Annotated in this window: 99 protein-coding genes and 1 pseudogene (2 of these 100 only partly in view); 47 read left to right on the top strand and 53 right to left on the bottom strand. The window is 69.8% G+C overall.

Annotation, left to right across the window (positions count from 1 at the left end; genetic code table 11):
• The 6 genes from ABZ345_RS02440 to ABZ345_RS02415 form a co-directional block, all read left to right on the top strand.
• Positions 1-231 carry the 3' portion of an IclR family transcriptional regulator C-terminal domain-containing protein gene (locus ABZ345_RS02440; RefSeq protein WP_359842108.1) on the top strand. 573 nt of this gene lie to the left of the window's left edge, so only the last 231 of its 804 coding nucleotides appear in the window; its start codon lies beyond the left edge, outside the window; its stop codon occupies positions 229-231.
• Between the two features lie 66 nt (positions 232-297).
• Positions 298-1,728 (top strand): amidohydrolase family protein, encoded by a 1,431-nt coding sequence (locus ABZ345_RS02435; RefSeq protein ID WP_359842106.1) that lies wholly within the window; start codon positions 298-300, stop codon positions 1,726-1,728.
• Entirely contained in the window at positions 1,728-2,864 is a 1,137-nt protein-coding gene (locus ABZ345_RS02430) for a CoA transferase (protein ID WP_359842104.1), read from the top strand. The genes ABZ345_RS02435 and ABZ345_RS02430 overlap by 1 nt, the downstream gene beginning before the upstream one ends.
• Complete coding sequence (locus ABZ345_RS02425) at positions 2,857-3,636, top strand: citryl-CoA lyase (protein ID WP_359842103.1); 780 nt, start codon at positions 2,857-2,859, stop codon at positions 3,634-3,636. Before ABZ345_RS02430 ends, ABZ345_RS02425 begins: the two co-directional genes overlap by 8 nt.
• 3 nt (positions 3,637-3,639) lie before the next feature.
• On the top strand, positions 3,640-4,506 hold the full coding sequence (locus ABZ345_RS02420) for a dioxygenase (protein WP_359842102.1): 867 nt from the start codon (positions 3,640-3,642) through the stop codon (positions 4,504-4,506).
• Positions 4,491-5,432, top strand: coding sequence for a zinc-binding alcohol dehydrogenase family protein (locus ABZ345_RS02415; RefSeq protein ID WP_359842100.1), 942 nt, complete (start codon positions 4,491-4,493; stop codon positions 5,430-5,432). The genes ABZ345_RS02420 and ABZ345_RS02415 overlap by 16 nt, the downstream gene beginning before the upstream one ends.
• A 7-nt stretch (positions 5,433-5,439) precedes the next feature.
• Here ABZ345_RS02415 and ABZ345_RS02410 read toward each other — a convergent pair whose 3' ends face one another.
• Genes ABZ345_RS02410 through ABZ345_RS02395 form a run of 4 tightly spaced genes read right to left on the bottom strand, consistent with a single transcriptional unit; the run spans position 5,440 to position 8,776 of the window.
• Complete coding sequence (locus tag ABZ345_RS02410; RefSeq protein WP_359842098.1) at positions 5,440-5,958, bottom strand: hypothetical protein; 519 nt, start codon at positions 5,956-5,958, stop codon at positions 5,440-5,442.
• The gene (locus tag ABZ345_RS02405; protein ID WP_359842096.1) at positions 5,951-7,006 is read right to left on the bottom strand and encodes a hypothetical protein; all 1,056 of its coding nucleotides are present in this window, start codon (positions 7,004-7,006) and stop codon (positions 5,951-5,953) included. The genes ABZ345_RS02410 and ABZ345_RS02405 overlap by 8 nt, the downstream gene beginning before the upstream one ends.
• A 52-nt stretch (positions 7,007-7,058) precedes the next feature.
• Positions 7,059-7,448 carry a FixH family protein gene (locus tag ABZ345_RS02400; protein ID WP_359842094.1) on the bottom strand — a complete coding sequence of 130 codons (390 nt, stop codon included), beginning with the start codon at positions 7,446-7,448 and terminating at the stop codon, positions 7,059-7,061.
• Positions 7,445-8,776, bottom strand: coding sequence for a hypothetical protein (locus ABZ345_RS02395; RefSeq protein ID WP_359842092.1), 1,332 nt, complete (start codon positions 8,774-8,776; stop codon positions 7,445-7,447). The genes ABZ345_RS02400 and ABZ345_RS02395 overlap by 4 nt, the downstream gene beginning before the upstream one ends.
• A 135-nt stretch (positions 8,777-8,911) precedes the next feature.
• On the opposite strand from ABZ345_RS02395, the gene ABZ345_RS02390 reads away from it, so the two are divergent.
• A complete protein-coding gene (locus ABZ345_RS02390; RefSeq protein WP_359842090.1) occupies positions 8,912-10,048 on the top strand; it encodes a histidine kinase in 1,137 nt (378 codons plus the stop codon).
• Positions 10,045-10,710 carry a response regulator transcription factor gene (locus ABZ345_RS02385; RefSeq protein WP_359842088.1) on the top strand — a complete coding sequence of 222 codons (666 nt, stop codon included), beginning with the start codon at positions 10,045-10,047 and terminating at the stop codon, positions 10,708-10,710. Before ABZ345_RS02390 ends, ABZ345_RS02385 begins: the two co-directional genes overlap by 4 nt.
• Here ABZ345_RS02385 and ABZ345_RS02380 read toward each other — a convergent pair.
• The 6 genes from ABZ345_RS02380 to ABZ345_RS02355 form a co-directional block, all read right to left on the bottom strand.
• Complete coding sequence (locus ABZ345_RS02380) at positions 10,676-11,800, bottom strand: NAD(P)/FAD-dependent oxidoreductase (protein WP_359842086.1); 1,125 nt, start codon at positions 11,798-11,800, stop codon at positions 10,676-10,678. The genes ABZ345_RS02385 and ABZ345_RS02380 overlap by 35 nt on opposite strands.
• 114 nt (positions 11,801-11,914) lie before the next feature.
• Positions 11,915-12,319 (bottom strand): hypothetical protein, encoded by a 405-nt coding sequence (locus ABZ345_RS02375; protein ID WP_359842084.1) that lies wholly within the window; start codon positions 12,317-12,319, stop codon positions 11,915-11,917.
• A 135-nt stretch (positions 12,320-12,454) separates the two neighbouring features.
• Complete coding sequence (locus ABZ345_RS02370) at positions 12,455-16,075, bottom strand: helix-turn-helix domain-containing protein (RefSeq protein WP_359842082.1); 3,621 nt, start codon at positions 16,073-16,075, stop codon at positions 12,455-12,457.
• Positions 16,076-16,220: 145 nt separating this feature from the next.
• Entirely contained in the window at positions 16,221-17,753 is a 1,533-nt protein-coding gene (locus ABZ345_RS02365) for a phospholipid carrier-dependent glycosyltransferase (protein ID WP_359842080.1), read from the bottom strand.
• A gap of 28 nt (positions 17,754-17,781) precedes the next feature.
• Entirely contained in the window at positions 17,782-18,927 is a 1,146-nt protein-coding gene (locus ABZ345_RS02360; protein WP_359842078.1) for a PrsW family intramembrane metalloprotease, read from the bottom strand.
• Entirely contained in the window at positions 18,924-19,517 is a 594-nt protein-coding gene (locus tag ABZ345_RS02355; RefSeq protein WP_359842077.1) for a hypothetical protein, read from the bottom strand. The genes ABZ345_RS02360 and ABZ345_RS02355 overlap by 4 nt, the downstream gene beginning before the upstream one ends.
• A 297-nt stretch (positions 19,518-19,814) precedes the next feature.
• Between ABZ345_RS02355 and ABZ345_RS02350 the strand changes: the two genes are divergently transcribed.
• Complete coding sequence (locus ABZ345_RS02350; RefSeq protein WP_359842075.1) at positions 19,815-20,894, top strand: dihydrodipicolinate reductase; 1,080 nt, start codon at positions 19,815-19,817, stop codon at positions 20,892-20,894.
• A complete protein-coding gene (locus ABZ345_RS02345; RefSeq protein ID WP_359842073.1) occupies positions 20,891-21,370 on the top strand; it encodes a carboxymuconolactone decarboxylase family protein in 480 nt (159 codons plus the stop codon). The genes ABZ345_RS02350 and ABZ345_RS02345 overlap by 4 nt, the downstream gene beginning before the upstream one ends.
• A 16-nt stretch (positions 21,371-21,386) precedes the next feature.
• Here ABZ345_RS02345 and ABZ345_RS02340 read toward each other — a convergent pair whose 3' ends face one another.
• The 5 genes from ABZ345_RS02340 to ABZ345_RS02320 all read right to left on the bottom strand — a co-directional run bounded on the left by ABZ345_RS02340 (position 21,387) and on the right by ABZ345_RS02320 (position 28,805).
• Complete coding sequence (locus ABZ345_RS02340) at positions 21,387-22,937, bottom strand: GMC oxidoreductase (protein ID WP_359842248.1); 1,551 nt, start codon at positions 22,935-22,937, stop codon at positions 21,387-21,389.
• A 285-nt stretch (positions 22,938-23,222) separates the two neighbouring features.
• Complete coding sequence (locus tag ABZ345_RS02335; protein ID WP_359842071.1) at positions 23,223-24,158, bottom strand: hypothetical protein; 936 nt, start codon at positions 24,156-24,158, stop codon at positions 23,223-23,225.
• Positions 24,085-26,643 (bottom strand): CHAT domain-containing protein, encoded by a 2,559-nt coding sequence (locus tag ABZ345_RS02330; RefSeq protein ID WP_359842070.1) that lies wholly within the window; start codon positions 26,641-26,643, stop codon positions 24,085-24,087. Before ABZ345_RS02330 ends, ABZ345_RS02335 begins: the two co-directional genes overlap by 74 nt.
• Before the next feature lie 6 nt (positions 26,644-26,649).
• On the bottom strand, positions 26,650-28,155 hold the full coding sequence (locus ABZ345_RS02325; protein ID WP_359842068.1) for an alpha/beta hydrolase: 1,506 nt from the start codon (positions 28,153-28,155) through the stop codon (positions 26,650-26,652).
• Positions 28,152-28,805, bottom strand: coding sequence for a hypothetical protein (locus tag ABZ345_RS02320; protein WP_359842066.1), 654 nt, complete (start codon positions 28,803-28,805; stop codon positions 28,152-28,154). The genes ABZ345_RS02325 and ABZ345_RS02320 overlap by 4 nt, the downstream gene beginning before the upstream one ends.
• Positions 28,806-28,960: 155 nt before the next feature.
• Here ABZ345_RS02320 and dinB point away from each other — a divergent pair, with 155 nt between their 5' ends.
• The 3 genes from dinB to ABZ345_RS02305 all read left to right on the top strand — a co-directional run bounded on the left by dinB (position 28,961) and on the right by ABZ345_RS02305 (position 32,268).
• The gene (gene dinB / locus ABZ345_RS02315; RefSeq protein ID WP_359842064.1) at positions 28,961-30,142 is read left to right on the top strand and encodes a DNA polymerase IV; all 1,182 of its coding nucleotides are present in this window, start codon (positions 28,961-28,963) and stop codon (positions 30,140-30,142) included.
• 228 nt (positions 30,143-30,370) lie between these two features.
• Entirely contained in the window at positions 30,371-30,571 is a 201-nt protein-coding gene (locus tag ABZ345_RS02310; protein ID WP_359842062.1) for a hypothetical protein, read from the top strand.
• Positions 30,568-32,268, top strand: a complete 1,701-nt coding sequence (locus tag ABZ345_RS02305) for an HEXXH motif domain-containing protein (protein ID WP_359842060.1) — start codon at positions 30,568-30,570, stop codon at positions 32,266-32,268. The genes ABZ345_RS02310 and ABZ345_RS02305 overlap by 4 nt, the downstream gene beginning before the upstream one ends.
• 2 nt (positions 32,269-32,270) lie before the next feature.
• Here ABZ345_RS02305 and fxsT (ABZ345_RS02300) read toward each other — a convergent pair whose 3' ends face one another.
• The 3 genes from fxsT (ABZ345_RS02300) to ABZ345_RS02290 form a co-directional block, all read right to left on the bottom strand.
• Positions 32,271-36,470, bottom strand: coding sequence for an FxSxx-COOH system tetratricopeptide repeat protein (gene fxsT, locus ABZ345_RS02300; protein ID WP_359842058.1), 4,200 nt, complete (start codon positions 36,468-36,470; stop codon positions 32,271-32,273).
• Positions 36,467-37,471: a MoxR family ATPase gene (locus ABZ345_RS02295; protein ID WP_359842056.1), complete on the bottom strand. Its 1,005-nt coding sequence runs from the start codon at positions 37,469-37,471 to the stop codon at positions 36,467-36,469. The genes fxsT (ABZ345_RS02300) and ABZ345_RS02295 overlap by 4 nt, the downstream gene beginning before the upstream one ends.
• Before the next feature lie 65 nt (positions 37,472-37,536).
• On the bottom strand, positions 37,537-39,036 hold the full coding sequence (locus ABZ345_RS02290; RefSeq protein ID WP_359842054.1) for a hypothetical protein: 1,500 nt from the start codon (positions 39,034-39,036) through the stop codon (positions 37,537-37,539).
• 309 nt (positions 39,037-39,345) lie between these two features.
• On the opposite strand from ABZ345_RS02290, the gene ABZ345_RS02285 reads away from it, so the two are divergent.
• Entirely contained in the window at positions 39,346-42,318 is a 2,973-nt protein-coding gene (locus tag ABZ345_RS02285) for a TIM-barrel domain-containing protein (protein ID WP_359842052.1), read from the top strand.
• Here ABZ345_RS02285 and ABZ345_RS02280 read toward each other — a convergent pair whose 3' ends face one another.
• The gene (locus ABZ345_RS02280) at positions 42,319-43,047 is read right to left on the bottom strand and encodes a FadR/GntR family transcriptional regulator (protein ID WP_359842050.1); all 729 of its coding nucleotides are present in this window, start codon (positions 43,045-43,047) and stop codon (positions 42,319-42,321) included. It lies immediately after the preceding gene.
• Between the two features lie 134 nt (positions 43,048-43,181).
• Between ABZ345_RS02280 and ABZ345_RS02275 the strand changes: the two genes are divergently transcribed.
• The 3 genes from ABZ345_RS02275 to ABZ345_RS02265 are packed head-to-tail and all read left to right on the top strand — an operon-like array spanning position 43,182 to position 47,422.
• Entirely contained in the window at positions 43,182-44,684 is a 1,503-nt protein-coding gene (locus ABZ345_RS02275) for an SLC13 family permease (protein ID WP_359842048.1), read from the top strand.
• A 7-nt stretch (positions 44,685-44,691) separates the two neighbouring features.
• Positions 44,692-46,098: an acyl-CoA synthetase gene (locus ABZ345_RS02270; RefSeq protein WP_359842246.1), complete on the top strand. Its 1,407-nt coding sequence runs from the start codon at positions 44,692-44,694 to the stop codon at positions 46,096-46,098.
• A complete protein-coding gene (locus ABZ345_RS02265; protein ID WP_359842046.1) occupies positions 46,082-47,422 on the top strand; it encodes a carboxyl transferase domain-containing protein in 1,341 nt (446 codons plus the stop codon). Before ABZ345_RS02270 ends, ABZ345_RS02265 begins: the two co-directional genes overlap by 17 nt.
• On the opposite strand, the gene ABZ345_RS02260 is transcribed toward ABZ345_RS02265, so the two are convergent.
• The 7 genes from ABZ345_RS02260 to ABZ345_RS02230 all read right to left on the bottom strand — a co-directional run bounded on the left by ABZ345_RS02260 (position 47,404) and on the right by ABZ345_RS02230 (position 52,264).
• Complete coding sequence (locus tag ABZ345_RS02260) at positions 47,404-47,568, bottom strand: hypothetical protein (RefSeq protein WP_359842044.1); 165 nt, start codon at positions 47,566-47,568, stop codon at positions 47,404-47,406. The two genes, ABZ345_RS02265 and ABZ345_RS02260, sit on opposite strands and share 19 nt — an antisense overlap.
• Positions 47,569-47,578: 10 nt before the next feature.
• Complete coding sequence (locus tag ABZ345_RS02255; protein ID WP_359842042.1) at positions 47,579-47,890, bottom strand: hypothetical protein; 312 nt, start codon at positions 47,888-47,890, stop codon at positions 47,579-47,581.
• Positions 47,887-49,062, bottom strand: a complete 1,176-nt coding sequence (locus ABZ345_RS02250; protein ID WP_359842040.1) for a cation:proton antiporter — start codon at positions 49,060-49,062, stop codon at positions 47,887-47,889. Before ABZ345_RS02250 ends, ABZ345_RS02255 begins: the two co-directional genes overlap by 4 nt.
• Before the next feature lie 5 nt (positions 49,063-49,067).
• Positions 49,068-49,541: a TrkA C-terminal domain-containing protein gene (locus tag ABZ345_RS02245; protein ID WP_359842038.1), complete on the bottom strand. Its 474-nt coding sequence runs from the start codon at positions 49,539-49,541 to the stop codon at positions 49,068-49,070.
• 9 nt (positions 49,542-49,550) lie between these two features.
• On the bottom strand, positions 49,551-50,198 hold the full coding sequence (locus ABZ345_RS02240) for a response regulator transcription factor (RefSeq protein ID WP_359842036.1): 648 nt from the start codon (positions 50,196-50,198) through the stop codon (positions 49,551-49,553).
• Positions 50,195-51,139 (bottom strand): sensor histidine kinase, encoded by a 945-nt coding sequence (locus tag ABZ345_RS02235; protein ID WP_359842035.1) that lies wholly within the window; start codon positions 51,137-51,139, stop codon positions 50,195-50,197. The genes ABZ345_RS02240 and ABZ345_RS02235 overlap by 4 nt, the downstream gene beginning before the upstream one ends.
• Before the next feature lie 537 nt (positions 51,140-51,676).
• Positions 51,677-52,264, bottom strand: a complete 588-nt coding sequence (locus ABZ345_RS02230; protein ID WP_359842034.1) for an XRE family transcriptional regulator — start codon at positions 52,262-52,264, stop codon at positions 51,677-51,679.
• Positions 52,265-52,362: 98 nt separating this feature from the next.
• On the opposite strand from ABZ345_RS02230, the gene ABZ345_RS02225 reads away from it, so the two are divergent.
• A complete protein-coding gene (locus tag ABZ345_RS02225; protein ID WP_359842245.1) occupies positions 52,363-53,265 on the top strand; it encodes an alpha/beta hydrolase in 903 nt (300 codons plus the stop codon).
• Here the strand turns inward: ABZ345_RS02225 and ABZ345_RS02220 are convergent.
• The 8 genes from ABZ345_RS02220 to ABZ345_RS02185 are packed head-to-tail and all read right to left on the bottom strand — an operon-like array spanning position 53,255 to position 61,163.
• Positions 53,255-54,727 carry an amidase gene (locus ABZ345_RS02220; protein WP_359842033.1) on the bottom strand — a complete coding sequence of 491 codons (1,473 nt, stop codon included), beginning with the start codon at positions 54,725-54,727 and terminating at the stop codon, positions 53,255-53,257. The genes ABZ345_RS02225 and ABZ345_RS02220 overlap by 11 nt on opposite strands.
• 4 nt (positions 54,728-54,731) lie before the next feature.
• A complete protein-coding gene (locus tag ABZ345_RS02215) occupies positions 54,732-55,649 on the bottom strand; it encodes an alpha/beta hydrolase (protein ID WP_359842031.1) in 918 nt (305 codons plus the stop codon).
• Positions 55,613-57,019 (bottom strand): amidase, encoded by a 1,407-nt coding sequence (locus ABZ345_RS02210; protein WP_359842029.1) that lies wholly within the window; start codon positions 57,017-57,019, stop codon positions 55,613-55,615. Before ABZ345_RS02210 ends, ABZ345_RS02215 begins: the two co-directional genes overlap by 37 nt.
• On the bottom strand, positions 57,016-57,591 hold the full coding sequence (locus ABZ345_RS02205) for a TetR/AcrR family transcriptional regulator (RefSeq protein WP_359842027.1): 576 nt from the start codon (positions 57,589-57,591) through the stop codon (positions 57,016-57,018). Before ABZ345_RS02205 ends, ABZ345_RS02210 begins: the two co-directional genes overlap by 4 nt.
• A 33-nt stretch (positions 57,592-57,624) precedes the next feature.
• The gene (locus tag ABZ345_RS02200) at positions 57,625-58,551 is read right to left on the bottom strand and encodes a patatin-like phospholipase family protein (protein ID WP_359842025.1); all 927 of its coding nucleotides are present in this window, start codon (positions 58,549-58,551) and stop codon (positions 57,625-57,627) included.
• Positions 58,526-59,446 (bottom strand): DMT family transporter, encoded by a 921-nt coding sequence (locus ABZ345_RS02195; RefSeq protein WP_359842023.1) that lies wholly within the window; start codon positions 59,444-59,446, stop codon positions 58,526-58,528. The genes ABZ345_RS02200 and ABZ345_RS02195 overlap by 26 nt, the downstream gene beginning before the upstream one ends.
• A gap of 52 nt (positions 59,447-59,498) precedes the next feature.
• Entirely contained in the window at positions 59,499-60,527 is a 1,029-nt protein-coding gene (locus ABZ345_RS02190; RefSeq protein WP_359842021.1) for a cytochrome P450, read from the bottom strand.
• A gap of 12 nt (positions 60,528-60,539) precedes the next feature.
• Positions 60,540-61,163, bottom strand: coding sequence for an AraC family transcriptional regulator (locus tag ABZ345_RS02185; RefSeq protein ID WP_359842019.1), 624 nt, complete (start codon positions 61,161-61,163; stop codon positions 60,540-60,542).
• A gap of 225 nt (positions 61,164-61,388) precedes the next feature.
• Between ABZ345_RS02185 and ABZ345_RS02180 the strand changes: the two genes are divergently transcribed.
• The 5 genes from ABZ345_RS02180 to fxsT (ABZ345_RS02160) all read left to right on the top strand — a co-directional run bounded on the left by ABZ345_RS02180 (position 61,389) and on the right by fxsT (ABZ345_RS02160) (position 71,001).
• Positions 61,389-62,999 carry an ABC-F family ATP-binding cassette domain-containing protein gene (locus ABZ345_RS02180; protein ID WP_359842017.1) on the top strand — a complete coding sequence of 537 codons (1,611 nt, stop codon included), beginning with the start codon at positions 61,389-61,391 and terminating at the stop codon, positions 62,997-62,999.
• Positions 62,992-64,575 (top strand): ABC-F family ATP-binding cassette domain-containing protein, encoded by a 1,584-nt coding sequence (locus ABZ345_RS02175; protein WP_359842015.1) that lies wholly within the window; start codon positions 62,992-62,994, stop codon positions 64,573-64,575. The genes ABZ345_RS02180 and ABZ345_RS02175 overlap by 8 nt, the downstream gene beginning before the upstream one ends.
• A gap of 36 nt (positions 64,576-64,611) precedes the next feature.
• Positions 64,612-65,028 (top strand): hypothetical protein, encoded by a 417-nt coding sequence (locus tag ABZ345_RS02170; protein WP_359842013.1) that lies wholly within the window; start codon positions 64,612-64,614, stop codon positions 65,026-65,028.
• 97 nt (positions 65,029-65,125) lie between these two features.
• On the top strand, positions 65,126-66,607 hold the full coding sequence (locus tag ABZ345_RS02165) for a hypothetical protein (protein WP_359842011.1): 1,482 nt from the start codon (positions 65,126-65,128) through the stop codon (positions 66,605-66,607).
• On the top strand, positions 66,604-71,001 hold the full coding sequence (gene fxsT, locus ABZ345_RS02160) for an FxSxx-COOH system tetratricopeptide repeat protein (protein WP_359842009.1): 4,398 nt from the start codon (positions 66,604-66,606) through the stop codon (positions 70,999-71,001). Before ABZ345_RS02165 ends, fxsT (ABZ345_RS02160) begins: the two co-directional genes overlap by 4 nt.
• Positions 71,002-71,009: 8 nt before the next feature.
• Here fxsT (ABZ345_RS02160) and ABZ345_RS02155 read toward each other — a convergent pair whose 3' ends face one another.
• Together ABZ345_RS02155 and ABZ345_RS02150 are read right to left on the bottom strand one after the other, a co-directional pair.
• A complete protein-coding gene (locus ABZ345_RS02155; RefSeq protein ID WP_359842007.1) occupies positions 71,010-72,290 on the bottom strand; it encodes an HEXXH motif-containing putative peptide modification protein in 1,281 nt (426 codons plus the stop codon).
• Positions 72,291-72,975: 685 nt separating this feature from the next.
• Complete coding sequence (locus ABZ345_RS02150) at positions 72,976-73,728, bottom strand: class I SAM-dependent methyltransferase (RefSeq protein WP_359842005.1); 753 nt, start codon at positions 73,726-73,728, stop codon at positions 72,976-72,978.
• A 55-nt stretch (positions 73,729-73,783) separates the two neighbouring features.
• On the opposite strand from ABZ345_RS02150, the gene ABZ345_RS02145 reads away from it, so the two are divergent.
• Positions 73,784-74,980: a GNAT family N-acetyltransferase gene (locus ABZ345_RS02145; RefSeq protein WP_359842003.1), complete on the top strand. Its 1,197-nt coding sequence runs from the start codon at positions 73,784-73,786 to the stop codon at positions 74,978-74,980.
• 176 nt (positions 74,981-75,156) lie between these two features.
• Complete coding sequence (locus ABZ345_RS02140; RefSeq protein WP_359842002.1) at positions 75,157-76,431, top strand: cytochrome P450; 1,275 nt, start codon at positions 75,157-75,159, stop codon at positions 76,429-76,431.
• Positions 76,432-76,439: 8 nt separating this feature from the next.
• Here the strand turns inward: ABZ345_RS02140 and ABZ345_RS02135 are convergent, their stop codons facing one another.
• Both ABZ345_RS02135 and ABZ345_RS02130 read right to left on the bottom strand, forming a co-directional pair.
• Positions 76,440-78,929, bottom strand: coding sequence for an FtsX-like permease family protein (locus ABZ345_RS02135; protein ID WP_359842000.1), 2,490 nt, complete (start codon positions 78,927-78,929; stop codon positions 76,440-76,442).
• Positions 78,930-78,932: 3 nt separating this feature from the next.
• Positions 78,933-79,664, bottom strand: a complete 732-nt coding sequence (locus ABZ345_RS02130; protein WP_359841998.1) for an ABC transporter ATP-binding protein — start codon at positions 79,662-79,664, stop codon at positions 78,933-78,935.
• Between the two features lie 236 nt (positions 79,665-79,900).
• On the opposite strand from ABZ345_RS02130, the gene ABZ345_RS02125 reads away from it, so the two are divergent.
• Genes ABZ345_RS02125 through ABZ345_RS02070 form a run of 12 tightly spaced genes read left to right on the top strand, consistent with a single transcriptional unit; the run spans position 79,901 to position 96,134 of the window.
• A complete protein-coding gene (locus tag ABZ345_RS02125; protein ID WP_359841996.1) occupies positions 79,901-81,277 on the top strand; it encodes a serine hydrolase domain-containing protein in 1,377 nt (458 codons plus the stop codon).
• Positions 81,274-82,134: a serine hydrolase gene (locus ABZ345_RS02120; protein ID WP_359841994.1), complete on the top strand. Its 861-nt coding sequence runs from the start codon at positions 81,274-81,276 to the stop codon at positions 82,132-82,134. The genes ABZ345_RS02125 and ABZ345_RS02120 overlap by 4 nt, the downstream gene beginning before the upstream one ends.
• On the top strand, positions 82,131-83,699 hold the full coding sequence (locus ABZ345_RS02115; RefSeq protein ID WP_359841992.1) for an ABC transporter substrate-binding protein: 1,569 nt from the start codon (positions 82,131-82,133) through the stop codon (positions 83,697-83,699). Before ABZ345_RS02120 ends, ABZ345_RS02115 begins: the two co-directional genes overlap by 4 nt.
• Positions 83,696-84,673 carry an ABC transporter permease gene (locus ABZ345_RS02110; protein ID WP_359841990.1) on the top strand — a complete coding sequence of 326 codons (978 nt, stop codon included), beginning with the start codon at positions 83,696-83,698 and terminating at the stop codon, positions 84,671-84,673. Before ABZ345_RS02115 ends, ABZ345_RS02110 begins: the two co-directional genes overlap by 4 nt.
• The gene (locus tag ABZ345_RS02105; protein WP_359841988.1) at positions 84,673-86,565 is read left to right on the top strand and encodes a dipeptide/oligopeptide/nickel ABC transporter permease/ATP-binding protein; all 1,893 of its coding nucleotides are present in this window, start codon (positions 84,673-84,675) and stop codon (positions 86,563-86,565) included. Before ABZ345_RS02110 ends, ABZ345_RS02105 begins: the two co-directional genes overlap by 1 nt.
• Positions 86,562-87,308, top strand: a complete 747-nt coding sequence (locus ABZ345_RS02100) for an ATP-binding cassette domain-containing protein (RefSeq protein WP_359841986.1) — start codon at positions 86,562-86,564, stop codon at positions 87,306-87,308. Before ABZ345_RS02105 ends, ABZ345_RS02100 begins: the two co-directional genes overlap by 4 nt.
• Positions 87,305-88,318 carry a membrane dipeptidase gene (locus ABZ345_RS02095; RefSeq protein WP_359841984.1) on the top strand — a complete coding sequence of 338 codons (1,014 nt, stop codon included), beginning with the start codon at positions 87,305-87,307 and terminating at the stop codon, positions 88,316-88,318. The genes ABZ345_RS02100 and ABZ345_RS02095 overlap by 4 nt, the downstream gene beginning before the upstream one ends.
• Positions 88,315-91,545, top strand: a complete 3,231-nt coding sequence (locus ABZ345_RS02090) for a serine hydrolase (RefSeq protein WP_359841982.1) — start codon at positions 88,315-88,317, stop codon at positions 91,543-91,545. Before ABZ345_RS02095 ends, ABZ345_RS02090 begins: the two co-directional genes overlap by 4 nt.
• A 2-nt stretch (positions 91,546-91,547) precedes the next feature.
• A complete protein-coding gene (locus ABZ345_RS02085; RefSeq protein WP_359841980.1) occupies positions 91,548-92,612 on the top strand; it encodes a M20 family metallopeptidase in 1,065 nt (354 codons plus the stop codon).
• Positions 92,609-93,358, top strand: a complete 750-nt coding sequence (locus ABZ345_RS02080) for a GNAT family N-acetyltransferase (protein WP_359841978.1) — start codon at positions 92,609-92,611, stop codon at positions 93,356-93,358. Before ABZ345_RS02085 ends, ABZ345_RS02080 begins: the two co-directional genes overlap by 4 nt.
• The gene (gene menC, locus ABZ345_RS02075; protein WP_359841976.1) at positions 93,355-94,452 is read left to right on the top strand and encodes an o-succinylbenzoate synthase; all 1,098 of its coding nucleotides are present in this window, start codon (positions 93,355-93,357) and stop codon (positions 94,450-94,452) included. The genes ABZ345_RS02080 and menC overlap by 4 nt, the downstream gene beginning before the upstream one ends.
• Before the next feature lie 20 nt (positions 94,453-94,472).
• Positions 94,473-96,134, top strand: coding sequence for a helix-turn-helix domain-containing protein (locus ABZ345_RS02070; protein WP_359841974.1), 1,662 nt, complete (start codon positions 94,473-94,475; stop codon positions 96,132-96,134).
• Here ABZ345_RS02070 and ABZ345_RS02065 read toward each other — a convergent pair.
• Positions 96,115-96,894: pseudogene (locus ABZ345_RS02065) on the bottom strand (LysR family transcriptional regulator); the annotation flags it as partial. The gene ABZ345_RS02070 and the pseudogene ABZ345_RS02065 overlap by 20 nt on opposite strands.
• Before the next feature lie 69 nt (positions 96,895-96,963).
• On the opposite strand from ABZ345_RS02065, the gene ABZ345_RS02060 reads away from it, so the two are divergent.
• Positions 96,964-97,554 (top strand): short chain dehydrogenase, encoded by a 591-nt coding sequence (locus ABZ345_RS02060; RefSeq protein ID WP_359841972.1) that lies wholly within the window; start codon positions 96,964-96,966, stop codon positions 97,552-97,554.
• Here ABZ345_RS02060 and ABZ345_RS02055 read toward each other — a convergent pair.
• The gene (locus ABZ345_RS02055; protein WP_359841970.1) at positions 97,542-98,117 is read right to left on the bottom strand and encodes a TetR family transcriptional regulator; all 576 of its coding nucleotides are present in this window, start codon (positions 98,115-98,117) and stop codon (positions 97,542-97,544) included. The genes ABZ345_RS02060 and ABZ345_RS02055 overlap by 13 nt on opposite strands.
• A gap of 87 nt (positions 98,118-98,204) precedes the next feature.
• On the opposite strand from ABZ345_RS02055, the gene ABZ345_RS02050 reads away from it, so the two are divergent.
• Both ABZ345_RS02050 and ABZ345_RS02045 read left to right on the top strand, forming a co-directional pair.
• On the top strand, positions 98,205-99,728 hold the full coding sequence (locus tag ABZ345_RS02050; RefSeq protein ID WP_359842243.1) for an MDR family MFS transporter: 1,524 nt from the start codon (positions 98,205-98,207) through the stop codon (positions 99,726-99,728).
• Positions 99,725-100,201 (top strand): universal stress protein, encoded by a 477-nt coding sequence (locus tag ABZ345_RS02045; RefSeq protein WP_359841968.1) that lies wholly within the window; start codon positions 99,725-99,727, stop codon positions 100,199-100,201. Before ABZ345_RS02050 ends, ABZ345_RS02045 begins: the two co-directional genes overlap by 4 nt.
• Positions 100,202-100,313: 112 nt before the next feature.
• Here ABZ345_RS02045 and ABZ345_RS02040 read toward each other — a convergent pair whose 3' ends face one another.
• On the bottom strand, positions 100,314-100,490 hold the full coding sequence (locus ABZ345_RS02040; protein WP_359841966.1) for a hypothetical protein: 177 nt from the start codon (positions 100,488-100,490) through the stop codon (positions 100,314-100,316).
• Positions 100,491-100,567: 77 nt separating this feature from the next.
• On the opposite strand from ABZ345_RS02040, the gene ABZ345_RS02035 reads away from it, so the two are divergent.
• Together ABZ345_RS02035 and ABZ345_RS02030 are read left to right on the top strand one after the other, a co-directional pair.
• Positions 100,568-100,948 (top strand): hypothetical protein, encoded by a 381-nt coding sequence (locus ABZ345_RS02035; protein WP_359841965.1) that lies wholly within the window; start codon positions 100,568-100,570, stop codon positions 100,946-100,948.
• The gene (locus ABZ345_RS02030) at positions 100,945-101,394 is read left to right on the top strand and encodes a hypothetical protein (protein WP_359841963.1); all 450 of its coding nucleotides are present in this window, start codon (positions 100,945-100,947) and stop codon (positions 101,392-101,394) included. The genes ABZ345_RS02035 and ABZ345_RS02030 overlap by 4 nt, the downstream gene beginning before the upstream one ends.
• Here ABZ345_RS02030 and ABZ345_RS02025 read toward each other — a convergent pair.
• A complete protein-coding gene (locus ABZ345_RS02025) occupies positions 101,391-102,386 on the bottom strand; it encodes a substrate-binding domain-containing protein (protein WP_359841961.1) in 996 nt (331 codons plus the stop codon). The genes ABZ345_RS02030 and ABZ345_RS02025 overlap by 4 nt on opposite strands.
• 99 nt (positions 102,387-102,485) lie before the next feature.
• On the opposite strand from ABZ345_RS02025, the gene ABZ345_RS02020 reads away from it, so the two are divergent.
• From ABZ345_RS02020 to ABZ345_RS02005, 4 genes are all read left to right on the top strand, one after another.
• Positions 102,486-104,312, top strand: a complete 1,827-nt coding sequence (locus ABZ345_RS02020) for a glycoside hydrolase family 30 beta sandwich domain-containing protein (RefSeq protein WP_359841959.1) — start codon at positions 102,486-102,488, stop codon at positions 104,310-104,312.
• Between the two features lie 45 nt (positions 104,313-104,357).
• Positions 104,358-106,157, top strand: coding sequence for a ricin-type beta-trefoil lectin domain protein (locus tag ABZ345_RS02015; protein ID WP_359841957.1), 1,800 nt, complete (start codon positions 104,358-104,360; stop codon positions 106,155-106,157).
• An 81-nt stretch (positions 106,158-106,238) separates the two neighbouring features.
• A complete protein-coding gene (locus tag ABZ345_RS02010; protein WP_359841955.1) occupies positions 106,239-106,367 on the top strand; it encodes a hypothetical protein in 129 nt (42 codons plus the stop codon).
• A 43-nt stretch (positions 106,368-106,410) separates the two neighbouring features.
• On the top strand, positions 106,411-106,728 hold the full coding sequence (locus ABZ345_RS02005; RefSeq protein ID WP_359841954.1) for a hypothetical protein: 318 nt from the start codon (positions 106,411-106,413) through the stop codon (positions 106,726-106,728).
• Between the two features lie 25 nt (positions 106,729-106,753).
• Here ABZ345_RS02005 and ABZ345_RS02000 read toward each other — a convergent pair whose 3' ends face one another.
• From ABZ345_RS02000 to ABZ345_RS01965, 8 genes are all read right to left on the bottom strand, one after another.
• Complete coding sequence (locus ABZ345_RS02000) at positions 106,754-107,032, bottom strand: hypothetical protein (protein ID WP_359841952.1); 279 nt, start codon at positions 107,030-107,032, stop codon at positions 106,754-106,756.
• 90 nt (positions 107,033-107,122) lie between these two features.
• Positions 107,123-107,788: a DUF3618 domain-containing protein gene (locus ABZ345_RS01995; RefSeq protein ID WP_359841950.1), complete on the bottom strand. Its 666-nt coding sequence runs from the start codon at positions 107,786-107,788 to the stop codon at positions 107,123-107,125.
• Positions 107,764-108,150 (bottom strand): phage holin family protein, encoded by a 387-nt coding sequence (locus ABZ345_RS01990; RefSeq protein ID WP_359841948.1) that lies wholly within the window; start codon positions 108,148-108,150, stop codon positions 107,764-107,766. Before ABZ345_RS01990 ends, ABZ345_RS01995 begins: the two co-directional genes overlap by 25 nt.
• A 16-nt stretch (positions 108,151-108,166) precedes the next feature.
• Positions 108,167-108,790 (bottom strand): hypothetical protein, encoded by a 624-nt coding sequence (locus ABZ345_RS01985; RefSeq protein ID WP_359841946.1) that lies wholly within the window; start codon positions 108,788-108,790, stop codon positions 108,167-108,169.
• Positions 108,791-108,901: 111 nt separating this feature from the next.
• The gene (locus ABZ345_RS01980) at positions 108,902-109,315 is read right to left on the bottom strand and encodes a DUF6292 family protein (RefSeq protein ID WP_359841944.1); all 414 of its coding nucleotides are present in this window, start codon (positions 109,313-109,315) and stop codon (positions 108,902-108,904) included.
• Positions 109,316-109,355: 40 nt separating this feature from the next.
• Positions 109,356-109,730 (bottom strand): hypothetical protein, encoded by a 375-nt coding sequence (locus tag ABZ345_RS01975; RefSeq protein WP_359841942.1) that lies wholly within the window; start codon positions 109,728-109,730, stop codon positions 109,356-109,358.
• A 58-nt stretch (positions 109,731-109,788) separates the two neighbouring features.
• Positions 109,789-111,159: a M14 family zinc carboxypeptidase gene (locus ABZ345_RS01970; RefSeq protein ID WP_359841940.1), complete on the bottom strand. Its 1,371-nt coding sequence runs from the start codon at positions 111,157-111,159 to the stop codon at positions 109,789-109,791.
• Between the two features lie 110 nt (positions 111,160-111,269).
• Positions 111,270-111,491 carry a hypothetical protein gene (locus ABZ345_RS01965; protein ID WP_359841938.1) on the bottom strand — a complete coding sequence of 74 codons (222 nt, stop codon included), beginning with the start codon at positions 111,489-111,491 and terminating at the stop codon, positions 111,270-111,272.
• A gap of 57 nt (positions 111,492-111,548) precedes the next feature.
• On the opposite strand from ABZ345_RS01965, the gene ABZ345_RS01960 reads away from it, so the two are divergent.
• A complete protein-coding gene (locus ABZ345_RS01960; RefSeq protein WP_359841936.1) occupies positions 111,549-114,248 on the top strand; it encodes a LuxR family transcriptional regulator in 2,700 nt (899 codons plus the stop codon).
• On the opposite strand, the gene ABZ345_RS01955 is transcribed toward ABZ345_RS01960, so the two are convergent.
• The 3 genes in view from ABZ345_RS01955 to ABZ345_RS01945 are tightly spaced (each overlapping or abutting the next) and all read right to left on the bottom strand, a layout consistent with a single transcriptional unit that may run on beyond the window.
• Complete coding sequence (locus ABZ345_RS01955; protein ID WP_359841934.1) at positions 114,190-114,564, bottom strand: nuclear transport factor 2 family protein; 375 nt, start codon at positions 114,562-114,564, stop codon at positions 114,190-114,192. The genes ABZ345_RS01960 and ABZ345_RS01955 overlap by 59 nt on opposite strands.
• A complete protein-coding gene (locus ABZ345_RS01950) occupies positions 114,564-114,986 on the bottom strand; it encodes a Dabb family protein (protein ID WP_359841932.1) in 423 nt (140 codons plus the stop codon). Before ABZ345_RS01950 ends, ABZ345_RS01955 begins: the two co-directional genes overlap by 1 nt.
• Positions 114,986-115,343 carry the end of an MFS transporter gene (locus tag ABZ345_RS01945; RefSeq protein ID WP_359841930.1) on the bottom strand. It continues 728 nt past the right edge of the window, so the window shows 358 of its 1,086 coding nt (coding positions 729-1,086); its start codon lies beyond the right edge, outside the window — the gene reads right to left on this strand; it ends in the stop codon at positions 114,986-114,988. The genes ABZ345_RS01950 and ABZ345_RS01945 overlap by 1 nt, the downstream gene beginning before the upstream one ends.

Genomic DNA, 115,343 nt, shown 5'->3' with positions numbered 1-115,343 from the left:
GGGTGGGCGATGACGGACCAGCAGCTCGCACCGGGCATCCGGTCGGTCGCGGCGCCGTTGCGGGACGGCAACGGCACGGTCATCGCCGGGATCAACGTCAACTGCCACGCGTCCGAGACGTCGATCGAGGTCATGGTCGAGCACCACCTGCCGCTGTTGCTGCAGGCCGCCGGGGACATCAGCGCCGACTTCGCCCGCTTGGGCACGGTGCCGCACGTCGTTGTCGCTTGACGCCTGACCGGAGAAGGTTGAGGATTCAACGGACACCTGTCCGCATGCCGGTCGAGGAGGTCCCCGATGGTCGGCGAACGACGTCCTGTTGTCCTGAGAAACGGCACCGTTCTGACGATGAACGGAACGCACGAGGTGCTCGCCGACCACGACGTCCTCGTCGTGGAAGATCGAATTTCCGCGATCGGGCCTCGATTGCAGGTCCCGGAAGGCACCGAGGAGGTCGACGCGTCCGGCGGCATCGTGATGCCGGGGATGATCGACACACACCGGCACATGTGGCAGACCGCGATGCGCGGTTACGGCGCCGACTGGACCCTCACGCAGTACTTCGTCTGGTACTACCTGGAGTGGGGCAAGGTCTTCCGGCCGCAGGACATCCACGCCGGCAACCTGCTCGCCGCGGCCGAGGCACTCGACGCCGGTGTCACCACGACCGTCGACTGGTCGCACGGGCTGCAGACCACCGAGCACGCCGACGCCGCCGCCGACGCGCTGGAGGCGGTGCCCGGCCGGTTCGTGCTGGCGTACGGGAACATCCAGGACTCCCCCGCGTCCTGGACGGCGAAGCGCGAGTTCAACGACTTCATCTACCGCCGCATCACCGGCAACGACATGCTCGGTTTCCAACTGGCGTTCGACGTCACCGGCGACCCGGCGTTCCCGGAGAAGCCCGCGTTCGAGGTGGCACGCGAACTCGGCATTCCGGTGACCACCCACGCCGGCGTGTGGGGCGCGACGAACGACGACGGCATCAGGCTGATGTACGACAACGGGTTCATGACCCCGCAGACCATCTACGTGCACGCCGCGACGCTGTCCGCCGACTCCTACCACCGCATCGCCGCGACCGGCGGGTCGATCTCCGTGTCGACCGAGAGCGAGCAGAGCGCGGGCCAGGGTTACCCGCCCACCTGGGCGATCCGGGAGCACGGCATCCCGGTGTCGCTGTCGATGGACACCTCCGTGTGGTGGAGCGGCGACCTGTTCACCGCGATGCGCTCCACATTGGGCGCCGACCGCGCGCGTGAGCACATGGCCGCGCACGCTCGCAACGACACCGTCACGCACTCGTCGCTGCGGGCCGAGCACGTCGTGGAGTGGGCGACGATGGGCGGCGCACGCGCGTTGGGGCGTGACGACCTCGGCAGCATCGAGGTCGGCAAGAAGGCGGACCTGGTTCTGCTGCGCAACGAGAACTCGCCCGCCATGTTCCCGATCCTCAACCCGTACGGGCACGTGGCCTTCCAGGCGCAACGGTCCGATGTGGACACGGTGATCGTCGACGGCCGCATCGTGAAGCGCGACCACCGGCTCGTCGGTGTTGACCTGAAAGCGATCCGCGAGCAGGTCGAGCAGACCGTCGAGCACCTGCGCGAACAGCTCGGCGACGAAGCGTGGGAGAAGGGCATGAACCCGGACATCCCGGCCTCGAAGGTGCTGGACAACCCCTACACGTACACGGAGTACCGCGGCGACACCAGGACGTCCGTCTGATGGGGCCACTCGACGGCCTGCTCGTCGCCGACTTCTCCCGCGTGCTGGCGGGCCCGTACGCGACCATGCTGCTCGCCGACATGGGCGCGTCGGTCGTCAAGGTCGAGGGCCCCGCCGGCGACGAGACGCGGACGTGGATGCCGCCCGTGAGGGACGACGTCTCGACCTACTACCTCGGGATCAACCGCGGCAAGCGGTCCATCGCCCTGGATCTGCGCGACGAGAACGACGTCGTGCTGGCCCGTGAGCTCGCCCGGCGCGCGGACGTGCTGATCGAGAACTTCAAACCGGGCGGGCTGGCCAAGTACGGCCTCGACCACGCCTCGGTGAGCGCCTCGAACCCGCGGGTGGTCTACGCGTCGATCACCGGGTTCGGCTCGGGCGAGGGCAGGCACGTTCCCGGCTACGACCTGATGGTGCAGGCGATCTCCGGGCTCATGAGCCTCACCGGCGACCCGGACGGGCCGCCGTACCGCGCGGGCATCTCCGTTTTCGACGTCATGGCGGGCAACCACGCCGTGATCGGCATCCTCGCGGCACTGCGGCACCGCGACGCCACCGGACAGGGCCAGCTCGTCGAGGTGAACCTGCTGTCGTCGGCGTTGACGGGTTTGGTGAACCACAGCTCGGCGTTCGTCGCGGGTGGCGTCGTGCCGTTCCGGATGGGCAACGCGCACCCGAGCGTCTTTCCCTACGAACCACTGCCGACCGCCGACAACGACCTGATCGTCGCGGCGGCCAACGACGGCCAGTTCCGCAAGCTGTGCGAGGTGCTCGGGCTGCCCGAGGTGCCGGACGACCCGCGGTTCGCCCGCAACGCCGACCGCACCCGCAACCGCGAGGAACTGCGGCCGCTGCTGCTCGACCGCCTGCGCACTCGCGGCGCGGTGGAGTGGTTCGACCTGCTCGTCGCGGCGGGTGTGCCGTGCGGGCCGATCAACACGATCGACGGCGGGTTCGCGATGGCCGAGCGGTTCGGGCTCGATCCGGTCGTCGAGGTCGGGGGCATGCCGACGACCCGGCACCCGATCCGGTTCTCCCAGACGCCGGCGGTGTACGAGCTGCCACCGCCGGGGCTGGACGAGCACGGCGAGGAACTGCGTGCCTGGCTGAAGGAAGAGGGCCACGGTGGCTGAGGCCTACGAGACCGCGCTCGGCGCGTCCACCCCCGACACCATCACCCTGCTGGGCCACGACCTCGCCCGCGACGTCATGGGCACCGTCGGCTTCGGTGAGCTGGCGTTCTGGCTGGCCACCCAGCGCAGGCCGGGCCCCGGCGAGACCAGGCTGTTCGAGGCCGTCCTGGCCGCGCTCGCCGACCACGGCTTCACGCCGACCGCGATCGTCAGCCGTCTCACCTACCTCTCCGCCCCCGACTCGGTCCAGGGCGCGCTGGCGGCCGGACTCCTCGGTGGTGGCTCGCGTTTCCTGGGCGTCACCGAGGACTGCGGCCGTTTCCTGCACGACGTCGTGAGCACCACCGAACCACCCGCGACCGACGACGGCTGGGACGCGCTGGCCCTGGAAACCGTGAAGGCACAAGGCAAAGCGCGCATCCCCGGACTGGGCCACCACGTGCACAAGAACGGCGACCCGCGCACCCCGCGCCTGTTCCAGATCGCGGCCGAGGAGAACCTGGTGGGCCCGCACCTGTCGCTGTTCGCCGCGATCGGCCGCGTCCACCCGCAGGTCCTGGGCAAAACCCTGCCGCTCAACGGCGCCGGAACGTGCGGCGCGGTGCTCGCGGACCTCGGCCTGCCCCTGGAACTCCTGCGCGGCTTCGCGTTGCTCGCCCGCACCGCCGGGTTGATCGGCCAGCTCGCCGAGGAGCTGCGCAACCCCGTCGCCAACCAGATCTTCCTGTCCGTGGACTCGAACACGCGGTCCGTCGCGCCGCTGGAGGAATGAGCAATGCAGCTGGTCACCGAGGACAACATCACCGAACTGGCGCAACAGCGCTGGGCCACCGCGAAGGACCCGCGCACCGCCCAGCTGATCACCGCGCTCGTCCGGCACCTGCACGACTTCGCCCGCGAGGTCAGGCTCACCGAGGCCGAGTGGATGGCCGCCATCGGGTGGCTCACCGCGACCGGTCAGATCAGCGACGACAAGCGCGAGGAGTTCATCCTCGCCTCCGACGTGCTCGGCCTGAGCATGCTGGTGGTGCAGATGAACCACCGCTTCGACCCGAGCGCCACCCCGGCCACCGTGCTCGGGCCGTTCCACATCGACGGCTCCCCCGAGCTGGACTTCGGCGGCGACATGTCCGACGACGTCGCCGGAACTCCGCTCTACCTCACCGGAACCGTCCGCTCGCTCGACGGCACCGCGGTGCCCGCCGTGCTGGACGTCTGGCAGGCCGACGCCGACGGCGCCTACGAGGCTCAGCTCTCCGACGTCGACGAAGCACGGCTGCGCGCCAAGTACCGGGCCCGCGAGGACGGCTCGTACTGCGTGCGCACGATCGCGCCGAAGGGCTACTCGATCCCGATGGACGGTCCCGTCGGCGCACTGATCAGCCAGACCGAGATCAGCCACTTCCGTCCCGCGCACGTCCACTTCCTGGTCACCGCCGAGGGCCACGAGCCGCTGATCACGCACCTGTTCGAGGAGGGCGCCGAGTACCTCGACAGCGACGTCGTCTTCGGCACCAAGCAGGAGCTGGTCGTCGCCTTCGAACCGCGCGAGCCCGGCCCCACCCCGGACGGCGGTACGTCCGCGGTCCCGTGGCTGCAAGCCCGCTACGACTTCGTGCTGCAGCCATGCGCGCCGCACTGATCGAACAACTGGGCCAGCCGCCGTCGCTGGCCTCGCGCGACAAGCCGGCCGTCCTCGCGGACCACGTGGTCGTCGACGTCCTCGCCGCCCCGATCATGCCGCTCGACCTGTTGTGCGCCACGGGAACCTCGTACTTCGGCTCCCCCGAGACGCCCTACATCCCCGGAGTGCAGGGAATCGGGACGGTCGGCGGACGCGCCGTGTGGTTCCCCACCGTCGCCGGAATGGCCGCGGGCGACGGCAGCATGGCCGAGAAGGCGCTGGCGCGGCAGGAAGATCTGGTCTTCCTGCCGGACGACGTGCCCACGGAGGCCATGGCCGCCCTCGGCCTGTCCGCCGTCGCCGCGCACATGGCGCTGACGTGGCGCGGCGAGCTCAAGCCCGGCGAGTGCGTCGTGGTCCTCGGCTGCGGCGCGGTCGGGCAGGCCGCGATCCAGCTCGCCCGTGCGGCGGGCGCCGGACGTGTCGTGGCCGCGGCCCGGTCCGCCCAGGCCCGCGACCGCGCGACGCGAGCGGGCGCCGACGCCGTGATCGCCCTGGACGCCGACGACCTCGCCGGACAGTTCCGCGAGGCCGCACCGGACGCCGACCTCCTGCTCGACCCGCTCTTCGGCCCTCCCGCCGCCGCGGCCGCGCAGGCTCTGCGTCCCGGCGGGCGATGGGTGAACCTCGGCGGCTCGGCGGGCGAAACGTGCCCGATCACGTCGTCCACCCTGCGCAGCCGGTCGCTGCGGTTGTCCGGCTACACCAACAACGAGCTCAGCACGCACCAACGGGCAGAGGCCATCTCGACCGTCGCTCACCTGGCCGCGCAGGGCGCGCTGACCGTCGACCACGAGGTCGTGAAGCTCGCCGACGTCACGAACGCGTGGCGCCGTCAGGCAGAGGGCGCCACGCGTGGACGGATCGTGCTCGTTCCGCAGTGAGTTCGTCTCACCTGCTCGCGGTGCGGGTCCTTCGCCACGCGATCACGATGAACGCGATCAGGCCGAACAACGGGATCGTGCTGATGGCCCAGGACAACCCCATCGGCGGGCCGGGCTGGTCCATCACCTGGAGGTTCTTCAGCTCACCGGTCGCGGGACCGGCCGGACCGTCGATGTCGAACTTGAAGGTCCACGTGCCCGGTTCGGGCATGGCGTGGATGTCCAGGCCCCAGACCTCGCGCTTGCGGGGATGGCGTGCGAGCGGGGAGTCGTCGACCTCGTCCTGACCGTAGAACATGGTCAGGGTGCCCTTCTTGTTCGCGATGCCGTCCTCGGGCGCGAACGTGAAGTCCAGTGACTGCATGGCTTTCACGGGCCACGTGCTGAAGCCGACGGTCAGGTTGTACGGCCCCGCCTGCACGTTCTCGGTGTGGACGACGTTCACCGGCTCGAACGCCAGTGACGGGGTGGCGAGGCCGAGCAGCAGCGCGGCCGTGCCCAGCAGTCCCAGCAACGTTTTACGCATGGTTGTCTTCCTTTGCTGGTGCGAGCTGGCGCAGCATGTGGCCGAACCGCCGGCCGAGCTGGGCGGCGAGAGCGCCCAGCACCGCGGCGACGACGATGGTGGCGAGATACCTGCCGGTCACGTGGAAGGGCGCGCCGTAGGTGAGCAGGCGCTGGATCGGTGCGCAGGCCGCGATGAGCGCGCCGCCGACCGCACCGGGGACCCACACGGGCAGCTTGTGCAGCAGTTCCACCGCGACCGCAACCACGACCAGGCACATCGGGATCATGTTGGGCATCGCGGGGATGCCGTCGACGTAGTCGCGCAACGGCAGGCCGGTCGCGTCCGCGTAGACCTCGGCCGCCCACGGCGAGAACCACCAGAACAAGGCCTGCAGCACCGCGACGCCCACGCCGACGGCGAGCGCGCCGCCGCGCCGGTTCAGCACGTGCGCCGCCATGAAAAGGATCATCACCGAGAAGAACGCCGTGCCCACCGAGACCGGGTTGAAGAGCGTGCCGGGCGCCGCGCGCAGGCCGAGCGAGGTCACCATGCTGAACACGAGCAGCGCGGAGGCGGACACGATCACGCCGTACAGCCCCCAGCGCTGGTCACGCGCCACCGCGAAGACCATGACCGCGCCGACCATCGTGATCGAGATCGACAGCAGCAGGCCGATGTGCGGCGGGGAGTCGATCACGGCGTCGAAGCCGTACAGGCCGTGCCACCACTGGTCCCACAGGCCGTAGACCAGGAACAGGGCCGCGCCGGTGCCCGAGATCAGGTAGCCGACGGGTGCGGCGAACGTGCGGCCGAAGACGCCGACCGCGCGGCCGCCGACGATCGGGTCGACGTCCCTGTCGCGCTTGGCGTTCGCGGTCGTCATCAGCACGACCACGAGGCTCGCCAGGCCCGAGACCGCGCTGCCCGCGTACAGGAACAGGTGCGGCATCGTGAAGAACGTGTCGGGCCCGACGTCCGAGTGCCACTGGATGTCCCAGGTCAGGCCGATGAGCGAGAGCAGGGTGCCGCCGAGCACGATGCTCGCCGGGACCAGCCCCCTCGGCACCGACCTCGTTGTTGGTGCAACCGCCGTGATGTCCACTGGCGATCCTCCCCCTTCAGGTGAGCAGCAGCGGGATGACGACCCGCTCCGCGCTGAGTGACACGGTGATTTCCCATTGCCCGGCCATGAACAGGCCGACGTCGCCGACCCGGTAGTGGCCGGGTTCGAGCGGCCCCGCGGTGATCGGGGCGATCGCGTGGCCCATCTGCGGCATCGCGGGTTCGACGACGACTTCGCCGCCCCGCGCGGGATTCCCCTCGAGATCCGTGATCCGCAGGTCGAACGAGTTGACGCCGCTCTTCGTGCTCGCGGGCGTGAGCACGAACCGGTGCCGCGCGCTTTCGGCCAGATGTGGTTGTGCCTCCACGGTTCGAGGCCAGAACACCACCAGCGCGCCGATGATCGCGATCATCGCGGCGATGCCGCCCAGCACGTGACGCTTCATTTCCCGGCCACCCCCTTCGCCGGCACGTCGACCACGGCGGGAACCGTGGCGATCTCGTAGTTCCGTTCGGCCTGGATCCACACGAGGTACTTGCCGGGCAACGGGAACGAGTAGGTGAACGGCACCTTCGGCCCGAACGCGGCGACGCTCTCGTCCGGCTTGTCGGGCATGCCCGGTAACGGTGGGATCATCGAGTGCACGTGGGCCCAGATCGGTGCGTTCACCGGGCTGCCGGTGACCGGGCCGACGACGATCATGTGCCCGAGCATGCCCAGCCACGGCTGGAGATCCCGCCCGCCGAAGTCCGCGGTGATCGTGCTCGGCCTGCCCGCTTCCCGGATCTCCGTTGCCAGCCCGGCTTTTCCGTCGTTCGGACGCGCGGTGGTCCCGGCGACGTCGACCTGCGACCGCAGCAGCTGCACTCCCCCGCCGCGCCTCGCGATCTCCGCGGCGATCGCGTGCGTGCCCTGTTCCGGAGCTTGGAGGCGGGCGCGGTACTCGCCGGGAGCCGTGCGGATCGGGTGCAGGTGACGCAGACTCCCGGACGGCGACACGACCACGAGGTGGATGAACGCGCTGTCGTGCACCAGCAGGTCGTCCACCGGCCTGCCCGATGACCCATCTGTCAGACTCAGCACGAGGTCGTTGCCGACCATGCTGGGCACCAGGTTCACCGGCGGACGCGAGAAGTCCACTATGGACGTTCGCTGGTAGGGATCGTTGATGTTGTCGAACGTCGGATCCAGCTGCGTGCCCGGCGCCGCGACCGGCGGGATGCTCGGTGACAGCAACGCCGCGGTGGCCGCGACCGCGATCGCCGCCACCATGCCCCCAGTGGGAACCAGGGCGAGGCCCGGCTTGCCGGACACCGCGAACAGCAACGCCAAGAACAACAACACGCCCGCCGCGATGAACCCGCCGTAGGTCGCGTTCTCCCACGGCGACGGCACCAGCGCCGGGACGACGAACGGAATCGTCGCCTCGTCGACCGCCAACTCCCACGGCCCGGACCGGTCCACCCGCACGATGCCTGAGTAGAACCCGGGCTTCTCGCCCAGAACGACCTTCGCCGAACTGGTCTCGGCGCCCGCGGCCCGTGCGGTCAGGGTGATCTCGCCCGGCGGCGAACCGGCGTGCGTCACCACGTCGACGTGCACCGGACCGGGCACCTCCGCGACCCGCCGGATGATCACCGTGAGGTCGCGGTCGCCGAGGGTCTGCGCGACGTGGACGTCCGCGCCGGTCAGGGCACCGTCGGCCAGCGCCGGGGCCACGATCCCGAGGATCGCCCCCAGCGTCAGCAGCAAGATCGCACCACTTCGCTTCATCGTGGCCGAACGTATCGATCATGGCTCCGGAAAGCGTCACTGTCGCGGCGGAAATCGCGTCCCCCGCGCGGGGGACTTCCGACCCCTGCGAAGAAGGACGTGCTCAGGGTCGGGATGCGGCAAGATTCTGCAGCGATGTATCCGATCAAGCTGTCACTGAAGCACCAGTCGTGGCTGGTCGCCGGCACGTGCATGGTCGCGGACGGCGGCTTCGTGCTGCTCAACCGCTGTTCGCCGGCGCAGACCGCCGCCGTGCTCGCGATGACCCTGGCGGTGAACGCGTTGCTGGCCGGTCCCTCCAAGTCGGCGGCCTGGGTCGCGGCACTGCAGGCGGCCGTCCCGTTGATCGTCCTGGTGACCATCGGCGACCGGATCCACGCCAACGAGGCGGGCCTGCTGATCGCTGGCTACCGCGCGGGCGCCTGGTTGCGCGGCGGTCCGGCGTGGGCCTCGCTCGGGGTGATCGCCGCGAGCTCGTTCGTCTGCCCGTACGCGATGGGCACAGACGTGGTGCGGTCTTTGCTCGTGGTGGCGAAGATCGCGGTGCTGCCGTGGCTCGTCGGCCGCTACACCACCGCCCGCCGCGCCTACATCGCCGAGCTGGAAAAGCGTTCCGCCGTCGAGCAAGCGGACGCGCAGGCCGCCGTCAGCAAGGCCATCACCGAGGAGCGCAGCGCGATCGCCCGCGACCTGCACGACGTGATCGTGCACCACGTCAGCGCCATCGGCTTGCACGCCGGCGCCGCTCGCCTGGGCCTGACCAACGGCGACACGAAGCTGGCCGGGTCGCTGCGGTCGGTCGAGACCTCCAGCCGCGCGGCCATGGTGGACCTGCGGCACCTGCTCGACCTGCTGCACGGCGACAAGTCGGAAGGCGCCCGCCAGCCGGGTCTCGACAATCTCGACGAGTTGTTCGAGGGAGTGCGCGCGGCGGGCATGCCGGCGCGTCTGGAGGTACGTGGACAACAACGCGACGTGCCGGAGTCGTTGGACATCACCGTCTACCGGATCATCCAGGAGATGCTCACGAACGCCCTGCGTCACGGCCACACGTCCGGTGTCACCGTGACGCTGGAGTACGGCGTGGACTCGCTCACGATCAGCGCGTCGAACCTGGCGGGGTCGGGCAACGGCCACTCCGGTTCGGTGCGCCGCGGCCTGGTGGGGATCCGCAACCGCGCGGGCATGTTCGCGGGGATGACCACGTCCGGCCTCGAACCGGACGGCCGCACCTGGCGCACCGTCGTCACGTTCCCGCTGGAGGCGTCATGACCCTGACGGTGCTGCTGGCCGACGACCACGCGATGCTGCGCTCCGGCATGCGCGCGATCTTCGAGACCCAGCCCGACCTCCGCTGCGTGGCCGAGGTGGCCGACGGCCGCGCCGCCGTGGCCGAGGTGGCCCGTCTGCGCCCCGACGTGGCCGTGCTCGACATCCGCATGCCCAAGCTCGACGGCCTCGACGCCACCGAGATGATCCTCGCCGACCCCGCGAACCGCACCAAGGTCCTGCTGCTGACCACCTACGACAGCGACGAGTACGTCTACCGCGCCCTGAACGCCGGGGCCAGCGGGTTCCTGCTCAAGTCGCTGCCGCCCGAGGAGCTGATCTCCGCGGTCCGGGTGGCGGCCCGCGGCGACGCCCTGATCGACCCGTCCGTGACGCAGCGGCTGATCGCGCGGTTCGCGGTGAGCCTCGCGCCTCCGCCGACGCCGCCGGAGTTCGAGCTGCTCACCGCGCGGGAACGGGAGGTGCTGCAACTGGTGGCGGCGGCGTACAGCAACGCCGAGATCGCGGCTCAGCTGCACGTCGGGGACGAGACGGTGAAGACGCACGTGTCGCGCGTGCTGGCCAAGCTCGGGTTGCGGGACCGGGTGCACGCCGTCGCCTACGCGCACGTCAACGGCCTGGTGCCTCCGCGTTCTGCTCGGTGAACAGGTCGATCACGACCTGCGGGGTGTCGTCCCCGAACAGGCTCTTGAGCAGGTCCTCGTCCGCCATCGGTGTTTCCACGCGGGTGAACATGGCCTGCTCGTAGTCGGCGAGCGCGGCCTCGACGTCGGAGTGCCCGGCCAGAGCGGCGCCGAGCTCCGCGCCGTCGAGCATGGCCTGGTTGGCTCCTTCGCCGTCCGGAGCCTTCAGGTGCGCGGCGTCACCGACCAGCGTCACACCGGGCACGCGCTCCCACCGCAGGCCGGGCGGCAACGTGTAGTGGGGCCGCCAGACCGGGGTCGTGTCGCTGTCGGTGATCAACGCCAGCAGCTCGGGTGCCCAGCCGTCGAACTCGCGCGCGACGACCGCGGCGTCCGTGACGTCGTGGGCGGCGAACCAGTCCAGCGGCTCGTCGAAGATCACGTAGGAGTGCAGGGTGTCGCCGGCCTCGCGATGGGCGTTGATCCCCTTGCCCTTCGCCGGGGCGATCATCGTGCCGCCGCCGACCGCCTTCGCCGCGCCGGGGTGCCTGGTGCCGGCGTCGAACAGATAGGTCTCGACGAACGACGTCCCGGCGTACTCGGGCGTGGCGTCCGTGAGCAGTGGCCGGATCCGCGACCACGCGCCGTCCGCGCCGACCAGCAGGCTCGTGACGGTCCTCGTGCCGTTGGTGAACTCCACGTGGTGCAGGCCTTCGGCGACGGTGCGCGCGCTGCTGACCTTGTGGCCCCACCGGATCGTGCCGTCCGGGAGCGAGTCGATCAGCAGCTGCCGCAGGTCGCCGCGCTGGACCTCGGGACGGCCGCCGGTGCCGTCGTCGGCCTTGTCGAACAGGACGGTGCCGTCGCGGCCGATGATGCGCATCGCCTCGCGGCCTTCCAGGACCAGGCCGCGGAACTCGTCCATCAGACCGGCCGCCTCGACGGCGAGCTGGCCGTTGTAGTCGTGGATGTCGAGCATTCCGCCCTGCAGACGGGACTGCGGGGACGGCTCGGCCTCGTAGACGGTGGCCTGGATGCCGTGGACGTGCAGCACGCGAGCGAGGGTGAGACCGCCGAGACCGGCGCCGATGATCGTGACGTGACTGTGCATGGGGACAGGCTGGCGTGAGCCACTGGCACAGAACGCACACGACGCTGGCACCGGTCCGGCGGCCCCTGTCAGCGAGTCGGTCCGACCCCTAGAACGAACCGACTCGCCACCGGGTCACCCGCAGTACGGCGTCGGGCTCTCCCAGACCGAGTTCCCGTGCCTGCCACCCCAGATGACGCACGGCGCCGGCACCCTCACCGGACCCGCGTAGTAGCGGTAGAAACCGTCGTCGATCGCTGCCTGTCCGATCCACGCGGCGGTCCGCGTCGCGGTGCCGCGGGAAGCCGTCTTGATGGTGGTGACGCACTTCCGGTTGTTCGACGCCTTCGACAGGTAGACGGTCGCGCCACTGATGGCGTGGGACGCGGCGCGCGTGTAGCCGGAACCGCAGAGTGCTTCGGGCGATTCGACCGTGATGCCGACGTCGGACGCGTTGGCCGGCGTGGCGAGCACGGTGCCCGCCAGCGCCAGTGCCGCACCGATCACGGCCACCCCGCCGGACTTCACAAGTTTCCGCATGTTCCTGGAATCCCCTCTCGTGACGCGAACCGGTGTTCGCTGATCCATGTCTACGAGCGGCGAGGTTGTCCCGGAGCCCCCGAAGCGTCGGGACAACCCGGTGCGGGACAACGCGGGTCTCGGACAAACCCGAGGTCAGGCGGGCGGGCACGGTGGCGCGTAAGGGACGTCGGGCAGGTGGGCGCGCCATTCCCGCTCGGTGATCGGGTCGCCGACGCCGGTGCAGATCGCGGTGACGACGGCGTTCTCGTCGGTGCGCCACAGCCGCAGCCGCCGGTCGCTTCCGCCCGTCACGAGCAGGTCGCCGGCCGGGTGGAACACCGCGGTGTTGAGCGGAGACGGGCCCGCCGACAGCACGGCGGTGCGGACCGGGTTCGCCGGGTCGGACACGTTCCACAGCCACGTCGAACCGTCGATGACGCTGGCCGCCAGCAGGTCGCCGCGCGGCTGGAAGGCGAGCTCGAAGATCCGTCCGGCCGGGCCGCTGATCGGCTGCCCGATCCGCACGGGCTCGTCCCTGACGTCCCACAGCACCACGACGCTGTCGACCCCCGCGATGGCGAGCATCTCGCCGGACTGGCTGAACTCGGCGCTGTAGACGTAGCTGTCCAGGCCTTCGAGCCGCGCCCGCAGGTGGGGCGGGCCGGTGAAGTCGAACAGGTACACGTCGCTGTCGGCACTCGCGACGGCGAGCAGCGTGCCGTCGTTGTTCCAGTCGAGGTCGAGCACCACCTCGCGCGGAGCGTCGAGCACGCTGACCAGCCGCGGCTCCTTGCCGGTCACGTCCCAGACCCGGATCGACGAGTCGTACCCGCCTGCTGCGAGCTTCGAGCGGTCCGGGCTGAACGCCACCGCGACGACCTGCTCCTGGGAACCACCGAGCCGGGCACGCAGCCTGGGGCGCTCAGGGTCGGAGACGTCGAGCAGCTGGACCTCGCCGCCGATCGTGCCCGCCGCGAGCAGGTTGCCGTCGCCCGACAGGTCACCGGCCCCGCTGAACACCGCGTCGGCGCCGGTGAGCGTGCCCGTCAACGGTGCCGGATCGGCGGGATTCGTGGTGTTCCACAAGGTGACGCCCCCTTCCGCGAACACGGCGAGCCGTCGGCCGCTGGCGTTGAACCGCGTGTCGAAGATCGGTGCGTTCGCCCGCCGGGGCAGCGCGGTGTCGAGCTTCCACACACGAGCGGCGCCGTCGGTCGCGGCGGACATGATCGACTCGCCGTTGTCGCTGAACACCGCCCACGTCACGACGTCGGGGTGATTGAGCACCTCGACCGTTGCCCACGTGGTCGTGTCCAGCACACGCAGCGTCGAGTCGGCACTGCCCACGACCAGATGGGCGCCGTCCGGGCTGAACGCCGTCGTCGTGATCTTGAGGTCGAACAGGTCGGTGAGCGACCTGGCCGGCACGGGAGCGGTCGGGGTGGAGATGTCCCACGACCGCAAGGCGCGGTCCAGCGACCCCGCCACGAGCACCCGTCCGTCAGGCGAGAACGAGAGCGCGGGAACGGCGCGGTCACCAGCGTCCAGCACGGCCAGCTCCGCAGCGTTCTCGGTGGCCCGCCACAGATGCACGCCGCCGGACTGCGTGCCGAACGCCAGCAGTCCCCCACTGCCGTAGACGACGGTCTTGGTCTTCGCAGGGGCGGGCAACGGTGCGAGCGGCCTGGGGTTCGCGGGATCGCTGATCGTCCACCGCAGGATCCCGTCACCGCCCGCCGCGGCGAGCTGACCGCCGGTCGGGTCGATGTCGAGCCGTTCGATCGGGCCAGCACCCGCGTGGATCGGCACGGCCAGCCGGCGAGGGTTACGCGGATCGGAGACGTCCCACAGCGTGATGGTCGACTGCATGTCACCGATGGCGAGCGTGCGCGCGTCGGGTGACAACGCCAGTGCGTAGACCATGGGACCCTTCGCGGCGCCAGGTTCCCAGGGCTCGATCACGCCGGTCCGGGTCAGGTGGTCGCCGGACTTGGTGAGCAGGCGGACCGACCCGTTCGTCGCGTCGCTGACCGCGACCAGCGCGCCGTCGGCGGACGCGTCCAGCGCGGTCGGGCCCGCGCCGCCGAGATACCTGGCCGGGACGGGTGCGCTGGCGTGCTTGAGGAGTTCGGATCTGGCCTCGTCGGTCTGCGCGATCCGGTAGCCCGCGATCGCGAGCTGGGCGGCGAGGCCGGGGTCGGTGGCCCGCAGTGTCGCGGCGGTCAGGGCGGTCTGGCGGGACAGGGCGTTGTCGCGGGCGGTCAACGCGTCGGTGCGGGCGGTGCTGGCGACGACCGCGAGCACACCGGCCACCAACGCCAACACGACCGCAACGGCCGTCACCACGCGCAGTCTGTTCGTTCGCCTTCTGGCTGACGCCGCGGCACGTTTGGTCTGCGCGACGCTCTCCTGGAGGAACTCCCGCTCGACCTGGCTGAGGCGGAACGGCGCGGTCCCGGAGACGGCGTACGAGCACATCGTCGCCAACCTGGTCCCGGTGGCCAGCGCCGCGGGATCCCGGACGCCGTCCGACCAACTCCTGGCGGCCTCGGTGATCGTCCGGTGGACCTGCAGCGCCTCGCGATGGTCGTTGATCCACTCGCACATCCTCGGCCAGGCCGTGAGCACCGAACCGTGCGCGATCTCGGCGGTGTCCCGGTCGACGACGACGAGCCGTGCGTTCGCGAGGTGGTCGATCACCTGGCCCGCGTCGGGGTCGACGTCGAGCAGCGTGGCCAGGTCCAGGCGGCGAAGCGTGACGGCCCCGGTCTCCTCGTCCACCGCGAGCAACCTCAGCAGCAGCCCGGCGGCCAGCCGCTGCCCCACGGCGTCGAGCTCGCGGTAGGCGGCCTCTGCCATCTGCGCCACCGCACAGCCGATCCCGCCGGCCGCCGTGAATCCGGCCAGCGTCAGCACTTCGCCGCGTCGCCGCTGCCATGTCTCCAGCAGGGCGTGCGACAGCAACGGCAGTGCGCCGACCTGTCCGTTGGCCTCGTTCAGGATCGTCACCGACAACGCGCGTTCGACCGACAGCCCGACTGCCAGCGCGGGCTTGGTGATCGCGGCGTTCAGCGCGTCCTGGTCCATCGGGCCGACGACCACCTGTGGGTACTCGGCCAGCCGTGCGGCGAAGTCGGCGCGCACGCACAGCAGCACCCGATCCCGCGCGAGGATCCGATCGAGGACCTCCCTCGCGTCGCTCCGCGCGTACAGCTCCTCGACCTGGTCGACGACGAGCAGGCCGGCCGAGTCGGGCAGGCACTCACCCGGCTTGATCACGACCGGTCGCAGGCTCGGGCACAACGCGGGCAGCACACCCGCCATCAGCAGCGAGGTCTTGCCCGACCCGGAAGGCCCGCACAGCACCGTGACCCGCTGAGCCGACACCTGGCGCACCACCTCGGCCACCAGCTGGTCGCGGCCGAAGAAAAGATCAGCGTCCTCGGTGCGGAAACTCCGCAGACCCCGATACGGCGGCCGATCCCTGCCCTGCGGACACCGCGACTCGGCGGCGGTGAGCGCGGCCGCACGCCATTTCGCTTTCCACTCCTCCTCGTCACCGCCACAGGCCATCGCATACGCGAGCGCGACGTCCAGCGTCGGCAGCCGCCGCCCGCCCGCCGCCTCGGACAACGTTGTCACCGCATAGCCGCTGCGCTCCGCGAGTTGCCGGTAGGTCACCTTGCCCGCTCTGCGCCTGAGCTCCCGCAGTTCCCCCGCGAACCGTTGTACCGCACCGTCGTCCGGATCCAGTGGCCGTTCTGGTCGAGGCATCACTCACCCCCGCAAGTCCATTCCCCTTGCCACGGAATAAAAATCTCCGAGGCACCCCTGAACTGTCGGACACGGTAGCCAATGAATGGACGCCCTCACCACCTTTGGGCGATTCCGAAAATCTTGCCGTGCGCACTGGAATTCGTCAGGGGCGGCGGAAAATCGTGATGGAGTGACCGACCTCGTCGATCGGCGTGCTGCTCGCGACCAGTGCTGCCAGCCGGTCGTCCGCCTTGGCGATCGCGGTGTCCGAGACGACGAGCAATCCGCGCACCTCGTCCGGGCGCGCATTTCGCGGGTCCGCGGCGTCGATGCCGTAATACGACGGCACACCCGCGCCCTTGTACACGAGCCAGATCCGCTCGCCCGGATGGCGTTCCCGCAGCCGGTCCGCCAGCCGCCCGAGGTCCTGGCCCCAGTCGACGTTCGAGTCGTGCAGATGCAGGTGCGTCTGCGAGGGCCCGCCGAACGCCTCGTTGGAGTACGGCAGGTAGTAGGGAAACGTCCGCAACGAGCTCATGGCAACGAATGCGACGAGACCCGCCACCACGAAGTGCGCCCACCGCTGACGTACGACAACGACTGCCCCGGCCGCGACCGCCAGGAACATCGGCATGAAGATCGCGTACCGGACGCCGAGATCACGACTGCCCGTCATCGCGGCGGCCAGCAGAACAGCCGTGGGAGCGAGCACGTACGGAGCCGCCGTGCGCTGCCAACGCACCATCACGACCGCACCGGCGATCCACAGCACCAGTGCACCCAACGGCGTCTTCACGAGCAGCGCGGCCGGCACGTAATACCAGTGCGAACCCTCGTAGTGCATGCCGAACAGGAATCCGCCCCACACCCGGTTTTCCAGACCGAACTGGACGCCCATCCCGTGCAGATACAGCCCGGGGAACGGCGATAGCGGATCCACGGCGAGATAAGAAGCCCACACAACGACAACCGCGATCAGCCCGACGAGCGCAGCCGCCTTCAAACGCGCGTGCTGCACGGACATCGCGGCCAACAACAACACCACCGGAACTGCGGCCAGCGCACTCATCTTCGTGGCCACCGCCGCGCCCAGGGCAAGGCCCGCCAAAGGCAGATGAACAGCACGGGACCTGGCCCGCCACAACAACCAGACCGAGGTCAGCAGGAAACCGGCGGCAGGCACATCAAGTGTTGCCAACGAGCCGTGCGCGATCACATCCGGTGAGAGCGCATACAGAGCGAGGGCGACCAACCCACCGACAGGCCCGAACAGGTCGCGCGCGAACAGGAACACGACCAGCCCGAACAACAGCGTCAGCACGATCATCGGCAGCCGCGCCAGCAGAAGCAGCGTCGCGGGATCGTTGCCCGACTCGTACAGCACGTGCCGCCCGAGCTCCGTCTGGTCTCCGGCGAACCGCGGATCGAGCCGGACGTCCGCGAACGCCAGCCCGGTCGCCATGATCAGCTTGCCCAGCGGCGGGTGCTCCGGGTTGTACCGCAGGCTGTGCTGCTGCAGCTGGACCACCGCCGCACCCACGTACACCGGTTCGTCGATGGTCGGAGTCTGCTGCACCGCCGCCACGACCATCGCGACCGCCATCTGCGCGAGCAGCACGACCACGACCCAGCCCGAAGCCGTCCGTCGGCGGTCCTCGGTGGACGTCTGTCTGATGGCTTCGAGCACCACACTCATGGAACGGGAGTGCCCGGCCGTTCGGTTGTCATGCGTGCCGCAAACGCAGCAGTTCGGCTCGCGCGTAGGCGACTCGACGAGTCTCGTGCCCACCCGCCAGTGCCAGTTCACGGGCGAGGTCACCGGCGGCTTCGAGCAGATGCCGCGCCTTCCGCCTGTCGCGCACCAGCTTCCGGAACGCCCTGCGGTCCCTGCGCAGCCCGCTGACGGCGGTGAGCAGCGCCGGGTCGACCACGCCCGCCTCGGCTTCCGGCCCGAGCAGGTCGCGAATCCAGGCCCGCTCCTGCCTCGCCGCGTGGCGCAGGACGTAGAACAACGTCCAGAGCTCGACGGCCGCGATCAGGAACGGCAGCGCGATCGACAACAGCGCCCTGCCTCCGGCGATGCCCGCCATGTCGTCCCACGCGAAGTGGAAGACCATCGCGGCCAGCATCGTCACCAGGCCCCGAACCACCTTGCGATCACCCGGCGTCCGCCCGAGCACCCACATCAGCCCGGCGCAGAAGATCGCGCTGAACAACGCGTGCGAGACGACCCCGAACGCGCCGCGGATCAGGAAGATCTGCAGCGACGAACCGAGCTGGTCGACGCCGAACGACTGCGCCGCGCCGTTGTAGACGTAGAGCACGTCCTCGAACACCTGGAACCCCAGGCCGATGAACGCCCCGATGATGAACCCGTCGTAAGCACTGCGCACCAGCCTCGGCGCCAGCCCGATCAGCAGCACCAGCCCGAGCGCCTTGCCGAACTCCTCGTTGACCGGCGCGGTGAGCCCGGCGCCCCAGTCCGCGGCGAACTGGGTGCCGCCGACCTTCGCCCAGATCTCCAGCAGCGCGGAGTTGGCGGGCAGCGCGATCCAGAACGTCGCGGCCACACCACCCCAGACGAACCCGGTGGCGAGCAGCCCGCCGGGTTGCGCGGTGTACCGGTTGTGGTGCCGCAGGAGCAGCAGCCACGGAATCAGGTACAGCCCGAACAACAACACTCCGCCGGTCAACGCCGGACGGTAGAAGTCAGCACCAGGCCCGAAATAGCGGAACAACGCGAGCCCGCCGCCACCAACACCCACCGCGTACACCCAGAACGCGAGGTTGCCCGGCTGGAACAACCGGAACGGCTGCCCCCACCCGGACTGGTCGATGGCCACGAGCTGCGCGGTCCTGGCGGCGGTCATCGCCCCGCTCCCGGCGTGATGGAGCGCAGCACCGCGCCCACGGTGTCCTGGTAGCGCTCGAACTGCCCCGGCGCGGTCCGCACCCGCACGAGCAACGCGACCGCACCGGACATCTTGAACGCCACCAGCAACGTGTCCCCACTGGGCGAACTGCTGCTCAGCGCAACCCCGACCAGTCCCCCGTCGGTCGTCACGGACCCACGCGCACCATCCACCCCAGGACTGCCCTGCGACCGCAACACCTGGTCGAGGAACGCGTCGGCGTTCCCGGCGAACGACGCCCCGCGCAGCCCGATCGTCGCACCGCCCGTCGCCAGGTCGACCTGCAGGCTCGCCGGCGCCGCACCCGTCAGCGTGCCGTTCTCGAGCTGCCACCCCACCGGCGGCACCGCGGTCGCGCCGTCGCCGAGATCCAGCACGTCGCCGGCCCTGATCTCGTTGTGCCACGGGATCGTGGCGTTGAGAACCGGCAGTCCGTAGGCGAGCACGAGGGCGACGGCCAGGGCGATCAGCGCGGGCCGGAACGTGCGGCGGTCGAGGCCGAGGAAGCGGTGTTCGACGGACACCCATTCCCGTGGTTGCTCGGTCATCACCAGATCACCTGACCACATGGGGCGGGATCCGGCTCGCCGAGGCCACCTGGTGAGCCTCGCGAAGGAGTGGCAGGGCCTTCGCGCGGGCAGCAATCTGGTTGCACGGACGAGGATCTCCCAGCACACCCGCGTTCCCGCGCCAGCCGATGGCTCAGCGAGTACGACGGCCGCCCGTCCCGCGACACGCTGTGCGATCCGGCGTCCCCCGAAAGCCGTTCCCCGACCCGGTGGACGCCGCGAACCGGTCCCCGAAAGCCTATGCAACTGAAACGTGTTCTAGTTATGCTTCTCCGCATGATCGCCGCTGTGGTGTGGGGAACGGGAAACGTCGGTCGCGCCGCGATCCGGGCCGTCGAGGCCCATCCGGCGCTGAAGCTGACGGCCGTGGTCGTCAACAACCCGGAGAAGGTCGGGCGGGACGCGGGCGCGCTGGCCGGGCTCGACGTCGAACTCGGGGTCGCAGCCACCGATGACGTCGACGCTGTGCTCGCCGCGAGTCCCGGTGCCGTGGTGTACGCGGCGTCCGGCGACGTCCGGCCCGACGACGCCCTCGCCGACATCACCAAGGCGATCAGGGCCGGCGCGGTCGTCGTCACGCCGTCGCTGTACGCGCTCTACGACCACCGCAGTGCGCCGGCGGAGTTGCGAGAACCGGTTCTAGCCGCGATCGCCGAGGGCGGGGGCTCGCTGTTCGTCTCCGGCGTCGATCCCGGCTGGGGCAACGACGTGCTGCCGTTGCTGATCAGCGGACTGGGCAGCGAGATCGACGCGATCCGCTGCCAGGAGATCTTCGACTACTCGACCTACGACCAGCCCGACGCGGTCCGGTGGCTGATCGGCATGGGACAGCCGCTCGACTACCAGGCGCCGATGCTCATGCCGACGGTGCCGACCATGGTGTGGGGCGGGCAGATCCGGCTGATGGCCCGCGCGCTGGGCGTCGAGGTCGACGAGATCCGCGAGACCGTCGACCGGCGCGCCCTGGACGCCACGGTGACGACGCGGACCATGGGCGAGTTCGAGGCGGGCACGCAGGGCGCGATCCGGTTCGAGGTGCAGGGCGTCGTCGGCGGCGAACCGCTCATCGTCATCGAGCACGTCACGCGCATCCACGCCTCCTGCGCGACGGACTGGCCCATGCCGCCGTCCGGGGACGGCGCACACAAGGTGATCATCGAAGGACGTCCGCGGATCGAGGTCTCCGTCGAGGCCACCGACGAGGGCGAGAACCGGTCCGCGGGCGGCAACGCGACCGCGGTCGGCCGTCTGGTGAACGCCATCGACTGGCTCGTCGAGGCGGAGCCCGGACTCTACGACGCGCTCGACATCCCGCTGCGACCCGCCGCTGGCAAGCTCGGAAGGACCTCGCGATGAACCTCGACATCCCGGAAGGCAAGGACCCGATCGCCTACGTGTGGGGCGAAATGGTGCCCGGAATCGGTGTCGCCGCAGCGAACTTCTCGCTCGCGGTCTACTCCCACACGACGCTCGGGCTGCGCGAGTTCGAGGCCGCACGGCTGCGGATCGCGCAGATCAACGGGTGCATGTTCTGCATGGACTGGCGGACCGAACGCGAGGGCGAGAGGGTCGAGGAGGGGTTCCTCGACGCGGTGACCCAGTGGCGCACCACCGACGCTTTCGACGACCGCGCGAGGCTGGCCGCGGAATACGCCGAGCGGTACGCACTGGATCACCACGGTCTCGACGAGGAGTTCTGGTCTCGCATGACCGTGCACTACAGCCAGGTGGAGATCGCGGAGCTGAGCATGTGCATCGGTTCCTGGCTCGCGTTCGGCAGGCTGAACCACGTACTGGGCCTCGACGCGATGTGCGTGCTGCCGAAGTTCTGAGAAGTCCACAGAGGACTCACAGATCCTGAGCGATGATCCTCTCGATGTTCCGCTCGGCCAGCGCGGTGATCGTCACGAACGGGTTCACGGTGGTGAGTCCGGGAATCAGCGAACCGTCCATCACGTACAGACCGCTGTACCCGTGCAGGCGGCCGTAGTTGTCGGTGGCCTTGTTCAGCACGGCGCCGCCCAGCGGGTGGTACGTGAGGTGGTCGCCCCAGGTCTTGTAGACCCCGAAGAGGTCGGTCCGGTAGATCGTCCCCTCCTTCGCGTTGATCTTGTCGAAGATGGACTTGGCCGCGTTGATGGACGTCTGCTTCCACGCCGTCTGCCAGCTCAGGTCCACCTTGCCCGCGGCGGCGTTCCAGGAGAACTGGGCGCGGTTAGGCGTCCTGGTGATCGACAGGTAGAACGAGGCGTAGGTCTCGATGCCCGTCGGCAACGGGGCCACCTCGGCGAACGCGCCGCCCGCCGCCCAGTTGTCGATGCCGGCGGTCGGGATGGACGACTGCAGCGCACCGGTCGGGTCCCACAGGTGGTTGGCGCGACCGACCATGACGTTGCCGTTGTCACCCCAGCCCTGGCCGACCTCGCCGTTCAGGTTCGGCAGGGATCCGGTCGACTTGAGCTTCACCAGCAGCTTGCTCGTGCCGACGCTGCCCGCCGCGAAGAACACCTTGGCCGCCGTGACGGACTTGGTCGCGATCGTGGTGCCCGTGGTGTTCAGCTGCTCCATGGTGACCGTGTAGCCGCCACCGGACGCCGGTACGACCGAGGTGACCCGGTGCAGCGGGGAGATCGTGACGCGGCCGGTCGCCCTGATCTTCGGCAGGTAGGTCTTCTGCAGGGACTTCTTGCCGTAGTTGTTGCCGTAGAGGATCTCGCCGGCCAGCGCCGACTTGGTAGCCGTGCCGTCCGCCTCCTGCTTCATGTAGTTCCAGTCGTACACGTTGGGCACGTAGACGAACGGGAAACCGGACCGCTGCGCGTGTTTGCGGCCGACCCTGGCGTACTGGTAGGCCGGGGTGGCGTCGAACCAAGCGGGGTCGATCAGCGTGACCCCGAGCTCGGCGTTGGCGCGCGGGTAGTAGACGTTGTACATCTCGTCGGGGTTGACGGTCGGCAGGACCTCGCCGAAGAACTCGCGCCGGGGCGTGACCGCCATGCCGCCGTTGACGAGTGACCCGCCGCCGACGCCGCGGCCCTGGTAGACGGTGATGCCGCTGAACTCCTCGGCGTCGAGGATTCCCGTGTAGCGCGGGATGTCCTTGTCGATCGGGAAGCCCAGGAAGTTGCTCAGCGGCTGTTTCGTCCTGGTGCGAAGCCAGAACGACCGTTGGTCCGGGGTGGTGGTGTTGGCGAAGATCTTGCCGTCCGGGCCGGGGGTGTCCCAGGCCATGCCCATCTCGACCATCTGGACGTCGACGCCGGCCTCGGCGAGGCGCAGGGCCGTCACGCACCCGCCGTAGCCGGTGCCGATCACGAGGGCGGGGACGGTGGCCGCATCGGCGATCGACGCGGCCGCCTGTGCGGTCGAGGACAGGCCACCGAGGGCCACGGCCCCCAGAATAGAACCTGTTCCAGTAATGAACGTGCGCCGAGAAGGGCCTTTGGAACCGTTGTCACACCTCATTGTGTGGGCCATGTGATCTTCCTCACTCTAGCCGTATGAGAACAAGTTATACCTGCGCCGGTCAGCCAAGTCACTACCTGGCAGTTCCGGTTCTCTGGGCCGGTGAGGTGAAAGGTCTCCTGCTGGAGGGGGATTGCGGCGGGGTCCCGCGGTCGGCGGCGGACTGATCCACTTCACGAAAGTCTTTGCAGGACAAGGGACTTTCGGTCCCGATGTGGTCTAGAGGTTTTCCCGGCTCCACCGGGCGAACAGGTCCGCGCCGCCGGTCTCGCGGACCTCCGCGAAACCGTCCACGAGGTAGGGCTCGATCCAGCCCTCCTCGTGGCGGTCGAGGCCGTCGAACACGCTGCGGAACACGAGGACCGCCTCCTGGCGGGGCTGCCCGGTCCGCTCGATCAGGTCCCCCAGCGCCCAGGCGGCGTAGTCGGCGGCGGCGTACCGGTCGTCGGCGGCGCATCGCCGGAACGCGTCCTCGATGAACGCGACCGCCTCCTCGACCCGTGACGGGGACGGCTCGGACTTCAGCGCCGCGCGGGCTCGGGCGAACTTGGAACCCGGCGTGACCGGTGGGACGAGCTGGTCGAGGAACGTCTTCGTTTCCTCGGCGAACGGCGGCGCCTGGCCGGCGCGGCGGACGGCGATCTCGACGACTCGGGTGTGCGCGCGCAACATCCAGTTCTCGAGATGGGTGATCTTGTGCTGGCCCCACAGGAAGTGCAGCAACCCCGCCAGCGTCCGATGAAGCACGGGCACCGCGTCCTCGCCGATGAGGCCGCGCCAGGCGAGCCGTTCCGCGCAGGTCCGCGCGTACGGGGCCTCCGCGCCGCTGTGGTGGAGCCGGTGCTGGAACCCCCACACGACGGCGTTGTGGGCGACCGCGGTGACCGTCAGATCCGGCACGATCAGCGTCGGATCACCGCGCCAGTGCTGTTCGTGCTCGAACAACGCCTCGTGCAGGCTCAGCATCGCGTCGACGGCGGGGTCCGAGCGGTCGTTGACCGTCATGCCACTGCTGAGGTGGACGGTCTCGATCTTGCGGGGTTCGTAGGTCGGGTCGCGCGAGCGCAGTTCGGCGACCGCCTCACGATGAGCCTCGTACGCCGGTTCCCACTTGCCGCGCAACGGTTCGAGCGCCCTCACCACGTCGCGCAGCACGGCCTCCAGCTCGTCGAGGCCGCCCTCCGCCCTGGCGACGTCCGCCAGCTCCAGCAGGCGGCCGGCCGCACCGATGTCGTGGCCGATCTCGCTGGCCAGCCCGATGTCCAGGCGTGTCGACGAACTCCAACGCCGCAGCCAGGCGCAGATCATCCGGCTGGGCGGTCGCGAGGGCGTGGACGAGGCGTTCCTGGGTCGGCAGCGGTTCGCCGTTGAACAGGGCCGCCGTCGCGTCCCGCGGCCGCCACTCCGCGGTGCCGTCGAGCCGCTCGAACGGTGTGCCGATCAGGACCGTCGTCCCCCACAGCACGGGGCTGACCAGGTCCGCCATCCGCGCTCGGGCCCGGCGCAGCGCCTCACCGACGGGGTGATCGCGGGCCTCGGTGTAGAAGGCGGCTGCCAGCTGGGCCGCGCTCCGATCCTCGACGGGCGACAGATTCGCGACGACCGCGGGAGAACCGGCGCGGGCGAAGGCGTACGCGACACCGCGGCTGACGCCACCACCGACGTAGCGGCCACGGCCCAGCGAACAGGCGTTGAGATACGTGACGCAGTCGAGCCGGTGCCGCAGGGCGATGTCGAGCGCCTTCACCCGCGCGCCCTCGCTCAGCACGAGGGATTCCGCACCCGCCGCGGCGTCACCGTGGCACGCGAGGTGCAGCACGCCTGCCAGCGGCGCGATCTCCAGCAGCGCCTGCGGCGTGGCCTGGAACCCGGTCCAGGACTCGACGTCCCAGCCTGCGAGCGCGTCGCGGACCGCGCCGATCTCGGCGTCCGCGAACGACAGGTCCGGCAACCCCGGTGCCGAGGACACCGCTATGCACAGCGCACGCCGAGCAGAACTCCTTACCACGAGCGGAGGTTCGAGCACCCGCAGTGCGTGCGCCAGTGAGAGGCAACGCGAAATCGCTTTGCTGATACCGAGAAACGACTGTCCGTCGTGGAGCAGCTCGATCGGCACGCGGTCCCGGCCGTGGCCGAAGTCAGGTACGACGATCACGGTCGACGCATCCCGCAGCTCTGCTCGAACCTCGTCCGGCAAGGCATCGAAAGCGTTGCGTCCCAGCGTTTCGAGCGCGACGGGCTTGCGCAGCGCCGCGTCCATGCCGTCGGTGAGCGCGTCGAGAACCCGCTGCGCGGAGGCCGAGCGCACGGTGTTCTCGCCGCCCGATCCGACGCACAGGAACTCGGCCTCCTCCCCCACGCTCTGGATCACGAGCACCAGCACGCCCGGCCGGTTGCGCACGGCGAACGCGAGACGGCCGATGCGGTCGGTGGACACGGAGGCGTCCTCGGGTGATCGCAACGCCTCGATCAGCATGGCCGTGCGCTGCCGTCCGCCCGGCTCCCGGACAGCGGCCACGAGCGCGGGTTCGCAGGCGGCGCGCAGCCGCAGGCCCAGGGTCGAAGTCGCCAGCTGCGGCGCGACGTCCGCCAGTGTCAGGAGCACCATGTCGATCGGTTCGTCGGCTCCGGCGTGGTCTCCGGCCAGGTGACGCTGCCTCGCCAGCGCCGCGAACCCCAGGATGAACGTGATCGCGTCGCTGGGAGCGTGCGTCGAGCGGAAGGCGTCTTCGATGGTCTGTCGCGCGCGCCCGACGTCTCCGTGCGTCAGCCAGGCATCCGTTTGCAGGGCACGAACTCCGAGGACCCAGTCGGGATCGTCGGCGGCGACAGCCACGAACCGTGCCGCCGCCGCGTCGATCTCGCCGGGTGGCAGCGAGGACAGCACACCGACCAGGGCCAGCACGGACTCGTCGGGCAGTCCTTCCTCCGCCACCACGTCCACCGCGTCCCGCGCCGGGTCTTCGGCCTGTGCCGTGCGGGCAAGGCCCAGGACGGCGAGTTGCCGTGCCTGCCGCATCTCGGGCCCCAACAGGGCTGCTCCACCGTCCAGCGGAACACCCGAGCCGAACATCAGCTCCGTCCACGGACCGGTCAGCGCCCGAGCACGTCTGCCGGTGGTCAGCGCGGCCTCGAGCTCGGCCGCGATCTCGTAGCCCCGCCGTGCCTCGCCGATCTCCAGCGCGGCCTCGGCGAGCCGGGCCTCGACGAGGTTCCGGTGCATCCTCAGGTAGTGCGCCAGCGGATGACCGCTGTCCGCGGTGTCGTTCGCGCGGTCCACGAGCACTCTGGCGTCCGCGGGATCGCCGAGTTCGAACGCCGCCCTGGCACCCAGCAGCGCCAGCCAGGTCGCGGCAGCGCGTCGTTCGCCGTCGTCCAGGGCGCCCAGCAGCGAGGCGTCCAGGCCGGTGTGCGCCACCCGTTGTGCCGCTTCGAAGTCACCGGTCAGGAAGAGGGTCTCCGCCGCGCCGACCGCGAGGCGTTGCACGGTCGCGGCGTCCTCCGGGACCTCGGCGGCCCACCGCCGCAGCACCTGGGCGATGGTCAGCGGCGACGCCTGCCGCTGCCCCGGCTCCGGCCACTGCCACGCGCGGAACACCTGCTGGAACCGCGCGAGGTGAGTGGCCGGCGAGGCGCGCATCGGTCGTCACTGCCCGATGACCCAGTACTGCGCCGCCTCCGGGCCTCGTTGCAGACGCAGCCGTTGCGCCGGGTCCTCGTTGTGCCTCAGCAGGTTGTCGATGTCACGCAGAATGGGCTCCGCCGCCGCGTAGTAGCCGTGGCCCAGCATCGTCACGTCGATGTTCGTGACCTCGATGGTGTCGATGTCCGGCACCACGGTGACCGGCGGGGTGAAGCCCGCGCGGGGAGCGTCCTGCAGGAACTGCGACATGCCCAGCGCCCGGTCCCGCGCCGACACGTACATGGTGGTGCGCTGGGAGATCTTCGGGTACACGGCGGCGAGGTCCTGGAACAGTCCGACGCTGATGTCCGGCGCCGCGAGGATGATCTGTCCGAAGCGGACGCCCGCCTTCTCGCTCGCCGTCGCGGTGATCCGCTGGATCGCCCGCGCCAGCCCGCGGTTGGCCATCGAGTGGGCGATGATGTGGACGGTCGCGCCGCCCAGAGCGGTGCACAGGCCGCTGAGGAAGTCGGCGATGGCCCGTTCGCTCTCCTCGATGCGCGCCACGTCGGCGAAGTAGTCCTTCACCGACGCCTTGGACGGCCAGCTGAAGAACGCCGCCGCGCCGTCGATCTTGAGGTCCGCGAACAGCTGCGCCGCCCGGATCGCGGCCTCGTCGAACGTCACGTTGTAGCCGTGCAGGTAGAACAGCACCTGCTTGCCGGTGCTGTCGGCGAGTCCTTCCCGGAGGTCGGCGAAGAACTCGTCCGGCCCGTCGAGCGGCCTGCGCGCCTGGACCCTGATGCGGTCGTCGGCGAAGTCGAGCCGGATCCACCTCTTGTACCAGGCGGTGCCGATGCTGCCGAACTTGTGCGCCTTCGGGATCGCGACCTCGCAGACCCCGTGGTGCACGGAGTCGTCGCGCTGGTCGCCGAACCCGTCCTTCACCGGCTTGCGGTTGGTGCCGTACCAGACCTCGTACAGGCGGGGCTCGGTCTCGGGGTCCCTGACCTTCTCGCTGTCGTAGCGGAACTCTCGCGCGCCTTCCAGGGCGAAGATCGGCGTAGCCGGGTCGAGCGGGGTCAGGGAGGCGGGGTCGAACACGCCCTCCCAGATGGCGGTGACGACCGCGTCGACAGCGGCGATCGTCTCGTCGCTCAGGAGCTCGACCAGCATCCGCCGGGCGTCCACCTTGGGAACCTGGTTCGGGTTGAGGCAGGCAAATAGGGCGTGCACGACGAGCGCGTCGTCGACTCGCCCCACCAGGCCGCGCTCGTCCGGCACGATGTCGACCGGCGTGCGCCAGTACTGCCAGATGCCGTCCAGCACCCGGCGGACCTCCGGGGTGGCGTTCGCCTCGAGCTCGGCGAGCCGGTCGGGCACCAGCCCGATGGCGACGTGGACGATCCGGCTGCGCTCTTTGACGTCCTCGAACAGCAGGACCGAGCGCATCATCTCGGCACGCAGGCTCGGCCGCAGCTCCTCCCGCGCCATCGCCTCGGCGAGGTCGCTCCTGATCTGCTCGATCATCGTGCCCTCCTCAGCGACCTGCGCAGTTCTTCGGCCGTGTCGTCGTCGAGCAGCTCCGCGAGGCTCGTGAACAGATCACGTGCCCCCGGCAGGTCACCGGCCATCGCCGTCAGCGAGATCGCGTTCGCCGCGCTCTGCCGGACCCGCTGCTCGTACACCTCGTCCCCGTCGGCCAGCTCCAGGTAAACCTCGAGCGCGGCCAGCGTCAGCGTCCGGGCGGCCGCGTGGTCACCGCCGCGGACGTGCCATCCGGCCTGGAACGACAGGAAGGTCGCTTCCGCGCCGCGATCCCCGGCCTCGCGGCAGAGTTCGACGCCTCGGTTCGCCGTGCCGAGTTCGTAGTCCTCGGGGTCGCTGTGCACGTCGTCCAGGCAGCGGAAGATCTCCAGCGCGGTCGTGGCCGCCGACCGGGGTGCCAGGAACTTCCGCACAGCGGCATAGGAGGTGTCAGACGCGCGCCCTGGTCCCGAATAGTCCTCCAGCAACTCGTAGACCGCGGCGGCCTCCTCGTAGGAGACACCGCCCCACGGTGGCGAACCCCCGACGGACCAGATCAGGTCGTCGAACGCCTCGGGATCGTCGCTGCCCACATAGCGCAACATCCACAGCGGCCATGGCCGCGTGGTGTGGTCGGTCGCGTCCGCTGTCATTGAGGACCCTCCTGCCCTCCAATCGCCTCGCCGCGACGCTCGGTTACCGGCGCACACCCGTCTGGCCCAGTGCGTCGTCCTGCCGGAGGCGGATCTCGCCGCGTCCGGGCATCACCGGCCGAACACTGTGCTGAACGAGTGAAGGATGCGAACATGTGTTCGTGAGCACGCCCATCCTCCACGCCGACCTGGACGCGTTCTACGCCTCCGTCGAGCAACGGGACGACCCGCGCCTGCGCGGCCGCCCGGTCATCGTGGGCGGCGGCGTGGTGCTCGCCGCGAGCTACGAGGCCAAAGCCTTCGGCATCCGCACGGCGATGGGCGGCGCACGAGCGTTGCGGCTCTGTCCTCACGCGATCGTCGTACCGCCCCGCATGTCGGCCTACTCCGCTGCGAGCAAGGCGGTCTTCGAGGTCTTCCGCGACACCACACCGCTGGTCGAGGGCATCTCCATCGACGAGGCGTTCCTCGACGTCGGCGGCCTGCACAAGATCGCCGGCCCGCCCGAGCTGATCGCGTCACGCCTGCGCGCACGGGTGCTCTCGCAGGTCGGCCTGCCGATCACGGTCGGCGTCGCGCGGACGAAGTTCCTGGCGAAGGTCGCGAGCGCGGTGGCCAAACCGGACGGCCTGCTGGTCGTCCCGGCGGACGGCGAACTGGAGTTCCTGCACCCGCTCCCGGTGGAACGACTGTGGGGCGTCGGCAAGGTGACGGCGGCCAAACTGCACAACCTCGGCATTCGCACGGTCGGCCAGGTAGCCGGCTTCGACGTGACCGACCTGGTCTCCCTCCTGGGCAAGGCGGCGGGCCGGCACCTCCACGCCCTGGCGCACAACCGCGACCCACGCCCGGTGCAGACAGGCAGACGCCGCCGCTCGATCGGCTCCCAACGCGCCCTCGGCCGCACCCCGCACGACCTCGACCCCATCCTCGCCTCGCTGATCGACGGCGTGACCCGCCGCCTCCGCACGGCCCACCGCGCGTGCCGGACGGTCGTGCTGCGCCTGCGTTTCGCCGACTTCACCCGCGCCACCCGCTCACAAACGGTGCTCCACCCGACGGCCGACACCTCGCTGCTGCTGACCGTGGCACGACAGCTCCTCGTCACCGCGATGCCGGAGATCACCGAGCGCGGCATCACGTTGCTGGGCGTGTCCCTGACCAACCTCGGCGACGAGGACTCGATTCAGCTGATGCTTCCGTTCGACGAGCGCCCACCCGGCGCGCTGGACGCCACGCCGGACCGGTTGAAGGACAGGTTCGGCTCTTCGTCGGTGACGCGGGCCGTGCTACTCGGCCGCGATCCCGGCATCTCGGTGCCACTGCTCCCGGACTAGCCCGCAAGTCCACTGTGGACGCCGGGCCGGCGGGGACAACCCCGCAGGCCGGTCAGAGCGGCGACATCACCCGTACGGCCCCGTAAGTCGCCAAAAACAGGGGCCGGATGGACGCAGGCGGTCTAGACTCGCGAAGTTCCCTGGCGGTCCCCCCAGCGCTCTGCGGAGATCACCTCCGGTTAGGATGAAAACTGTGAACATCCGTCCCTTGCCGCTCGCCGCGTCGCCGTGGACGCGCCCGGGCCTCGGGAGGCGATCGCGTTGGTGAACCCCAGGGCAGACCTGCTGTCGAAGCAGCTCGACCTCGCCTCGTTCTCGCTGTCCGAACTGCGTTTCCTGCACAGGCGGGACCTGGACGCCGCGATCCATCGCACCGTCGAACAGGCCCGCCACACCGACTCGGGTGACGGCATCCAGGAACAAAGGTGAGCGGCAGAGGCGACCTGGCCCGGCTCCGCGTACCGAACCACGTCTTCGACCGGATCTGCGCCGGTCCCGCCGACGATGAGAGCATGTCTCTCCTGCGCAGGGGCCAGTACGGCATCCGCCTGCTCAGGTTGAAGACCCTGATCGAGTCGATGTCGGGACAGCGGTTCGCGGCCGGCGACCTCGACGAGGCGTGGACGGTGCTCGCCGACGCCGAGAGCACGGCGCCCGCGGTGGTCGAGGAACTGCTGATGCACCCCGCTGTGGGTGTCTGGCTGGCTCGCACCCTGCACGACATCTACGCAGAGGCGGCTCCCGCACAGGAGGAAGTCCAAGCACTGCACGCCGTTGCAGCTGCCGCGGCTGTCCGATGTAGACTCTCCTGCACGCTCTCGGTGCCCGTGGTACAGGGCGCCGTCACCCTGCCGACGGTCGGCCAGTGGCGACTGGACGAGCAGCCCCTTCCGGCCGGCCGGGTCGAGCTGCGGATCGCCGCGGGCGACGTCACCTTCGGCCCCCGTGCCTCGTTCGTCACCGCCAAGCGGCACAGCGCGAAAGCACAGGGCCAGTTGCTGGAGGTCGCCTTCGACGACGTGGACCCGCACCGGGAGTTCTCGGCCCCCGCGCCGCCGAACCCCCTGGACGAGGCCGCGTTCGACGAGTGGTGCACGCAGCTCGACGAGGCCTGGGACATCCTCACGCGCTGGCACGCGGACTACGCCTCCGAACTGTCGGCCGGGCTGACGACGTTGATCCCGCTGGCCACCGAGACGCCGGTGTTCGCCGCGTCCTCGGTGAACGCGTTCGGCGGCGTCGCCTTGTCCCCCAAGCAATCCGCGACCGACCTCGCGGAAGCCATGGTGCACGAGATCCAGCACTCCAAACTCAACGCGCTGATGGATCTCCTGTCCCTGCACCGGGAAGACGACCACACCTGGTTCTATGCGCCGTGGCGGGACGACCCGCGTCCGCTGGGCGGGATTCTGCACGGCATCTACGCGTTCACCAGCGTCGCGGAGTTCTGGGACGTGCAGCGCGGTCTCGTGCCGCCCGCGCAGGCCCGTCGTGGCCACTTCGCCTTCGCGTTCCGCTGCCGCCAGGTTCGCGAAGCTATCGACGCTGTGAGGGAATCGGCCGAGCTCACCGAACTCGGCACGAGGTTCCTGGCGGCGTCTTCCGCACGGCTCGCGGCACTCGACCCCGCCTCGGTACCCGCTGATCTCGCGGACGCCATCACCACGCTCCTGGCCGACCACCGGGCGACCTGGCGGATCCACCACGTCCGGCCGAACGCCGCCGACGTCACGGCCGCCGCCGACGCGTGGACGCTCGGAGGTCCCCGCCCTGCCGTCGTGCGCCGCGAGGTCGTGCCGGTCGCCCAGCAGGCGGAGTCCTCCCGCGCGGCTCTGGTCAAGCTGCGGGCACTGGACCCGGAGTCGTTCCGCCGCATCGACTCCGGCGAGTCCGCGGACGTGCGGTTCGCCGGTGGCGACCTCGACTCGGCCGCGGCCACCTACGAACGCCTTGTCCTGGCAGAGCCGCTGGACCACGACGCCTGGGTCGGCCTCGGCCTGGCCGCGGGCTCACGGGCACTGCTCGACCAGCCGGAAACCGTTCGGGCCGTGCACCTGCAGGTGCTCGCCCGCACCGGCGTGGCGGCGGCTCCCCTCGACCTCGCGGCCTGGCTGGCTCGGGCCTGAGCTCACAGCTCCATGGTGTCGGTGTCGCAGGTCGCCCTGATGTGCTGGCTCGCCAGGATCGTCGCGGGGTGGTGCGCGCCCAGGACCCTGCGGAAGCCCGCCACCGTCTCCTCGTGCAGGATCAGCGACTCCTCGGCCTCCCCCGCCTGCCGCAGGTCCATCGCGAGGTTGAGCGCCACGGCCAGCGTCGACGGGTGATCGACACCGAGCACCCTGGTCGACCGCTCCACCAACTCCTCGTCGAGCGCCCTCGCCCCGGTGAGGTCGCCGAGCGCGGCGAGGTCGCTGGCGAGGTTGGTGGCGGCCACGAGAGCGAACGGGTGGTCGCTGTCGAACGTGGCGCGCAGCCCGTGCACGGCGACCTCGTCGAGGTCGCGGGCTTCCTCGGCGGCTTCCAGCATCCTGTGCACGGAGGCCAGGTTCATCGCCGCGATCAGCGTGTACGGGTGCTGGGGCCCGCGGATCTCGCGGAACAGCTCGCAGGCGGTCAGCGCCGCCTCGTGCGCCGCCTCCAGGTCGCCGATGTGCCGCAGGTCGACCGACAGGCTCGTCAGCGAGGTCACGGTGTCGATGTGGCGGTCGCCGTGCCGGCTGCGGTAGGTGGCGACGCACTCCCTGGACAGGGCGACCGCGCCCGCGTGGTCTCCGAGCTTGCGCAGAGTCACCGCCATGTTGCGAGTCGCGCCGATCGTGTACGGGTGGTCGGCGCCGAACAGGTCCCGCTGATGTGACAACGCTTCCTGTTGCAGGCCACCGGCTCCGTGGTAGTCACCGCACTCCCGGAGGTCCATCGCGAGCGCGTTCATCGACCGGTAGGTCATCAGGTGGTCGCTGCCCAGAACGACGATCCTGCGCCTGAGGGTCTCCTCGTCGAGGTCCCTCGCCCCGAAGAAGTCACCCATCAACCGGTAGCAGCTCGCGAGGTTGCTCGCGTAGTAGAGCGTCGCCGGATCGTCCTCGCCGAGGATCACGCGCGACCTGGCGTGAACGGTCCGCTGCAGCGCGAGCTCCTCCGCGAACTTGCCCTCGGAACGCCGGTCGGCCGCGACCGTGTCGAGCATGCTGAGAACGGTCTCGTGGTCCTCGCCCACGGCCTCGCGCAGCACCTCGAGGTTTCGCTCGTTGACCCGCATGGCCTGGTCGATCTTGCCGAGCCTGCGCAGGGCGACCGCGTAGTGACGCGTCATCTCGACGGTGTCGAGGTCGCTGTGGCCGAGGTTGCGCTGCCATTCCTGCACCGCCTGCTCGGAGAGGTCCAGCGCTCCCCCGTAGTCGCCGCCGGCGAGCAGGTAGCCGGCCAGGTTGATCATCATCACCCGCACCCACCGGTCGCCGCACTCCACCGCTCGCGACACCGCCGCGTGCGGCAGCATTTCGGCGTACCTCGACCAGTTCGTCGAGTCCTCCGGGTCGCCGGGATCGCCGTTGGCAAGCAACACGTGCACCGTGTGGCGCAGGTCCCGCTGCTCGTCGGCCGGCAATCGGTTCTTCAGGACGGCCTGGACCAACCGGTGCAGCTGCAGGGTGTTGTTGCGGTGGTCGATCTTCGCCAGGCTGTACCGGCTGATCTCCCGCACGGCCCGGTTGAGCTTGATCGGGTCCTCGAAGGCCTCGGCGAGCGCGTCGGACACGGGCATGCCGCGCACACCGCTGAACCAGCGCCGCGAGATCGGTTCCGGTCCGAAGAACGCGCAGACCTGCAGCAGCTGCAGTGCCGCCGGGTGGTCGTTCTTCAGCCGGTTCAACGGCACGTTCCACGCCGCCGCGACCGGCAGCTGGTAGTCGCTCGAGGTGCCGACCTCGAGCAGTTCGGTGCGGCCCTGTTCCAGCAGCTCCAGGTACTCGCCGACCTGCATGCCGGTCTGCGCCCTCCACGCGGCCGCCTGCTCGACCGCGAGCGGCAGGTCGCCGAGTGCCTCCGCGAGCCGGTCCGCGTCGGCGCGCGGGAACAGCGAGTCCCTGCGCTGCAACAGTTCGATGCTCTCCTCGCGGGTGAACAGGTCCACCTCGACCGGCCGGGCGACGCCGGCCCACTCGGAGTTGCGCGACGTCACGACGACGTGGCCGACACCGCCGGGGAAGAACGGCCGCACGGTCTCCGGACGGTCGGCGTTGTCGAACACCAGGATCCAGCGGGAGAAGGGTTTCCCGGTGCGCAACGCCTCCAGCACCCCGGGAATCGCCGTGTCCGCCGAAGAGCCCGGTACGCCGAGCCGCTTGGCCAGCTCCGTCAGACCCGCCGTGATCTGGGCCGGGTGCTCCGCGGAGATCCACCACACGACGTCGTACTCGGCGGCGTGCTGGTAGATGTACTCGATCATGGTCTGGGACTTCCCGACACCGCCCATTCCGTGCAGCGCCTCGGGGAGCACGGCGGTCGCCCCTGGTTCGAGCAGACGGCGGCGCAGCTGCTCCAGGAGCGCCCCGCGACCGACGAAGTCGGGGTTTCGCAGCGGAACCGGTCCCCACACCTGCGGCTGGCCGGTCGTCTCGAGGCGCTGGCCCAGCGGTTCCTGGGCCGTCACGGCGGTGTGGTGGGCTGCGGACGACTCCAGCTCCGTCCGCGCTGCCGCGAGTCGCCGCGCCCGTCGTGCGAACGGCCCGGACAACGCGCGGAGCAGGCTCTCCTGAACCTTCAGGTACGGCAGGTTGTCGTGGGTGAGCTCGGGAACGGGAGCCTCGTCCGGGGCGGCGAGCGCGGCACTGAGGTCCCGCAGCGACGTGTGCGCGTCGGCGGCCTGCTCGCTGAGCACCCTGGCGACCCGGACGGTGTCCGACCGCTTCGCGGTGGCGAGGAGCTCGTCGCGCACACCGTCGTGGAAGTCGTAGGCGATCCTGGCGCCGTCCGGCGAGTCACCGGTGGGCAGCTGCCTGAGCAACCCACCGAGCATGACCTCGGCGAGCGTGGTCAGGGTGGAACCGGGCAGCACCACCCGTTGCACGAGCGTCATCAGCGGCAGGGACAACGGCGTGGCGGCGAGCAGCCCCGCGAGCTCGAACGCCTCCACCGAAGCGTTCGTGCGGAAGCGTGTCACGCGTTCACGAGCCGTGAGTTGTCCTTCCCGGCCGTTCGGCTGGACGGGCGCGGTGTCCTCCGCAGACGGGGACACCAGGGTCGCCGTCGTCTCGACCCATCCGCCGTCGCCGGAGTTGAGGAGCTTCGCCCAGCCCGCCATCCAGTCCGCGGACAGCGCCAGCACCGGGACGGGAACCGACTTCGCCTGCTCGTGCGCGCCGATGCCGGCGTCAGGCGCGACGGCCTGGACCTTCAGGTGCCGGTTCGCGGCGCCGGCCCTGCTCGCGGACAACCGCACCCGGCGGGTCGTGAGAGCGCTCCAGTGCCACAGCCGCTGCTCGAGCACCTGGACGATCGCCACGGGCATCGTCCGCCCCCATCGGGCCAGCAACGCCGGCACTGCGCCGTTGCGCCACGCCTTGCCGATGGCGTCGGTCAGCACCAGCACCACCCGTCGACCGGAGGGCTCCACGAGGTGGGACCACGGCCACGCCTTGACCTCCTCGCCGCCGACCTTGAGCAGCAGGTCGCCCGGCGAGGTCGCGGAGCTGTCGAGCCGGTAGTGGCGGACGTCGCGAAACGCGCCCTGCCGCCGCAGCAGCGTCAGGAACTCGGCTGCCGTGCGGCGCCAGATGTCCATCGACGGCCCGACGTCGGTCACGAGGGCCAGGTCGAACCGACGCCAGGGTGCCGGTCGCCACTCGGGCAGCCACAGGCCGTCCTGCGCGGCGCGGACCGCGGTGACCTCCTCGTCGAGCACGGTGCGCCACGGGGATGACGTCGTGTGCATGAAGGGGCGAAGGGCTCGCGCGATCTCCCGTGCCTCCGGCAGCGCCACGACCACGGGCCAGGCGAGCGGGAAGGCGCCGGTGCCCGCGGCCGGGCCGGGCTCGGAGCTCGACCGGGGCGGCCCCGGTGCGAGGTCCTGGGGCTCACCCCGCGGCCCGCCGGAGTCCACTTCCTCGTTCTCCCCGCGTGGCTCTTCCGCCGAGGTCTCGTGCGGTGGCTCGTCCGGCCGCGGTGCTTCGGGTCCGTCCTGCGGTGGCCGGAGCTTCCCGGCGAGCCACAGGGCGTCACGCAGCTCCTGACACGTCAGGTCCGCGGTGGACACCCTGTCGTCCGCCCGCCTCGCCCCGCCGAACTGCTGGGGGAAGACGGACGGACCGGCTGCCGGGTCTTCGTTCATTCAGGTTCCGCCGACAGGGGGTGCCAAATCGCGTTCAGCAGGTCGTTCCAGTCGCTGTCGAGCTGGTACGCGCCGGAGGTGGCCAGCTGGGTCGCCAGGTGCACCGCGTTGAGGAGCTGGTCGGACGCGAGGCCGCCGCGCTGGGCGCTGTGTTCCAGGAAGTCCGCGATCAGCCGCGCGAGGTCGATGCCCTCCGCCTCACCGAAGTGCGCCGCGATCATGCCGCCCAGCTGGTCGAAGTCCGGTGGCTGCACGTGCAGTTTCAGGCAGCGCCGCAGAAACGCCGGCGGGAACTCCCTCTCGCCGTTGCTGGTGATGATGACGATCGGGAACTCACGGCACCGCACGACGCCGTTCTTCACGACGGCGGAACCACCGCGGTCGGCGGTCAGCACGCGCACGTCCGGCTGTCTCGCGGCGAAGCGGACGAGCTCCGGGATGTGGTACTCGCCCTCCTCGAACACGTTGAGGAGGTCGTTGGGCAGGTCGATGTCGCCCTTGTCCAGCTCGTCGATCAGCAGCACCCTCGGCAGTTCGTAGGGCAGCAACGCGGTGCCGAGCGGGCCCAGGTGGATGTAGTCACCGAGGTCGGACTCGGCGGGCGTCTTGCCCGAACGGTCCGCCGCCGCCTGCACCCGCCCGATCGCGTCGTAGAGGTAGAGGCCGTCCTTGAGCACCGTGCGGCTCGTGACGGGCCAGCGCAGCACGGGCCCCAGGCCGAGCTCCCTGGACACGAGGTAGGCCAGCGACGACTTGCCCGTTCCCGGGCTGCCGGTGACCAGAAGCGGGCGACGCAGGTAGATCGCGGCGTTCACCATCAGGACCTCGCGGTCGTGCGGCTTTCGCCCGACGGAGCGCGGCAGGCCGATCCGGCGGTCGGCCTCTCCCCCGTCCCCGGTCGGCCGGAACACCTCGCCGGAACCGCTGAACCTCCGCCACGGCGGAGCGTCCGGCAGCCTGCCCAGTGGCGACGACGTCACCTCTCCGGTGCCCTGGTACACCTGCCATCCCGTGCCAGCGGTTCCGCTGGGCGAGCCGGGTGAAAAAGCCGGACCAGTATTCGCGTTCACGCCACCGACATCCTTTCCGGTGGTGCCGGATCGCTCGGCACCACAACCCGCACCGGATCGTCCAGGAGAATCGTCAGCTTCTCACCGACGTGTCCTGACACAGCGCCCAGTTCGAACGCCGTGACCCGGGCCAGCCGAACTCGTTCCAACAGGTCGTTCGAATCGTCGTCGCCGTGCAGGAGGCTCTCGACGATGGCCTTGAAATCGGCGTTGTCGCATTTCTCGCGATGCCAGAGGATGAGCGGCACTCCCGCTCGCAAACCCGCCGCCACTTCGTCCCGCCCGACCATCTCCACTCGCGGCGGTGCGCTGAGCACCAAGGACACCAGCATCGTCGTGCGAGCGAGGGCGGAGGTGAGTTCACGCAGTCCGTTCTCGGTGTCCCGCTTGCCCCACCAGGCCGATTCGCGCTGGACCGCGCCCGTCTTGCTGAGCTGAGACCACAACTGGTCCCACCGTTCGTGCCACAGCCGGTACCACTTTCGGCGGGTCATTCGCTCCAGGCTGCGCACGACCACCGGGTAACGGCATCCGATCGGTTCGGGAATGAGCGAGTCCGTTTCCCACGGCCACTGGTCGACGTCGAGGTTGATGAACTCGCTCGGCAGCACGAACTCGATGCGGATGTTCGGGCGGTAATGGCCCCAGTCCTCTTCCATCTGCTCGACGAGGGCGGCGACGCGGGCCTTCACCACGTCGAGCCCGCCCACTACGTCGGGACCGCGCACGGGTGCCCATCCGGCGGCCTGGCCGAGCTGCCGCCAGTGCGACAGCCGGTACCCCTCGCCCGACGCGCCCTCGCGCTGGACCTGCAGCACCAGGTAGGCCGTCGGCCGGGGCGGCGGGGGCGGTCGGCGGGACTCCGCCGCCTCCCGGCGCACGGCGACGAGTTCCGCGGACAGCCCCAGGTGCCCCGCCTGCCGGTCCGACCACCGTCTCAGCTCCGCCGCCAGTTCGGGCGGCACCTTGGCGGCGAGATGTTCGACGAAGACGAGCGGTTTCGGTATTCCATTCGGATCGGCATTCAACGATTCCAGCGCGCGCAGAACATCGACGTAGGTGGCCTGCCCGGACAGTCCGGGCGCCGCGAGACCCACGACAACGTGGTAGATCTCGGCGATGTCCGGCAACACGACCCCTTCGAGGAGCTGGAAAAGCCGGGCACTTTCCTCGCTCGGCCACAGCTTGGGGGCCGTCATCGCACGCACGGTCTCCCGCAGTGCGGCCATTTGCTTGGAACGTTGCTCAATCCGCTCCAGCACGAGCACGAGCGCGGCTAATCCATCCGGATGCCGCCGGCAAACCTCCGCCAAACTGTACAGGTGACCGGTGGCGTGGTCGAGTTCTTCGAATGGCAGCTGCTCGCCGAGCTCCTCGCACACCATCCGCATCACGAGGTTGCGGCCGCTGCGGTACATCAGGCACGGAATCCGTCGCAGGCCTTCGACCAGGGGCCATAAAGCGCCGCTATCAGTGCTCTGCTCCGCGAGCGGCATGTGCGGCCTCCCCGTTCGAGGTCGGTGATCGAAGTATGACAGCGATCGCCGGGCGTCACCGCAACGCTTCGAGAACGCCGTACATTACCCAGATTCCCGACGTTCCCCCGTCGGCCGCCGCACCGCTTCAGCCGAATGGCGGACCGGAATCGAATCGCCCTCGAATTCACGCGAACACGGAGTTCGGGCACTGTTCGGGCACGCTCTGGGCCAAGTGGCCTCTTGATCGCTCAACCCCGGCAGGCCAAGGTGAGGGGGATTCACGTACCTGAACACCTCGGAAGCCAACGGCGTCAACGAGGAGCACGGATGCGGAAACGCGCGACAGTCATACCCCTGCTGGCACTGCTCAGCCTCGTCTCCCCTGCCCCCGCGACAGCACAGCCGACCGGCACGGTCGAGTCGGGGCAGGCCAGGTTCCAGATCCTCTCCCCCACCCTGATGCGGACCGAGTACGCGGCGGACCGCGGCTTTGAGAACGCGCGCACTTACAACGTTGTAAATCGCACCTTCCCCCGTGCGGCCTACAGTTCGCGGGTCGAGAACGGGTGGCTGGTCATCACCACGTCGGCGATGACCTTGCGGTATCGCGTCGGGTCCGGGCCGTTCCGGGCGGACAACCTCGAGCTGAAAGCCAGTGGCACGACCGCGTCCCCGTGGCGGCGGGTGGTCTGTGCGACCGGGCAGCTCTGCGAAGCCGAGGACCAGCCGCGGGAGGGGATGCTCGTCGCGACCGAGCATCCCGGTCACACCGGTGCGGGCTTCGTCGCCGGATTCTCCTACTCCGGCAACGGAGTCACGGCGACGGTCAACGCGACCACGGCCGGCAGGCACCGGATCGCCGTCCGGTACGCGAACGGGCAGGGCGGTGACGGCAAGCACGAGAACCGGACGCTCAGCCTCGCTGTCGACGGCCGGGCACGGCAGATCACGTTGCCCGCGACCGCGGACTGGCGTGACTGGAAGATCGTGGAGGCCGAGGTCGACCTGACGGCCGGCGAACACCGCGTCGCGCTGACCAGAGGCGTGGCCGACTCGGGCAATGTCAACGTTGACAGCCTCGCGCTGCTCACCGCCGGTCAGCCCTATCCCGGCCAGCGGGCGATCGACGACTGCAGGTTCGGCACCACCTGCGAGGCCGAGAACGGCGTTCTCACCGGCGTGGCCACGATCGCCGACGAGCACATCGGCTACGCGGGCACCGGCTTCGTCGCCGAACTGAAGGGCGGGGCCGGGCTGGCCCAGCGGTTGAGCGGGGTTCCGGCCGCGGGCACGTACACCGTGAACCTGCGCTACGCCAACGGTGTCGGCGGCGACGGCAAGCACGAGCCGCGCACGATCCTGCTCAACGGGCAGGCGGTGACGTTGCCGGTGACGGCGGACTGGACCACCTGGGCATCGACGACAGCGCGGATTCCTTTGCCCGCGGGCACTTCGACCCTCGCGGTCACGTGCCCGGACACCGGCTGCCACGTCAACCTCGACACCATCGGGGTCAACTCGACCCAGCAACACCTGGCGCTCGGCGGTTATCGGCGCTCGTTGGACGGCTACACCGGCGACAGCGGCGACCCGCGGCTCTATCCCGGGCTGTTGTACCGCGATGGCTGGTACCTGCTGGACGACACGAGTTCCGCGCTCCACAACGGAAGCACCCCCACACCTCGTGCCGATCGTGGTGCACAGCCGTACCAGGACGGGTACGTGTTCGGGTACGGCCAGAACTACAAGGCCGCACTGCAGGACCTGGCGACGCTGACCGGCGGGCCGAAGTTGTTGCCGCGCTGGGCTTACGGCGTCTGGTACTCCGAGTACATCGACCGGACCGCCGCCGACTACCGCGACCGGATCCTGCCCGCGTTCCGGCAGCACGGTGTGCCACTGGACGTCCTCGTGGTCGACACCGATTTCAAGGCGCGCAACACGTGGAACGGCTGGCAGTTCGACAGGGCCAAGTTCCCCGACCCGCAGGGGTTCCTGGACTGGGCGCACGGCGAGGGACTGCACAGCACGCTCAACATCCACCCGAGCATCCAGGGCACCGACCCGGACTTCGCGAAGGCCCAGGCCACCGCGAAGGGCAAGCTGGCCAAGGGATCCTGCGCGGACTGCTACGTGTTCGACTGGGGCGACCCCGACCAGCTGCGCGCGTACGTGGAGCTGCACCGGCCCATGCCGACCGACTTCTGGTGGCTCGACTGGTGTTGCGACGGCTCGGGATCGTCGTTGCGCGGCGTCACGCCGGACTCGTGGATCAACGAGCAGTACGCGAAGCTCGGCGGGTTCGCGTTCTCGCGCGGCTTCGGCTCGTTGCAGGCGGGCGGCTACAGCGGGTCCGGGCCGCTGCAGACCGGGCCGTGGGCGGAGAAGCGCACCACGCTGCACTTCACGGGCGACACCTCGTCGACGTGGGGCGCCATGAAGGGGACCATCGGCTACACCTCGGCCGAGGCGGCGTCGACCGGGATGTCGTCGATCAGCCACGACATCGGCGGGCACAACGACACCACCGGCCTGCGCGGGTCGGAGACGTACCTGGACAACGGCCAGGTCCGGTACACCGCCAAACTGCCGGACGACCTGTACGCGCGGTGGGTGCAGCTCGGTGCGTTCCAGCCGATCACCCGCCTGCACAGCAACCACAGCGACCGCCTGCCGTGGCAGTACGGTCCGGCCGCGCAGGCTTCCGCGACGAAGTTCCTCAACCTGCGCGAACGTCTAGTGCCGTACATCTACACGTTGGCGGAGCAGGCGAACCGCACGGGCGTGCCCGTGGTGCGCCCGGCCTATCTCGACTACCCGGACAGCCCGGAGGCCTACTCCACTGTGGACAGCCAGTTCATGGTGGGATCGGACATGCTGGTCGCGCCGATCACCACGCCAGGCGACGTCGGTGAGACGCGGGTCTGGTTCCCGCCGGGGCAGTGGACCGACTACTTCACCGGCCGCGTCTACCAGGGCGGCACCTGGGCGACGGTCAGCGCGGGCTGGGACACCATGCCGGTGTTCCTGCGGTCGGGCGGGATGCTGGTCGAGCGCACCAGCAACGTGTCCGGTGATGTCCAGAACCCCGTTGACGCGCTAACCGTGCACGTCACGGCCGGGGCTCGTGGGTCGTTCACGCTGTACGAGGACAAGGGCCGCACGCGGATCACCCAGAACAACGGGACTCTGGTCGTGCACTCGAAGTCCAAGCGCGACTGGACGGTCGTGGTGCACAACGCCGACGGGACCAGCCGCGTGATCCAGGCCGGCCGGCGGGTGGTGATCAACCTGCGCTGATCACTCCGCTGAGTCTTCTGAGTCTTCTGAGTCTTCTGGCACCCAGTCGAGAAGGCGGACTTTCGCGACCGTGCGGACGTGCTTGCGCATGGCGGCCGCCGCCTTCTTCGGGTCACCCGCGGCGATGGCCTCGTAGATCGCCGTGTGCTGCGCCAGCGACCGGTACGGGCGACCGGGCTGGCGCAGCGACTCGGTGCGGCTCTCGGTGATCTGGCCGGCGATGGTCTGCATGAAGTCGGCGAGCAACGAGCTGTGGGCGGCGGCGGTGACGGCGGCGTGGAAGCGGCGGTCGCCTTCCACGCCGAAGCCGCCGGCGACGATCTCCTCGCGCATGAAGTCGAGGGCCTGGCGGATGTCCTCCAGCTCGGCCTCGGTGCGGCGTTCGGCGGCGAGCTCGGCCAGCTTGGTCTCCAGGGCCTCGCGGGCCTCCAGTACCTCCGGGAGGCGCTTGCGGCGTTCGACGAGCTGCTCGACGGGTTCGACGTCGAGGGTGTCGCGCACGAGATAGGTGCCACCGCCGTGACGTGCGTCGACCAGGCCCTGGACCTCCAGCACCACGATCGCCTGCTTCACCGACGCGCGGCTCACACCGAGGCTCGCGGCCAGCTCGCGTTCGGCCGGGAGCTTGTCGCCCGACTTCAGGCCCGCCTCCGCGACGTACGCGCGCAGGCGTTCGAGCACCTGCTCGTACAGGCGGGACTTGACCATCGGCCGCAGTGCCTCTGACATCAGCCCAGGATATCCGCTCAAGTGGCTCAGCCACTAGGCCACCTCTTGACAGCCGGTGGACCCAGGGCGGAAAGTGGCTGAGCCACTTAGCCACTCCCCCTCACCCTGGGACCGCCCAACGACGGGAGCCCCGCATGTCCCCCGAACTGATCTCGATACTCGTGCTGGTCGTGGTGTTCGTCATCGCCACAACCAGATCGATCAACATGGGTGCGCTCGCCTTCGCCGCCGCCTTCGGGGTCGGCACGCTGGTCGCGGACATGAAGGCCGACGACATCTTCAAGGGCTTCCCCGGCTCGCTGTTCGTCGTGCTGGTCGGCGTGACGTTCCTGTTCGCCATCGCCCGCGCCAACGGCACCACCGACTGGCTGGTGCACATGGCGATTCGCCTCGTCGGCGGCCGGATCGCGTTGATGCCCTGGGTGATGTTCGCGATCACCGGCCTGCTCACGGCGATCGGCGCGGTCAGTCCCGCGGCGGTCGCGATCGTGGCGCCGATCGCGATGGGGTTCGCGGCGAAGTACAAGATCAGCCCACTCCTCATGGGCGTGATGGTGGTGCACGGCGCGCAGGCGGGCGGCTTCTCCCCCATCAGCATCTACGGGACGATCGTGAACGGCATCGTGGCGAAGGAAGGCTTGCCGGGCAACGAGGTCGTGCTGTTCCTGGCCAGCCTCGTGGTGAACCTGCTGATCGCCGCGGTGGTGTTCGTGGTGCTGGGTGGGATGAAGCTCGCCAGGCAGCCGGTTGAGGTGCGGGCGCTCGCTGGAGCTGGCGGGAACAGCGGAGACGGCAGCGCCAATGGGGGCGGCGACAGCAACGTCGGGGTCAGCGGGGTCGGCGGCAGCAGCGGCGGGATCGGCACAGTCGGCGGCGGCAGCAGCGGGATCGGCGCAGTCGGCGGTGGCAGTGTCGGGGCCAGCAGCAGCGTCGGGAGCGGCAGCGGGGTCGGGGTCACCAGCAGCGGCAACCAGGACACGGTGGCGGCAAGCGGCGTCGTGGACAGCGACGACTCCGTGGCGGCCGACGAACGCATCGCGCTGACCGTCCCGCGCATCGCCACCCTCGCCGGCCTGGCCGCACTCGTCGTCGCCGCGCTCGTGTTCGACCTCGACGTCGGCCTGGCCGCGATCACCGTGGCGGTGCTGCTCAGCGTCGTGTGGCCGGAGCAGAGCAAGCAGGCGATCACCCAGATCACCTGGCCGACCGTGCTGCTGATCTGCGGCATCCTCACCTACGTCGCCGTGCTGCAGACCATGGGCACGATCAAGTGGGCGGGCGACTCGGTCGCGGGCGTCGGCGCTCCGCTGATCGCCGCGCTGCTGATCTGCTACATCGGCGCGATCGTGTCCGCGTTCGCCTCGTCGGTCGGCATCATGGGCGCGCTCATCCCGCTCGCCGTGCCGTTCCTGCTGCGCGGAGATGTCAGCGCGGTCGGTCTGATCGCGGCGCTGGCGGTGTCGGCGACGGTGGTCGACGTCAGTCCGTTCTCCACCAACGGCGCGCTGGTGCTGGCGGGTGCGCAGGACGTGGACCGCGACAAGTTCTTCAAGCAGTTGATGGTCTACGGCGGGATCATGGTCGCGGCGGCACCGCCGTTGGTCTGGCTCGCCCTCGTCGTCCCCGGAATCTGGTGAGCCCGTGATGTTCCCCTTGTCCTCTGATCGCGTCGCTCTCCGCTTCGGCGACCGCACGCTGACTCACGCCGAGCTGGCGTCCTGCGCGGGAACGCTGGCGCAGCAGCTCGTCGGACTGCCGAGAGTGGCTGTCTGGGCCACGCCGGACATCGAGACGTGCGTGGCCGTGGTCGCCGCCCTGCTCGCCGGGGTGCCCGCCGTGCCGCTCAACCCGAAGGTCGGCGAACGCGAGCTCGCCCACATCGTCGCGGACAGCGCGCCCGCCAACGTCCTCGCGGCCTCAGGGGTTCAGCTCCCAGAAGGCCTGCAGTCCGTGCCACGCCGGGATGTCACGCTGACGGACGGACCGGCCGAGCCGCTGGCAGCCCCTGGTCCCGAGGCTCCGGCGTTGATCGTCTACACCTCGGGCACCACGGGTGCACCCAAGGGCGTCGTGCTGCCACGCCGTGCGCTCACGTCCACATTGGACGCAGTGGCGGAAGCGTGGGAGTGGACTTCGGAAGACGTGCTGGTGCACGCGTTGCCGTTGTTCCACGTGCACGGGTTGATCCTCGGCGTGCTCGGGCCGTTGCGGCGGGGCGGCACGCTGCACCACCTCGGCAAGTTCTCGACCGTTGCGCTTACCAACGCGCTCGCTGGTGACGGCACGATGATGTTCGGCGTGCCGACGATGTACCACCGCGTCGCGGAAGAGGTCGGCTCCGCCCCCGAGCTGGCCGCGGCGTTGCGGGGAGCGCGGTTGCTGGTGTCGGGGTCGGCGGCGTTGCCGGTGCGCGACCACGAGCGGATCGCGGCGGCGACCGGGCAGCGGGTGGTCGAGCGGTACGGCATGACCGAGACGCTGATGAACACGAGCGTGCGCGCCGACGGCGACCGTCGTCCCGGCGCGGTGGGCGTGCCGCTGCCCGGCGTCGAGGCGCGGCTCGTCGGCGACGACGGCGCCGTGCTGGAGGAAACCGGTGCGGTGGGCGAGATCCAGGTGCGCGGCCCGAACCTGTTCACCGAGTACCTGAACCGTCCGGACGCCACCGCGGAGGCATTCGCGGACGGCTGGTTCCGCACCGGTGACGTGGGCACACGTGACCCCGACGGCTACTACCGGATCGTCGGGCGCAAGGCCACCGACATCATCAAGAGCGGTGGCTACAAGATCGGCGCGGGCGAGATCGAGAACGCACTGCTGGAACACCCGTCCGTCGCCGAGGTCGCGGTCACCGGCGAGCCCGACGACGACCTGGGCGAGCGGATCATCGCCTGGGTGGTGCCGGCCGGCGCCACCCCAGAGGCCGCCGACCTCGTCGACCACGTCGCCCGCCTGCTCACCCCGCACAAGCGCCCGCGGCTGGTGCGGTTCGTCGAGTCGTTGCCGCGCAACGACATGGGCAAGGTCGTGAAGCGTGCGCTCCGGGCATGAGTCCGCGCGCTCGCTGATCGCCCGCCTGTCCTCGGCGTTCACCGAGCTGCCCTGCTCGACCACGCCCATCGGCGACGGGCCGCTCGGCTGGCCCGGCTACGGCGGCCAGCTCGCGCGGGCGGCCGAGCGGACCGGCGAACGCGAGTCCGTCGTCTACGGCGTCGCGGAGATCGGCGGCGTCACGGCCGTGGTGGTGTCGTTCGAGTTCGGGTTCTTCGGCGGCTCGCTGGGAACCCGGACCGGCGAACGGATCGAGCAGGCCTTCGAACGGGCGCGCTCGCTGCGCGTCCCGGTCGTCTCACTGGTCATGACCGGTGGCAGCCGCATGCAGGAGGGCACGCTCGCCTTGCTGCAGCTGCAACGGATCGCGCGTCAGATCACCCTGACCCGCGAGGCCGGCCTGCCGCACATCGCGGTCCTGCGCGATCCCACCACCGGCGGAGGCTGGGCGACTCTCGGCGCGGGCGCCGACGTCGTGATCGGCCTGCGCGGCGCCCAGGTCGGCTTCGCCGGGTCCCGTGTCCGCCCGCCCGGATACTCGGTGACGCAGCAGTTCGCGGCCGGTCTGGCCGACCAGCTCGTGCCACCGGACGAGCTGCGTCCCAGGCTGGAACGCTGGCTGCGGCTCGTCACGAAGCCCGCCCCGACCGCCCCGGTGCCGTCGGCTCTGGGCTCCTCGACCTTGCCCGCGACCGGCTGGGAGGCCGTGCAACGCGCCCGCGCCCCAGGCCGTCCACGCGCCGCCGCCTACCTCGCCGCCTACTTCGACTGGCACGAGCCGATCAGCGGAGACCGCGCGGGTGGCGTCGACCCCGGCGTGCTGTGCGGCTTCGGACACCGCGAAGGCGTCACCATCGCCTACGCGGCACAGTGCGGCACGGCCACGCGCCCGGCCGGGTTCCGCACGGCGGCGCGCCTGGTCAGGCTGGCGGACCGGCTCGGCATTCCCGTGCTGACGCTGGTGGACACTCCAGGTGCCGCCAACGACGCGGCCGCCGAGAAGGCGGGTGTCGGCGCGGCCATCGCGGACATGTTCACCGCGGTCGCGTCCGCACGGGTTCGGGTGACGACGTTGCTGATCGGCGAGGGCGGATCCGGTGGCGCACTGGCGTTCGCCGCGCCCGACCGGTTGTGGGTCACCCCCGACAGCTACCTCGCGGTGATCTCCCCCGAGCTGGCGACGGCCATCCTGAAACGCGACCCGTCCCAGGCGCGCGCCACCGCGGACCAGCTGCGGTTGCGGCCTCAGGACCTGGTCGAGCTGGGGATCGCCCAGCTCGCCCAGGTCCCGGATCAGACAACGGATCAGGCGACGGCGATGTAGGTGAACGCCAGCAGCGAGCTCGGCACGCAGATCGTGATGAGGCCGACCACGCCGTAGAACGGTTCCTTCCTCACCACCATCGCTCCCATCGCGCCGACGCCGGCGATGACGGACGCGAGCAGCAACACCAGTACGACGATCGACATTCTCAAGTCCTCAGGTCGGGGATGTACGGGAGCCGGGAGCGTCCGCACACGGCGGCGCCCGGCTCGACCGGGGACCTGAAGTCGTCGTATCAAGGTGAAAGGCACCGGAAACGCTGCCAGCGGCCCGGCTCTGCGAGGGCCGCGAGCCCTCCCCCGCGCGGCACAACGCCCAGCAGGCATCCGGCGACGGCACCGTCAGCACGTGCACGACGGAAACCGACGCACTCAGCCCGGATCCCGAAGTGGTGGAAGTGACGTCCTGACGCGCGCTGGTGCCGACGAGCACCAGCAGCAACGCGAGCAGGAAGCCGGGCACCCTCATCGAGCCGGCACCCGCCTGCGCAGGAAGAACTCCCCGACCGGCTCCACGAACCGAGCCGCGATCGGCCCGATGATCGCCATCAGCAGCACGTAGGCGGTGGCCAGAGCGGCCAGCTGCTGGTTCACGTGGCCCGAGGCGACGGCAAGTCCGGCGATCACGATCGAGAACTCGCCCCGAGCCACCAGCGCGGCACCCGCGCGAGCCCGGCCCATCGCGCCGATCCCCTGCCGCCGAGCCGCCCACCAGCCCGTGGCCACCTTCGTCAAAGTCGTGATCACGGCCAGCAGCACGGCCATCAGCAACACCGGGGGAATCGTCCGAGGATCGGTGTTCAGCCCGAACACCACGAAGAAAATGGCGGCGAACAGGTCGCGCAAAGGCTCGAGCAACCGGGTCGCGTTCTCCGCGGTGGAGCCGGAGATCGCGATCCCCAGCAGGAACGCGCCGACGGCCGCGGAAACCTGGAGTTCCGAGGCGACACCGGCGACGAGCAACGCCGAGCCGAGGAGCTTGAGCAGGAACACCTCGTGGTCCGGACTGTCCACAACGGCCGAGATCACGCGCCCGTACTTCAGCGCCACCACCAGCACCACCGTGATGGCCAGCAACGAGATTCCGACCGAGGTGAGCCCGCCGAGGAAGCTCACCCCCGCCAGCACCGCGGTCAGCACCGGCAGGTAGACCGCCATCGCCAGGTCCTCGAACACGAGCACCGACAGCACGACCGGCGTCTCGCGGTTGCCCAGTCGCCCGAGGTCGCCCAGCACCTTCGCGACGATGCCGGACGACGAGATGTAGGTGACACCGGCCATCGCCAGCGCACCGACCGGCCCCCAGCCGAGCAAGAGCGCGACGATCGCACCGGGCGCGGCGTTCAGCACGATGTCCAGCAACCCGGCCATCCACGACTTGCGCAGGCCGGTGGTCAGTTCGGACGCCGAGTACTCCAGGCCCAGCAGCAACAACAGCAGCACCACGCCGATCTCGCTGGCCAGGTGCGTGAACTCGGAGATGCCGTGCAGCGGGACGAGGCCGCCGGAGCCGAACGCCAGACCGCCGACGAGGTAGAGCGGGATGGGCGAGATGCCGAACTTCCAGGCGAGCCGGCCCAGCAGGCCCAGGCCGAAGAAGACCGCACCCAGTTGGATGAGCGCGATCGTCGTGTCGTGCACCTGCCTCAGCCGCCCGTCAGGATGTCCGCGGCGGCATCGAGGCCCTCCGCGGTGCCGACGACGACCGCGAGGTCACCGTTCTCGAACAGGAAGTCGGGACCCGGCGACGGGTGTGCGTTGCCCGCGCGCACGACGGCGACGATGGACGCTCCGGTGCGGGTGCGAAGTGCGGTGTCGCCTAAAGTGCGGCTCGCGAACGCGGTGACCGGGAGCTGACGGGTCGTGATCCCGGTGATGTCGCGGTGCTGCCTGGCCAGCTGCGTGACGAGCTGGGGTGCGCCGAGGAGCCCTGCCAGCGTGCCCGCCTCCTCCGGGGCCAGCGGGATCGAGGCGGCGGTGGCGTCGGGGTCGTCCTGTTTGGACAGGATCAGCTCGAACTTGCCGTCGCGGTAGGAGATCACGCCGATCCGGCGGCCGGAGCGGATGGAGAAGTCCTGCCTGACACCTATGCCGGGCAGGGGCGTGACTTCGACGTTCACTCGGGGTTCCTAGGGTTCGATGAGCCCGGCGCGGATCGCGTACCGGGTGAGCTCGAGGCGGTCTTTGAGGCCGAGTTTCTGCAGCAGGTTGGCCCGGTGGCGCTCCACGGTCTTGACGCTGATCACGAGCAGGTCGGCGATCTCCTTGGACGAGTGACCCTCCGCGACGAGCTTGAGGATCTCCTCCTCGCGGTCGGTGATCGCGCGGGCCGGGATGCCGGTGCCCGCCCTCGCCCGGTTCAAGTAGTCGCGGACCAGCGAGTTCACGGCGCCGGGATAGAGGAACGGCTCGCCGCGCATCGCGGCCCGGCACGCCTCGACCAGGTCGCGGTCGGCGACGGACTTCAGGACGTACCCGGACGCGCCGGCCTTCAACGCCTCGAAGAAGTACTGCTCGTTGTCGTACATCGTCAGGATCAGGATCCGCAGGTCCGGCATCAATCGCGACAGCTCGCGCGCGGCCTGCAGTCCCGTCATCCGCGGCATCGCGATGTCGAGGATCGCCAGGTCTGGCCGGTCGGCACGGGCCCTGGTGACCGCCTCGGCACCGTCGCCCGCCTCCGCCACCACGGTCAGGTCCGGCTCGTTGTCCAGGATCAGCCGGACGCCGCGGCGCACCAGCGCGTGGTCGTCGGCCAGCAGAATGCGCACCGTCATCCGCGCGCCCCCACCACGAGCCGCACCTCGGTGCCACCGCTAGGAGAAGCACCCACCGTCAGTTCGGCTCCGACCAGCAGCGCGCGTTCCCGCATGCCCCGGATTCCCGCTCCTTCCGCCGACGAGCCGATTCCGCACCCGTTGTCACGGATCCGCAGCTCCACAACGGATGGACGCCCGCGCAACGTCAGGTCGATCGAGTCGGCGGACGCGTGCCGGACGGTGTTCGTGAGACCCTCCTGGGCGACTCGGTAGACGACGAGCTCGGTCTCGGCGTCGAGTGCGGGCAGGTCCTTGTCGAACGACCGCCGCACGGTGAGGCCGGCCGGTTCGGAGATCTCCGCCACCAGTGCCTTCAACGCGCTGACCAGGCCCAGCTCCTCCAGCACACCCGGCCGCAACCGGCGGGCGATGCGGCGAACCTCGTCCAAAGTGGACCGCGTGGTCTCCTGTGCCTGCAGGAGCTCGTCGCGCATCGGCCCCGACGACTGGTCGGCCACCCGCTTCAACCCCAGCAACACGGCGGTCAGCGACTGACCCACCTCGTCGTGCAGCTCCTGCGCGACGCGACGGCGTTCGGCCTCCTGCGCCGACAACGCCCGGGCGGCGCTGTACCCGCGCTCGGCCTCCAGCCGGTCGATCATGGCGTTGAACGTGGTGATCAGCTCCGCGATCTCGCCGTGGCCCCGCGCGGTGAGCCGGGGACCCGGTTTGAGCAGGTCGATGGTCGTCATGGCACGGGTGAGGCGTCCCAGCGGCGCCAGGCCGACCCGGATCAGCACGGCGTTGGCGATCAGCATCACCACCAGCCCGGCCGCGAGCACCAGCACCTCGCCCAGCAGCGCCGGTGTGGAGACGGTCGCGGGGCCGAAGACCAGCAACGCGGCCGCCACCGCCAGGACCAGGGCGTTGAGCAGGAAGATCCGCCCGAACAACGACACGCGCTTCGCCTCTCCGTGAACACTTCCCGCGACGCCTACGCAGGCTGACGGGTGAGCCCGCCCGGTGTCCATCCGTGGCAACACCCATGTTCGCGCTGAGGCGGGCGGCGCGCCGGTCAGCCCGGCCGGCAAGGTGCTCGGCACCGTCGGCTTGGACGAGCAGAAGCCCCAGGAACAGTTACCGCAACATCCACCGGTGGCTGCGCGCGTGTGGACGCCGCTCTCGACACCGAAGCACGCGCACAGGTCGAGGCACCGCAACGCTGAGGGGGCAGCGCGCCGACAAGGCGCTCGGCGCCGCCTGCTTGCACACGCAGAAACCCACGAACAGTCACCGCAGCATCCGCCGACGCCTTCGCGCGTGTGGACACCGCTCTCCGCACCGTGTCACGCGCACGGGTGAAGGCGCCGCAACGGTGAGGCGGGCAGCGCGCCAGTCAGCTCGGCCAGAAAGGTGCTCGGCGTCTTCGCGTGTATGGACGCCGCTCTCGGCGCCGTGTCACGCGCACAGGTCGAGGCGCTGCAACGGCGCGCCGGTCAGCCCGGCCGGTGCGGATCACCGTGGACGTGGGTGCGCAGCCCCTGCGGGTCGAACAGGATCAGCAGCTCGACCGCGCCGCCGTCCGCGCTGCCCAGCCAGTGCGGCAACGACGTGTCGAACTCCGCCGCCTCGCCGGGCGGCAGGGTGAGGTCGAGGTCGTCCAGCACGAGCCGCAGCTGTCCATTGAGGACGTAGAGCCACTCGAACCCGTCGTGGGTCTGCAAAGTCGGTTCGAGAGGTTCCTTCGACGCCGGGATGAGCATCTTGAACGACTGCACGCCGCCTGGCCGCCGGGACAGCGGCACGAACGTCATCCCGAACCGGTGGATCGGTTTGAGGTGAATGCGCGGATCACCGGTCCGAGGCGCGCCGACGAGGTCGTCCAGCGGCACGTTGTACGTGCGCGCCAACGGGAGCAGCAGCTCCAGCGTCGCGCGGCGCTGACCGCTCTCCAGCCGCGACAACGTGCTCTCCGAGATGCCGGTCGTCGTCGCGAGGTCGGCCAGCGTGATGCCGCGGTGCCGCCGCAGCGTGCGCAGCCTGGCCCCCACCCCGTCGAGCACTTCTTCCGTTTCGCGCTTCACGGGCCGCAATCTTGCCAGATCGGCAAGTTTTCGTGCCAGAAACAGCACCGCACGGCGACCCTGAGCCCATGAAACGCGTACTGCTCGCACTCCTGTTCATGATCACGGCCTGCTCGGCTCCGGACGACACGCCCCCAGCCGGACTGGACGGGTTCCGGCACGAGTACACCGACGTCGACGACGTGCGCATGCACTACGTGACCGGCGGAAGCGGCACGCCGGTCGTGCTGATCCACGGCTGGCCCCAGACCTGGTACGGCTGGTCGCCGATCATGCCCGCGCTCGCCGGGCACCACACCGTCTACGCCGTCGACCTGCCCGGCCTCGGCGACAGCACCGGCACGCCGAAGAGCTACGACAAAGCCACGTTGGCTCGCTACATCCACACTCTCACCAAGAAGCTCGGACTCCAGAACCCCGCGATCATCGGCCACGACCTCGGCGCCGCGGTCGCGTTCCAGTACGCGAGCCAGTTCCCGCAGGACACCGCGCGCCTGGGCTACCTCGACCTGCCGCTGCCCGGACCGCAGGTCAGTGCCACGACGTACCGGAACCTGAGCTGGCACATCGCTTTCCACATGCAGCCGCAGGTCCCCGAGGCGGTGGTGGGCAACGACGTCTGCGAATACCTGAGGCTGTTCTACCCGCAGGTTTCCTTCAACGGCAGCGCTTTCGGTGGCACGAGCACGCACTCCCCGTTCACCGACGCCGAAATCGACGAGTACGCGCGGACCTACCGCAAACCTGAGACCCTCAAAGCCGGATTCGACCTGTACCGCGCGCTCGACCAGGATGTCAAAGACACCGAGGCGGCGCAGCCGGTCGGCGCACCGACCCTGATCATGGCCGCCCAAGGCCAGGCTCAGGCGATCCAAGGCACAGCGGCCCCGCGGATGACCAACATCGTGCGCGCGGTCGACATTCCGCACGCAGGACATTGGCTGGCCGAGGAAAACCCTCAGTTCGTCTCCGCGGAGCTGCTGCGGTTCCTCAGCGAATGACGGCCATCCGGTCCGCCCACGGCAGCGCTTCCTCCAGTTGGGCCGCGAGCCGGATCAGCAGCGACTCGCCCGCCAGAGGTGCGACGAACTGGACGCCCAGCGGCAGCCCGTCCGCGGTCCAGTGCAACGGCAGCGAGATCGCGGGCCGGCCGGTGATGTTCGCGAGCTGCGTGTACGGCACCCAGCCGAGGTTGTCGGAGATCATGTCGTCGAGGATCGACGTGTAGCGCAGCAGTCGTGCCGTGCGGGTCTTCAGCAGCACATCGGTCGCCCGCTGCAACGACAACGGCAGGTCGAACGCCCCCACCTCGGGCGGCGGGGTCGCGAGCGAAGGCGTCAGCAGCAGGTCGTAGGACTCGAAGAACGTGCTCAACCGCCGAGTGTGCTCGTGCCGGCGCTGGACGGCGTCCACGTAGTCGACCGGACTCGTGGCTCGTCCCAGCGCGGCCATCAGCAGCGTGTCGCGCTCGAACGCGATGTCCGGCGCCCCGGACACCCGCTTGGCGTCGGCCACCTTCCAGGCCAGGTTCACAAACCACGTCAGCAGGAAGTCGCGGGCCAGCGCGGCGTCGTCGAACGGCGCCTCGGGCAGCTCCTCGACGTGGTGCCCAAGGTCGGTCAGCACCCGCACGGCACTCGCAACGGCCGCGTACGCCTCGGCGTGCGGCTCAGGCGTGATCGCCGACGGCACCCGCACGCCGATCCGCAGCTTCCCCGGATCGACACCGACGTTCGACGCGAACGCCTCAGCGGGCATGCCCGGCGTGTACGGCCCGGACGGCTCGCCACCGCAGATGACGTCGAGCATCGCGGCCGTGTCCCGCACGGTCCGCGACACGACACCCTGCACCGCCGCACCGTGCATCATCTCGGCGGTGTCCGGGCCGAACGGCGTGAGCCCGCGCCCCGGCTTCAGCCCGACGAGCCCGCAGCACGCCGCCGGAATCCGCGTCGAGCCGCCACCGTCGTTCGCACCGGCGCACGGCACGATCCCGGCGGCGACCGCGGCCGCCGACCCGCCAGAGGAGCCACCGGGGGTGCGCGTGAGGTCCCACGGGTTGCGCGCGGGACCCCACACCGCGGACTCGCTGATGGCCTTCGCGCCGAACTCCGGCAGGTTCGTCTTGCCGAAGATCACCAGGCCCGCGTCGAGCCACCGCTGGACGACGGTCGAGTGCGCGGCGACGGGATGGCGGGACAACGAGCGCGAGCCGTTCGAGGTGGGCAGTCCCGCGTAGTCCTGGCCGAGGTCCTTGATCAGGAACGGCACGCCCGCGAACGGTCCGGTGAGGTCGTCCGAAGGGGACGCTGGGACGTCCCTGACGATCGCGTTGATCCGCGGGTTGACCGCCGCCGCGCGGTCCCGTGCCACGGTCAGCAGCTCGGCCGCGGACACCTCCTTCGCCGCAACGAGCTGCGCCAGCCCGGTGGCGTCGTGTTTCCGGTACTCGTCGAAGTCCATCCGGTCAAGGTAGCTGCTCGACGACCCCGAAGACGGTTTCGCGCACCACAGCGGGAGTCTCCTGTGGAATCAGGTGCCCCGCTTCCTCGACGACGATCATCTTGCCGCGCGGAACGGCCGCCATCAGGTCGGCCGCCCACTGGTTGAACCTGGGCCGCCACGCGGTCATGCCGCGCTCGACCAGTCCCGCCTGCAGGCACACCGTGGGCACGTCCGGCGTGCCCGCTGCCTGCACGCGGCGCATCACGGGCAACGCGGCGACGATCTGCGACGCCTCCCGGCTGCCCGCGCGCATCGCCCGCGCGCTGGCGTGGTCACGAATCATGATCTCCACGTCCGCCTCGGTGATCTCGGGCGAGACGCCGTTGCGGAAAGTCGCCCTCCTGATCAGTCCTTTGCCGCCGAACCGCGCCAACACCCCCAGCAGCGCGAAGAACCTGGCCGCCACCTTGGCGTTGCGGGACGACATCACCTCGGCGAGCGTCGCGTCGACGAACACCATGCCGGCGACGCGATCAGGATGACGGTCGGCGAACACGCGGATGATCGGCCCGCCCCAGCTGTGCCCGACGAGCACCACCGGATCGTTCTCCCCCAAGACGTCCAGCAACGCCGTGAGATCGTCCACGATCCGGTCGAGTGTGCGGTCGTGCGTGTCGACGTCACTGCCGCCGTAGCCCGCGCGGTCGTAGGACAACGTGCGGTAGCGCGCGCTCACCTCGCGCTGGGTGTGGACCCACGACGACGCGGGCGCGCTCATCCCGGCCTCGAACACGACCAGTGGCCCTGGCCCCTCGCCGGCCACGATCGCACGGAGGTTCCGCCCGTCCGGCAGCACGACGATCTTCTCGGTCAGACCGATTCCCGGATCCAGCATCGCGGCCGTCATCGGTGCCAGCACGGCGGGTGGTGCTCGTCCCACGGCGCGAGGCTTTCCAGCTGCGCGGCCAGGGCGAGCAGGTCGGCGTCACGGCGGTTGCGGCCGACCAGGTGCACGCCGTGCGGCAGTCCGTCATCGTCCACATGCGACGGAATCGACACGGCGGGCACGCCGGCGAGGTTCACCCACGGCGTATGGCACGACCAGCGCAGCATCCGTTCGGCCTCGTCGCCCTCGTAGTAGCCGATCCGGACCGGCGCGCCGTTCGTGGTCGGCGTGAGCACGACGTCGTAGTCGTCGACCGCGGCCAGGAACGTGCTGGCATAGCGGGCGAGCACGGCCTGAGCCGTCACGACGTCACTGGCGGACAACGCGTCGCTCATCGTGAGGAGCTGTTGTGAGTACGACGAAAGGAGATGCGTCCGGTCCGTCAGCATCATCGCCTGCACCGCCGCGCCCACCGAGTACGCGAACCAGTCGACGATCGCACGCCGAGTGGGCTCGTCCCATCGTGCGGGCAACGGGATCTCCCGCACCTCGTGCCCGAGGTCGATGAGCTTCTGCGCCATGCGCCCGACCGCCAGGGCCGCCTCCGGGTCGACGTCCTGGTCGAGCCCGGTGTCCGTCCACATCGCGATCTTCAGCCGCCGCCGCAGTCCGAGCGCGGCTGTGAAGCTGCTGGCGTGGCTCCAGCCGTAGAGGTCGCCGGGCGCGGGACTCGCCATGACGTCCAGCAGGAGCGCGGCGTCCTCGACCGTGCGCGCGATCGGTCCTTCCGTCGAAGCCACGAAGAACGAGCTGGCGGGCGCGGAGCTCACCAGGCCACGGCTCGGCTTCACGCCGACGAGGTGACAGGTCGCGGCGGGCGTGCGAATCGACCCGGCGCCGTCACTGCCGTGCGCGACGGGCAGAAGTCCTGCCGCGACAGCCGTTGCCGCGCCGCCGCTGGACCCGCTCGAGTAGCGGTCGGTCCCGTACGGCGTCACGGACGGCCGCGGGACGACCTCGTTCTCGGTGTAGCAGGTGGACCCGAACTCGGGCGTGTTCGTCTTGCCGAGCACCACCGCGCCCGCCTGCCTGAGCAGCCCGACGGTCCACGCGTCCTCCCCCGGCACGAAGTCCGCCAGCGCCGCCGAACCGAACGTCGTGCGGATTCCCTTGGTGGCGGCCAGATCCTTGATGCCGATCGGCAGGCCGAGTAGCGCCTCCTGCTCGCCCCGGGCTAGTCGTTCGTCCGCGCGACCTGCCTCCTCGAGTGCCTGCTCACCAGTGACGGTGATGAACGCGGCGAGCTCCTCGTCGAGCCGGTCGATGCGCGCGAGGTAGTGCCCGGTCAGTTCGCGGGAGCTGATCTCCTTGGCGCGCAGCGACCGCAGCTGCTGCGCCGCGGTGAGTTCGTGGAGGTCGCTCATGGTGTCACCCTCGTCGCGGTGAGCAGCCGGTGCACCGACCGCGCGACCACGTCCAGCTCGTCCGGCGTCATCGGCTGACCGCCGAACATCCGCCGGTGCATCAGCGGGCCTTCCAGCAGGTTGCCGACCAGTGCCAGGTCGGGCACCTCGCCGATCTCCCCGCGCCGCACCGCCCTCGCGATCGCGTCGACCAGCGGCTGCGAGCGGCGCGAGACCAGGCCGCGGAACGTCCGCTCCGCCTCGTCGTCCCGGCGCAGGTCGGAGAGGAACCCGACCAGACCGTCGTTCCACGGCTGGTCCCACGCGACGGCGAGGTCTGTGGCGAACGCTCTGAGGTCGGCGAGGAGCGTGCCGGTGTCGAAGTCCGGCACGGGCGGCAGGAACTGCTCCAGCACGTCCGCCACCAGCCGCACCTTGCTGGGCCACCGGCGGTACACGTCGGTCCTGTGAGCGCCTGCCTGTGCCGCGACCTGGGTCAGCGTCAGCGCGTCGTAGCCGTGCGCGGTCAGCAGCGACCACGCAGTCGTGAGCAACCGCTGTTCGAGATCGGGATCCCGCGGACGACCCGCCACCGTCGGCCCTCCATTTCGCAACAGAGTGTTGCGTTAACGTAGCACGGCGAGTTCCCCCAGGTCTCTCATCGCCGCCTGGATTCCGGTGTCGACGACGGAGCGCAACACGTCGGGGCGCCGGTCGGTGCGGCCGACCCGCGGGCTGCCGAGCGGAGGCCGGATCTGCAGGCACGCGGGATGGGTGGCCAGCAGCTCTTCCTCCTCGTCCCGGAGGTCCTTGCGCTGCAACCAGGTCTGCACGACTCCCGGCGCATGGCGAGCGAACCAGCGCGACAGCACGACCCGCTCGCCGCGAGAGGGGCCCACCGGAATGTCGTCCTCCTGGGTGGTGCGCAGGGCGACGATGTGCGTGGCCTTCTGGGCGAGCGCCGACCGCACGCAGACCATCTCGCTCAGCCCGGCGTCGACGTACGGGTGCCCGTCGATGACCACGGGCGGACCGGCGAGCAGCGGCATCGCGGTCGACGCCCTCAGCGCGTCCTGCAGGCTCGGGACGTCGTGGATCTTCCCCAGCAGGTCGGTGGCCTCGCCGGTGAGGGCGTCCGTGGCGATCGGGTGGAACTCGACCGGGTTGTCCAGGATGTCCTGAAAGCCCATCGGCATGACCTGGGTGTAGATGGTGTGGACGAGGTGCTTGGTGTCCAGGACCGGCCGGCGGCTGAACGCGCGCAACGGGTTGATGGTCGTCCGCATGACTCTCGGGTCCCACCACGCGTGCATGGTCTTCTCGGCACGTCCGCACAGCAGCCACGCGCCGTTCAGCGACCCCGCCGAACTGCCGTAGACGGCGTCGAACAACGGCAGCAGCCCGAGCCGTTCGATCGCGACCGTCATGCCGCTCGAGTACGCGCCGCGCGAGCTGCCGCCTTCGATCAGCAGCACCAGGCGCGCGTCGTCCGCGCGCTGACCTGGCGTGCTGCCCTGCCGCCTGCGTTCACGCAGCAACTCCAGAACGGACACCTGCCACCTTCTCCTTCTGTGTGACCGCGAGCAGCGCGCCGGCGATGGTGATGACGGCGCCGGCGAACTGGACCGCGGTGAAGCTCTCCCCCAGCAACGCTACCGAGAAGGCCGTTCCGAACACCGGGACCGCGAACATCGTGACCGTCGCGGTCACCGGGCTCACGGCCTTCAGTGCGCGGTAGTAGAAGAGGTAGGCCAGCGCGGTCGGGCCGATCGCGAGGAACACGAGGTTGGCCCAGCCGGTCGCGGACACCGCCGCCCAGTCGGTGTCCGGGAGCTGCGGGGCTGCGGCCAGCACCAGGCCGAGTGCGCCGGCGCCGGCAGCGGAGGTGGTGGCGCGCAGGGGATCCATGCCGGTCAGGACCTTCTTCGACGTGATGCTGTAGGCAGCCCAGCACGCGGCGCAGCCGACGTAGAGCAGGTCGCCCAGCAGCCGGGTGCCCGTGAAGCCGGTCGTGGCGATCCCGGCGAAGAACACGATCGCGCCGGCGACACCGATCGCGAGGCCTCCGACACGTCTCGCGGTGGCGGCCTCCCGGCCGGTGACCAGGGAGAAGAACGTGGTCAGGACCGGGCTCAGCACGGGGACGACGACGCTGCCGTCCACCGCGGGCGCGAGCGAGATCGCCCAGAAGAACAGGATGTTGTAGGCGAACACGCCGATCAGGCCGGCAGCGCCCGCACGCCTCAAGTCCCGCCAGGAGAAGGACCCCGTACCGGGGCGCAGGAGCGTCATCACGACGAGAACCACGGCGGCACCTCCGAACCGCAGCGCCGCGGCGACACCGTGGGGCATCTCGCCGACGATCACCTTGGAGCTGGTGAACGCGGACCCGAACAGGGCCATCGTGATCGCCAGGTACAGGTACGGGGTGGCGTGCTGGTCGGACATGGTCCGATCTTTCGTCGTGACCGGCGCCGGGTCTTGTACGTTCCTGACCCTTCTAGCAGCGGAGCTTCAGTTCCAGGACGTCGATCCCGACCGGCGTCCGGCGGGTCTCGAGGCCTGTGATCTGCCACGGCGTCTCGAGCAGGGCCTCGAGCGCGATCCGGGCCTCCATCCGAGCCAGATGCGCGCCCAGGCAGAAGTGGATGCCGTGCCCGAACGACAGGTGCGGGTTGACCGTCCGCTTCGGATCGAAGGTGTGCGGGTCGGCGAACACCGACGGGTCGCGGTTGGCCGCGGAGATCATCGCGACGACCCGTTGGCCTGGCTGGAGTTCGACGCCGTCGAGCACGGCGGGTCTGGTGACGAACCGGTCCGTCCCGCCCGTCGGTGGCAGGTAGCGGAGAACCTCTTCGACGGCCAGGGGGAGATCGGCGGGCTTCGGCTGGGAGACGAGGCACAGCATCGCGTTGACCAGCAGGGTCTTGGTGGTCTCGTGGCCGTTGATCAGCAGCAACGTGCAGAAGTCGACCAGCTCGTCCTCGGTCAGGCCGGCCGAGTCGATGGCTTGGGGGCGCTCGTCGTGGAAGAAGGCGCGCATCTCCTTCAACGCCAGCCGGAACTCGGTGTCGACCGCGGCGAACGTGCCGAAGAACGAGGTGATGGCCTCGGTCCAGCGCACGAAGTCCGGCGACACCGGTAGTCCCAGGAGATCGGCGATCGTCTGCAGTGTCAGCGGATAGGCGACCTCGCGGGCCAGGTCCAGCTCCGAGCCCGTGACCAGGGCCTTGACCCTGGCCTCGAGCAACGGTTCCAGCGACGCCAGGGCACGTGGCGTGAACAGCCGGCTGACGACCCGTCGCAACGCGTGATGGCGTGGCGGATCGGTGGCCAGCAGGCTGCGCAGCAACGGGTTGTCGCGGTGCGGGATCGGCTGGGTGCTGTAGCGCAGCTCGTCCGACGAGAAGACCTCGTGGTCGGTCAGCACTCTGTCCACATCGGAGTACCGGGTGGCGACCCACGCACCGAACGGGGCGAATCGCACCGGGCCGATCTCTGGGGCGGCGAAGATCTCTTCAAGCGACACGGTCGGAGTGTGCTACTCCCCTGCCGCCGTGGCTTGGAAGAAACGGACACACGACATCCCGACCGCTCGCCGGAACTCCGCGAGCATGTGCGGCTGGTCGTAGTACCCGGCGCGCACCGCGATCTCCGCCCAGTCCGGCGTCCCGGTCCGGGCCAGTGCCATCGCGAGGTGCAACCGCACCACCCGCGCGTAAGCCTTGGGGCTCAACCCGACCGCCACCTGGAACCGTCGCCGCAGCTGCCGTGGCGACAACCCGACGACGTGCGACGACATCGGCGCCCCGGGATCCGCGCGGATCCCCTCGATCACCTGCCGCACAGCCTGGTCCGCGGCACGGGCCGGTGCTCGCAGGGCGCGCAGTCCGTCGGCGAGGCCCGAACCGGGAATCCGCACGCCTTCCAACGGCACCTCGTCGGCGGCGATCCCCAGCACGTCCGCACAGGTCCCCGGCCGCAGCCGCATGCCCGTCAGCGGCTGCGGCAGCGTTCCCGTCCTGGACGACGTCTCCGGCCCGCTCAGCCACAACGAGCCGTCCGCGAAGACCAGCAGGTCCACCGACGGCTGCGGCAGCGACGGCGGCAGCTCGCCACTGCGCCGCCACACCGTGCTCACTCTGCCGGTGAAGTCGCTGGTCACGCCGCCGAGTGAACCCCGCGCGGCCCGTCGCCGCTACTGAATTGCCCTCAGCTGCTAACGTGGAGATCAACGCCTCAAGAGGAGCTCGAAGTGCTGGTAGGTGAAGACGACATCTCAGGGTGAGCCCGAGATGTGACAGGCCATCAATCGTGATGGCCCTTTCGTCGTCCCCTTTTCCACTCGCGCGGCATGCCGTCGCGCGCGGCACATCCCGAGGTTTCACCCATGTCCGACGCATGCATCGTCGTGTCCACCCTGTCGTTCGCCTGGCCGGACGGCACCCCTGTGTTCGACGGCCTCTCCGTCACGGTGCCCGGCGGCCGCACCGGTCTCGTCGCCCCGAACGGCGCCGGCAAGTCGACGTTGCTCAAGCTCGTGGCGGGAGCGCTCACACCCTCTGACGGCAGCGTGTCCGTCGACGGTGTGCTCGGCTACCTGCCGCAGGATCTGCCGTTGACCGCCGACCTGACCGTGGCGGAGGTGCTCGGCGTCGCGGCCGTTCTGCGCGCGATAGCGGCCGTCGAGTCCGGTGACGTCGACGAGGAGCACTTCACCGTCATCGGCACCGACTGGGACCTCGAGGAGCGCACGCGCGCCCAGCTCGACCGGCTCGGGCTCGGCGACCTCGCGCTCGACCGGACGCTGGACACCCTGAGCGGCGGGCAGATCATCTCGCTCGGGCTCGGGGCGCAGTTGCTCAAGCAGCCGGACGTGTTGCTGCTCGACGAACCCACCAACAACCTCGATCTGGAGGCACGGCACCGGCTGTACTCGGTGCTGGACGACTGGCGCGGGTGCCTGCTGGTGGTGAGCCACGACCGGGCGTTGCTCGATCGGATGGACCGGATCGCCGAGCTGGACGGCGGCGAGATCCGGTTCTACGGCGGCAACTTCAGCGAGTACGAGGAAGCCGTGGCGGCCGAGCGCGAAGTGGCGGAGAAGAACATCCGCAGTGCCGAGCAGGAGGTGAAGCGCGAGAAGCGCGAGATGCAGCAGGCGCGCGAACGGGCGGCGCGGCGGGCCAGCAACGCCCAGAAGAACCTCTCGAACGCCGGTCTGCCGCGGATCTTCGCGGGCAACATGAAGCGCAACGCCGAAGTGTCCGCCGCCAAGGCCGACGGCACGCACGCGAACCGGCTCAGCGCCGCCAAGACCCGGCTCGACAACGCCGAACGGGCGTTGAAGGACGAGCAGAAGATCAGCCTGGAGCTGCCGCAGACCGCGGTGCCCGCGGGACGCACGTTGTTCCTGGGCACGGGCATCCGGGTGCGCGAACTGTTCAACGGCGTGGACCTGGCCGTGCGAGGTCCGGAACGCATCGCGCTGGCCGCCCCCAACGGCGCCGGCAAGTCGACGCTGCTGCGGGTCGTCCACGGCTCGCTCCTGCCGGACAGCGGTGAGGTGAAGCGGGCCGACGGACGGGTCGCATATCTCTCGCAACGGCTGGACCTGCTCGACGACGCCCGCACGGTGGCGGAGAACCTCGCCGCGTTCGCCCCGGCCATGCCCCCTGCCGAGCGGATGAACCTGCTGGCGCGCTTCCTCTTCCGGGGCACGAGGGCCCACCTGCCGGTCGGCGTGCTGTCCGGTGGCGAGCGGCTGCGGGCCACGCTGGCGTGCGTCCTGTTCGCCGAGCCCGCGCCACAACTGCTGTTGCTGGACGAACCCACGAACAACCTCGACCTCGTCAGCGCCGGGCAGCTGGAGAGCGCGCTGAACGCGTACCAGGGCGCGTTCGTCGTGGTGAGCCACGACGAACGGTTCCTGAGCGAGGTGAAGATCGACCGCTGGCTCCGGCTGGACAACGGCAAGCTGCTGGAGGGCCGGCATGCCTGAGGCCGCCCTGGTGGCCAACGAACTGGTGCGGGTCTTCGGCGGCCGGCGGGTGCTCGACGGGGTGTCGCTGACCGCGGCACCCGGCCGGCGCCTCGGGGTGATCGGCGAGAACGGTGCCGGCAAGTCGACGCTGCTGCGCCTGCTCGCGGGCATCGACCAGCCCGACGGCGGCACCGTGGAACGGCCGCCCGACCTGGGTTTCCTGCACCAGGAGATGCCGTTCGCGCAGTCCTCCACTATCTCTCACCTCATCGACGACGCCTTGGCTGAGTCACGGCAGGACCTCGCGGAACTGGACCGTCTCGGAGCCCTGCTCGCTTCCGACGACGTGTCCGCGGCCTACGCGGAACGCCTCGAACTGGCGCAGCGGCACGAAGCCTGGGACGCGGACAGGCGTGCCGGGATCGTCCTCAACGGACTCGGTGACGTGGAATGGTCGCGCTCGCTAGGATCACTGTCCGGCGGCGAGCGCCGGCGTCTCGCGGTGGCCGCGCTCGTCGTCCGCAGGCCGAGCGCGTTGCTCCTCGACGAGCCCACCAACCACCTCGACGACGACGCGGCCGAGTTCCTCGCGTCACAGCTGCGCGGCCTGCCGGGGTCGGTCGTCCTGGCCAGCCACGACCGCGCGTTCCTCGACGCGGTGTGCACCGACCTCCTCGACCTCGATCCGGCGGTGGACGGTCCCGTCCGGTTCGGCGGCACCTACAGCGAGTACGTGCGGCAGAAGCGGGCCGACCGCGCCCGCTGGGAGCGCCAGTACCTGGAGGAGCAGGAAGAACTGGACGGCCTACGCGAGTCGCTCGGCATCACCGCACACCGGGTAGCGCCGAACCGGATGAGGCGCGACAGCGAGAAGATGGGCTACGGCGTGCGGGCCAACCGCGTGCAGAGCCAGATCTCGCGCCGCGTCCGCAACACCACCCGCCGCCTCGAAGACCTCGAACGCCGCCGGGTGCCCGCTCCCCCGCGCCCGCTGAGCTTCGAGCCGGACGCGCTGACATCGTTGCCAACCAACGAGCTTCTGCTCTCACTGCGACACGTGGACATACCCGGAAGGCTGAAACTCGATCACCTGAACGTGCATGACGGCGCAAGACTGCTCGTCACCGGCCCCAACGGCGCGGGCAAGTCGACACTGCTGCTCGTCCTGGCAGGTCAGCTCGCCGCGCAGGGCGTCCACCGGCATCCCGATCTGCGCGTGGGCCTGCTCGACCAGGACACGACGTTCGCCAACCCGCGGCTCACCCCGCGAGGAACCTACGGCAGGGCACTCGGCGCCGAACGGGCCGAGCAGGTACCGCTGGCCTCGTTGGGACTGCTGGACAAGCGGGACCTGGGCAAACCGGTCGGCGCACTGTCCGTGGGCCAGCAACGCCGCCTCGCGCTCGCGCTGCTCGTGGCCGATCCACCGCACCTGTTGCTGCTCGACGAACCCACGAACCACCTCTCGCCCACGCTGTGCGACGAGTTGGAGGACGCCCTAGGACCTGGACCCGGCGCAATCGTGCTGGCCAGCCACGACCGCTGGTTGCGCGGCCGCTGGCAGGGCACCCGCCTGACCCTCCACAGTGGATAGTCGCGCGAGCCGCACGGGCTGTGCCAAGCTGCGAACGTGAACGAGCCTGAGCACACCGCCAACCAGGTGGACGGCACAGTGAGTGGATTCGTGGTGCAGGCGGGCACGGTCAACGGCGGGATCCACTACTACGGCTCCGCCGCGCCGCCTCCCCCGCAGTCCGGCGACGCGTTCGGAGCACTGGTCGACGCACTGCTGGAGGTGCCGTCCGTGCGCGACGAGGCGAGCCGCCGCCTCGTGCTGTCGAGGATGCGCCGCGAGATCGCCGACGCGGTGCCGCACCACCAGCGGGCCCGGTTGCACGTGATCGAGCTCGTGAGCACGTGCCAGAACTACGACGACGGCCTGGCCGACCTGCTGCGGGTGCTGCGGGAATTGGAGGGGGACTCCATTGCGGTGCGCCGTTCGGCGCAGGCGGCGCAGTCGCTGGAAGAGATAGAAGACGTCGATTGATCAGGGAAAGTAATGCGCCGCCTGCTTAAACCGACATCCCGGTATCGGTCGATCGCTGCCATACTCCGAACACCGACCTCGACCGGGGAGGACTGGGATGGTGTGGACGGAGGAGCCTACGCTGTGGCCTCTTGTCGACGCCCTGCAAAAAATCACCTGTTTGGCGGATCGCAACGGCCGCAACATGGTTGCCCGCATGGTGTGCGCCGAACTCCGCGAGCAATTGCAGTTCGAGGAGCACAAGCAGGCCATCGGCCACCTGTACAGCCTGGCTGAGGTGTGCACGCAACATCCGAAAGGGCTGACCACGCTGGTACGCGTGCTGGAACGAATCGAGCAGAGCTCCAAGCCCATGGCAGCGTTGCGAGCAATCGTTGCCGACATGACAGCACTCGAAATCCTCCCCGCCGAGGAAACCAAGAGGCTGTTCACGTTGCTGCAAGGCGTCGTGGTGGCCGACATCGCCGACATTTACGACGCCATCGCGGGCCCGGCCGCACCACGACTGCGCGAACAAACCACCTATCGCGAGGTCTTTCGCGCACTTGAGACGCTGAATTCCGAGCCGAATGGAATACCCAAGCCACTTCTGCTCGTCGAGCACATCGCCGCCAGGGTTCGGCCGGAGCTCGCGATCGAGCTGCGCCGGTGGGTGGAGCAGCAGGCCGCCCGGATGGACCTCGGCCCGGAGCTGAAGGTCGTGCGGGAGAACGCCCCGGAGACGCACGGCCCCTTGACGCCGCCACCCAGTTCGGTGGCGTATTTGTTGCTGCAGCTCCAACGGGAAGGCGCCACGGGCGGCCGATATCGCCTGTCGCACTGGCGGCAGCTCGACCTGTCGGACGGGTGGACACCCCATCGCGGTCAGGACCTGGTCGACGAGCTCGAGGCGATGAAGAAGCACGTCGCAGGGCTCATCGAGGAGGTCGAGGAGAAGTGGGCGCAGTACCGGCCCGACATCCACATCGAGATGATCTTGCCCAGTGAGATCATCTCGCTGGACGTGGACCAGTGGCCGTGGGAGACGGACACGTTGATCCCCGAACCCATCGGCTGCAGGTACCCGCTGGTAGTTCGAAGCCTCGACCGGATGGTGAAGCGGAAGTGGCACAGGTCGTGGCACGCCCGCTGGCAGGAACTGCTGGCGCAGCTGACGAACAGCCGTGCGATCCGGCGCGACTCGGCGTGCTGGAGCCGTTCCGCGACCGAACGAGGCCTGCGCGAGCTCATGTCGAACTTCGAACGGAAGCCGAAGCTGGTGTCGCTCGTGCTGAGCGCGCCTCCCCAGGTGGAGAAGGCCGGCCAGGACGAGGTCGCGGTGGGCCTGCGCGCCGGCGTGCCGGTCATGGTGTGGCACAGGGAGAAATGCGACTCCACGGAGTTCGTCGCGATGGTCGATGAACTGCTACACGGTGAGGACGACCCGAACCATCTGCTCGAACGGGTCCGCATGGCGCGGGCGACGGCGTTCGAGGAAGGCTCGGCGGCGCGGCACGTCTGCGGCAACCTGACCGTTCTGTGGGACGACCCGGCGAGAGTGGTGGTGCCGGTCCCGCCGGCCGCGCCGGAGGTGGTATGAGCCGGCCGCCGAAGGACGAACGGAGCCCGGCTGACGCGTCGGCCGGGTTTGACGCTGTTGTGCTGCAACAGTTCGTTCACCCGCACGGACCCGACCGACCACTGTCCACAACGGACCTGACGTACCGCGAGGTGCGGGACGCCCTCTGGCTCGCCCAGCAGCTGCACCGCCCGGAGCCCGGGGCTCCCCCTCCGCCGCCACCGGCAGACCAGCCGGTTCCGCCCGCCGAGACGGAGCACGAGGAACCCGAGTGGGACAACCCCGCCGAGCAGCCCGCACCCACGCCCGAGCACCGCGACACCACGACCCGGCCAGAGGCGTCCTCCGCGGCGGAGGAGGAGAACTGGACACCGGGGCCCGCCAGGGTGTTCCCGATTCCGGTCGGCGGCGGCGCGACGACGAACGGCGAGGCGGCGCTCGCCTGGCCCACGGTGCCCGCGCTGTCGGAACCGCGAGGGATCGCGGGCGCGCTGCGTCCGTTCATGCGACCGGCACCGTCGCCGTGGCGCACCGTCCTCGATGAGGAGGCCACCGCGGTCCGCGCGGCGCAGGAAGGCTTGTGGCTGCCCGAATGGCGGCCCGCGCCGTGGCGGCGGTACGACGTGGTGGTGGTCGCCGACGCCGCGCCGTCGATGGAGATCTGGCGGCAGACCATGCAGGACTTCCTGACGTTGCTGCAGCACCAGGGAGCGTTCCGCGACGTCCGGTTCCTGCGGCTCGACTTCTCGAAGTCCTCGCTCGCGGACCTGGTGCTGCAGCCGGAGGGCGGGCAGGGGCGCGGACAGCACTGGTCGGACCTGGTCGACCCGACCGGCCGGCGCGTGGTGCTCGTGATGACCGACGCGATCGGTCGCGCGTGGCACGAAGGCGCCGCGAACGAACTGCTCTTCCGGTGGGGCCGGGTGATGCCCACGGCGGTCGTCCACGTCCTCGAGCAACGGCTCTGGCGATGGGGCGGCCTCGCCACCCGCCGCGTGCGCCTGTCCGCGCCTGCACCCGGAGCCGCCAACAAGGACCTGCGGGTGCGGGTGGTCGAGCCGGATCTCGCGCTCGACGTCGGTGATCCGGCCGTGGTTCCCGTGCCCGTGCTGGGCCTCTCGCCCGAGTGGTTCGCCGGCTGGACTCGGCTGATGACCGCGCCGGGCTCGGAGTGGGTCGAGACGACGGCGGCCATGGTCCGGCCCCGTCCGGACGAGCCGGTGGTGACCACTCCGGACGAGCCGGCCGAGCAGCTGACGCCGCGCACCAGGCTGATGCGCTTCCGGACACAGGCGTCCGTCCCCGCCTTCCACCTCGCTGGACTGCTTGCCGCGACACCGTTGAGCCTGCCGCTCGTCAAGCTCGTCCAGCGGATCATGCTTCCCGGCACGAGCCTGTCCACGCTCGCCGAGGTCGTTCTCGGCGGGTTGCTGAAACACGTGCCAGCGAATGGATCGACACCCGATCCAACTCGTGTCGCTTACGAGTTCCACGACGGCGTCCGCGAGGAACTGCTCTCCTGTTCGAGACGTGCGGACACGATTCGAGTGGCCCGCATGGTCGGGCGGTACTCAGAGCGCGTCAACGGAACATTGCGAAACTTCGCCGCAGCGCTCGATGCACCGGACGAGATCGCCGATCCTGCGCCGAATGCCGAAAACCTTCCGTACATCCGAGTGCAGGAGGCAGTGTTCCGCACGCTCTCCGGCCCGTACATCAGACGAGCAAAGCGCCTCACCGCATCTAGACTCCGCTTGGAATACGACCGTTCTGAATCGGTACAGCAAGTGGAGCAGGAGAAATTCGGCGTGCAGGTAACCGAACCCCCGAACGCGATCGCATCTGCCAGCGACACGTTCCCGGCCGAGGGAGAACAAGTGACCGCCCCAGGATTCCCTCTTTCGGTGGAACAACGACGCGAAGGCTTGAGCAAACCTCAAGTGTGGGGTGCGGTTCCGCTCCGAAATCCGGATTTCGTAGGCAGGAAACAGCTGCTGGAGAGTCTTCGCCAGCGCCTGCTCGAACCGGGCGCCACGGCCGTTCTACCCGAAGCACTGCACGGCATGGGCGGCGTCGGCAAGTCCCAGACGGTCGTCGAGTACATCTACCAGCACGCCAACGAGTACGACGTCGTCTGGTGGATCTCGGCGGAGCACCCCTCCCAGATCACCTCCAGCCTGGTCGAGCTGGCGAAGAAGATGGCGCTGCCCACAGCGGCGACCGCGGACACCGCGGTTCCGGCCGTGCTGGACGCCTTGCGGCGCGGCGAGGAGCCCTACTCCCGTTGGATCCTCGTCTTCGACAACGCGGACCGCCCCGAGACCGTCCGTCAGTTCTTCCCGGCCGGCTCCGGTCATGTCGTCGTCACCTCGCGCAACTCCGAGTGGGGCAACATCGCCCGGCCGGTCGAGGTCGACCTGTTCACCCGTGCGGAGAGCAAGCAGCTGCTGAACCGGCGTGGTGGTGCGCTGACCGACGCCGACGCCGACCGGCTGGCCGAAGCCTTGGGCGACCTGCCGCTGGCCATCGAGCAGGCAGCAGCCTGGCGCGCCCAGACCGGCATGCAAGTGTCCGAATACCTCGACCTCCTAGAGCAGAACCGCATCGAACTGCTGGAAGCCGGTACTTCGAGCGGCTACCAGCTCCCGGTGGCGGCGGCGTGGAACGTTCCGCTGAACCGGTTGAAGAGTGAACATCGCGCGGCCCTGCAGCTTCTGCAGGTCTGCGCCTTCTTCGGGCCGGAACCGATCTCCCGGAAGCTGTTCAGCGGTGCGCGCGGCACGCCTGTACCCGACGCGCTCGCGAAGGCGTTCGCCGACCCGATCAAGCTCAACCGGGCGGTCCGCGAGATCAGCCGCTACAGCCTCGCCAAGATCGACCACAGGAACAACACGTTGCAGCTGCACCGACTCGTCCAGACAGTGCTGAAGAACCGCTTGGACCCCGACGAGACGGACGTCATGCGGCACGCCGTGCACGTGCTCCTCGTCAAGGGAGACCCCGGCGACCCCGACAGCGCGACCAATTGGCCGCAGTACGCCGCCCTGCTCCCCCACGCGACCATGTCGAGGGCAGTCAGCTGCCACGACGAGTGGGTGCGCGAGCTGATGATCAACCTCGTCCGCTACCTGCTCGCCAGCGGCGACTACGGCGGCGCGCTCGACTTCTCCGAGCACTGCATCGACGTCTGGCGGGCGAACCTCGGTGACAGCAACCTGCACACCCTGGAGATGTCCCGCCGCCACGCGGTCGCACTGCGGAGGCTGGGCAAGATCGACCGGGCGATGGAGCTCAACGAGAAGACCCTCGAACTGCTCCGCAACGAGGTCGGCGAGGACAACGAGACCTTCCTGAACATGCTCGACACCGTTGCGGCGGACCGCCGCATGAAGGGCAGGTTCACTGAAGAACTCGAGCTGCAGCAACAGGTGTACGACCGGGCCAGGGAGTTGCTCGGCGAGAACGACCCGGCCACGCTCAACTACGCCGTCAGCCTCGCGAGTTGCTACCGGGCCATGGGCGAGTTCGTCCGCGCACGCGAACTCGACCAAGACACCGTGGATCGATCCGCCGTCGTGCTCGGCGAGGACCACATCTTCACCTACCGCGCCCGCAACGCGCTGTCCATGGACATCCGGGAGGCGGGGGACTACGTCGCGGCCAGCACGCTGCAGGAAGAGACCCTGGAGATCCAGAAGGAGCTCTTCGGCGAGGATCACCCGTTCACCATCGGCGCCATGCGGAACCTGGCAGTCGCCCTGCGCAAGGCCGGTAACCACGACGGGGCCCGGCGTCTGTCGGAGCAGTGCGTCACCCTTTACCGCAGGCGGCACGGCGACCGGCACATCGACACCGTGACGTCGCTGATGTGCCTGTCCACGGACCTCAGGCTCATCCCCGACCTGCCCGGCTCACTCGCGCATGCCGAGGAAAGTCACCGGCTGTTCAATGAGATTCGCGGCGAGAACCACCCGTACACCCAGCTCGCAGCCACGAACCTCGCGGTGAGCTACCGACTCGCGGGTGACCCGGCGAGGGCTTGTGCGCTCAACGAGGCGACGGTGGCGAAGTTGCAGCAACTGTTCCACGACGACCACCCGTTCACGATGGTCGCGGAGACGAACCTCGCCAGCGACCTCTGGGTTCTCGGCGAGGTCGCGAAGGCAAAGGAACTCGACGAGAAGCTGCTTGCACGGTCGACCCGTGTGCTCGGCGCGGAACACCCCTCCACGCTCGCCGTGGCACTGAACCTGTCGATCGACCTCTCCGCGCTGGGGCGGCTCGACGACGCGGCGATCCTGCACGCTTCCACGATGGCCGGCTTCCGCAAGGTGCTGGGCGACAACCACCCGGCAACGATCGCAGCCAGCCAGTCCGTCCGGGCGAACTGCGATGAGGACACGATGGAGCTCTGACGAGGGGATCAGCTCGCCGTCATCCAGGCGGCGAGCTCTCCCGGTGCAGGTGCCACACCTGTACGAGCAGTCACGCGATCGCGCACCGCGCACACCGTCGCGGGCTGGTCGAGCAACGCGTCAGCACGTGATGCCAAGCCCAGCCCGATCCACGCGTCGAGATCACGTGGATCGGCCTGGATTCTCCGCGCGTACGCGGTGGCCGCGTGGCCGCGTTCCCCTCGTGCGAACATCGCGTCCGAGGACTCCAGCGACACCGCGCGTTCGAATCGGTCCGGCGCCAGCGCACGCATCTCCAGCAATGCGCTCCGCGGCCGGGCAACGGCCGTGTCACCAAGAACGACCTGACTGCGAGCCCGGCCCGGACACGATGCTCCCCGCATCCAGGCGTCCGCCAGCTTCTCGACATCGGCAGGCTCTGGGCGCAGATGGTGCAGTCGCCACGCGGCACGGTGTTCGGCGAGCAGATCAGCGACGGTCTCGGCGAGCTCGTCCTCGACCGACGTCGTTTCGCACATCGACAACCTCACCGACGCGGCGGCGACGAACTCGCGTCCCAGATCAGTGAGTCTTGTGCTGCCGCGCAACGAGTCGACGGCCGCACGAACCTGGCTGCGGCGAAGCGCGAAAGTGAAATGAGCACGCCGGGACTCGGCCGGTGGGACCAGGTCGCGCTGCACGTGCCAGAACTCGACCACGGCGGTGAACGCGTAGATGCCGTGCAGCAGGCCGATCAACCCGCGCGGGTCGTCGCGCCACGGGGCGTAGACCCATCCGGTCTCTTCGGTGGTCAGGTCGACCAGATCTACCAGGGCGTTGAGCTTCGAGTGCTGAACCTCGTGCACCAGCGCCTCAGCGAGTTGAGTCGCCGTTGCCTTGGCGGACATGGCAATCGCACCGAACGCGTTCGACGACGACGCGGCGAACACCGACGTGCCTGCCGCAAGTGGGATCAACGTGCGCAGCCCTGCCGCCAGTTCCTCCGCACATCTTGGGTGCCACCGCGTCAGCAGGTTCCAGGCCTCGTCGAGCAGTTTGGCCCACTCCTCACGCTCGACCGGGTCGAGCGAGGCAGGTGCGATCGGAGCCGTGAACTCGCGGTACGGATCGAGGTCTTCGACAGTGAGGGCCAACGTCTGCCCGCCTGCCGAGACCTTGCGGTCCTCGGCTCGCCGGAAGGTGGCGGCTCGCCCCAGGGCAACTTCGCCGTCGGTGATGCTCAGCTCCACCTGCCCGACCGGGAACCCCGTGGACGGCAACTGCCATTGTCCGACGGTCGGGAGAGTCACGGCACCGCGCACTACGGGCACGCAGATCGTGCACTTCAGTCCGCTTCGGACAGCGGCAGCGGCGGCGATCGTGTGTAAGACTCCCGTTTCCCTCCTCGAGGGCGCAGATTTGGCGACATCGTGCAAAGCCCTTGCCAAACGGACGCCCACGGTCGGAGACATCACGACGTCTTCCACTACAACGGGCGCGATGTGTTCGGCGTCAGCCAGCAGATTCCACGCGTGTTCGACATCTCGGTGCATCCCGGCAACGGCCTCGAGCAACGACTTCAGCATCAACCGCCGAATGCTGTACTGGCCTTTTCGCAGTGCAGCCATGCTTTCGGCGTCGATGTAGCCGGCACAGATCTGGTCGAACGCCGATGTCGGCAGCCGGAGTGCACCCAAGGGGTTCCAGCCGCCGCTCAAACTCGTTGTTCCTGGATGGCGTCACCCGGCGTACTATGCCGGGCGTTCGACAACAACAGGGCAATCGCGTCGTTCAGCTCTGGTCCGCGGAAATCACGGAGTGCGGAGAGCGGAATCCCCGTGAGATCCATCTGATGGGTCAAGAGATCCTGTCGCGAATCCATCGTTGGCCCTCCCTTGCCCCGACAGCATTTCCATGATGCCCGCCGGGAGACGGTATGGGGAGCGCCCAGCGCGGGGATTCCTCTCGTCCGAACGGATTGAAGACCACCGAGCGTCACTGGAGCGGGGCGGTGGCGGTGGCCAGGACGCGGCGGCGAAGGTCGAAAGCCTCTAGCACGCGTCGTGCTTCCGCCTGCATCGACTGCATCGCCGGGTCGTCGCCGGCGTCCACGGCGAGCGACTGCTGCCAGAAGGCCTTCTCGATCACGCGCCACTCCGGTTTCGAGGTGACCTCGACGTCTGCGAACCCGGCTGCCGGGAGCTGCTGGGCCAGGTCCACCTGCCGCATGCTGAGAGGCAGGCGCTCGTCCGCCGCGTCGAGGGCCTCCCAGGTCGTGATCACCAGGCGGCCGCCGGGGCGCAGGACGCGACGGCACTCGGCGAGGGCGTCGAGTTTCGGTTTGGCGAACTGGAAGGCGTCGATGATCATCAGTGCGTCGGCGGAGGCGGCCGGAAGTCCGATGTCGGTCAGGCCGCCCACCTGGAACTCGGCTTCGATGGCCAGCTCGGTGGCGCGGTGCCGGGCCTGGTCGATCGCCACGGCCGAGAAGTCCACGCCGATCAGCCTGCAGCCGGTGCGGCGGACGATCTCCAGGCCGTAGCCGCCGCGGCCGCATGCCAGATCGAGCAGGACCTGGCCCTCGCGCAGGTTCAGGGCCGCCACGACCTCGTCCAGGCCGGTACCGGTCAGCAGGCTCGTGGACTGCAGGTCCGGGGGAAGGCCTAGCATCCGGCTCACCAGCTCGTCGGCCACGGGTGACTCGACGCGGTCGGCGTACCAGCGGTCGAAGTCCTCTGCACTCGTCACCCTTGGACCCTAATTCGGTTGATCTCGTCAACGCGGTACCGGTCCACTGTGGCGCGTGAAGATCCGCTCCACCACCGCCCAGGACCTCGGCGCCTTCGTCGACACCGTGCACACCGCTTTCGGGCGGTTCCCGGAGACGCCGGACGAGAACGGTGGAGGGCTCTGGTGGTCGGCTGTCGAGATCGACCGCGGCCTGCTCGCGATCGCAGATGACAAGATCGTCGGAACGGCCACCGCGCACTCGTTCGAGCTGACGCTGCCGGGTGACGTCCTCGCTCCCGCCGCCGGGATCACCGCCGTGGGTGTCCTGCCGACGCACCGGCGTCGGGGCGTGCTCACCGCGATGATGCGCTTCCAGCTCGCTGAACTGCGCGAACGGGGTGACTTCCTCGCCGTGCTGCTGGCGACCGAGGGTGGCATCTACGGCAGGTACGGCTACGGGCCCGCCACCTACACGCGGCGGCTGACGGTCCAGCGCGCCCAAAGTGCGTTCAGGTCGGGGCACGTGGACGCCGGGTCGATCGAGGTGCTGAAGCGGTCCGAGTGCGGCGAGATCCTGGAAGAGGTCTACGACCGCTACCGGCGCAGCCAGCCCGGCGCGTTGTCCAGGCCGCACCGCTGGTGGGAACTGGGGGCGGGCATGCCTCCGGTCGCCGCTGCGCCGCGCTACGTGGCCGTCCACCGGGATGCGGACGGCATCGCGGACGGATACGCCAGTTACACGCTCGACGACGGCAGCCTGGTGATCGACGAGACCGTCACCAGCGACGACGCGGTGTTCACGGCGCTGGCCCGGTTCGCGCTCGACCACGACCTGGTCACCGAGGTCGCGTTCAAGCACTTCCCCACCGGCCACCCGCTGCGCTGGCAGCTCGCCGACATCAACGCCGGGGTGCAGAGCAGCGAGATCGACTGGCTGTGGGTGCGGCTGCTGGACGTCCCCAGGGCGCTGACCGCCCGCGGCTACCGCGGCAACGGCGAGCTGGTGCTGGAGGTCCGCGACCCGTTCCTGAACGAGCGCGGACGCCACCTGCTGACCGTCCGGGACGGCGAGGCCGAGTGCGTCGAGACCGAACGCGAGCCGGACCTGTCGCTCGACGTGCGCGACCTCGGCTCGGTCTACCTCGGCGGCACGGCGCCGAGCACGCTGATCAGGGCAGGACACGTCCAGGCGCACACCCCCGGAGCAGCGGCGACGGCCGACGCGCTGTTCGGCTCAGCACACCCACCGCACTGCCTGCACTGGTTCTGATCGACATCTGGACCAAAGTATGACGGCGCGTTAGGCCCAGGTATGACGACGTGCGAGCGGCCACGTCGTTATTGTCCGTTCCGGTGGGGACCAGCGGTAACGGTCCCCCTTTCCGCCGAAGGGACAGCCACCTCATGAGGGACGTCATGCAGTCTGCGTCAGATGTCCGGTCTCGCGTGACCGGATGGATGGGGCGGCGCTTTCTCGCGCACCTGAGCAAGACCGGGTTCGACCTCGGGTCGTCGTGGTTCGTGCCCTCGCGTGTGCTGGCACCGCTGCGGCGCAACGGGTTGAACCCCGTGCCCGAGCTGGCGCGGATGCAGGCCCACGGGCCGGTCACGCGGTTGCCGCTGCCGGTGACGGTGTGGCTGGTGACCGGCTACGAGGCGTCCAAGCAGGTGCTGGTGGACAGCGAGTCCTTCAGCAACGACTTCGGCCACTTCCGGGAGATGGGCCTGTTCGCGGACGAGGCACCGGGCGGCCTCGGGTTCAGCGACCCGCCCGAGCACACGCGGCTGCGCAAGGTGCTGACGCCCGAGTTCACCATGCGGCGGCTCTCCCGGCTGGTGCCGCGGATCGAGGCCATCGTCGCCGACCAGCTCGACCTGATGTCCATGACGGATGGTCCGGTCGACCTGGTCGAGAAGTTCGCCATGCCGGTGCCGGCGCTCACGATCTGCGAGCTGCTGGGCGTGCCCGCGAGCGAGCGCGAGGAGTTCCAGCGCCGCAGCGTCGCCCGTTTCGACCTCGGTGGTGCCGCAACGGCGTCCTTGTCCGCGGTGTCGGAGTCGGTCGTCTACTTCCGGGAGCTGGTGCGTGCCCAGCGCAAGGCTCCCAACGACGGGCTGCTCGGCGAGCTGATCCGCAAGCACGGTGACGAGCTGGACGACGACGAGTTGGCCGGCCTCGCCGACGGGTTGCTGACCGGCGGGTTCGAGACGACGGCGAGCATGATCTCGCTCGGCACCCTGGCCATGCTGCGCGACCCCGACCTGTTCGCCAGCGTCCGCGACGACGACGAAGCGATCGGCGGAGTGGTCGACGAACTGCTGCGCCACCAGACCGTCGTGCAGGTGGCTTTCCTCCGCATCGCTCGCAAGGACATCGACATCGCCGGGACGAAGGTGAAGGCGGGCGACATCGTGGCGTGCTCGCTGTCGCAGGCGAACCGCGACCCGAGCGTCTACTCCTCGCCCGACGACATCTGCCCGTCCCGTGCGGCGGGGCAGCACCTCGCGTTCGGCTACGGCGCACACCGGTGCATCGGCGCCGAACTGGCCAAGATGGAGCTGCGGATCGCCTACCCTGCGCTGGTCCGCCGGTTCCCCGAGATGCTGCTGGCGGCCGATCCCGCCGCGCTGTCGTTCCGCAAGCTGTCCATCGTCTACGGGCTGCACTCGCTGCCCGTCCACCTCGGCAGCCACGCCAGTCCACTCCAGGCGGGACTCTGACACGGGGCTCACTCGCGAAGTCCGATGGTGTCGATCGGCTTGGCGCGCAACGACAACCTCGTGGACACGCCGATCGACACGAGTCCCAGCAGTGCCGCGCCCGCGAGCACGGCCGGGTAGACCCAGGCCGGGCCGCTCGGGAGCGGAACGCCGGTGAACCCGATCGCCAGCAGGGTCAGCGGTAGCGCGGCCACCGCGGTGCCCAGGACGGCGGCGAGACCGACGGTCAGCAGTGCTTCGGTTCGCATCATCCGGACGACCTGACGTCGTCCGGTGCCGACCAGGCGCAGGAGAGCGAACTCCCTGCGGCGTGCGGCCGTGGACATCACCAGCGTGTTGGACACCGAGATCGCCACGTAGCCGAGGATCACGCCGACCGCCACGAGGTTGAGCAGGAACTGGGTCCGTTCGTCGCCCCGGTCCTGCGCTGCCACGTTCGCGGTGACGGCCAGACCCGGATAGCGGCTGGTCAGGTCATTCAGCGCGGTCGCGTTTCCGTTCACCAGCACGGCGCTGTCCATCCCGGCGCGGGTGTGGGCGCGGGCGTCCGCGGCGTTCAGCACGTGGTCACCGAACGCCAGCTCGTGCTGGTAGATCGCGACGACCTTCAGGCGGGCGGGCTGACCGTCGGCGAACCAGAACTCCACGGTGTCGCCGACCTTCTTGCTCTCCCAGAAGGCGTGCGTCTTGCCCAACGCGACCGTGCCCGGCGTCAGATCCTTGAGACTGCCTTGGGTGATGCCGAGATCGACGGTGCCGGCGGCGTCCGGGTCGAGCCCGTTGGCCGGGCCGCTGTTCATCTCGGTGCTGTCGCCTTGCTTGCGGGCGGTGATGACCTGCGTGCGCACCAACGAAGTTGCCGTCACGCCGGGGATTTCCCTGGCGGCCGCGACGACTTCCGCGGGCACTCCCGCCACGCCGCTGATGACGTGATCGGCGGTGATCGACCGGGTGGTCTCCTGTTGCACGGCTGCGGTGAAGGTCGTTTGGCTGTAGAAGTTCACGACGGCGAATCCGATGGCCAGCATCAACGGCGTGACGGCGGCGGCCAGCCTGCGCGAGTTCTTGGTGACGTTGGCAGACGCCAGGTATCCGCTCACTCCCGAGAACCTGCTCAGCGCCGGTGCGATCATCCTGACCGCCTTGCCGACGACTCGCGGTCCTACCAGCGTGAGGCCGATGATCAGCACCAGCGTCGCCATGACCGACATCGCCGCGCCGATCTGGCCGGGGACGAACAACGGGACGGTGGTCGCGACCGTGCCGATCGCCAGCAGGACCCAGCCGATCACGAGGCGGACCCGGCCGAGCTCGGTGCGTTGGATCGCGGCCTCCCCCAGCGCTTCGACCGGGTTGATCGAGGACGGACGCCTGGACGAGCTCCAGGCGGCCAGCCGTGCCGCTCCCAGGCCGATCAGGAAGGCCGCGACCAGCGGGATCGGGCTGATCGAGAGGTCGAAGTCGGCTGGGACGACACCGATGTTCGCGAACGCATTGCGCAGGCCCTGGCTCACCGCGATGCCCAGCAGGCTGCCTGCCACACCTGCCACCGCCGAGACGACCAGCGTTTGGATGCCGATCAGCTTGCGGATCTGGCGTGGTGTGGCGCCCACGGCTCGCAGGAGAGCGAACTCACGGCGGCGTTGTTCGACGGTCAAGGCCAGGGTGCTGGCCACGACGAAGATCGCGACCAGCACCGCGTAGCCGCCGAACGAGCCCGCGATGATCGCGAGGATCGCCTTCGTCTGGCTGACGTCGTCGAACTCCGCGGCGCTGCGGTCGGCGCCGGTCGACACCGTGACGTGGTCGGCGGCGAGGACGTCCTCGAGCCGGTCGCCGACGTCGCCGACGACTCCGATCGCACTGACCTGGTCCGGGTGACCGGCGAGCTCGGTGGCCTTAGCAGCGCTGAAGAACAGCGCGGACTGCCGGCTTCCCCGTCCTTCGGCGACACCGCTGACGCGGTACGACACCGGAACCGACCGGGTCATGATCCGGACTTCCGCGCCGGGCACCACTCCCGCCGCGGACGCCAGCCCCGAGTCCAGCACCACCTCGTTGCCCGCCGCCGGAGCACGCCCCTCCTTCAGCGTGAACGGCGCCAGCACCGCCGAGTCCCAGTTGTGGCCCAGCGATGGCTTGTCCGCCAGTACCTTCTCGTCCGGACCGACCAACACGGCCGGAAACGTCAACTCCGGTACCGCGGCCTTCACCCCCGGCACCGCGGCGATCTTGGCGACCAGCGCCGCGGGAATGGCCGGCTGTTCGGCGGCGTGCTCGAACTCGAGCGCGTCACCACCCGGCGGGCGCACCGTCCGATCGCCGGTGACGACCACGTCAGCGGCGGCGTAGCGCTGGGTCGGCACGCCGCCGCGAAACCCGGACTCCATCAGGATCCCGCAGGCCGTGACCAGCGCCGTGCCGCACAGGATCGCGATGAACGCACCCACGAACCCGCTGGTGCGGGCCTTGACCGTCTGCCAGGCAAGAGTCAGCACGGCTCACCACTCCCCAAGATGCGTCATGCGCTCGGCGACCTTCTCCGGCGTCGGCCCGTGCAGTTCCCCCGCCAGCCGCCCGTCCGCCAGGAACAGCACGCTGTGGGCGGCGGACGCGGCAACCGGGTCGTGCGTGACCATCAGCACCGTCTGCCCCATCTCGTCCACAATGGACCGAAGCAGCGCCAGCACCTGTTGTGCGGTCCGAGAGTCCAAAGCGCCGGTCGGTTCGTCGGCCAGCACGACCTCGGGCCGGGCGACCAGCGCACGCGCGATCGCCACCCGCTGCTGCTGCCCGCCGGAAAGCTCGGCCGGATGCCGGTCGAGCTGATCCGCCAACCCGACCCTGGCCACGACCTCGCCCAGCCACGCGGCGTCGGCGCGGCGGCCCGCGAGGCGCAGCGGCAACGTGATGTTCTGCTGCACGGTCAGCGACGGCAGCAGGTTGTAGGCCTGGAAGACGAACCCGATCCGGTCACGCCGCACCTCCGTCAACCGGGCCTCCTTCAGCGAGCCGAGGTCGGTGTCGCCGAGCAGCACGCGGCCGGACGTCGGCCGGTCCATGCCCGACGCGCAGTGCAGGAAGGTGCTCTTGCCCGAGCCCGACGGTCCCATCACGGCGGTGAAGGTGCCTCGCCCGATGCCGACGGTGACCTCGTGCAGCGCCGTGACGGCGCCACCACCCGAGCCGTACACCTTCCGCACCGCCTGCAACGACAGCGCGTCTGTCCTCATCACGTCTTCTCCAAGGTCGGCGACAACTTCCGACCCAGAACCTAGGAAAGGACGCCCACCGGGAACGATCACGCAGGCTGCCCAGCAGGCGGTAGAGCCTGCTCTACCGCCGAACGCATTCGTCGAGACGAACAGATCCGGGTGGTCAGATTCGTCGGGCACGACGAGGTGGCCACGGGGGCGCCGAACCTAGCGTTGGCCGCGACCGGAGTCACGTCGACGTGGGTGAGGCGCGGATGTCCAAGCTGAGCGAGATCAACGACTGGCTGCAGGAGAACCTCCCCGGGCTGGCCTCCCAGTACGAGGTGCCGGGCGCCGCGGTGGCCGTCACCGCGGGCGACGAGGTCGTCGAGGCGGCGACGGGTGTGCTCAACAAGAACACCGGTGTCGAGACGACGACCGACTCGGTGTTCCAGATCGGGTCGATCACCAAGGTGTGGACGACGACGCTCGCCATGCAGCTCGTCGACGAGGGCTTGCTGGACGTCGACGCGCCGGTGCGGGACTACCTGCCCGAGTTCCGCGTCGCCGACGAGGAGGCCGCGAAGCGGATCACCGTGCGGCAGCTCATGTGCCACACGTCCGGCTTCGAGGGCGACCTGTTCACCGACACCGGCCGCGGGGACGACTGCGTCGAGAAGTACGTCGCCACGCTGCACGACACCCCGCAGCTCTTCGCGCCCGGCGAGATGTTCAGCTACAACAACGCGGGCTACAGCGTGCTCGGCCGGGTCGTCGAAAAGCTCCGCGGCAAGTCCTACGACGAGTGCCTGCGCGACCACCTGTTCGTGCCGCTCGGGCTCACGCACGCCGCGACCTGTGCCGACGAGGCGATCATGTTCCGCGCGGCGGCCGGCCACCTCACGCCCGACGAGGAAGCCGGGCCGCAGGTGGCACCGGTCTGGGCGCTCGTGCGGTCCAACATCCCGGCCGGGTCGATGCTCGCCATGAGCGCCCGCGACCTGCTGACGTTCGCGCGGATGCACATGAGCAAGAAGACCGGGGTGCTGTCGCCGGCCGCCATCGAGGCGATGCAGCGGGTTCAGGCGCGGGTGCCGGACCTGGCGCTGATGGGCGACTCCTGGGGACTGGGCTGGGAGCTGTTCCACTATCCACGAGCGACGGTCATCGGCCACGACGGCGGCACCATCGGGCAGAACGCCTTCCTGCGCCTGGTTCCCGAGCACGGGGTCGCGGTCGCGTTGCTGACCAACGGCGGCAAGACCGTCGACCTGTACGAGGAGATCTTCCGGCACGTCCTGCGCGAGCTGGCCGGCGTCGAGCTGCCGGCCATGCCACGACCGGCCGCGGAACCGAAACCGTTGGACGGCAAGCGGTTCACCGGCGTTTACGTGTCGTCGGTCGGCGAGCGGATCGTGACGCAGGACGAGGACGGCCGCATCTGGATGGAGGTCATCCCCAAGGGGATCATGGCCGAGCTCAGCCCGGAGTCCGCCGGCAGGACCGAGCTGGTGCCGTGGCGCGACGACACACTCGTTGCGGCGGAACCGGTTCACGGCATCCACATGCCGCACGCGTTCGTCGGCGACGACGGCCAGGGCCGCGCGCTCTTCCTGCACACCGGACGCGCGGACCGGCGGGTCGCCCGGTGAACGTCTTCGCCGAGGCAGGTGCCGAAGGGTTCGTCCACGCCCGCGAGATCGGGACGGACAACGAGTTCTCCTACCACGCCGACGACCCGGTCGTGCTCGCGTCGGTGTTCAAGATCCCGGTCGCCGTCGCGTACGCAGCCGAAGTCGCCGCGGGACGGCTCGACGAGACCGAGCGGACCAAGGTCACCTCGCACTACCGCATCGGCGGGATCGGCACGGCGGGCTGCGCCGACGACGTCGAGATGAGCTGGCGCGACCTCGCGTTGTTCATGATGACCACGAGCGACAACGCCGCGACGGACGTGATCTTCCACCGGATCGGCCAGGAAGCGGTCGACAAGGTGCTCGCGGACCTCGGCCTGCACCGCACCCGGATCCTGGGCTGCTGCGAGGACCTCTTCGCATCGATGTCCGTGGACCTCGCCCTGACTCCGCTGGAAGCCGAGGAAGCGCTCGGCAACCCGACGTGGGACCTGATCGAGAAGATGGCCATTGTGGACCCCGAGCGCACGACTTCCTCCACACCGAGGGAGATCACCGCGCTGCTGGACGCCATCTGGACCGACCGCGCCGCCACACCCGAGGCGTGCGAACAGGTCCGCAGGATCATGGCCCAGCAGATCTGGCCGCACCGGCTCAGCTCGGGCTTCGACGCGGACGTCCAGGTCGCCGCCAAGACCGGCACGCTGCCCAGCGTCCGCAACGAGGCCGGCGTCGTCACCTATCCGGACGGCCGCAGCTACGCCGTCGCCGTGTTCACCCGCTCGAAGTCCCTCGACCTGCGGCAACCCGCCGTCGACGCGGTCATCGGCCGCGCAGGACGTCTCGCCGTCGACCACCTCCGGAGCACCTCATGAAGCGCACAGCGTTGGCCGTGGCAGCTGTCGTCGCGGTGTCCGGCTGCGGGGCGTCCGGCGGCACCGGGTCCGGCGCACTCGCGGACGGCAAGACGTTCACCATGTCGGTCGGTGCCGACCCCGGCACCCTCGACCCCGCGCTCACGGTGCTGACCGCGGCCCGCGCGGTCGGCCGGTTCCTGTACGGACGCCTGATCGACCAAACTCCGAACGGTGACGTGGTCGCGGGTCTGGCGGAGAAGTGGGAGGCCGACACCACGAAGGCCACCTTCACCCTGCGCCAAGGCATCACGTGTGCCGACGGCGCACCGCTCACCGCCAAGGACGTCGCCGCGAACATCACCTACATCGGCGATCCGGGCAACAAGTCCCCGCTGGTCGGGTTGATGGTCATGCCGGGCACCACGGCGACGGCGGACGAGGCGACCCGCACGATCACCGTCACGAGCGGCGCGCCGGACGCGTTCCTGCTGACCAACGTCGGTTCGCTGCCGATCGTCTGCGCCAAGGGCCTGAGCGACCGCTCGCTGCTGGCCAAGGGCGAGCAGGGCTCCGGCATGTTCACGATCTCCGAGATCGTGCCGAACGACCACTACACCCTGGTGCGGCGCAAGGACTTCGCGTGGGGACCCGGCGACTGGCAGACGTCCCAGCAGGGCCTGCCGGACAAGGTCGTCGTCAAGGTGATCCCGAACGAGACGACCGCGGTGAACCTGGTGCTGTCCGGGCAGATCACCGCCGCGACCATCGCGGGCCCCGACCAGGAACGGCTGCTCGGGCAGAAGGTCGAGCACGTCGACTTCGCGGCACCGTTGGGGCTGTTCGGTTTCAACCAGGCCGACGGGCTTCCCATGCAGGACCCGGCGGTGCGCCGCGCACTCGTGCAGGCACTCGACCTCACGCAGGTCGGCAAGGTGCTGACGAGCGGCAAGGGCAGGCCGTCGAAGAGCCTGGTGACGATCGAACCGAGGCCCTGCACCGGGGACAACGTCGGCCCGAACCTCCCGCCGCACGACAGGGCCGCCGCGGAGAACGCTCTCACCGCCACGGGCTGGGTGAGCTCCGGCGGCACCAGGACCAAGGACGGGAAACCGTTGTCGGTCAGACTGCTCCAGCCGACCGTCCTCGGTCCCACGTTCACCGCGACCGCGGAGCTGATCCAGCAGACGTGGCAGGCCATCGGGGTGCAGGTGAGCATCCAGCCCGTCGACGCGGCCGGGCTCAACCAGGCGCTGTTCGACACGGGCGCGTGGGACGTGTCGATGGCGCCGGTCACGCTCGCGCTGCCCAGTCAGCTGGTCCCGTTCGCGGCGGGCCCGATGCCGCCGCAGGGCGTGAACTTCGGCCACGTCCGCAACGCCGAGTTCGAGGAGCAGTCGAGGCAGGCCGCGACGATGCCCGGCTCGGCCGGCTGCGAGCACTGGAACAAGGCGGAGGCCGCGCTGGTCAAGGCCGTGGACCTGGTGCCGTACTTCGACTCCGTGGTGCCGACGTTCGTCAAGGGCGCGAAGTTCACCGTCAGCGACGGCATCGACCCGACGTCGATCCGGATGCTGGCGTCATGACGCAGGTCGTCGAGCGCCGGGTGACGGGCGGCTCCTGGCTGCCCTTCGCCCGGCGGCGGGCGGTGCGGTTCCTGACCTCGCTGTGGGTGCTGGTGACCGCCGCGTTCCTGATGATCCACCTGATCCCCGGCGACCCGGCGCGCGAGGCATTGGGCATGACGGCCTCGCCCGACGTCGTCAACGCGCGACGGGAAGCGTTGGGGCTCAACGACTCCCTGCTCACGCAGTACTGGCACTACCTCGGCGACCTGTTCTCCGGTGACCTCGGCACCTCGCTGGTCTCCGGCACACCCGTGGCGGACCTGATCGGGGACCGGCTGCCGGCGACCCTGCAGCTCGCGGTGACGGCGTTCCTGGTCGTGGTCGTCGTGGCGGTACCGGTGGGCGTGGTCATGGCGGTGCTCACCAGGGGCGGCCGCCGTCGTGGTGCCGAGCTCGGGTTCACCTCCACCAGCGTGGTGCTGGCGGCGATTCCGGAGTTCCTGCTCGCCGTCGGGCTGGTCAGCCTGTTCGGGGTGGCGCTGGGCTGGCTGCCGGTGGCCGGACGTGACGCCGCGGGGTCTTCCGTGCTGCCGGTGCTGGCGCTCGCGATCGGACCGGCCGCGGTGCTGGCCCGGATCGTCCGGGTCGAGCTGCTTTCGGTGCTGGGCAACGACTTCGTCCGCACCGCGCGGGCGAAGCGCCTGCCCGCACGGTTGGTCTACGTGCGGCACGCGTTGCCCAACGCGCTGACCGCCACGCTCACCCTCGGCGCGATGATGCTCGCCGGCATGGTCGCCGGAACCGTGCTGGTGGAGAACGTGTTCGCCTGGCCGGGATTGGGTTCGACGATCGTCGGGTCGATCCAGCAGAAGGACTACCCGGCGGTGCAGGGAATCGTGCTGGTGTACGGCACGGGCGTGCTGCTGGTGAACCTGGGCGTCGACATGGTGCTCGCGTTGCTCGATCCCCGCTCGACGATCCGGGAGGCCTGATGCGTGCTCTGCGCACTCCAGTCGGCCTGGCCGCGGGTCTCCTGCTGGTGCTCCTGGCTCTGCTCGCCGTCTTCGCCCCGCTGCTGTGGGGTTCACGAGCCGACGCGATCGACACCGACGCGCTCCAGCAAGGTGCGTCCGCCCAGCACCTGCTCGGCACGGACGCGTTGGGCCGCGACATCTTCTACCGCGTGCTGGTCGCGACCCGGCTCACGCTCGGACTCGCCCTGGTGGCCACCTTCGTCGGTGTCACCGCCGGCCTGGTGCTGGGGTCGCTGCCCTCGGTGCTGCCACGCTGGGCCGGACGGCTCGTCACCTCGGCGGTGAACATCGCGGTGGCGTTTCCCGGGCTGCTGCTGGCGTTGTTCTTCGCGGTGATCTTCGGGACCGGGACCGTCGGCGCGGTGCTGGCCATCGCGTTCGCGATCACGCCGTCGTTCGCCCGGCTCACCCAGACCCTGACCGCGTCGGTCAGCGGCCGTGACTTCATCGCGGCGGCGCGGGTGTGCGGGGTGGGACGGTTCCGGTTGCTGGTCCGGCACGTTCTGCCGAACATCGCCGAACCGCTGGTGATCAACGCGACGCTGGCCGCGGGATCGGCGCTGACCGCCTTCGCCGGGCTGTCGTTCCTCGGGATCGGGGTGCAGGCGCCCTCCTACGACTGGGGGCGGCTGCTCGGCGAGGGGCTCAACCGGATCTACGTCTCCCCCGCCCCTGCCCTGGGTCCGGCGGTGGCGGTGGTCCTGGCGGGGCTGGCTTTCAACCTGTTCGGTGAGGCCGCGGCTTCGGCCGCGAGTCACCGGCAGGTCGTGCGGCAACGATCCAAGCCGCTTCACGAGTCCACTGTGGAGGAACGCGACGGCGAAGGCGTGCTGACCGTGCGGAACCTGCGGGTGTCCTTCCCCGGAGCAGCCGGGTGGATCACGCCGGTGCGCGGGGTGTCGTTCACGGTCGGGCAGGGCGAGATGATCGGCGTGGTCGGCGAGTCCGGTTCGGGCAAGAGCTTGACCGCGCTGGCCGTGTCACGGCTGGTGGAGGATCCGGGAGTGGTCACGGCCGACCGGCTGGAGTTCGCCGGGAAACCGGTGACCGAGACGTCGCCGCGGGAGCTGGGCACGTCGCTGGCGATGGTGTTCCAGGACCCGATGACGACGTTCAACCCGACACGCAGGATCGGCCGGCAGCTCGCCGAGGTGTCCGAAGTGCACCACGGGATGTCGCGCAAGGCGGCGTTCGAACGGGTCGTCGACCGGTTGCGGGCCGTGCGGATCCCGTCGGCCGCCAAGCGGGCGAGGCAGTACCCGCACGAGTTCTCCGGCGGGATGCGGCAGCGCGCGATGATCGCGATGGGGTTGATGGGCGAGCCGCGGCTCGTGATCGCCGACGAGCCGACCACAGCGCTCGACGTCACCGTGCAGCGGGAGGTGCTGCGGTTGCTCGCGCGGGTCAGGGAGGAACGGTCGGCGGCGGTGTTGCTGATCAGCCACGACATCACCGTGGTCGCGCAGACCTGCGACCGGGTGCTGGTGATGTACGCGGGACGGATCGTCGAGGAGCTGCCGACCGCGGAGCTGTTCACGTCGGCGCGGCACCCGTACACGACGGCGCTGCTCGCCGCAGTGCCCGACCTGGAGACCGATCGGGACGCGCCGCTGGCGGTGATCCCGGGCAGGCCGCCTGAGCCCGCGGAGATCGGGGCAGGGTGCCCCTTCGCACCCCGGTGCCCGGTGGCCGACGAGAGGTGCCGGAACGAGGAGCCCGAACTGACCGAGGTGGAAGACGGGCATCGGGTGGCCTGCTGGCGGCTCGTGGAGGGACTACCCGGCCTGGACGACGCGATGCCTGATGAGAAGTGCCGCGACGGCGAGCTGCGGGCCGGGAGGGTCTCATGAGTGAGCTGCGGTTCGAGCGGGTCAGCCTTCAGTACGGCTCCCTGCGCGCCGTCGACGCGGTCGACCTGACCGTGCCGGCGGGCCAGGTCGTCGGGCTGGTCGGCGAGTCCGGGTCGGGCAAGTCCAGCCTCGCCGCCGCGGCCGTCGGGCTCGTCCCGCCCACCGCTGGCCGCATCCTGCTCGACGGCACCGACGTCCAGCGGCTGCGCCGGCGTGACCGAGGGCTGCAGATGGTCTTCCAGGACCCGTACTCGTCCCTCGACCCGCGCATGAGCATCGGCGGGTCGATCGCCGAAGCCATGCCGCGAGGCGTCGACAAGCGCGCGGAAGTCGCCCGGCTGCTCGAACTCGTCAACCTCGACCCCGGCCGCGCCGCCTCACTTCCCGCCCGGCTGTCGGGCGGTCAACGGCAGCGGGTCGCCCTCGCCAGGGCACTCGCCGGGCAACCGAAGGTGCTCATCGCCGACGAGATCACGTCCGCGCTGGACGTGTCGGTGCAGGGCGCGGTGCTGAACCTCGTGCGGGACCTGCAACGGCGGCTGGGCCTGTCGATGCTGTTCATCTCGCACAACCTCGCCGTCGTCCGGTACGTGAGCGACCGCATCGCGGTGATGCGCGCGGGCACGATCGTGGAAGAGGGACCGGCCGGGCAGGTGCTCGCCGATCCGCAACACGGCTACACGCGCGAGCTGCTCGCGGCCGCGCCGTCGCGGCACACCAGCCTGTGGGAGGACGCTTCGTGATCATCGCGGACACGCACAACGACCTGCTGGACGCGATCGTCCACCGGCCCGTCGAACGGTGGGTGCCGCACTTCCGCGACCAATGGCTGCCGCAGCTGCACGCGGGCGGGGTGGACCTGCAGGTGCTCCCGGTGTTCATCGACGACGTGTTCCGGCCGGAAGGCGCGCTGAGGCAGACGCTGCGGATGGTCGAGGCCGCCCACCGCATCGCCGAGAGCAACCCGGACACCGTCGCACTCTGTTTCGACAGCGACGACATCGACGCCGCACTCGAGTCGAACCGCATCGCACTGGTGCTCGCGCTGGAGAGCGCGCCGGGCGTCGGTGAGGACGTCGAGCTGCTGGAAACGCTGTACCGGCTGGGAGTCCGGATCGCGTCGCTGGCGCACTTCGGCCGCACGGCGCTGGCCGACGGCAGCGGTGAGGACGCCACCGGCAGCAGGCTCACGAGGGCCGGCGTCGCCGCGTTCGCCGAGATGGAACGCCTCGGCATGATCTTCGACGTCAGCCACCTCAGCGCGGCCGGCGTCGAGCACGTGCTGGAGATGGCCACACGTCCTGTGATGGCAACACATTCGTCGGCACGGGCGTTGCGCGATCACCACCGAAACCTGACCGACGGCCAGCTCAAAGGCATCGCGGACAACGGCGGCGTCGTGTGCGTGAACTTCTTCGCGCCGTTCCTGCACGAGTCCGACTTCCGCGTCGAGCGGCTGATCGACCACATCGAGCACATCGCGGGCGTCATGGGCGTCCGGCACGTCGGTCTCGGCCCGGACTTCGTCAAGGAGGTCCTCGGGGACGTCACGCCGCCGTGCTGCGAGGCCCAGTTCATCGAGGGCGTGCCCACCGACCGGTACCTGCCGGGGCTGGAGGGCCCGTCCGGGCTGCCGCTGGTCGCCGACGCGCTTCGAGAACGCGGCTGGCCCGACGACGACATCGCCCTGGTAATGGGCCAGAACGTGCTCGACCTGTTCCGTTCCGAGCTCAAGAGGGGATCCGCATCGTGACCGCCATCGAGGACCTGTACGGCTACGCGTTGCCCGAACAGCCCGCGATCTCGCCGGACGGCACCGAGATCGTCTACGTCCTGCGCACCACCGACCGCGAGGCCGACCGCGACGACCGTGCGCTGTGGCGGGTGGCCGACGGCAAGGCGAAGCAGCTCACCAGAGGCAGGTCCGACCAGTCCCCCGTGTGGTCACCGGACGGGAGCCGCATCGCGTTCCTGCGCGCCCAGGACGGTCCGCCGCAGGTCTGGCTGCTGCCCGCCGACGGGGGCGAGCCGGAGCAGGTGACGACGCTGCCGCTCGGCGCGGGCCAGCCGGTCTGGAGCGCGGACGGCACGCGGCTCGCGTTCTCCGCACCGGTCGACACCGCGGACGCCAAGGCACCGATCTCCACGTCCAGGCTCGACTACAAGTCCGACGGGTCCGGCTATCTGCGCAGCGTTCGCGCTCACCTGCACGTGCTGGACCTGGAAAGCCGTGAGGTCAGGCAGATCACCGACGGCGACTGGTTCGCCAGCACGCCCGCGTGGTCACCCGACGGCACGCAGCTCGCGTTCACGGGAGCGCGCGACAAGGACGCCGACCTGACCTTCCGCGTACCGGTGCACATCGTCGAAGTGGCCGGACACGCGAAGCCGAAGCTCGTCGGGTTGGCCACGGGCCAAGCGGCAACCGTCGAGTGGACTGAAGAAGGCCTGCTCGTCACCGGACGGACCACCGCCGACACCGGACACTTCCACGTGCTGCTGCTGTCGCTCGACGGCGAGGTGCGCACCCTGTCGAAGGCGTTGGACCGAAACGTCATGCCCGGAATGGCCGGCTATCCGGGCGGCCTACCGACTCTGGTGGACGGCAAGGTCCTGTTCTGCGCACGTGACCGGGGCTGTACTCAGCTCTACGCCGCGGACCTCGAAGGCGGAGAGCCTCGGCTGGTCCTCGGTGGAGATTCTCGCGTCGTAGCCGGGCTTTCCGTCGCCGGTGGAGTCGCAGCCGTCATCCTCTCCACCCCCACCTCGTACGGCGAAGTCGCCACGGTCGACGTGGCAACCGGCGAGGTGACCGTCCACACCGAACACAACAAGGCCGAGCTCTTCGTGCGTGAAGAGCGCGAGTTCACCATCTCCGACGGCACGGTCGTGCAGGGCTGGCTGGTCCGCGACCCGGCCCGCACCGGCCCGCAACCACTCCTGCTGGACATCCACGGCGGCCCGCACAACGCGTGGAACGGCACCGCCGACCCCGTGCACCTCTACCACCAGGTCCTGGCACAGCAAGGCTGGACGATCCTGATCCTCAACCCGCGCGGCAGCGACGGTTACGGCGAAGACTTCTACACCGCCGCGGTCGGCGCGTGGGGCAAGGCGGACGCCCAGGACTTCCTGGAGCCGCTCGATCAGCTCGTCGCCGAGAAGATCGCCGACCCGGACAAGCTCGCCGTCACCGGCTACAGCTACGGCGGCTACATGACCTGCTACCTGACCAGCCGCGACACCAGGTTCGCCGCGGCCGTCGCCGGTGGTGTCGTCAGCGACCTGAGCAGCATGGCCGGCACGTCCGACGGCGGGCACTACCTGACCGAGCTCGAACTGGGCGGCCCTGGCGACCACATCGCGGAGCTGTCGCCCTTGACGCTCGTCGACCAGGTCCGCACGCCGACGTTGATCTACCAGGGCGCGGGCGATGACAGGTGCCCGGTCGGCCAGGCCGAGCAGTGGTTCACCGCGCTGCGCCAGAACGACGTGCCGAGCAGGCTGGTGCTCTACCCCGACGAGTCACACCTTTTCATCCTCAGCGGCAAGCCGTCGCACCGCGAGGACTTCAACCGCCGCGTCGTGGACTGGGTGCGCGAACACGCCGAGAACCGCCGTCCGCTCGACGCGAAGCACTGGCAGCGCAGGCTTTCCGCGCTCGCCAAGAAGCACGGCGTCCCAGGTGCGGCACTGGGCATCCTGCGCGACGACGAGATCATCCAGGCCCACCACGGAGTCCTGAGCACGACGACCGGCGTCGAGGTCGACGACGACACGGTGTTCCAGATCGGTTCGATCAGCAAGGTGTGGACGACGACGGTCGTGATGCAGCTCGTCGACGAGGGACTGCTCGACCTCGACGCGCCGATCGCCGACGTGCTGCCGGAGCTGAGGCTCGCGGATCCCGTGGTGGCGCAGAAGGTGACGATGCGGCACCTGCTCACGCACACCAGCGGTATCGACGGCGACATCTTCACCGACACCGGCCGCGGCGACGAGTGCCTGGAGCGCTACGTCGACCAGCTCGTCGAGGCACGGCAGAACCACCCGCTGGGCGCCACCTTCTCCTACTGCAACTCGGGTTTCACGCTCGCGGGCAGGGTGATCGAGAAGCTCACCGGCCAGACGTGGGACACCGCGATGCGCGACCGGCTCTACTCGCCGCTCGGGCTGACCCACACCGGCACGTTGCCGGAGGAGGCGCTGATGTTCCGCGCCGCCGTCGGCCACGTCGCCAAGGACGACGAGCAGGTGCCGGCACCGGTGTGGGCGCTGGCCCGGTCCGCGGGCCCGGCGGGGACGATCTTCGCGACAACCGCCGACGTGCTGGCGTTCGCGCGGATGCACCTCGACGGCGGCCTGGCGCAGGACGGCACGCGGGTGCTGTCGGAGGCGTCCACCGCGCAGATGACCGAGAAGCAGACCGACGTGCCCGACCCGAACGCGCTGGGCGACTCGTGGGGCCTGGGCTGGATCCGGTTCGGCTGGGACGGGCACCGGCTGATCGGCCACGACGGCAACACCATCGGGCAGTCCGCGTTCCTGCGCGTGCTTCCGGAGCAACGCCTCGCGGTCACGTTGCTCACCAACGGCGGCCACGCTCGCGAGCTGTACCTGGAGCTCTACCGGGAGATCTTCGCCGAGCTCGCCGGGATCGAGATGCCCCGGCCGCTGGAGCCCGCCGCCGAACCTCCCGCCGTCGACCCCGCGCGGTACGTCGGCCGGTACGAGCGGGCCTCCTCGCAGATGGACATCACCGAGGGTGAGGACGGGCTGCGACTCAAGATGACGGCCACCGGCCCGTTGAAGGACCTGGTCCCCGAGATGCCGGAGGTCTCTCTGGTGCCGATCGACGACTCGCTGTTCGTGTGCCGGATGTCGGAGAACGAGAGCTGGATGTCGCTGGTGTTCTACACGTTGCCCACCGGGGAGCCGTACGTGCACCTGGGTGTCCGCGCCACGCCGAAGGTGTCCTGAAGATGACCCTGCTCAACGACATCGAGCGGCTCGTGTCCTGCGAGTCGCCGTCCACCGATCTCGCGGCGGTCGCCCGGAGTGCGGACGTCACCGCGGACGTGGGCTCGGCGCTGCTCGGCTCGCCGCCGGAACGGATCGTGCTCGACGGCCGCACGCACCTGCGCTGGCGGCTGGGTTCGGGACCGCGCAAGGTGTTGCTGCTCGGCCATCACGACACGGTGTGGCCGATCGGGACCCTGGAACGGATTCCGTTCGAGGTGCGGGACGGCGTGCTGCGCGGACCGGGCTGCTTCGACATGAAGACCGGCCTCGCGATGATCTTCCACGCCGTGGCGGCGCTCGATTCCCCCGACGGCGTCACGGTTCTGGTCACCGGCGACGAGGAGATCGGCTCGCCGTCGTCGCGAGGGCTGATCGAGGCGGAAGCCCGCGAGCACGGCGCCGTGCTGGTCACCGAGGCGTCGGCGGACGGCGGTGCGCTCAAGACCGAGCGCAAGGGCACGTCCCTGTACGAGGTGACGCTGCACGGCCGTGCGGCCCACGCCGGTCTCGAACCCGAGCGCGGTGTCAGCGCGACCATCGAGGCAGCGCACCAGGTTCTGGCCGTGGCACTGCTGGGAGATCTCGCCACCGGCACGACCGTCACGCCGACGGTTCTTTCCGCCGGCACCACGACGAACACCGTGCCCGCGCAAGGGAAGTTCATGGTCGACGTGCGCGTGCGCAACCTCGCCGAGCAGACGCGAGTCGACGAGGCGATGCGCGCGCTGCAGCCGGTGGTCGACGGCGCCAAGGTCGAGGTGAACGGCGGGCCGAACCGTCCGCCGCTCGAACTCTCGATGTCCGCGGGGTTGTTCGAACTGGCGTCACGACTGCTTCCCGGGATCACGCAGGCCTCGGTGGGCGGCGCGTCGGACGGCAACTTCACGGCAGGAGTGGGTGTTCCGACGCTCGACGGGCTCGGTGCCGTGGGTGGCGGTGCGCATGCCGACAGCGAGCACGTGCTGGTGTCCGAACTGGCTCCGCGCACCACGCTGCTCGCCGCGCTCGTGAGGGAGCTGACATGACCGTAAGACAGCTCACCGAACACAAAGAGCTCCTTGCCGCGCAACGGTTGTACGAGTCGATCTGGCGTTCGTCCACTCCCCCTGTCACGGCGGAGCTGATGCGGGCGCTGATCAAGTCCGGCAACTACGTGGCCGGCGCCTTCGACGGCGAGGACCTCATCGGCGCGTGCGCGGGATTCTGTTCACCACCCGCGGAGAGCACGCTGCACAGCCACATCGCCGGGGTCGCGCAGGGCATGCGCGGACGCAACATCGGCCAGGCGTTGAAACTGGACCAGCGGGAGTGGGCCCTGGCGCGCGGGATCAGAGCGATCACCTGGACGTTCGACCCGCTGGTGCGCCGCAACGCCCACTTCAACCTCGCCAAGCTCGGCGCGGACGCGACCGAGTACCTGCCCGACCTGTACGGCCACATGGGCGACGACATCAACGGCGGCGGGGAGAGCGACCGGCTTCTCGTCACCTGGAACCTGGCGGCCGCTCAGTCGCGCGTCGTCAGGGCCACGGGCGTGGTCGCGCTGGGGATCTCCGAGGACGGCATGCCGGAGCGGGGCACGACCGGCGGCCACACCGTGCTGGTCGCGGTGCCGCCGGACGTCGAAACGCTGCGCGCCACGAACCCGGCCGCGGCGAACGAGTGGCGGCACGCCGTGCGTGACGTGCTCGGCGGGCTGCTCGCCGCGGGCGCCCGCGTCACCGGGTTCGACAGGTCCGGGTGGTACGTCGTCGAGAGGAACGAGTCGTGAAGCTGACCGGAGTCGAACTCCGCTGGGTCGAGATGCCGTTGAGGTCACCGTTCAGGACTTCGTTCGGCACCCAGACCACGCGCTCGTTGCTGCTGCTGCGTGCCGTCACGGACGTCGGCGAGGGCTGGGGCGAGTGCGTCGCGATGGCCGACCCGGTGTACTCGTCGGAATACCTCGAGGGCTGCGCGGACGTGCTCCGCCGGTTCCTGGTCCCGGCACTCACCAGACCTGTCGACGGGGTGTCGGTCGCCCCGCGGCTCGCCAGGTTCCGCGGGCACCGGATGGCCAAGGGCGCGCTGGAGATGGCTGTGCTGGACGCCGAACTGCGCGCGCGTGGTGTGTCGTTCGGCCGTGAGCTGGGCGCGACGCGCGACCGGGTGCCGTGCGGGGTGTCGGTCGGGATCATGAACTCGATCCCCGAGCTGCTGGACGCGGTCACCGGCTACGTCGAGGAGGGCTACGTCCGGATCAAGCTGAAGATCGAGCCTGGCTGGGACGTCGACGCGGTCCGGGCGGTGCGCGAACGGTTCCCGGACGTGTTGCTGCAGGTCGACGCCAACACCGCGTACACGCTGGCCGATGCCCGCCATCTCGCGCGGCTCGACCCGTTCGACCTGCTGCTGATCGAACAACCGCTGGACGAGGAGGACGTCCTGGCGCACGCCGAGCTGGCCAAGGTGGTCCGCACGCCCATCTGCCTGGACGAGTCGATCACCTCGGCGCGGTCGGCCGCCGACGCGATCAGGCTCGGCGCGTGCCAAATCGTCAACATCAAGCCCGGCCGAGTGGGCGGCTACCTGGAGGCCAGGCGCATCCACGACGTCTGCGCGGCGCACGGGATCGCGGTGTGGACCGGCGGGATGCTCGAGACCGGGATCGGGCGGGCGGCGAACGTGGCGCTGGCGGCGTTGCCGGGCTGCACGCTGCCCGGCGACACCTCGGCGTCCGACCGCTACTACCAGATGGACATCACCGAACCGTTCGTGCTGGACGACGGGCATCTCGCCGTGCCCACCGGACCGGGGCTGGGTGTGACCCCGTTGCCGGACGCGCTGGACGCCGTGACGGTGAAGTCGGAGTGGATTCCTCTGTAGACGGTTGGCAGGGTGGTGCCATGAGTCCGCGAACAGGTCTCGCCCGCGTCCTGGACGATCTCGGCACCACCCTGATCGACCTGGTCCGCGGCGATCCGGGCCGTGCCGTCGACATCGGCGGCGTGGTCATCCACGACCCGCACGACGACCAGGTGCTGCCGCCGTCGGCGCTGGTGCTCGGCGTCGGCGTGCGGGATCCGGCCGAGATCCTCGACCTTCTGGGCACGCTGGGCGCCGCCGCACTCGTCGTGCGCGGGCCGGTGGAGGTGACGGACGAGATCGCCGCGGCCGTCGACCGCTCCGGCGTGGCGTTGCTCGGCCTGGCACCGGGAGCGTCGTGGACGCAGCTGGCCGCCATGCTCCGGTCGCTGCTGGCCGAGGGCGAGGTGGACCCGTCGGAGACGTTGGGCGGCGTGCCGGCCGGGGACCTGTTCGCCCTGGCCAACGCCGTCGCGTCGCTGATCAGCGCCCCCGTGACGATCGAGGACCGCAGCTCGCGCGTCCTCGCGTTCTCGGGGCGCCAGCACGAGGCCGACCCGTCGCGCGTCGAGACGATCCTCGGCCGGCAGGTGCCCGCGCGGTACTCGCAGATGCTGGAGGCGCGAGGGGTGTTCCAGCAGCTCTACCGCAGCGACCAGCCCGTCTACATCGAGGGCCTGCCCGCCGACGACGGCACTTTCTGCCTGCCCCGTGTCGCGGTGGCGGTGCGGGCGGGCGACCAGTTCCTCGGCTCGATCTGGGCCGCGGTCCGGTCGCCGCTGCCCGACGATCGGTCGCGGGCGTTCAGCGACGCGGCCAAGCTCGTGGCGTTGCACATGATGCGGCAACGGGCAGGTGCCGACGTCGAACGCCGGTTGCGCGCGGACCTGGTCTCGACCGCGGTGGAAGGCGGACCCGGTGCGGCCGAGGCGGTGCGCCGGCTCGGCCTGTCCGATCAGGCCTGCGTGGTGCTCGCGCTGGCGTTGGCGCACTCGCACGGCGACGATGCCGCCGGGCACGCCCGGCTGCTGGCCGAACGGCAGCAGATCGCGGACGCGCTCGCCATGCACCTGACCGCGGTCCACCCCCGCGCCGCCGCCGCGTTGATCGGCGATGTCGCGTACGCGATTCTGCCCGCGGAGTCGGAGGACCGGGCCCTCCGGATCGCCACCGACTTCCGCAACCGCATCGGCAACCACGTGCTCGTGGGCGTCGGACAGGTGGCGGACGGGCTGGCGCTGTCGCGTTCCCGGGCCGGCGCGGACCTGGTGTTGCGGGTGTTGCGGGCCGGGCGCGCGCAGTGCCCGGTGGCCCGAGTGTCCGATGTGCACAGCGAGGGGTTGCTGCTCGAGCTGTCCGACCTCATCGCCGAGCGCGGTGACACGTTGAGCGGGCCCGTCGCGCGGCTGATCGACTACGACCGCAAGCACAGCGCCTGTCTGGTCGAGACGCTCAACGCGTGGCTGGACGCGTTCGGTGACGTGGCCGCTGCCTCGGCCGCCGTTTTCGTGCACCCCAACACGTTCCGGTACCGGCTGCGGCGGTTGTCCGAGGTCGGGGAGATCGACCTCAGCGATCCGAACGCACGGTTCGCGGCGATGCTTCAACTGCGGTTGTGGCTGCCAGGTGCCGCTGAGCCAGCGCCACGAACGCCGTCGTCGACGGATGCGCGGGCTGCGACGGCCAAGCCAGGTGCACGGTGATCGGCTCGGCGTCGGTCAGCGGCAGGTAGACGACTTCGGGGTGCGGGTTGTGGTGGCCGGTGCCGGCGGCCGTGACCCCGACCGTCGCGCCGGTCGCGATCGACGTGAGCCACTCGACCACGCCGGGCACGTCCAAGGTCCGCGGGCGCGCGCCGACCGGCCAGAGATCGGCGGCGGTCGTCCCCGACGTCTCGCACACGGAGACGACCTCACTCGCCAGGTCGCTGAGCGCGACAGCGTCGCAAGCCGCCAGCGGGTGGTCGATCGCGACCGCCGCGAGCCGTGGTTCCTCGATCAACGCCACGTGGTCGATGCCGGGCTGCTCCGGTTTCGTGCGCAGGACCGCCACGTCCGCCTCGCCACGCCGCAGCGCCGCCTCGGGGTCGTCGAAGCGCCGGATCCGGACGAGGACGTCGGGGTGTTCGGCCCGCCATTCGCGCAGGAACGGGATGGTGAACCGGCCGAGCGCGGCCCAGGCGAAGGTCAGCCGCAGCGGCTGGGGCGCCACCGCCTCGGCCAGCGCGGTGTCGAGTTCGGTCAGGATGCGGTGGCTGTGCTCCCAGAGGCGTTGGCCGGTGTCGGTCAACGCGAGGTAGCGCGTCGTGCGGTCGACGAGCCGCACGCTCAGACGCCGTTCCAACTGCTCCAACGTGCGCGAGAGAGCGGGCTGCGTGACGTGCAACGACTGCGCTGCCGCGGTGATCGAACGGTGGTCGCCGATCGCGGCCAGTGCGCGGAGGTGCCGCAGCTCGACATTCATAACCACCGATCATAAGTGCTGCACGAACGGCATTTCACACGTGCTTGCGACGGCCCTAGCGTCGACGGCATGAGGATTCTGCTCGTTGGAGCGACCGGCAAGCTGGGCACCGCCGTGCATCAGGAACTCGCCGCACGCAAGCACGACGTCGTGACCGTCGCCCGCACCGGAGGCGACCTGCAGTACGACGTGACCGACCCGGTCCAGGTGGCCGAGATGTTCCAGACCGTCGGCCAGGTCGACGCCGTGGCCTCGGCCGCGGGCCACGTGCCGTTCAAGCCGCTGGCCGAGCTGACCGTGCAGGACTACCAGGCCGGCGTGACCGGCAAGGTGCTGTCCCAGGTCATGCTCGTGAAGGAGGGCCTCACACACGTGACCGGCTCGTTCACCCTCATCAGCGGGGTGCTCACGCGTGAACCGATCGTCACAGGTGCGGCCGCGTCACTGGTCAACGGCGCGGTGGAGGCGTTCGTGCGCGCCGCGGCCATCGAGATCGCACCGCTGCGGATCAACGCGGTCAGCCCGACGGTGTTCACCGAGTCGCTCGACGTCTACGGCGACTTCTTCCCCGGCATGAAGCCCGTACCGCTGGCCGACGTCGCGCAGGCGTACGTGCGGTCGATCGAGGGACGCCAGACCGGGCAGATCTACGTTCCCTGAACGCGCACCCGGCTCAACAACCGGTCGACGAGTTCTGGCAGCTGCTGCTCCCCCGCACCCTCGAGCCACAACGCGATCCCGGTGCGGATCGTGGCGAGGAACGTGGCGGCCATGAGCCGGGCGACTTCCTCGTCCGGTTCCCTGACGACCAGCACGGCGGTCAGGTCGCGTTCGAGCGCGACCTGGTCGCCTGCCTGGCGTGCGAGCAGTGACGGATGCCGGCGCAGCAGCCGCAGCTGGGCCATCCACTCGACGTCCGGGACGGGCCAGGTGCGGTAGAGCTCCGCCGTGGCCGCGCGCAGGGCCTGCCACGGGTCTTCGCCGCCCGGCCTGGTGTCGACCAGGGCGACCAACGCCTGGAACCGCTGGCGGTCCGCGTCCAGAACCGCGTCTTCCTTGCCGGCGAAGTAGTTGGAGAACGTGCGGCGCGAGACCCCTGCCTCGTCCGCGATGTCCTCGACCGTCACCCCGTCCAGGCCGCGCTCCATCGCCAGCCGCAACGCCGCACCGGCCAGTGACCGCCTGGTCACCGCCTTCTTGTGCTCGCGCAGCGTGGTCTCCACGCGGTTCAGCGTAGCCGCGGACGTTGCCCATTGAGCAAATTTGCACGACGTGCAAGAATCGAGACCGTGAAGAACGAGACCCAGGCGATGGGCCACCAGCAGGTGCTCGAGTCGCTGTCCGGACTGCTGCTGGCCCTGTTCGTGGCGATGGTCAGTTCCACGGTGGTGTCCACCGCGCTGCCCCGCATCATCGGCTCGCTGAACGGAACCCAGACGCAGTACACGTGGGTGGTCACGGCCACCCTGCTCACCGCGACGGCCACCACGCCGATCTGGGGCAAACTCGCCGACCTGTTCAACAAGAAGACGCTGGTCCAGGTCGCGATCGTGATCTTCGTGGTCGGCTCGCTGCTCAGCGGGTTCGCCCAGGACACCGGCCAGCTCATCACGGCCCGCGCGTTCCAGGGCATCGGCGTGGGCGGCCTGCAGGCGCTGGTCCAGGTCGTGATCGCCGCGATCATCCCGCCCCGCGAACGTGGCCGCTACAACGGCTACCTCGGCGCGGTCATGGCCGTCGCGACGGTCGGCGGCCCGCTGCTGGGCGGCCTGATCGTCGACGTCTCGTGGCTCGGCTGGCGCTGGTGCTTCTGGGTCGCCGTGCCGATCGCCGCCCTGGCGTTCGCGGTCCTGCAGGCCACCCTGAAGCTCGAAACCGTGCGCCGCCCGAACGTGAAGATCGACTACCTCGGCGCCGCCCTGATCGCCGCCGGCGTGAGCGTGCTGCTGATCTGGGTCTCGTTCGTCGGCAACTCGTTCGACTGGCTGTCGTGGCAGACCGGCGCCATGGTCGGGGGCGGTCTCGTCCTGCTCGGCGCGGCGGTCGCGGTCGAGCTGCGCGTGAGCGAACCGGTGGTGCCACTGCACATCGTCGTCCAGCGCACCCCGGCGCTGGCGATCATCGCGTCGCTGGCGGTCGGCATGGCCATGTTCGGCGGCGCGGTGTTCCTCGGCCAGTACTTCCAGATCGGCCGCGGCTACACCCCGACCGAGGCGGGCCTGCTGACCATCCCGCTGATGGCGGGCGTGCTCGTGTCGTCCACGGTCTCCGGCCGCATGATCAGCCGCTCCGGCGCGGTCAAGCCGTACATCGTCACCGGCACGATCACCCTGGTGCTCGGCTTCCTGGGCCTGGGTTTCGTCGACCACGCCACGGCTCTGTGGCTCGTCGGCGTCGCGATGGCCGTGGTGGGCATCGGCGTCGGCATGACGATGCAGAACCTCGTCCTGGCCGTGCAGAACAGCGTGCCCCTGAGTGAACTGGGCGCCGCCAGCGCGTCCGTGACGTTCTTCCGGTCGCTGGGCGGCACGATCGGCGTGTCCGTGCTCGGCGCCGTCCTGGCCAACCGCGTAACGTCCGACCTCTCGGCCGCGCTGCACGTCCCGGCGGGCCAGTCGACCGGCACCACCAGCGCGTTGAACCTCAAAGCCCTGCCGCCCCAGGTGCAGACCATCGTGCACACCGTCTACGGCGACGCGACCGCGCACATCTTCCTGATCTCCGCGGCCGTCGGCGTGATCGGCGTGATCGCGGCCCTGCTCCTCAAGCCGATCACCCTGCGCACGACCATCGACCTGGAGAAGAAGGAAGAGGGCTCCAAGGTGACGCGATGATGACCAGCGCCTTCGAATCCACAGTGGACTCCTTCGGTCCCCGTCCCTCCCCTTCCGCACGCACGATCCTCGTGGGCGTGGACGGCTCGGACACGGCGATGCGCGCGGCAGCCTTCGCGTTCGGCTCCGCGCGCCGCCAGGGAGCACGGCTCGTCGTCACCTTCGTGGCGTGCCACTCCTCGCTGGCAGCGCTCACTCCGGCCGTGGCGTCGGTGTTCGAGCACGAGGCGACAGCGAAGCTCTACACCGAACTCCGCGCGCAGATCCGGTCGTTCGCGGAGGAGCTGGACGTGCCGGTGACGTTCGTGAAGACGTTCGGCGATCCCTACACGGTGCTGAAGGAGTCTGCGGACCAGTGTCAGGCCGACATGGTCGTGGTCGGGGCGTCGCAGCAGGCGGGGCACCGGTTCGCGGGGTCGGTGGCGACCCGGCTGATCAGGTCGGGACACTGGCCGGTGCTCGTGGTCCCCTGATCCGAGCATTTACCGCGTTCCAGAACTACAGGGGTCATCCCAACGCACACAGCATGCCCAGGGATCCTGCCGGACGCCACGCAATTCCAACGCACAAGCGCGTAGAGAACGATCAGTACATGCCCTCAATTACCCGCACGACGTGCTGCGGGTTGATGGTGACCGGGTCCCCCGGCAACTCGAATCCCATGGGCAGCGTGAGCAGGCCGCCTGCTTTCAACGCGGCGTCCACCGTCTGCACGAGCTCAGCGAACTCCACGAGAACGCGGTACTTGCTGCCGTCTGTCATCTCAAGCTGATTCCAAGCCATTTCGACCCTCATTCCTTTCCCGTATCCTGGGCCGCCGCAAGGAGTGCATCGAAACGATGGTGCGCCTTGTTACGAGTGCACTCCAACGGAGAAATCTAATTCACGTGGAATGCAACCTGGTGCTCAGCAGGCTTCCGGCTCTCGTAGTCAACGGCGACGACATCACGATCGTGGTCGAGAACTTCGAGGGACTCATCGACACCGATGTCAAGCACAGGTCGAAGCTCGCCGACCCGGCACTCGACCGTTCGGGTGTGGCGGGCGCGATGCAGGTGCTGGAGTCGGTCGCGGCCGAGGGTCGCGAACGGATCGAACGCGAGCGGGAGCGCAGCGCTAGCGTGACTGGAAGGCCGGCGAACGCAGGAAACTGGCGAGCCGGGGCCGAGGACGACGACCGGAGCGACCCTTCGCCCTCGGCACCTAAGATTGGCTGGTGACCACGACCCCTGCCGAAGTCAGCCTGACCAGCCGCAGCTCGGCCATCGTCCAGCGGGTGTTCGCCGGCGTCACCCTCGCAGCCGTGGTCGCGGCGATGGTCGTGCTCGGCTTCTCGGGTGAGCCGTGGTGGGCGATCACGCTGTGGGAACTGGGCCTGCTCGTGACCGTGTTCCTGATGCTGGCGCTCTGGTCGTCCGCGGGCGAGTCCGCGAAGGGCACCACCGCGTTGCTGGCAGGCGGGACGAAGGTGCTCGGCGAGGTCACCGAAAAGGGTGTGACCGACGACGGCGAGGCCACCTTCTACGAGATCAGGCTCCGGATTCCGGTGGCGGGCGACGGTTTCCACGCGTGGCACCGCTGCCCCCGGTGTTCGGACCTGGAGATCGGGAACCGGATCCACGTGCTCGTCGATCCCGATGCCCGCACCTGGGCCGTCGCGCACTAGAGAGCGGCGGTCGAGTCCCGGACGACCAGCGTGGTCGCGAGCTCGATGTGCAACGCCTCGGGCTGGTGACCGTCCAGCACCCGCATCAGCTGCGTGACGGCGATCCTTCCCATCTCCTGCAACGGTTGCCGCACGGTCGTCAGCCGCGGATCGGTCGCCTCGGCGAGGTCGATGTCGTCGAACCCCGCCACGGACAGGTCTTCCGGCACTCGCAGGCCCCGCTCCCGCGCCGCCTGCAACGTGCCCACCGCCACCTTGTCGTTGAAGCACACGATCGCGGTCGGGCGCGGTGTGAGAGCCAGCAACTCGGCCGCAGCCCGCTTGCCCTGTGCTGTCGTGGGTTCGACGTGCCGCAGGCGATCCGGGGTCAGCAGCACACCGGCCTGAGCGAGGGCGGCGCGGTGGCCGGCCAGGCGTGCGTCACCCGCCAGCCACTCCTCGGGACCCGCGATCACCCCGATGTCGCGGTGCCCCAGGCTGATCAGGTGGTCCGCGACCGCCCGTGCGCCCGAGGAGTGCGCTGCCGAGACGGCGGCGATGTCCGGTGGCGGCGGGGTGCGCGGATCCACCACCACGAACGGGAACCGCGCCTGGGACAACGCGACCAGCTCGTCGCCTTCCTCCGGCGGCAGGATCAGGATCGCGGCGTCGAGGTCCGAGCCGGGCAGGCCGCGCAACGCGTCGCTGTGCTGGCCGGACTCCCCCGCGTCCAGGAGCAGGCGCAGGCCGTGCAGCTTCAGCGTCTCGGCGATCGAGGAGACGATCAGGCCGAAGTAGTCGGTGAGCACGTACGGGCAGCGGACGTAAACGGTCCTCGTGCGCACCGGGACCCTGCGGCGTTCGACGGCCTGCAGGACCAGGTCACGGGTCCGCGGGGCGACGTTGACGTGATCGTTGAGCACGCGGGAGACGGTCGCGACCGAGACGCCGGTCTCTGCGGCGATGTCACGGAGACTCGCGCGCTGTTTCACGTTCTCGATCTTGCGTTCCACGAGGTCAATGTACCGGAACTCGTCCACACCATTGACCGTTGCCACGGCCGGGTGTTTCATCCTGAAAGCTGATGTTTCACAGTGATGAACGGGTGTTACATGAGACGAACCGCGATCGTGGCCCTGGTTCTCGGCCTCACCGCTGTGCCTGCGGCCGAGGCGTCCAGTGCGCCGCAAGCCCGCGTGTGGGTGACCACGCCGGACCGGACCGAGCTGATGCACGAACGGCCGCGCGTCGCGTTCGGCATGAGCGAGTCGACGCATCCGACGATCGTGGTCGACCCCGATCGCGGCTACCAGACCGTGGACGGGTTCGGCGCGTCCATCACGGGCTCGTCGGCCGAGCTGCTCGCAGGGCGTGCCGACACCATGCGCGAGCTGTTCGACCCGGTGCGCGGCATCGGCGTGAGCTTCCTGCGCCAGCCCGTCGGTTCGTCCGACTTCACGGCGTCCGCCACCCACTACACCTACGACGACGTCCCGGCCGGGCAGACCGACTTCGCGTTGCAGCACTTCAGCATTCGCCACGACGAGGCGAAGATCCTCCCGTTGCTGCGCCAGGCGAAACGGCTCAACCCGAGGCTGAAGATCATGGCCACGCCGTGGAGCCCGCCCGCGTGGATGAAGACGAACGACTCGCTCGTCGGCGGCCAGCTCAAGGACGATCCGAAGATCTACGACGCGTACGCGCGCTACCTGGTGAAGTTCGTGCAGGCCTACGCGCGAGCCGGTGTGCCGATCGACTTCCTGTCCGTGCAGAACGAGCCGCAGAACCGCAAACCGGACGCATACCCCGGCACGGACATGCCGGTCGCCGCACAGCTGAAGGTCATCGAGACGCTCGGCCCGAAGCTCCACGGGTCCCGCACGAAGATCCTGGGCTACGACCACAACTGGGCCACGCACCCCAACGATGGCACGGCGGAAGCCGACTACCCGTACCAGGTTCTGCGCTCCAAGGCCGCGAAGTGGCTCGCCGGTACCGCGTACCACTGCTACTACGGCGACCCGAGCGCGCAGACCGCGTTGCACAACGCCTTCCCGGACAAGGGGATCTGGTTCACCGAGTGCTCGGGCTCGAAGGGCGCGACCGACCCGCCCGCCAAGGTCTTCAGCGACACGCTGCGGTGGCACGCCCGCAACGTCGTCCTCGGCACCACCCGCAACTGGGCCCGCAGCGCCGTGAACTGGAACATCGCCCTGGACAGCACCGGCGGCCCGCACAACGGCGGCTGCGGCACGTGCACCGGCCTGGTCACCGTGCAGCCGGACGGTTCGGTCACGACCGACGCCGAGTACTACACGATCGGCCACCTGTCGAAGTTCGTGAAGCCGGGCGCGCGCCGCATCGCCAGCACGTCGTTCGGCACCACCGGGTGGAACGGCCAGATCATGGACGTCGCGTTCCGCAATCCGGACGGCTCCACGGCTCTGGTGGTGCACAACGAGAACGACGAGCCGCGCACGTTCGCGGTGAACGCCGGCGGCCGCACCTTCGAGTACACCCTGCCCGGCGGCGCGCTGGCGACGTTCACCTGGACCGCGACCCTGCGCGGCAAGCTGAAGTTCGTGCCGCTGACCGGTGCCACGGCCACCGATGCCGCGCTCGTCGACGACGACGCCTCGACGCGGTGGTCGAGTGGCGCGGCGCAGGCTCCCGGCCAGCTCGTGCAGGTGGATCTGGGGCGGCGCGCGGAGTTCCGCCGGATCGCGGTCGACAGCGGCGGCAACCTCGGTGACTACGCCCGCAACTGGGAGCTGAGCATCAGCGACGACGTGACGTGGCGTTCGCTCGCGACCGGCACGAGCGTCGGCCAGCTGACGAACATCGACGTGCGCCGGACCAGTGCGCGCTACCTCCGCATCACCTCCACGGGTGCCGCTGGCAACTGGTGGAGCATCGCAGACCTTCGTCTCTACAACTGAAAACCTGCAAACGGGCGCCCAAACCCTGCAAGGAGCGCTATGTCAATGACGACAAAACGTTGGTGCAGCACAGCGATCGTGTCGGCCGTCGTACTGGCGGGCCTGGCCGCCCCGTCCGCCACAGCGGCCACCAACGCGAGTGTCTGGCTCACGACCGCCGACCGCTCGAACCTGTTGCGGCAACAGGCGGACGTGTCGTTCGGCTCCGGCGGCAGCGGCCCGACGATCGCAGTCAACCCGAACTCGACCTACCAGTCCATGGTCGGCTTCGGGGCGTCGTTCACCGACGCGGCGGCCTGGAACATCTTCAACTCGCCGCGCCGCGACGAGATCATGAACAACCTCTTCACCAAGTCCAGCGGCATCGGTATGAGCTTCCTGCGCCAGCCGATCGGCTCGACCGACTTCTCCCGCAGCTTCTACACCTACGACGACGGCGCGGCGGACCCGGCGCTCTCCCGGTTCTCCACCGCCCACGACAACGCCTACATCCTCCCGTTGATCCGCCAGGCCAAGCAGCTCAACCCGCAGCTGTCGATCATGGCGACGCCGTGGAGCGCCCCGGCGTGGATGAAGAACAACAACAGCCTCATCCAGGGCTCGCTGAACGACAGCCGCGTCGGTGTCTACGCCGACTACCTGGTCAAGTTCACCCAGGCCTACCAGGCCGCGGGCGCGCCGATCGACTACCTGAGCGTGCAGAACGAGCCGAACTTCGAACCGCCCGGCTACCCCGGCATGCGCATGTCCGCACAACAGCAGGTGAACGTCATCAACACCCTCGTGCCGAAGCTCCGCGCGGCCGGTCAGCAAGCGCGCATCCTCGGCTACGACCACAACTGGGACGACACGACCTATCCCCAGACCGTGAACAACGGCGCGGGCAACAACGTGATCGGCTCCGCGTGGCACTGCTACGGCGGCAACCCCGGCGGACAGTCCGTCGTGAAGAACAACCAGCCCGGCAAGGACATCTTCTTCACCGAGTGCTCCGGCACGAGGTCGGGCGACGACGCGGCGACGTTCCGCGACACGTTGCGCTGGCAGGGCATCAACCTCGCGATCGGCGCGACCCGCAACCACGCGCGGTCCGTGGCGATCTGGAACATGGCCCTGGACAACAACAACGGCCCGGTGATCGGCAGCTGCGGCAACTGCACCGGCGTCATCAGGACCAACGGCAACGACGTCACTTACAACGCCGAGTACTACGTGCTGGGCCACCTCTCGAAGTTCGTGCAACCGGGAGCCGTCCGCATCGACTCGACCGGCTACGGCGAGGGCGGCATCCAGAACGTCGCCTTCCGCAACCCGGACGGCCGGATCGTGCTCGTCGCCCTGAACTCCGGTGGCGCGCAGAACTTCCGCGTCTCCTACGGCGGCCAGACGTTCGGCTACTCCCTCCCGGCCGGCGCCATGGCCACGTTCACCTGGCCGGGCACGCTCGACCCCGGTCAGCCCGGCCGGACCGGCGCCATCACGGGCCTGGGCGGCAAGTGCCTGGACGTCACGAACGGCTCGACTGCGAACGGCACCCAGCCGCAGATGTGGACCTGCTCCGGCGGCCCGAACCAGACGTGGACCCTGGCCGCGGACGGCACGGTTCGCGGGCTCGGCAAGTGCCTCGACGTGACCGGGAACGGAACCGCGGACGGCACAGCGGTTCAGTTGTGGGACTGCTTCGGCGGCGGAAACCAGAGATGGACCGCAACGAACGGCACGTTGGTCAACGCCGGCAGCACCAAGTGCCTCGACGTGATCGGCAACAACACGGCTGACGGGGCGAAGCTGCAGATCTGGTCCTGCACGGGCGGCGCCAACCAGCGGTGGACCGTGCCCGCGTAGTGGACGGCAGGCCGGTGTCCGAAGACCGCAGGCACCGGCCTTGCTCTGCTTGAAGTCGTGCCGCAGGGGTAACCGCGCGGTATGACCGATCCGATCAACCCGGAAGCACCGCACTCGCCGGGCACGCCCAGCCTCGACGATCTCGACGTCGAGGAACCCCACGTGCCTGAGGACGACATGGACGAGGAGCCGGCCGAACCGCCGGACTGAGCTCGTCAGGCGTACCCGGCGCTCTAGCGGATACCCCTCAGGCATGGACGCCGACGAACTCCGCCGCTTTGTGCTGGAAAGGCTCGACGAGGACGAAGCCCGCCTGGCCGAGGAGAAGCTGCCGCTGCTCGACGAGGCCGAGGGCAGGGGCAGGCTGCGCATCATCCGCTCCGATGACGGCAGCGGGCTGCTCCTGCTGCCCGGCCCGATCCAGGCTCCGCTGGAACGGCAGCTGGTGCCGTTCCCGGAAAAGTTCCCCCTGCTGCGGACCGAGGTCGAGCAGACCCACGACGAGGCGTTGCTGCGACTGCTGGCCGGCGCCTACGACACCCACCACGGCTGGCAGGAGGAATGGCGATGACAACAGGACGACGGCGGTAGCTGAGTCACGCCCGCGCGGCGACCGCGGCACGACGGCCCGGCAGGAAGGTGCGGGCGGCCGTCAGCAACGTGCGCGCTTCCATCAGCTCGCCGTATTCGAGGTGCTCGTCGGCTGCCGCGATGTGCGCCAACGCCTGCTGCGGGGCGTCCGGGGCGTCCATCATCGCCTTGGTCAGGCACTTGCGGGCCTGCTCCGCCTGAAGAGCGAGATCGGCTCCGCTGGTGACGCGAATGAGCACGAGCGCGTCGCCGATGGCCTTGTCGAGTGAGCTGTGCCGCATCATGATCGCCGCCTTGAGGACAGTCGGGAGGACGAGCGCCGACTGCTTGACGCCTGTCCCGGCTACCCATGCGCTGAGCGCCTCAAACGACGATCACACGTCGTCTCCGTAACGGCCGCCGCCGTCCAGACCGGAGGCGTTCTCACCAGAGCTCCGCTGTCCGGACTCGCGGGCGTGCCCGCCGACGTCCTGCGCGGCTTCCTTGGCGTGCTCGGCCGTGGTCTGCGCGGCCTCCGACGCCACCTGCTTCACCTCACCGGCGGCATCGCTCACCGAGGACTTCACGTCCTCCTTGATGTGCTGTGCCGACTCGGCCATCGCCTCCCTGGCCGGTTCCACGACGTCGCTGAAGCTGTCGGACAGCTGCTGCACCGCCTGCTGTTCAGCGTCGGTGCGGGGCAGCACCGACGCCAGCAGCAGGCCGCTGCCGAACGCGATGAGCCCGGCTGCGAGCGGGTTGCCCTGCGTCTGCTGGGCGACCCGCTGCGGCGCGTCCTGCACCGCCTGCACGGCCTGTTCCGCCCGTTCGGCGACGGCGTTCCCGGTGTCGTGTCCCTGTTCCCGCACGGTCGACGCGGCCTGCGTGGCGGTGCCCATCACTCGCTCCTTCATCGCGGTCAGTCCCCGCCGCACGCCGCGGACCTGCCGCTGGGCGATGCTCCGCGGGCTCGCGTGGTCGGCGAGCCGGTTCGCGTCGACTCGCAGCTCGGCGCGGGTCACTTCGATGTCGCGCCTTATCTGGTCGGGTGTTTCGCCCATTCCGCGTCCTCCTTCAAGGTTTCGACGGTGCGTTCGGGTTTCGGGTTGACGGTGCGCAGCTTCGCGCGTCCCGAGGTGTAGAGAACGGCGCCGGTGATGCCCCACAGGGCTGCGACGATCAGCGCGGCCCAGCCCAGCGGCATGACCGCGCCGAGCGCGAACACCAGCGCGAGACTGAGCAGCACGGTGGTCAGGTAGCCGGCGAACCCCGCGGCCGCGAGCATCCCCGTCGCCTTGCCCGCCTTGACGGCCTCCTGCCGGATCTCCGCCTTGGCGAGCTCCAGCTCCTGGCGCATCAGCTTGGACAGGTCTCCGGTCAGCTCGCTGACGAGGTCTCCCAGCGACTCCCCTGAACTGTCCACTCGCGACGGTGGTACCTCAGGGCTCGACATGCGGCACCCCCGCCGCGGGCACGGCAGGCGACGCGCTCGGGGTCAACGGCGCGCCGTAGTCCGGTGTCATGTCAGGACGTTCCGCCGCCACGGGCACCACACCGCCCTGCCGCGGCCGGCCCTGACCGCCGCCACTTCCACCGGTCGCGCTCTTCGCGACGCGGCCCACGAGGAACCCCGCCACAGCGGCACCCAGCAGGAACGTGCCGGGCTTGCGCCGCGCGTAGTCGCGCGCCGAGTCGAGCAGGCCCTGCGCTCCCCGTTCGTCGAGGAACCTCGCGGCCTGCCTGCTCGTGTCGGCCGCACTGCGGATCGCGCCCGCCGACATCGAGTCGCGCGGTGCGCTGCCGGCCATCTCGCCCAGTTCGTCGGCGATGCGGCCGAGCTGCTTCGACACCCGCAGCGCCTGGTCCTCCGCTTCCGCCGCAACGCGTTCCCGCACGTCCCGCACGACGTTGCGGGCCTGGTCGGCGGTCTCCCGCCGCACGTACGCGGCCTGGTCGGCGACGGTGTCGCGCACCTGCCCGGCCGCTTCTCCGGCGTGCTGTGCGACGCCGGCGCCCTCGTCCACGGCCGCCGGGCGCACTCCGCCCATCTGGTTTTCGGTCACGGCTGACTCCTCAGCTCGTAGTCGTGTCCTGCGTCTACGAGCTACCCTGCGAGCCACGCCGCAAACGGGGCCTTTCGCCCTAACCCCACCAGATTCGCCGAACTGCGTGCCTCATTGCGAGGAGGTGCCCCGCGGCGACGGCACGAACGCGGTGAAGTCGCGGTTCGACCGGTCATCCGCGCGCTCGCGGTGCAGGAGACCTCGAACCCACCGCACGACCTCGGCGGGCGACGGCCGCGGATCACCGTCCAGCCGCGCGATCTCCACGAGCTCGCCGATGCGGTCCTCGACGGCCGCCGACCATCCGCTCAGCTCGTCCCACAGCAGTGCCACGTCGTGGTCGGGGAAGTCGGTCAGCCGTCCGTCCAGCGCGATGTACGCGCCGGCCCGCGGTTCCGTGTCCACGCACGAGCTGTCGCCGCGCAGTCCGAGTCCCAGGACGACCTCGCGCACATACCGCCGTACCCGGCGCGCCGCCGAGTCGTCGAAGCCGAGGCCGAAGTCGATGAACACATCGCGGTCCATGGGGTACGGATACCCCCGTGGGGTGGCCGCAAATCGCCGCTCAGGACGTCACGCGCAGGACAAGGCCGCGTACGGAGAGAATCGTCGACTCCGGGGATTCCGGCAGTGCGAAGCAGATCTCGTCGCCCGCCGCGAGGCCCTCGGCCGACTCGGTCCACCGCACGTCGCCGGACGTCGTCAGCTCGACCTTTCCACCGGGCTGCACGACCGTCGCCGTCAGCGAGTCACCGTCGTGCTCCAGCAGCACGGTGCCGCCGTCCTCCGGCCCGCCCGCGTCGGGCAGGTCCGCGACGAGCCGCAATCCGCTCAGCCGCACGGAGTCCCCCGCTCGTTCCACTGAGCCCTCGAAGTCCAGCACCATCGTCTTGGACCGCAGCGTGACCTCGGCTCGGGCGCTGCTCGCAGTGGTGGCCATGAGGTCCGCTTACCCGTGACCGCGGCGCCGGAAACGCCGCGGTCACGGGAGGCCGTCGTCAGGCGCCGTAAGGCTTCGCGGCCTTCTGCGCCGCGTAGGTCAGCATCGGCTTCACCTTCGCCCAGTGCCCGTCCTGGCACGAGTACGCGGGCGTGAACCCGGCGCAGTCGCCCTCCCAGTTGCCGATCTCCCAGGTGTAGTGCGGAACGCCGAGCTCGCCGTACACCCAGTCGTCGATCGACCCGCCGGCGGTGTAGAGCAGCTCACCGGGCTGGCCGTACTCCCAGCCACCCGCGAGCCGCGCCATCTCGGCGGCCATCGAGCGCAACGGGCCGTCGTTCGGTGACGGCTTGGTGGTGAAGCCCCACGGCAGCAGCACGACGTTCAGCGCGGAGTGCATCGTGATGACCATGCCGCGGGTGTCGGCGTCGGCAGGGTCGGTCAGGGCGGGGCCGCGCTTGTCCGGGTACAGCGAGCGGAAGAGCTTCTCCAGCGCGCGGGTCTCCACCTCGGAGTCGGCCTTCGGACCGCGGTAGACCTGGCTGCACGGGTCGGACGACGTGCCGTTGTCGCCCCACTGCGCGTCGAAGTTGCGGTTGACGTCGATGCCGATCTGGGCGTACGGGTCCTCTTCCGGGGTCGGGCAGACCTTGGGACCGTTGGTGTAGTTGCCGTTCTTGCGCTGCCATTTGGGCGTGTCGCCGCCGGACTGGACGATCTGCACGCCGTCGGGATTCACGATCGGCACGACCCAGATCTCGGTGGTGTCGAGCAACGTCGTCACCTCGGCGTCGCGGCCGTAGCCGGTGGTGAGGTGGTCGATCCAGCGCCACGCCATGTCGCCGGTGGTGATCTCGCGGGCGTGGATCTGCGCCGACACGAACAGCCGCGGCTTGCGCGAGTTCGGGGCGAGCTTGCAGTCGCCGTGCGTCTTCTTGGTGATGCAGATGGCCTTCAGGTCGTAGCCGCCCGCGCCCTGCGTCTTCCGCCACGAGTCGCCGTAGTCGACGACCGAGGCGAGGCCGGGGTGCCGGAAGGAGACCTGGTCGAGGTGCGCGTAGTGCGCCTTGATCGTGCGGTAACCGCCGTAGTACGTCTCGTTGACGCCGTGGCCCTGGGTCTTCAGCCCGGAGGCCGGCGGTGCCATGACGGACTCGACGGTGCCGGTGAACCCGGCCGAGGTGAGCTTGGTGTGCACTTCCTTCGAGCCCAGCACGAACAGATCGTCGCCGTCACGCTGCTCCAGCACGTCGAACCCTCGCGCGAGCAGGTCCTGCGCCTTCTGCCCGAGCGGGGCGGGGACCCGGTAGACGTACGTCGGCCCCTCCGGCACCGGCGCCGGGGCCGGTGGTGCGGCCACCGACGTTCCGACCAGGAAAGCCGCGCTGGCGGCGCCCGCCAGGACGAGGCTCAGCCGTCGTTGCTTCATGTCCGAGAACCCCCAGCTCACGTGAAAACGCTCTCAAAGGGGCGGTCGGCCCCCTCGGGACACCGTAGCGAGAGTGATCATGAAGCGGGCGATTTGAGACGACCGGAACCTCATCCGGCCGTGGTCCAGCGATAGATCTGGCCGTCCCGCAGCTCGCAGGAGTCCGGTGGGCCCGCGGCCGGCGCGTTCGCGAGGCGAGCGAGAACGTTGACGCGGCCGCGGATGGTCACGCCGCCATCGGTCCAGTGCAGGTAGGGGTGCAGCAGCGGCTTGAGCACGGCCCAGTCGCGGCTCTCGATCGCCGCCACCGCGTCACTCACCACCTGGTCCACCGGACAAGTAGACCATCCACGCCCATGTGGCCCTGCAGGGTCAAATACTGTGCGGCCATGCGCACCCCGAAGGAGACACCTTCTCGCCTGCTCGGCCGCGACGACGAGGTTCGTTGTCTCGACGGGGTGATCAGCGCGGCCAGGGAGGGCCGGGGCGGCGCGGTGGTCCTCCGGGGTGAGGCGGGTATCGGCAAGAGCGCGCTGCTGGACCACGTGCGGGAGGCGGCGTCCGGGTTCGGGGTGCTGGACGCGTCGGGGTCGGAGTTCGAGACCGAGTTGCCGTTCGCGGCGCTGCACCAGTTGTGCGTGCCGCTGCTGGACCGCCTGCCGGAGCTGGCTCCTGGCCGCCGGGCCGCGCTGGAGGTCGCGTTCGGTCTGGCCGGCGGAACACCGGACGTGCTCCAGATCGGTCTGGCCACTTTGGACCTGCTGGCCGCTGCCGCCACGGAGAAACCGTTGCTGTGTCTGGTCGATGACGCGCACTGGCTGGACGAGGCGTCGGCGAAGGTCATCGCGTTTCTCGGGCGGCGGCTCGCGGCGGACCCGATCGCCATGGTGTGCGCGGCACGGGAGCCTGGTGCGGGCCGCGTGCTGAACGAGCTGCCCGCGCTGGTGATCGGCGGACTGCCCGACGCCGAGGCACGGGCGTTGCTGGCGGCCGAGTCGGTGGACGACAAGGTGCGCGAACGGCTGCTGGCCGAGGCGTGCGGCAACCCGCTGGCGTTGCTGGAGCTGCCCAAGGCGGGCGGCTTCGCGTTGCCGGAGGTGGCGTCGGTGCCGAGTGCGATCGAGGCCAGCTTCGGGCGCAGGGTCGCCGGCCTGCCGCCGGACGCGCGGCTGCTGCTGGTCGTGGCCAGCGCCGATCCCACGGGTGAGCCGCGACTGATGTGGGCCGCCGCCCGGCAACTCGCGCTGGACGTGACGACCGCCGGTGCGGCGGCGGAGGCGTCCGGCCTGGTCAGCCTGTCCACTCGGGTGCGGTTCTGCCATCCGCTGGCCCGTTCGGCCGTCTACCTGACCGCCGACGCGGCCGAACGGCAGGCCGTGCACCTCGCGCTCGCCGCCGTCACGGATGCCCAGGCCGACCCGGATCGGCGGGTGTGGCACCTCGCGCAGGCCGGGACCGGACCGGACGACGAGGTGGCGGCCGAGCTGGAGAGATCGGCCTCACGGGCGCGTTCTCGTGGTGGAGTGGCGGCTGCTGCGGCGTTTCTGGAGCGTGCGGCGGCGTTGTCGCTGGACCCGAAGCTGCGGGCGCAACGGTCGCTCGCGGCCGGGCAGGCCAAGTTCGACGCCGGTGCCGTGGACGCGGCCGCCGAGCTGCTGAGCACGGTCGAGACGGAGCTGCTGGACTCGTCCGAGCTCGCGCGGGCCGACCTGCTGCGCGGACGGCTGGCGTTCGTCCGCAACGCGGAGAACGACGGGCCCGAGTTCGTGCTGAGCGCGGCGCGGCGGATGAGCGGTGCGGCGGCCCGCGAGTGCGTGCTCGACGCGTTCGAGATGGGGCTGACGGTCGGGCGGGCCAGCGGTGTCCTGGACGTCGTGGTGCGCGAGGCTCGGTCGATGCCCGCGGAGCCGGACGTGCTGAACGCGCTGGTGGTGCTGTCGACCGAGGGGCATCGGGCCGCTGTTCCGTTGCTGCGGAGGGCTTTCACCGGCGACAGTCTCAGGTGGACAGGGCATCCCGCGCTGGCGACGATGCTCGCGGGCGAGCTGTGGGACCCCGAGGTGCATCACGCGGTCACCGCGTGGCTGATGAAGACGGGGCGGGAGGCCGGGTCGCCGTTCGTGCTCCGGCTCGGCCTGGCCCAGACGGCGATCATGGCCGTGCACGCCGGTGACTTCGGTGTGGCTTCTTCGGCCATTGCCGAGGAAGAGGCCGTGGCGGACGCGCTCGGGGTCGCTCCCCTGCCCTATCCGCGACTGCACCTGGCCGCGATGCGCGGGTCTCGCGAGGAGCTGCTCGAGCAGACCGAGCACGCGACCCGCGCCGCCGCTCGCGTGGCCGGGCTGCTGGTGGCCAACGCGCACTGGGCTTCCGCGGTGCTGCACAACGCACTTGGCGACTATCCGGCGGCGTTGACCGCCGCCCGGCAGGCGGTCGAACCCGGCGATCTCTACCTCGCTGGCATCTCGCTGCCCGAACTGGTCGAAGCGGCGATGCGGTGCGGGGAGGAGAAGTCCGCACTGACCGCGCTGGAGGATCTCACCGAGCGGACCTCCGCCGCAGGCACCGAGTGGGGGCTCGGGGTGACGGCCTCGGCGCGGGCACTGGTGTCCGGTGACGAGGAGGACTACCGCGCGGCCGTGTCGCATCTGGAGGTCACCACGGCCAAGCCCTATCTGGCGAGGGCGCACCTGCTGTACGGCGAGTGGCTGCGCCGGGCCGGTCGCCGGGTGGACGCTCGTGAGCAGCTGCGGACGGCGCACGATCTGTTGTCCGGCATGGGGATGCGGGCTTTCGCGGCACGAGCGGCGCAGGAGCTGCGGGCAACGGGTGAGGTCGCCCGCAGCCGGTCCGCAGAGGCTGCGGACGAGCTCACCGTGCAGGAGCGGCACATCGCCCGTCTGGTTGCCACCGGGGCCACGTCCAAGGAGGTCGCGGCCCGGTTGTTCCTCAGCCCCCGCACGGTCGATGCCCACCTGCGCAACGTCTTCCGCAAGATGGGCATCAACTCGCGCCGGCAGCTGAAGGAACTCAGCTGGTCCTGGGAACCAGGCCGAGCTGCTGGGCCGCCCAGAGCCCGTCGGCGTTGAGCCAGTACTCCACGATCCTGCCGTCCTGGGTTCGCAGGATGTCCGTGCCGTGGAAGGACACCTCGCCGGCCTGCGCGAACCAGCGGAGCACGTGGTAGGGCTCCTGCGAGATCGGCCCGACCTCGACGCTGAACTTCAGCCCCGGCATGGTCTCGTGGGAGCCGCGCACCCACTCGACGAGCCCGTCACGTCCGCTGTGGTCCTGCGACGGGCCACCGGTGAGCGGGGCGACGTGCCAGACGAAGTCGTCGTGGACGATCTCCTCGGCGAGCGACAGGTCGCCGTTCCAGAAGTCGATCCAGCCCTGCGTGAGCATCACTTTTCTCCGTGTGTGCCGGGGGCAGCGCTGCCCGAGTACTCGCCGAGGTCCGACACCAGCTTGGTCAGCTCCGGGTCGGAGTCGTACCTCTTCTGGTGCAGCGCGGCGATCTTCGCGCCCATCTCGGGGTCGTCTTCGTCGTCGGTGATGTCGAACGACACGAACTTGTCCACGAGCGGCAGTCCCACGCGGTCGGTGTTGCGGTGCGCCGGGTGGATGAGGTACTCCCAGTACCCGTCAAGGTCCTCGATGACGAACGTGGCGCCCCAATCGTACTCGCCGCCGAAGTCGCGGCCGACGACGAACGACTTGACCGACGGGATCACGCGGCCCTGGTTGCGCAGGCTCTCCAGCGCCTCCTCGATCTGCTCCGGCGAGGCGTCCTGGCGCAGGGTGAAGCGGTTGCCGTGGTAGATCATCAGTTCTTCTCCTTGTGTGCCAGGGCGAGGACCGCCCCCGCGATGGTGGTGACGACGCCGGTCCAGGTGAAGGCGGCCGGGATGCCCGCCGTCTGGACCAGGGGTGCGATGACGAGCGGTGACAGGAACTGGCCCAGGAAGATGCCGGCGACCAGTCCACTGAGGACTCGGCCGCGCTGGGCCGGGCTCGCGAGGTCCGCGAGCCGCAGGTTGAGGTTCGGCACGACCAGGCCGACGCCGAAGCCGCCCACCAGGAGTCCCGCGGTGACGAGCGGGATGGTGCCGCCGAAGCCGATCAGGAGCCAGCCCAGGCCCAGCAGTCCGACGCTGGCCGCGGTGATGTGGCCCTTGGGGAGC

The organism is Lentzea sp. NPDC005914 (genome assembly GCF_040629405.1).
In the GTDB taxonomy this organism is placed as follows: Bacteria; Actinomycetota; Actinomycetes; order Mycobacteriales; family Pseudonocardiaceae; genus Lentzea.
The sequence above is the reverse complement of the archived record's forward strand: the minus strand, read 5'-3'. Positions and strand labels throughout refer to the sequence as shown.

What these genes read in the sequence shown, in the direction of transcription:
- ABZ345_RS02435 (WP_359842106.1), top strand. Translation starts at nt 298, where the DNA reads ATGGTCGGCGAACGACGTCCTGTTGTCCTGAGAAACGGCACCGTTCTG.
- ABZ345_RS02430 (WP_359842104.1), top strand. Translation starts at nt 1,728, where the DNA reads ATGGGGCCACTCGACGGCCTGCTCGTCGCCGACTTCTCCCGCGTGCTG.
- ABZ345_RS02420 (WP_359842102.1), top strand. Translation starts at nt 3,640, where the DNA reads ATGCAGCTGGTCACCGAGGACAACATCACCGAACTGGCGCAACAGCGC.
- ABZ345_RS02415 (WP_359842100.1), top strand. Translation starts at nt 4,491, where the DNA reads ATGCGCGCCGCACTGATCGAACAACTGGGCCAGCCGCCGTCGCTGGCC.
- ABZ345_RS02410 (WP_359842098.1), bottom strand. Translation starts at nt 5,958, where the DNA reads ATGCGTAAAACGTTGCTGGGACTGCTGGGCACGGCCGCGCTGCTGCTC.
- ABZ345_RS02400 (WP_359842094.1), bottom strand. Translation starts at nt 7,448, where the DNA reads ATGAAGCGTCACGTGCTGGGCGGCATCGCCGCGATGATCGCGATCATC.
- ABZ345_RS02395 (WP_359842092.1), bottom strand. Translation starts at nt 8,776, where the DNA reads ATGAAGCGAAGTGGTGCGATCTTGCTGCTGACGCTGGGGGCGATCCTC.
- ABZ345_RS02390 (WP_359842090.1), top strand. Translation starts at nt 8,912, where the DNA reads ATGTATCCGATCAAGCTGTCACTGAAGCACCAGTCGTGGCTGGTCGCC.
- ABZ345_RS02385 (WP_359842088.1), top strand. Translation starts at nt 10,045, where the DNA reads ATGACCCTGACGGTGCTGCTGGCCGACGACCACGCGATGCTGCGCTCC.
- ABZ345_RS02380 (WP_359842086.1), bottom strand. Translation starts at nt 11,800, where the DNA reads ATGCACAGTCACGTCACGATCATCGGCGCCGGTCTCGGCGGTCTCACC.
- ABZ345_RS02375 (WP_359842084.1), bottom strand. Translation starts at nt 12,319, where the DNA reads ATGCGGAAACTTGTGAAGTCCGGCGGGGTGGCCGTGATCGGTGCGGCA.
- ABZ345_RS02370 (WP_359842082.1), bottom strand. Translation starts at nt 16,075, where the DNA reads ATGCCTCGACCAGAACGGCCACTGGATCCGGACGACGGTGCGGTACAA.
- ABZ345_RS02365 (WP_359842080.1), bottom strand. Translation starts at nt 17,753, where the DNA reads ATGAGTGTGGTGCTCGAAGCCATCAGACAGACGTCCACCGAGGACCGC.
- ABZ345_RS02360 (WP_359842078.1), bottom strand. Translation starts at nt 18,927, where the DNA reads ATGACCGCCGCCAGGACCGCGCAGCTCGTGGCCATCGACCAGTCCGGG.
- ABZ345_RS02355 (WP_359842077.1), bottom strand. Translation starts at nt 19,517, where the DNA reads ATGACCGAGCAACCACGGGAATGGGTGTCCGTCGAACACCGCTTCCTC.
- ABZ345_RS02350 (WP_359842075.1), top strand. Translation starts at nt 19,815, where the DNA reads ATGATCGCCGCTGTGGTGTGGGGAACGGGAAACGTCGGTCGCGCCGCG.
- ABZ345_RS02345 (WP_359842073.1), top strand. Translation starts at nt 20,891, where the DNA reads ATGAACCTCGACATCCCGGAAGGCAAGGACCCGATCGCCTACGTGTGG.
- ABZ345_RS02330 (WP_359842070.1), bottom strand. Translation starts at nt 26,643, where the DNA reads ATGCGCGCCTCGCCGGCCACTCACCTCGCGCGGTTCCAGCAGGTGTTC.
- ABZ345_RS02325 (WP_359842068.1), bottom strand. Translation starts at nt 28,155, where the DNA reads ATGATCGAGCAGATCAGGAGCGACCTCGCCGAGGCGATGGCGCGGGAG.
- ABZ345_RS02320 (WP_359842066.1), bottom strand. Translation starts at nt 28,805, where the DNA reads ATGACAGCGGACGCGACCGACCACACCACGCGGCCATGGCCGCTGTGG.
- fxsT (WP_359842058.1), bottom strand. Translation starts at nt 36,470, where the DNA reads ATGAACGAAGACCCGGCAGCCGGTCCGTCCGTCTTCCCCCAGCAGTTC.
- ABZ345_RS02290 (WP_359842054.1), bottom strand. Translation starts at nt 39,036, where the DNA reads ATGCCGCTCGCGGAGCAGAGCACTGATAGCGGCGCTTTATGGCCCCTG.
- ABZ345_RS02285 (WP_359842052.1), top strand. Translation starts at nt 39,346, where the DNA reads ATGCGGAAACGCGCGACAGTCATACCCCTGCTGGCACTGCTCAGCCTC.
- ABZ345_RS02280 (WP_359842050.1), bottom strand. Translation starts at nt 43,047, where the DNA reads ATGTCAGAGGCACTGCGGCCGATGGTCAAGTCCCGCCTGTACGAGCAG.
- ABZ345_RS02275 (WP_359842048.1), top strand. Translation starts at nt 43,182, where the DNA reads ATGTCCCCCGAACTGATCTCGATACTCGTGCTGGTCGTGGTGTTCGTC.
- ABZ345_RS02270 (WP_359842246.1), top strand. Translation starts at nt 44,692, where the DNA reads ATGTTCCCCTTGTCCTCTGATCGCGTCGCTCTCCGCTTCGGCGACCGC.
- ABZ345_RS02260 (WP_359842044.1), bottom strand. Translation starts at nt 47,568, where the DNA reads ATGTCGATCGTCGTACTGGTGTTGCTGCTCGCGTCCGTCATCGCCGGC.
- ABZ345_RS02255 (WP_359842042.1), bottom strand. Translation starts at nt 47,890, where the DNA reads ATGAGGGTGCCCGGCTTCCTGCTCGCGTTGCTGCTGGTGCTCGTCGGC.
- ABZ345_RS02240 (WP_359842036.1), bottom strand. Translation starts at nt 50,198, where the DNA reads ATGACGGTGCGCATTCTGCTGGCCGACGACCACGCGCTGGTGCGCCGC.
- ABZ345_RS02225 (WP_359842245.1), top strand. Translation starts at nt 52,363, where the DNA reads ATGATCACGGCCTGCTCGGCTCCGGACGACACGCCCCCAGCCGGACTG.
- ABZ345_RS02220 (WP_359842033.1), bottom strand. Translation starts at nt 54,727, where the DNA reads ATGGACTTCGACGAGTACCGGAAACACGACGCCACCGGGCTGGCGCAG.
- ABZ345_RS02210 (WP_359842029.1), bottom strand. Translation starts at nt 57,019, where the DNA reads ATGAGCGACCTCCACGAACTCACCGCGGCGCAGCAGCTGCGGTCGCTG.
- ABZ345_RS02195 (WP_359842023.1), bottom strand. Translation starts at nt 59,446, where the DNA reads ATGTCCGACCAGCACGCCACCCCGTACCTGTACCTGGCGATCACGATG.
- ABZ345_RS02180 (WP_359842017.1), top strand. Translation starts at nt 61,389, where the DNA reads ATGTCCGACGCATGCATCGTCGTGTCCACCCTGTCGTTCGCCTGGCCG.
- ABZ345_RS02175 (WP_359842015.1), top strand. Translation starts at nt 62,992, where the DNA reads ATGCCTGAGGCCGCCCTGGTGGCCAACGAACTGGTGCGGGTCTTCGGC.
- ABZ345_RS02165 (WP_359842011.1), top strand. Translation starts at nt 65,126, where the DNA reads ATGGTGTGGACGGAGGAGCCTACGCTGTGGCCTCTTGTCGACGCCCTG.
- fxsT (WP_359842009.1), top strand. Translation starts at nt 66,604, where the DNA reads ATGAGCCGGCCGCCGAAGGACGAACGGAGCCCGGCTGACGCGTCGGCC.
- ABZ345_RS02130 (WP_359841998.1), bottom strand. Translation starts at nt 79,664, where the DNA reads ATGAGGACAGACGCGCTGTCGTTGCAGGCGGTGCGGAAGGTGTACGGC.
- ABZ345_RS02125 (WP_359841996.1), top strand. Translation starts at nt 79,901, where the DNA reads ATGTCCAAGCTGAGCGAGATCAACGACTGGCTGCAGGAGAACCTCCCC.
- ABZ345_RS02115 (WP_359841992.1), top strand. Translation starts at nt 82,131, where the DNA reads ATGAAGCGCACAGCGTTGGCCGTGGCAGCTGTCGTCGCGGTGTCCGGC.
- ABZ345_RS02110 (WP_359841990.1), top strand. Translation starts at nt 83,696, where the DNA reads ATGACGCAGGTCGTCGAGCGCCGGGTGACGGGCGGCTCCTGGCTGCCC.
- ABZ345_RS02105 (WP_359841988.1), top strand. Translation starts at nt 84,673, where the DNA reads ATGCGTGCTCTGCGCACTCCAGTCGGCCTGGCCGCGGGTCTCCTGCTG.
- ABZ345_RS02100 (WP_359841986.1), top strand. Translation starts at nt 86,562, where the DNA reads ATGAGTGAGCTGCGGTTCGAGCGGGTCAGCCTTCAGTACGGCTCCCTG.
- ABZ345_RS02085 (WP_359841980.1), top strand. Translation starts at nt 91,548, where the DNA reads ATGACCCTGCTCAACGACATCGAGCGGCTCGTGTCCTGCGAGTCGCCG.
- ABZ345_RS02080 (WP_359841978.1), top strand. Translation starts at nt 92,609, where the DNA reads ATGACCGTAAGACAGCTCACCGAACACAAAGAGCTCCTTGCCGCGCAA.
- ABZ345_RS02070 (WP_359841974.1), top strand. Translation starts at nt 94,473, where the DNA reads ATGAGTCCGCGAACAGGTCTCGCCCGCGTCCTGGACGATCTCGGCACC.
- ABZ345_RS02060 (WP_359841972.1), top strand. Translation starts at nt 96,964, where the DNA reads ATGAGGATTCTGCTCGTTGGAGCGACCGGCAAGCTGGGCACCGCCGTG.
- ABZ345_RS02050 (WP_359842243.1), top strand. Translation starts at nt 98,205, where the DNA reads ATGGGCCACCAGCAGGTGCTCGAGTCGCTGTCCGGACTGCTGCTGGCC.
- ABZ345_RS02045 (WP_359841968.1), top strand. Translation starts at nt 99,725, where the DNA reads ATGATGACCAGCGCCTTCGAATCCACAGTGGACTCCTTCGGTCCCCGT.
- ABZ345_RS02040 (WP_359841966.1), bottom strand. Translation starts at nt 100,490, where the DNA reads ATGACAGACGGCAGCAAGTACCGCGTTCTCGTGGAGTTCGCTGAGCTC.
- ABZ345_RS02035 (WP_359841965.1), top strand. Translation starts at nt 100,568, where the DNA reads ATGGTGCGCCTTGTTACGAGTGCACTCCAACGGAGAAATCTAATTCAC.
- ABZ345_RS02020 (WP_359841959.1), top strand. Translation starts at nt 102,486, where the DNA reads ATGAGACGAACCGCGATCGTGGCCCTGGTTCTCGGCCTCACCGCTGTG.
- ABZ345_RS02015 (WP_359841957.1), top strand. Translation starts at nt 104,358, where the DNA reads ATGACGACAAAACGTTGGTGCAGCACAGCGATCGTGTCGGCCGTCGTA.
- ABZ345_RS02010 (WP_359841955.1), top strand. Translation starts at nt 106,239, where the DNA reads ATGACCGATCCGATCAACCCGGAAGCACCGCACTCGCCGGGCACGCCC.
- ABZ345_RS02005 (WP_359841954.1), top strand. Translation starts at nt 106,411, where the DNA reads ATGGACGCCGACGAACTCCGCCGCTTTGTGCTGGAAAGGCTCGACGAG.
- ABZ345_RS02000 (WP_359841952.1), bottom strand. Translation starts at nt 107,032, where the DNA reads ATGATGCGGCACAGCTCACTCGACAAGGCCATCGGCGACGCGCTCGTG.
- ABZ345_RS01995 (WP_359841950.1), bottom strand. Translation starts at nt 107,788, where the DNA reads ATGGGCGAAACACCCGACCAGATAAGGCGCGACATCGAAGTGACCCGC.
- ABZ345_RS01980 (WP_359841944.1), bottom strand. Translation starts at nt 109,315, where the DNA reads ATGGACCGCGATGTGTTCATCGACTTCGGCCTCGGCTTCGACGACTCG.
- ABZ345_RS01975 (WP_359841942.1), bottom strand. Translation starts at nt 109,730, where the DNA reads ATGGCCACCACTGCGAGCAGCGCCCGAGCCGAGGTCACGCTGCGGTCC.
- ABZ345_RS01970 (WP_359841940.1), bottom strand. Translation starts at nt 111,159, where the DNA reads ATGAAGCAACGACGGCTGAGCCTCGTCCTGGCGGGCGCCGCCAGCGCG.
- ABZ345_RS01960 (WP_359841936.1), top strand. Translation starts at nt 111,549, where the DNA reads ATGCGCACCCCGAAGGAGACACCTTCTCGCCTGCTCGGCCGCGACGAC.
- ABZ345_RS01955 (WP_359841934.1), bottom strand. Translation starts at nt 114,564, where the DNA reads ATGCTCACGCAGGGCTGGATCGACTTCTGGAACGGCGACCTGTCGCTC.
- ABZ345_RS01950 (WP_359841932.1), bottom strand. Translation starts at nt 114,986, where the DNA reads ATGATCTACCACGGCAACCGCTTCACCCTGCGCCAGGACGCCTCGCCG.